The 115,020-nt window shown below is 70.0% G+C and carries 98 protein-coding genes (2 of these 98 cut by a window edge); 45 read left to right on the top strand and 53 right to left on the bottom strand.

From position 1 onward, the window contains the following. Positions 1-375, top strand: partial view of an MmcQ/YjbR family DNA-binding protein gene (locus AC4PMY_RS07625; RefSeq protein ID WP_491622351.1) — the 3' portion only. 15 nt of this gene lie to the left of the window's left edge; the window shows 375 of its 390 coding nt (coding positions 16-390); its start codon lies beyond the left edge, outside the window; it ends in the stop codon at positions 373-375. Positions 376-393: 18 nt separating this feature from the next. Here the strand turns inward: AC4PMY_RS07625 and soxR are convergent, their stop codons facing one another. Continuing rightward, positions 394-861 carry a redox-sensitive transcriptional activator SoxR gene (gene soxR / locus AC4PMY_RS07630; RefSeq protein WP_276207401.1) on the bottom strand — a complete coding sequence of 156 codons (468 nt, stop codon included), beginning with the start codon at positions 859-861 and terminating at the stop codon, positions 394-396. 190 nt (positions 862-1,051) lie between these two features. Then, positions 1,052-2,323, bottom strand: coding sequence for an HNH endonuclease signature motif containing protein (locus AC4PMY_RS07635; protein WP_491622352.1), 1,272 nt, complete (start codon positions 2,321-2,323; stop codon positions 1,052-1,054). A 178-nt stretch (positions 2,324-2,501) separates the two neighbouring features. Here AC4PMY_RS07635 and AC4PMY_RS07640 point away from each other — a divergent pair, with 178 nt between their 5' ends. Together AC4PMY_RS07640 and AC4PMY_RS07645 are read left to right on the top strand one after the other, a co-directional pair. Further along, complete coding sequence (locus tag AC4PMY_RS07640; protein WP_064295970.1) at positions 2,502-2,798, top strand: hypothetical protein; 297 nt, start codon at positions 2,502-2,504, stop codon at positions 2,796-2,798. Positions 2,799-2,808: 10 nt separating this feature from the next. Further along, positions 2,809-3,324, top strand: coding sequence for a hypothetical protein (locus AC4PMY_RS07645; protein WP_491622353.1), 516 nt, complete (start codon positions 2,809-2,811; stop codon positions 3,322-3,324). 23 nt (positions 3,325-3,347) lie between these two features. Here the strand turns inward: AC4PMY_RS07645 and AC4PMY_RS07650 are convergent, their stop codons facing one another. The 3 genes from AC4PMY_RS07650 to AC4PMY_RS07660 form a co-directional block, all read right to left on the bottom strand. Next, positions 3,348-3,539 carry a YbdD/YjiX family protein gene (locus tag AC4PMY_RS07650; protein ID WP_064295968.1) on the bottom strand — a complete coding sequence of 64 codons (192 nt, stop codon included), beginning with the start codon at positions 3,537-3,539 and terminating at the stop codon, positions 3,348-3,350. Further along, entirely contained in the window at positions 3,539-5,860 is a 2,322-nt protein-coding gene (locus tag AC4PMY_RS07655; RefSeq protein ID WP_082916134.1) for a carbon starvation CstA family protein, read from the bottom strand. Before AC4PMY_RS07655 ends, AC4PMY_RS07650 begins: the two co-directional genes overlap by 1 nt. A gap of 78 nt (positions 5,861-5,938) precedes the next feature. Next, complete coding sequence (locus AC4PMY_RS07660; RefSeq protein WP_491622354.1) at positions 5,939-6,946, bottom strand: LacI family DNA-binding transcriptional regulator; 1,008 nt, start codon at positions 6,944-6,946, stop codon at positions 5,939-5,941. A 110-nt stretch (positions 6,947-7,056) separates the two neighbouring features. Between AC4PMY_RS07660 and AC4PMY_RS07665 the strand changes: the two genes are divergently transcribed. The 4 genes from AC4PMY_RS07665 to AC4PMY_RS07680 all read left to right on the top strand — a co-directional run bounded on the left by AC4PMY_RS07665 (position 7,057) and on the right by AC4PMY_RS07680 (position 11,081). Beyond that, positions 7,057-8,106 carry an alpha/beta hydrolase gene (locus AC4PMY_RS07665; RefSeq protein WP_064295966.1) on the top strand — a complete coding sequence of 350 codons (1,050 nt, stop codon included), beginning with the start codon at positions 7,057-7,059 and terminating at the stop codon, positions 8,104-8,106. Then, on the top strand, positions 8,103-9,119 hold the full coding sequence (locus AC4PMY_RS07670) for an alpha/beta hydrolase (RefSeq protein ID WP_491622355.1): 1,017 nt from the start codon (positions 8,103-8,105) through the stop codon (positions 9,117-9,119). The genes AC4PMY_RS07665 and AC4PMY_RS07670 overlap by 4 nt, the downstream gene beginning before the upstream one ends. Then, positions 9,119-10,447 carry an MFS transporter gene (locus AC4PMY_RS07675; RefSeq protein WP_491622356.1) on the top strand — a complete coding sequence of 443 codons (1,329 nt, stop codon included), beginning with the start codon at positions 9,119-9,121 and terminating at the stop codon, positions 10,445-10,447. Before AC4PMY_RS07670 ends, AC4PMY_RS07675 begins: the two co-directional genes overlap by 1 nt. A gap of 127 nt (positions 10,448-10,574) precedes the next feature. Beyond that, positions 10,575-11,081 carry a hypothetical protein gene (locus tag AC4PMY_RS07680; protein ID WP_064295964.1) on the top strand — a complete coding sequence of 169 codons (507 nt, stop codon included), beginning with the start codon at positions 10,575-10,577 and terminating at the stop codon, positions 11,079-11,081. Positions 11,082-11,164: 83 nt separating this feature from the next. On the opposite strand, the gene AC4PMY_RS07685 is transcribed toward AC4PMY_RS07680, so the two are convergent. Continuing rightward, complete coding sequence (locus AC4PMY_RS07685) at positions 11,165-11,317, bottom strand: hypothetical protein (protein WP_157583494.1); 153 nt, start codon at positions 11,315-11,317, stop codon at positions 11,165-11,167. A 225-nt stretch (positions 11,318-11,542) separates the two neighbouring features. Here AC4PMY_RS07685 and AC4PMY_RS07690 point away from each other — a divergent pair, with 225 nt between their 5' ends. Beyond that, positions 11,543-12,199 carry a response regulator gene (locus AC4PMY_RS07690; protein WP_064295963.1) on the top strand — a complete coding sequence of 219 codons (657 nt, stop codon included), beginning with the start codon at positions 11,543-11,545 and terminating at the stop codon, positions 12,197-12,199. After that, entirely contained in the window at positions 12,196-13,278 is a 1,083-nt protein-coding gene (locus AC4PMY_RS07695) for a sensor histidine kinase (protein WP_491622357.1), read from the top strand. Before AC4PMY_RS07690 ends, AC4PMY_RS07695 begins: the two co-directional genes overlap by 4 nt. Before the next feature lie 19 nt (positions 13,279-13,297). On the opposite strand, the gene AC4PMY_RS07700 is transcribed toward AC4PMY_RS07695, so the two are convergent. The 9 genes from AC4PMY_RS07700 to AC4PMY_RS07740 form a co-directional block, all read right to left on the bottom strand. Continuing rightward, positions 13,298-13,624, bottom strand: coding sequence for an NIPSNAP family protein (locus tag AC4PMY_RS07700; protein WP_071261560.1), 327 nt, complete (start codon positions 13,622-13,624; stop codon positions 13,298-13,300). A 17-nt stretch (positions 13,625-13,641) separates the two neighbouring features. Continuing rightward, positions 13,642-14,820, bottom strand: coding sequence for a mannose-6-phosphate isomerase, class I (gene manA / locus AC4PMY_RS07705; protein WP_491622358.1), 1,179 nt, complete (start codon positions 14,818-14,820; stop codon positions 13,642-13,644). Then, positions 14,817-17,585: a CIA30 family protein gene (locus AC4PMY_RS07710; protein WP_491622359.1), complete on the bottom strand. Its 2,769-nt coding sequence runs from the start codon at positions 17,583-17,585 to the stop codon at positions 14,817-14,819. Before AC4PMY_RS07710 ends, manA begins: the two co-directional genes overlap by 4 nt. Continuing rightward, positions 17,582-18,580, bottom strand: a complete 999-nt coding sequence (locus AC4PMY_RS07715) for an ROK family protein (protein ID WP_491622360.1) — start codon at positions 18,578-18,580, stop codon at positions 17,582-17,584. The genes AC4PMY_RS07710 and AC4PMY_RS07715 overlap by 4 nt, the downstream gene beginning before the upstream one ends. An 11-nt stretch (positions 18,581-18,591) precedes the next feature. Next, positions 18,592-21,078 carry a glycoside hydrolase family 2 protein gene (locus AC4PMY_RS07720; protein ID WP_491622361.1) on the bottom strand — a complete coding sequence of 829 codons (2,487 nt, stop codon included), beginning with the start codon at positions 21,076-21,078 and terminating at the stop codon, positions 18,592-18,594. Then, entirely contained in the window at positions 21,075-21,995 is a 921-nt protein-coding gene (locus tag AC4PMY_RS07725) for a carbohydrate ABC transporter permease (protein WP_064295958.1), read from the bottom strand. The genes AC4PMY_RS07720 and AC4PMY_RS07725 overlap by 4 nt, the downstream gene beginning before the upstream one ends. Then, complete coding sequence (locus AC4PMY_RS07730; RefSeq protein WP_064295957.1) at positions 21,992-22,951, bottom strand: carbohydrate ABC transporter permease; 960 nt, start codon at positions 22,949-22,951, stop codon at positions 21,992-21,994. The genes AC4PMY_RS07725 and AC4PMY_RS07730 overlap by 4 nt, the downstream gene beginning before the upstream one ends. A gap of 100 nt (positions 22,952-23,051) precedes the next feature. Beyond that, positions 23,052-24,350 (bottom strand): ABC transporter substrate-binding protein, encoded by a 1,299-nt coding sequence (locus AC4PMY_RS07735; RefSeq protein WP_071261557.1) that lies wholly within the window; start codon positions 24,348-24,350, stop codon positions 23,052-23,054. Between the two features lie 155 nt (positions 24,351-24,505). After that, positions 24,506-25,375 carry a LacI family DNA-binding transcriptional regulator gene (locus AC4PMY_RS07740; protein ID WP_071261556.1) on the bottom strand — a complete coding sequence of 290 codons (870 nt, stop codon included), beginning with the start codon at positions 25,373-25,375 and terminating at the stop codon, positions 24,506-24,508. A 74-nt stretch (positions 25,376-25,449) separates the two neighbouring features. Here AC4PMY_RS07740 and AC4PMY_RS07745 point away from each other — a divergent pair, with 74 nt between their 5' ends. Further along, positions 25,450-26,673 (top strand): ROK family transcriptional regulator, encoded by a 1,224-nt coding sequence (locus AC4PMY_RS07745; RefSeq protein ID WP_314137889.1) that lies wholly within the window; start codon positions 25,450-25,452, stop codon positions 26,671-26,673. 42 nt (positions 26,674-26,715) lie between these two features. Here the strand turns inward: AC4PMY_RS07745 and AC4PMY_RS07750 are convergent, their stop codons facing one another. From AC4PMY_RS07750 to AC4PMY_RS07770, 5 genes are all read right to left on the bottom strand, one after another. After that, positions 26,716-27,687, bottom strand: a complete 972-nt coding sequence (locus AC4PMY_RS07750; protein ID WP_491622362.1) for an aldo/keto reductase — start codon at positions 27,685-27,687, stop codon at positions 26,716-26,718. A 2-nt stretch (positions 27,688-27,689) separates the two neighbouring features. Then, the gene (locus tag AC4PMY_RS07755; RefSeq protein WP_491622363.1) at positions 27,690-28,580 is read right to left on the bottom strand and encodes a carbohydrate ABC transporter permease; all 891 of its coding nucleotides are present in this window, start codon (positions 28,578-28,580) and stop codon (positions 27,690-27,692) included. Continuing rightward, a complete protein-coding gene (locus tag AC4PMY_RS07760) occupies positions 28,577-29,533 on the bottom strand; it encodes a carbohydrate ABC transporter permease (RefSeq protein ID WP_491622364.1) in 957 nt (318 codons plus the stop codon). The genes AC4PMY_RS07755 and AC4PMY_RS07760 overlap by 4 nt, the downstream gene beginning before the upstream one ends. A gap of 14 nt (positions 29,534-29,547) precedes the next feature. Further along, positions 29,548-30,855, bottom strand: coding sequence for an ABC transporter substrate-binding protein (locus AC4PMY_RS07765; RefSeq protein WP_491622365.1), 1,308 nt, complete (start codon positions 30,853-30,855; stop codon positions 29,548-29,550). A gap of 98 nt (positions 30,856-30,953) precedes the next feature. Further along, the gene (locus tag AC4PMY_RS07770) at positions 30,954-31,634 is read right to left on the bottom strand and encodes a ThuA domain-containing protein (RefSeq protein ID WP_064295952.1); all 681 of its coding nucleotides are present in this window, start codon (positions 31,632-31,634) and stop codon (positions 30,954-30,956) included. 93 nt (positions 31,635-31,727) lie between these two features. On the opposite strand from AC4PMY_RS07770, the gene AC4PMY_RS07775 reads away from it, so the two are divergent. Beyond that, the gene (locus AC4PMY_RS07775; protein WP_064295951.1) at positions 31,728-32,921 is read left to right on the top strand and encodes an ROK family transcriptional regulator; all 1,194 of its coding nucleotides are present in this window, start codon (positions 31,728-31,730) and stop codon (positions 32,919-32,921) included. Positions 32,922-32,961: 40 nt separating this feature from the next. Further along, complete coding sequence (locus AC4PMY_RS07780; RefSeq protein WP_491622366.1) at positions 32,962-34,194, top strand: multidrug effflux MFS transporter; 1,233 nt, start codon at positions 32,962-32,964, stop codon at positions 34,192-34,194. Between the two features lie 87 nt (positions 34,195-34,281). Here AC4PMY_RS07780 and AC4PMY_RS07785 read toward each other — a convergent pair whose 3' ends face one another. The 4 genes from AC4PMY_RS07785 to AC4PMY_RS07800 are packed head-to-tail and all read right to left on the bottom strand — an operon-like array spanning position 34,282 to position 39,501. Continuing rightward, entirely contained in the window at positions 34,282-35,250 is a 969-nt protein-coding gene (locus AC4PMY_RS07785; RefSeq protein ID WP_491622685.1) for a carbohydrate ABC transporter permease, read from the bottom strand. Positions 35,251-35,255: 5 nt separating this feature from the next. Further along, a complete protein-coding gene (locus AC4PMY_RS07790) occupies positions 35,256-36,233 on the bottom strand; it encodes an ABC transporter permease (RefSeq protein WP_491622367.1) in 978 nt (325 codons plus the stop codon). A gap of 4 nt (positions 36,234-36,237) precedes the next feature. Continuing rightward, positions 36,238-37,938 carry an extracellular solute-binding protein gene (locus AC4PMY_RS07795; RefSeq protein ID WP_175116852.1) on the bottom strand — a complete coding sequence of 567 codons (1,701 nt, stop codon included), beginning with the start codon at positions 37,936-37,938 and terminating at the stop codon, positions 36,238-36,240. A gap of 51 nt (positions 37,939-37,989) precedes the next feature. Beyond that, positions 37,990-39,501 (bottom strand): carboxylesterase/lipase family protein, encoded by a 1,512-nt coding sequence (locus tag AC4PMY_RS07800; RefSeq protein ID WP_491622368.1) that lies wholly within the window; start codon positions 39,499-39,501, stop codon positions 37,990-37,992. 208 nt (positions 39,502-39,709) lie between these two features. Between AC4PMY_RS07800 and AC4PMY_RS07805 the strand changes: the two genes are divergently transcribed. Further along, positions 39,710-40,435: a FadR/GntR family transcriptional regulator gene (locus AC4PMY_RS07805; RefSeq protein ID WP_064295946.1), complete on the top strand. Its 726-nt coding sequence runs from the start codon at positions 39,710-39,712 to the stop codon at positions 40,433-40,435. Positions 40,436-40,451: 16 nt separating this feature from the next. Here the strand turns inward: AC4PMY_RS07805 and manD are convergent, their stop codons facing one another. Genes manD through AC4PMY_RS07835 form a run of 6 tightly spaced genes read right to left on the bottom strand, consistent with a single transcriptional unit; the run spans position 40,452 to position 47,815 of the window. Then, on the bottom strand, positions 40,452-41,690 hold the full coding sequence (gene manD / locus AC4PMY_RS07810) for a D-mannonate dehydratase ManD (RefSeq protein ID WP_491622369.1): 1,239 nt from the start codon (positions 41,688-41,690) through the stop codon (positions 40,452-40,454). Next, on the bottom strand, positions 41,687-43,639 hold the full coding sequence (locus AC4PMY_RS07815) for a glycoside hydrolase 5 family protein (RefSeq protein WP_064295944.1): 1,953 nt from the start codon (positions 43,637-43,639) through the stop codon (positions 41,687-41,689). The genes manD and AC4PMY_RS07815 overlap by 4 nt, the downstream gene beginning before the upstream one ends. 37 nt (positions 43,640-43,676) lie before the next feature. Continuing rightward, positions 43,677-44,741 (bottom strand): LacI family DNA-binding transcriptional regulator, encoded by a 1,065-nt coding sequence (locus tag AC4PMY_RS07820; RefSeq protein WP_491622370.1) that lies wholly within the window; start codon positions 44,739-44,741, stop codon positions 43,677-43,679. Further along, positions 44,738-45,619 carry a carbohydrate ABC transporter permease gene (locus AC4PMY_RS07825; RefSeq protein WP_491622371.1) on the bottom strand — a complete coding sequence of 294 codons (882 nt, stop codon included), beginning with the start codon at positions 45,617-45,619 and terminating at the stop codon, positions 44,738-44,740. The genes AC4PMY_RS07820 and AC4PMY_RS07825 overlap by 4 nt, the downstream gene beginning before the upstream one ends. Positions 45,620-45,647: 28 nt before the next feature. Then, a complete protein-coding gene (locus tag AC4PMY_RS07830; RefSeq protein WP_197479073.1) occupies positions 45,648-46,541 on the bottom strand; it encodes a carbohydrate ABC transporter permease in 894 nt (297 codons plus the stop codon). 8 nt (positions 46,542-46,549) lie between these two features. Next, positions 46,550-47,815: an ABC transporter substrate-binding protein gene (locus AC4PMY_RS07835; protein ID WP_071261266.1), complete on the bottom strand. Its 1,266-nt coding sequence runs from the start codon at positions 47,813-47,815 to the stop codon at positions 46,550-46,552. A 169-nt stretch (positions 47,816-47,984) separates the two neighbouring features. Here AC4PMY_RS07835 and AC4PMY_RS07840 point away from each other — a divergent pair, with 169 nt between their 5' ends. The 3 genes from AC4PMY_RS07840 to AC4PMY_RS07850 all read left to right on the top strand — a co-directional run bounded on the left by AC4PMY_RS07840 (position 47,985) and on the right by AC4PMY_RS07850 (position 54,188). Further along, positions 47,985-50,522 carry a glycoside hydrolase family 2 protein gene (locus AC4PMY_RS07840; protein ID WP_491622372.1) on the top strand — a complete coding sequence of 846 codons (2,538 nt, stop codon included), beginning with the start codon at positions 47,985-47,987 and terminating at the stop codon, positions 50,520-50,522. Positions 50,523-50,607: 85 nt separating this feature from the next. Next, positions 50,608-51,267 carry a HEAT repeat domain-containing protein gene (locus tag AC4PMY_RS07845; protein ID WP_064295938.1) on the top strand — a complete coding sequence of 220 codons (660 nt, stop codon included), beginning with the start codon at positions 50,608-50,610 and terminating at the stop codon, positions 51,265-51,267. 41 nt (positions 51,268-51,308) lie between these two features. Beyond that, on the top strand, positions 51,309-54,188 hold the full coding sequence (locus AC4PMY_RS07850) for a DUF2207 domain-containing protein (RefSeq protein WP_491622373.1): 2,880 nt from the start codon (positions 51,309-51,311) through the stop codon (positions 54,186-54,188). Between the two features lie 159 nt (positions 54,189-54,347). Here AC4PMY_RS07850 and AC4PMY_RS07855 read toward each other — a convergent pair whose 3' ends face one another. Next, positions 54,348-57,152, bottom strand: coding sequence for an alpha-L-rhamnosidase (locus AC4PMY_RS07855; RefSeq protein WP_491622374.1), 2,805 nt, complete (start codon positions 57,150-57,152; stop codon positions 54,348-54,350). Continuing rightward, positions 57,149-60,604 (bottom strand): sugar-binding protein, encoded by a 3,456-nt coding sequence (locus tag AC4PMY_RS07860; protein ID WP_491622375.1) that lies wholly within the window; start codon positions 60,602-60,604, stop codon positions 57,149-57,151. The genes AC4PMY_RS07855 and AC4PMY_RS07860 overlap by 4 nt, the downstream gene beginning before the upstream one ends. A 217-nt stretch (positions 60,605-60,821) precedes the next feature. Between AC4PMY_RS07860 and AC4PMY_RS07865 the strand changes: the two genes are divergently transcribed. Genes AC4PMY_RS07865 through AC4PMY_RS07900 form a run of 8 tightly spaced genes read left to right on the top strand, consistent with a single transcriptional unit; the run spans position 60,822 to position 69,493 of the window. Continuing rightward, entirely contained in the window at positions 60,822-62,180 is a 1,359-nt protein-coding gene (locus AC4PMY_RS07865) for an extracellular solute-binding protein (protein WP_491622376.1), read from the top strand. A gap of 49 nt (positions 62,181-62,229) precedes the next feature. After that, on the top strand, positions 62,230-63,174 hold the full coding sequence (locus tag AC4PMY_RS07870; protein WP_064295934.1) for a carbohydrate ABC transporter permease: 945 nt from the start codon (positions 62,230-62,232) through the stop codon (positions 63,172-63,174). Then, positions 63,171-64,109: a carbohydrate ABC transporter permease gene (locus tag AC4PMY_RS07875; RefSeq protein ID WP_064295933.1), complete on the top strand. Its 939-nt coding sequence runs from the start codon at positions 63,171-63,173 to the stop codon at positions 64,107-64,109. Before AC4PMY_RS07870 ends, AC4PMY_RS07875 begins: the two co-directional genes overlap by 4 nt. Beyond that, positions 64,106-64,996 carry an NAD-dependent epimerase/dehydratase family protein gene (locus AC4PMY_RS07880; RefSeq protein ID WP_071261276.1) on the top strand — a complete coding sequence of 297 codons (891 nt, stop codon included), beginning with the start codon at positions 64,106-64,108 and terminating at the stop codon, positions 64,994-64,996. The genes AC4PMY_RS07875 and AC4PMY_RS07880 overlap by 4 nt, the downstream gene beginning before the upstream one ends. Beyond that, positions 64,993-66,255 (top strand): enolase C-terminal domain-like protein, encoded by a 1,263-nt coding sequence (locus AC4PMY_RS07885; protein ID WP_491622377.1) that lies wholly within the window; start codon positions 64,993-64,995, stop codon positions 66,253-66,255. Before AC4PMY_RS07880 ends, AC4PMY_RS07885 begins: the two co-directional genes overlap by 4 nt. Positions 66,256-66,309: 54 nt before the next feature. After that, positions 66,310-67,611 (top strand): apiosidase-like domain-containing protein, encoded by a 1,302-nt coding sequence (locus AC4PMY_RS07890; protein ID WP_491622378.1) that lies wholly within the window; start codon positions 66,310-66,312, stop codon positions 67,609-67,611. Next, entirely contained in the window at positions 67,608-68,441 is an 834-nt protein-coding gene (locus tag AC4PMY_RS07895; protein ID WP_491622379.1) for an aldose epimerase family protein, read from the top strand. The genes AC4PMY_RS07890 and AC4PMY_RS07895 overlap by 4 nt, the downstream gene beginning before the upstream one ends. A 35-nt stretch (positions 68,442-68,476) precedes the next feature. Next, positions 68,477-69,493 carry a LacI family DNA-binding transcriptional regulator gene (locus AC4PMY_RS07900; RefSeq protein ID WP_064295998.1) on the top strand — a complete coding sequence of 339 codons (1,017 nt, stop codon included), beginning with the start codon at positions 68,477-68,479 and terminating at the stop codon, positions 69,491-69,493. Between the two features lie 40 nt (positions 69,494-69,533). Here the strand turns inward: AC4PMY_RS07900 and AC4PMY_RS07905 are convergent, their stop codons facing one another. The 3 genes from AC4PMY_RS07905 to AC4PMY_RS07915 all read right to left on the bottom strand — a co-directional run bounded on the left by AC4PMY_RS07905 (position 69,534) and on the right by AC4PMY_RS07915 (position 73,155). Beyond that, positions 69,534-71,192, bottom strand: coding sequence for an extracellular solute-binding protein (locus AC4PMY_RS07905; RefSeq protein ID WP_491622380.1), 1,659 nt, complete (start codon positions 71,190-71,192; stop codon positions 69,534-69,536). Between the two features lie 83 nt (positions 71,193-71,275). Next, positions 71,276-72,163, bottom strand: a complete 888-nt coding sequence (locus tag AC4PMY_RS07910) for a carbohydrate ABC transporter permease (protein WP_064295927.1) — start codon at positions 72,161-72,163, stop codon at positions 71,276-71,278. After that, a complete protein-coding gene (locus tag AC4PMY_RS07915; protein ID WP_491622381.1) occupies positions 72,160-73,155 on the bottom strand; it encodes an ABC transporter permease in 996 nt (331 codons plus the stop codon). The genes AC4PMY_RS07910 and AC4PMY_RS07915 overlap by 4 nt, the downstream gene beginning before the upstream one ends. 141 nt (positions 73,156-73,296) lie before the next feature. On the opposite strand from AC4PMY_RS07915, the gene AC4PMY_RS07920 reads away from it, so the two are divergent. The 5 genes from AC4PMY_RS07920 to AC4PMY_RS07940 all read left to right on the top strand — a co-directional run bounded on the left by AC4PMY_RS07920 (position 73,297) and on the right by AC4PMY_RS07940 (position 81,689). Continuing rightward, entirely contained in the window at positions 73,297-74,388 is a 1,092-nt protein-coding gene (locus AC4PMY_RS07920; protein WP_314137905.1) for a substrate-binding domain-containing protein, read from the top strand. A 104-nt stretch (positions 74,389-74,492) separates the two neighbouring features. Beyond that, positions 74,493-75,521 carry a hydroxyacid dehydrogenase gene (locus tag AC4PMY_RS07925; protein WP_064295925.1) on the top strand — a complete coding sequence of 343 codons (1,029 nt, stop codon included), beginning with the start codon at positions 74,493-74,495 and terminating at the stop codon, positions 75,519-75,521. A 62-nt stretch (positions 75,522-75,583) separates the two neighbouring features. Then, positions 75,584-77,515: a heparinase II/III domain-containing protein gene (locus AC4PMY_RS07930; RefSeq protein WP_491622382.1), complete on the top strand. Its 1,932-nt coding sequence runs from the start codon at positions 75,584-75,586 to the stop codon at positions 77,513-77,515. Further along, the gene (locus AC4PMY_RS07935) at positions 77,512-79,491 is read left to right on the top strand and encodes a DUF2264 domain-containing protein (RefSeq protein WP_491622383.1); all 1,980 of its coding nucleotides are present in this window, start codon (positions 77,512-77,514) and stop codon (positions 79,489-79,491) included. The genes AC4PMY_RS07930 and AC4PMY_RS07935 overlap by 4 nt, the downstream gene beginning before the upstream one ends. Positions 79,492-79,517: 26 nt before the next feature. After that, positions 79,518-81,689 (top strand): alpha-galactosidase, encoded by a 2,172-nt coding sequence (locus tag AC4PMY_RS07940; protein ID WP_491622384.1) that lies wholly within the window; start codon positions 79,518-79,520, stop codon positions 81,687-81,689. On the opposite strand, the gene AC4PMY_RS07945 is transcribed toward AC4PMY_RS07940, so the two are convergent. Next, positions 81,686-82,693, bottom strand: a complete 1,008-nt coding sequence (locus AC4PMY_RS07945; protein WP_175116833.1) for a glycoside hydrolase family 26 protein — start codon at positions 82,691-82,693, stop codon at positions 81,686-81,688. The two genes, AC4PMY_RS07940 and AC4PMY_RS07945, sit on opposite strands and share 4 nt — an antisense overlap. 157 nt (positions 82,694-82,850) lie before the next feature. On the opposite strand from AC4PMY_RS07945, the gene AC4PMY_RS07950 reads away from it, so the two are divergent. From AC4PMY_RS07950 to AC4PMY_RS07960, 3 genes are all read left to right on the top strand, one after another. Then, positions 82,851-83,768, top strand: a complete 918-nt coding sequence (locus tag AC4PMY_RS07950) for a PhzF family phenazine biosynthesis protein (RefSeq protein WP_491622385.1) — start codon at positions 82,851-82,853, stop codon at positions 83,766-83,768. Between the two features lie 104 nt (positions 83,769-83,872). Continuing rightward, complete coding sequence (locus AC4PMY_RS07955) at positions 83,873-84,313, top strand: META domain-containing protein (protein ID WP_491622386.1); 441 nt, start codon at positions 83,873-83,875, stop codon at positions 84,311-84,313. A 54-nt stretch (positions 84,314-84,367) separates the two neighbouring features. Continuing rightward, the gene (locus AC4PMY_RS07960) at positions 84,368-84,943 is read left to right on the top strand and encodes a leucine-rich repeat domain-containing protein (RefSeq protein WP_491622387.1); all 576 of its coding nucleotides are present in this window, start codon (positions 84,368-84,370) and stop codon (positions 84,941-84,943) included. Positions 84,944-85,099: 156 nt separating this feature from the next. On the opposite strand, the gene AC4PMY_RS07965 is transcribed toward AC4PMY_RS07960, so the two are convergent. Genes AC4PMY_RS07965 through AC4PMY_RS07975 form a run of 3 tightly spaced genes read right to left on the bottom strand, consistent with a single transcriptional unit; the run spans position 85,100 to position 87,989 of the window. Next, positions 85,100-85,861, bottom strand: a complete 762-nt coding sequence (locus tag AC4PMY_RS07965; RefSeq protein WP_491622388.1) for an ABC transporter ATP-binding protein — start codon at positions 85,859-85,861, stop codon at positions 85,100-85,102. Further along, positions 85,858-86,934 carry a FecCD family ABC transporter permease gene (locus AC4PMY_RS07970; protein WP_491622389.1) on the bottom strand — a complete coding sequence of 359 codons (1,077 nt, stop codon included), beginning with the start codon at positions 86,932-86,934 and terminating at the stop codon, positions 85,858-85,860. Before AC4PMY_RS07970 ends, AC4PMY_RS07965 begins: the two co-directional genes overlap by 4 nt. An 11-nt stretch (positions 86,935-86,945) precedes the next feature. Next, the gene (locus tag AC4PMY_RS07975; RefSeq protein ID WP_491622390.1) at positions 86,946-87,989 is read right to left on the bottom strand and encodes an ABC transporter substrate-binding protein; all 1,044 of its coding nucleotides are present in this window, start codon (positions 87,987-87,989) and stop codon (positions 86,946-86,948) included. 1,333 nt (positions 87,990-89,322) lie between these two features. On the opposite strand from AC4PMY_RS07975, the gene AC4PMY_RS07980 reads away from it, so the two are divergent. Both AC4PMY_RS07980 and AC4PMY_RS07985 read left to right on the top strand, forming a co-directional pair. Then, positions 89,323-89,925, top strand: a complete 603-nt coding sequence (locus AC4PMY_RS07980) for a class I SAM-dependent methyltransferase (protein ID WP_491622391.1) — start codon at positions 89,323-89,325, stop codon at positions 89,923-89,925. Between the two features lie 220 nt (positions 89,926-90,145). Then, the gene (locus AC4PMY_RS07985; RefSeq protein ID WP_491622392.1) at positions 90,146-90,790 is read left to right on the top strand and encodes a potassium channel family protein; all 645 of its coding nucleotides are present in this window, start codon (positions 90,146-90,148) and stop codon (positions 90,788-90,790) included. A 436-nt stretch (positions 90,791-91,226) separates the two neighbouring features. Here AC4PMY_RS07985 and AC4PMY_RS07990 read toward each other — a convergent pair whose 3' ends face one another. The 6 genes from AC4PMY_RS07990 to AC4PMY_RS08015 all read right to left on the bottom strand — a co-directional run bounded on the left by AC4PMY_RS07990 (position 91,227) and on the right by AC4PMY_RS08015 (position 97,495). Further along, entirely contained in the window at positions 91,227-91,667 is a 441-nt protein-coding gene (locus AC4PMY_RS07990) for a hypothetical protein (protein WP_491622393.1), read from the bottom strand. Between the two features lie 978 nt (positions 91,668-92,645). Further along, positions 92,646-93,308 carry a response regulator gene (locus tag AC4PMY_RS07995; RefSeq protein WP_491622394.1) on the bottom strand — a complete coding sequence of 221 codons (663 nt, stop codon included), beginning with the start codon at positions 93,306-93,308 and terminating at the stop codon, positions 92,646-92,648. Then, positions 93,305-94,606, bottom strand: a complete 1,302-nt coding sequence (locus tag AC4PMY_RS08000; protein WP_491622395.1) for a sensor histidine kinase — start codon at positions 94,604-94,606, stop codon at positions 93,305-93,307. The genes AC4PMY_RS07995 and AC4PMY_RS08000 overlap by 4 nt, the downstream gene beginning before the upstream one ends. Positions 94,607-94,674: 68 nt before the next feature. Next, positions 94,675-95,907, bottom strand: coding sequence for a serine hydrolase domain-containing protein (locus AC4PMY_RS08005; protein WP_491622396.1), 1,233 nt, complete (start codon positions 95,905-95,907; stop codon positions 94,675-94,677). 14 nt (positions 95,908-95,921) lie between these two features. After that, positions 95,922-96,746: a hypothetical protein gene (locus AC4PMY_RS08010; protein ID WP_491622397.1), complete on the bottom strand. Its 825-nt coding sequence runs from the start codon at positions 96,744-96,746 to the stop codon at positions 95,922-95,924. Further along, a complete protein-coding gene (locus AC4PMY_RS08015) occupies positions 96,746-97,495 on the bottom strand; it encodes an ABC transporter ATP-binding protein (protein WP_491622398.1) in 750 nt (249 codons plus the stop codon). Before AC4PMY_RS08015 ends, AC4PMY_RS08010 begins: the two co-directional genes overlap by 1 nt. A 99-nt stretch (positions 97,496-97,594) precedes the next feature. Here AC4PMY_RS08015 and AC4PMY_RS08020 point away from each other — a divergent pair, with 99 nt between their 5' ends. Together AC4PMY_RS08020 and AC4PMY_RS08025 are read left to right on the top strand one after the other, a co-directional pair. Then, the gene (locus AC4PMY_RS08020) at positions 97,595-98,140 is read left to right on the top strand and encodes a hypothetical protein (RefSeq protein WP_491622399.1); all 546 of its coding nucleotides are present in this window, start codon (positions 97,595-97,597) and stop codon (positions 98,138-98,140) included. Positions 98,141-98,221: 81 nt separating this feature from the next. Beyond that, on the top strand, positions 98,222-98,935 hold the full coding sequence (locus AC4PMY_RS08025; RefSeq protein WP_491622400.1) for an HAD family hydrolase: 714 nt from the start codon (positions 98,222-98,224) through the stop codon (positions 98,933-98,935). Between the two features lie 31 nt (positions 98,936-98,966). On the opposite strand, the gene AC4PMY_RS08030 is transcribed toward AC4PMY_RS08025, so the two are convergent. From AC4PMY_RS08030 to AC4PMY_RS08040, 3 genes are all read right to left on the bottom strand, one after another. Further along, positions 98,967-99,434, bottom strand: coding sequence for a BLUF domain-containing protein (locus AC4PMY_RS08030; protein ID WP_491622401.1), 468 nt, complete (start codon positions 99,432-99,434; stop codon positions 98,967-98,969). Positions 99,435-99,542: 108 nt separating this feature from the next. Then, a complete protein-coding gene (locus tag AC4PMY_RS08035) occupies positions 99,543-100,814 on the bottom strand; it encodes an HNH endonuclease signature motif containing protein (protein WP_491622402.1) in 1,272 nt (423 codons plus the stop codon). 147 nt (positions 100,815-100,961) lie between these two features. Further along, on the bottom strand, positions 100,962-101,558 hold the full coding sequence (locus tag AC4PMY_RS08040; protein WP_491622403.1) for a hypothetical protein: 597 nt from the start codon (positions 101,556-101,558) through the stop codon (positions 100,962-100,964). Between the two features lie 58 nt (positions 101,559-101,616). Between AC4PMY_RS08040 and AC4PMY_RS08045 the strand changes: the two genes are divergently transcribed. Continuing rightward, the gene (locus AC4PMY_RS08045; RefSeq protein ID WP_491622404.1) at positions 101,617-102,915 is read left to right on the top strand and encodes an FAD-dependent oxidoreductase; all 1,299 of its coding nucleotides are present in this window, start codon (positions 101,617-101,619) and stop codon (positions 102,913-102,915) included. 181 nt (positions 102,916-103,096) lie between these two features. On the opposite strand, the gene AC4PMY_RS08050 is transcribed toward AC4PMY_RS08045, so the two are convergent. After that, positions 103,097-104,407, bottom strand: a complete 1,311-nt coding sequence (locus tag AC4PMY_RS08050) for an ABC transporter permease (protein WP_491622405.1) — start codon at positions 104,405-104,407, stop codon at positions 103,097-103,099. Beyond that, positions 104,404-105,111, bottom strand: coding sequence for an ABC transporter ATP-binding protein (locus tag AC4PMY_RS08055; RefSeq protein WP_285036200.1), 708 nt, complete (start codon positions 105,109-105,111; stop codon positions 104,404-104,406). Before AC4PMY_RS08055 ends, AC4PMY_RS08050 begins: the two co-directional genes overlap by 4 nt. Before the next feature lie 166 nt (positions 105,112-105,277). Between AC4PMY_RS08055 and AC4PMY_RS08060 the strand changes: the two genes are divergently transcribed. From AC4PMY_RS08060 to AC4PMY_RS08070, 3 genes are all read left to right on the top strand, one after another. Further along, entirely contained in the window at positions 105,278-106,513 is a 1,236-nt protein-coding gene (locus AC4PMY_RS08060; RefSeq protein ID WP_491622406.1) for a sensor histidine kinase, read from the top strand. Beyond that, positions 106,510-107,187 (top strand): response regulator, encoded by a 678-nt coding sequence (locus AC4PMY_RS08065; protein ID WP_071261317.1) that lies wholly within the window; start codon positions 106,510-106,512, stop codon positions 107,185-107,187. The genes AC4PMY_RS08060 and AC4PMY_RS08065 overlap by 4 nt, the downstream gene beginning before the upstream one ends. A gap of 64 nt (positions 107,188-107,251) precedes the next feature. Next, complete coding sequence (locus tag AC4PMY_RS08070; protein ID WP_071261318.1) at positions 107,252-108,694, top strand: sugar porter family MFS transporter; 1,443 nt, start codon at positions 107,252-107,254, stop codon at positions 108,692-108,694. 7 nt (positions 108,695-108,701) lie between these two features. Here AC4PMY_RS08070 and AC4PMY_RS08075 read toward each other — a convergent pair whose 3' ends face one another. Continuing rightward, positions 108,702-109,265 (bottom strand): manganese efflux pump MntP, encoded by a 564-nt coding sequence (locus AC4PMY_RS08075; RefSeq protein ID WP_071261320.1) that lies wholly within the window; start codon positions 109,263-109,265, stop codon positions 108,702-108,704. A gap of 241 nt (positions 109,266-109,506) precedes the next feature. On the opposite strand from AC4PMY_RS08075, the gene AC4PMY_RS08080 reads away from it, so the two are divergent. Together AC4PMY_RS08080 and AC4PMY_RS08085 are read left to right on the top strand one after the other, a co-directional pair. Continuing rightward, positions 109,507-110,262, top strand: coding sequence for an enhanced serine sensitivity protein SseB C-terminal domain-containing protein (locus AC4PMY_RS08080; protein WP_491622407.1), 756 nt, complete (start codon positions 109,507-109,509; stop codon positions 110,260-110,262). A 107-nt stretch (positions 110,263-110,369) separates the two neighbouring features. Then, positions 110,370-111,245, top strand: coding sequence for a hypothetical protein (locus AC4PMY_RS08085; protein ID WP_157583472.1), 876 nt, complete (start codon positions 110,370-110,372; stop codon positions 111,243-111,245). A 12-nt stretch (positions 111,246-111,257) separates the two neighbouring features. Here the strand turns inward: AC4PMY_RS08085 and AC4PMY_RS08090 are convergent, their stop codons facing one another. Together AC4PMY_RS08090 and AC4PMY_RS08095 are read right to left on the bottom strand one after the other, a co-directional pair. Continuing rightward, positions 111,258-111,584: a hypothetical protein gene (locus AC4PMY_RS08090; protein ID WP_064295889.1), complete on the bottom strand. Its 327-nt coding sequence runs from the start codon at positions 111,582-111,584 to the stop codon at positions 111,258-111,260. 97 nt (positions 111,585-111,681) lie between these two features. Next, on the bottom strand, positions 111,682-112,107 hold the full coding sequence (locus AC4PMY_RS08095; RefSeq protein ID WP_071261327.1) for an Hsp20/alpha crystallin family protein: 426 nt from the start codon (positions 112,105-112,107) through the stop codon (positions 111,682-111,684). Between the two features lie 147 nt (positions 112,108-112,254). Between AC4PMY_RS08095 and AC4PMY_RS08100 the strand changes: the two genes are divergently transcribed. The 3 genes from AC4PMY_RS08100 to AC4PMY_RS08110 all read left to right on the top strand — a co-directional run. Further along, entirely contained in the window at positions 112,255-112,539 is a 285-nt protein-coding gene (locus tag AC4PMY_RS08100) for a MerR family transcriptional regulator (RefSeq protein ID WP_064295887.1), read from the top strand. Between the two features lie 43 nt (positions 112,540-112,582). Then, positions 112,583-114,055: a serine hydrolase domain-containing protein gene (locus AC4PMY_RS08105; RefSeq protein ID WP_491622408.1), complete on the top strand. Its 1,473-nt coding sequence runs from the start codon at positions 112,583-112,585 to the stop codon at positions 114,053-114,055. Between the two features lie 61 nt (positions 114,056-114,116). Further along, positions 114,117-115,020: the 5' portion of a zinc-dependent alcohol dehydrogenase gene (locus tag AC4PMY_RS08110; RefSeq protein ID WP_491622409.1), read on the top strand. 101 nt of this gene lie beyond the right edge of the window; only the first 904 of its 1,005 coding nucleotides appear in the window; its start codon is at positions 114,117-114,119; the stop codon falls past the right edge of the window.

Genomic DNA, 115,020 nt, shown 5'->3' on the forward strand with positions numbered 1-115,020 from the left:
TTGCAGGAGCGGGCGGCTCGCCGCGCCGACGAACTCCCCGGTGCGGAGCTGACGCACCCGTTCGGCGAGGAGTGGGACGTCTACAAGGTGCGCGGTAAGGTCTTCATGCTGCAGACGGGGGCGACGGGCGAACCCATCGTCACCCTGAAGGCGAGGCCCGAGGACAGCCGCAGCCTGCGCGAGGCCTTCCCCGACATCATCCCCGGCTACCACATGAACAAACGACACTGGATCTCGCTCAAGCCGGACGGCGAGCTCGACCCGGCGTTCGTCGACGACCTCGTCACGGAGTCGTACCTGCTCGTCGTCGAGGGGCTGCCGAAGCGGCTGCGGCCGGTCGATCCCAACACGTTCGGGCAACGCCGCGAACGCTGAGCACCGGGCCGGCAGCACTCAGACCGGGATGCGCCTGGCGCCGGTGCCGGTGTCGCCGAGTTCGTCGTCGGGGTTGAGGAGCGTGCACGCCTTCATCGACAGGCAGCCGCAGCCGATGCAGCCGGTGAGCTCGCGTTCGAGTTGCTCGATCCCGCGCCGACGCTGTTCGAGGACCTTCTGCCAGCGGCGAGACGCGCGCTGCCAGTCCTCGTGACTCGGGGTGCTGGAGAGTGGCACGTCGGCGAACGCCTCCGCCACGTCTTCGAGCGGGATACCGAGTCGCTTCGCGACCGAGATGAGCGCGACGCGGCGCAGCATGTGGCGGGGGTATCGCCGCTGGTTGCCGGTGGTCCGCTCGGAACCGATGAGGCCGAGCCGCTCGTAGTAGTGCAGTGCCGACACCGCGACACCGGTGCGACGGCTCATCTCGCCGACACTGAGCAACTCGTCGGGGCTGTGCACCGCGTTCCACCAGCTTCCTCGAATCGACCTCGGGCGACCTTGAGGTACAGCTCGTCTCGACGCTACAGGAGCCGCGCATGTCCGGGCACACCTTCTCGCCCGCTGAGCGTGCGACCCGACCGCCCTTCGACAGGCTCAGGGACCAGCGTGTGCGGCACACTCCCCGGTCACTGAGCTTGTCGAAGTGCCCACGAGGAACCCTTCGCCGGCGGGGTCAGAACGGTGCGGGGTCCGGTTCCGTCCGGTGGTGTTTCCCGTCGGGTGTCGTCCACTCGAGCACCCCGCCGGGTCTGTGGTCGAGGTTCCACCCGGGGAGATGCTTCATCCGGTGATGATGTCGACACAGGCAGGCGAGATTACCGACATCTGTCGTCCCGCCGTTCTCCCACGCGACCGAATGATCGAGGTCGCACGCCCGAGCACGCCTGCCGCAGCCCGGTGCCCGACAGGTGCCGTCCCGAAGGCGCACCGCCCGTTGGAGATCGGCCGGGACGCGGTACTGGTTGCGGCCGACGGAGAGGACTGCGCCGGTTTCCGGTTGGACGAGGATCCGGGTGAAGCTGGGGGCGTTCACCGCGATACGTGCCGCGGTCTCCGGGTCGATGGGGCCGTAGCCGTCGAGCATGCCGGGTGCATCGGAGACGCCGGCCATCGTGAGCGCCGGGACCGTGATCTGCACGGTCGGTTTGATGTGCTCCTGCACCTCGATCGGGTGCGGGAGCGCCGGGCTCGACATGACGTCGTCGGGCGTGACGCCGGTGAGCGCGAGGGCTGCGAGGGCGTCAGCCTGCAATTGTGCGCAGGTGCGGGTGTCACCCGCCGAGCGTGACTCGGCCGCGGCCGCCTCGACCCGCTCGACGATGCCCTGCGCGATGGGCGCCGTGGTGAAGAGATGCACCCAGGCCATGCCGTCCGCTGCGGGCTCGAACTCCACCCGGCGGTCCGCCTCCGAGCGGATTGCTCTAGCGGTGATGGACTCGGGGTGGAGCCGCTCCCGGAGCACTCGGGCGTGCCTGCGAAGGTTCGCGTTGGTGGACGCTTCCGCAACCGGCAGGACTTCCGCGAGGAATACTGGCCGCCCTTCGGTCGGGACGTCACTGAGCTGGTCGATGATCGTCTGCGCGTGCCTGGCCGAGATCCGGCCCGCTTCAAGGGAGGCGAGCACGGCCGGCGCTTCGTTGACGAGCCGCTCGGCGTCGTTCGTCGCACGCTGCACGGTCCGCTCAGGGGTGCGGGTCGCCATCGCGAGGGCCGCGCAGGTGGAGCGGCGCGAGAGCGCCAGGCGCTCGGCCGGAGGGAAGGCCGTCGGGATGACCGAGTCGGCGTAGGCGTCCGCGTAGGCCGCTGAGCGGGCGAGGAGCCGGGCCTCTTCAGCGTCCAGGTTGGAGCGACGCCGCTGGATGTCCGCGTAATGGTCCGAGAACTCCGCGAGCTGCGCGGCGTACTCGTCGCCGACGCGGGTCGCGGTGAGGGTGGTCTCGGTCATGGGACAAGTCCACCATGGACCACTGACATTCCAGATGCCGAGTGAGGGCGACTGTGGAAGTTGCTCGTGTGCCCTTCGACAGGCTCAGGGACCGGGACAGGATCACCGGAGCAGGAGGTCTCTCGGCAGGCACAGGAAGGGGTTCGTCCCGGAACACGACGTTCCGTAGGCTGGAGGGGTGAAGCTCATCGCCACCGTCCGCGACCGCGCGACCATCACCACCGAAGCCTCCGCACCCGACGTCGCCGCTCTGCGTGCCGCTGTCATCGCCTCCACCCCTCCCGGGCACGCCCTCGCCGGACTGCACGGCGGTGGCCGAGTGAACGGCGACCTCGTCGGCACCGCGGTCTTCCGTCCGACCGCCACCCGCACCATCGAGGCCGAGGGTCGCGACTACCCGAGCGCTCGCAAGGCACTCGAGGCACTCGTGCCGGAGGAGCAGGTCGTGCTCTCCGTCCACGCGGTGGACCAGTAGGGACTCCGGCGTGAGCGGCCACGCATTCTCCGTGGGATCGATGGTGCGCTTCCATGAGGTCGTCTCACCGCTTCCACCGACCGACACCCTGACGGCCATGCTGTCGACGCTGCAGGCGGACGGCTTCGCCGTGGCTCCAGAGGAGTTCACCGCCGACCCCTGGACCGTCCGCTACGCCGTCATCGGCGACGACGCCGCCTCGAACTGGAGCGGGTTCGCCCTGGAGGTCGTGCCGCTCCTCTCGCTGCTCGGCGTGCGCCGGCCGTTCGCCCGGTGCGCGGTGCCCGTCGCCGTCCGGCCGACCGAGTACGGCTCCGTCCTCCACACGACGACGGTGTGGGGGTTCAAGGGTGAAGCCAGCACGGTCGGTATGGTCGCCAAACGCGTCGCGGCCGCCACCGAGCAGGCCACCCGGGTCGTCGGCGGGACCCACCGGGCCACGCTCTCGATGATCGACCGCACCGTCCCGATCGACGGCCGGCGCTTCCAGCGGCTCACCGGCTGGAAGCAACGCTCACGGGCCTGAATCGCATCGACAGCAGCCGCCACTCAGCAGCAGCGCGAGCCCGGCGTCCGGTCCTGCTCCGCGAAGCGCTCTCGCCAGAACGTGCGCTCGTCCGGAACGGCTGCGTCGGGATGGACGCGACGCTGGTGATCCACGTAGGTGGCGTAGGCGGTGTCGCCCATCAGCGAGGTGACGAACCACCGCAGCGCGGCCCAGCCCCGTCGTATGCCGGCCATCAGTGCCCCGACCGCGCGGGTCGCTTATCGGCGTCCACGGTCGACCACTCGCGCTCGAGCGCCTTCTCCGCCTTCGTGGCGAGGAGACCCGACGGCGCGTACCGGCGCGACGGCAGCGCCGGATCCTCCGAACTCGGCCCGCCACCCGAGCGGAACGACCGCGCCGTGTGGAGGATCGCGAAGAAGATGACGATGATCGCGAGGGTCACGAACAGGATCGAGAGCACTCCCTGCACGGTGGTGTTCCGCACGACCGCCTCCATCGCCGCCCGCGTCGGCGCATTGCCGAAGCTGTCCTCGCCCGCCGCGAGCGCCTCGCGGAACGCCGCGTTCTGCGCCCAGTAGCCGACGGCCGGAACCGGCGAGAAGATCTTGAACATCGACGCGGTGATGGTGACCACGGCGGTGAAGGCCAGCGGGACGGCGACGATCCACAGCCACCGGAAGTTCCCGCGTTTCGCCACGATCGCCATGCAGACGGCGAGCGCGATGGCGGCGAGCAGTTGGTTCGCGATGCCGAACAACGGGAAGAGGGTGTTGATGCCGCCGAGCGGATCGGTGACGCCCATGATGAGGATCGCTCCCCACGCCGCCACCATCACCGCAGTGCAGATCCACGCTCCGATCCGCCAGTCCGGGTCGCGGAACTTCGGGATGATGTTGCCGAAGGTGTCCTGCAGCATGAAGCGCGCCACGCGCGTCCCGGCGTCGACGGCGGTGAGGATGAACAGCGCCTCGAACATGATCGCGAAGTGGTACCAGAACGACATGAGCGACGTGCCGCCGATGAGTTGCTGCATGATGTGCGCGAGGCCGAGGGCGAGCGTCGGCGCACCGCCGGTGCGGGAGACGATCGACTCCTCCCCCACGTTCGCCGCGGTCTGCGTGAGCACGTCGGGCGTGAGGTTGACCCCGGCGAGACCGAGCGAGTTCACGAACGCGACCGCCCCCTCGACGGTGCCACCTGTCGCCGCCGCGGAGGAGTTCATCGCGAAGTAGATGCCGCGGTCGATCGACAGTGCCGCGACGAGGGCCATGATCGCGACGAACGACTCCATGAGCATGCCGCCGTATCCGATGAAGCGGGTCTGGCGCTCCTTCTCGATCAGCTTCGGCGTGGTGCCCGAGGCGATGAGCGCATGGAAGCCGGAGAGGGCGCCGCACGCGATCGTGACGAAGAGGAACGGGAACAGCGAGCCGCTGACGACCGGGCCGGCGTCGCCACCGGCGAACTCGCTGAACGCCGGGACCGTGATCTCCGGGCGGACGAGGACGATCGCTCCCGCGAGCATGACGATCGTGCCGATCTTCATGAACGTGGAGAGGTAGTCACGTGGTGCGAGGAGCAGCCACACCGGCAGGATCGCGGCGACGAAGCCGTAGACGATGATCCCGACGGCGATGACCGTGCGGTCGAGGGTGAACGCCGCGGCACCCCACTCGGTCTCGGCGACCCAGCCGCCGGCGACGATCGCGAACATGAGCAGGACGAAACCGATGATCGAGATCTCGGTGATCTTGCCCGGCCGGATGAACCGCAGGTACACGCCCATGAAGAGCGCGATCGGGATCGTCATCGAGACGCTGAAGACACCCCACGGGCTCTCGCCGAGCGCGTTGACGACGACGAGGGCGAGGATCGCGACGATGATGACCATGATCGCGAGCGTCGCGATGATCGCCGCCGTCCCGCCGATCACGCCGAGCTCGTCGCGCGCCATCTGGCCGAGGGAGCGGCCGCCACGGCGCATCGAGAAGAAGAGGACGAGGTAGTCCTGCACGGCACCCGCCAGGATCACGCCGATGATGATCCAGATGGTGCCGGGCAGGTAGCCCATCTGCGCCGCGAGCACCGGGCCGACGAGTGGACCGGCACCGGCGATCGCCGCGAAATGGTGGCCGTAGAGCACCCGGCGGTCGGTGGGGACGAAGTCCTTGCCGTTGGCGAGGTACTCGGCCGGGGTCGCTCGTCGGTCGTCGGGGCGCAGCAGCTTGCGTTCGATGAGCTTCGAGTAGAAGCGGTAGGCGATGAGGTAGGTGCAGACCGCCGCGAAGACGAACCAGATCGCGTTGACCGTCTCACCGCGGACGAGGGCGAGCATCGTCCAGGCGAGACCGCCGAGGAGGGCGATGGCGACCCACAGGATCACCTTCGCCGGGGTCCATCTCGGGGCGAGGTCGGCCTCGTCGACCGCCGTGGGCGGCAGCTCCGGATCCTGGACCAGGACGGGTTCCGCCTCCCCGCCGCCCGCGGGCTGCACCGCTCCGTCCCGCCCCGATCCTGCGCGTGCTCGGTCCTGTCGTCCGGCGTCGTTGCCCATGACGATTCCTCCCTCAACGGTGGTGTTCGTGCGTCGAGGCTAACAGCGTCGCGGCGGCGGGCGCTCGCGGGGTCGGGGTCAGACGCGGAAGGTGGTGCCTCGGACGACCAGGTCGGGTGCGAGCTGGACCGATGAGACGCGGGCGTGCTCACCCGAGAGCCGACCGAGCAGGAGATCGAGCGCCGCGTACCCGGACTCCTCGAACGGCTGGCGGACGGTCGTGAGGTCGAGTGCCGACGCCAGCGGTCCGTCGTCGTAGCCGACGAGCGAGCGCTCCTCGGGCAGGTGCGCGCCGGTGACGCGGAACGCCCGATGCGCGGCGGCGGCCAGCTCGTCGTGGTTGGCGACCACGGCGGTCGCTTCCGGGTCGGCCCGGAACGCCCGCTCGAGCGCGGCACCGACGGCTTCGACGAGGTCCGTCGCGGCGACGTCGGCCACGGCCTCGGAGACGGAGAGCAGGTGACCCAGGCCGCGCGCCCGCAGCATGCCGGCCGACACGTACTCCTCGGAGCGTTGCGGTTCGTGGAGGAACACCACGCGTTCGTGACCGAGCTCCGCGAGATGTCGAGCGATGAGTTCACCACCCTGCTCGTCGTCGATCAGGACCGAGGGCAGCCCGAGCCGCCGCTGCGCGCCGTCCGGGACGTCGACGAGGACGACGGGCGGGCCGGGGAGCGCCTTCGACTCCAACGCGGCCGGTGACAGCGGCACGCCCATCACGATGATGCCGTCGATCCCCGCACGCATGGGAAGCGCGTCGAGGACGGGACTGTCGCTCCCCGCCGCCGAGGGGAGGTCGTGCACGACGATCTCGACGGAGTCCGTCGCGGCGCGCTCCATGAGCCCCGACAGTCGCCGGTAGTAGGAGGCGTAACTCGAGAACGGCGCCGCGACGGCGATCCGCTGAGCGCCGCTCGCGGCGGCGCCACCTCGGTAGCCGAGCTCCGTCGCCGCGGCGATGACCGATCGTCGCGTCGCTTCGTTCACGCGCTGCGGGTGGTTGATGGCCAGGGAGACGGTGGAGATGCTCACGCCGGCACGCTTGGCCACCGCGTAGATCGTGGCCTTCTGCGGTCGCTCGTCCATGGCGCACCTCCTCCGTCGATCCTAGCCCGTAAAAAGTTCTTTGATCGAAGTTCTTCGATAACGGATACTCGAACCGGACACGGCATCGATGCCGGGATCGGAGGAACACCATGGCTCGGAGCAAGCCCACCGTCGACGCGTTCGTCACGGCGGTCACCGGGCGTCTGGCATCACTGCAGCAGACGCCCGAGCCGAAGGATCCCGTCGGCCGGCGTGCACACGCGGCCGCCTTCGACCGGGTGTCCTCCGAGGCGCTCGGCACCGAGACCCTCGTGGCGGCGACCGAGGACCACACCGTCCACGTGCCCGGCCACCCTGACGCACGGCTCCGCGTCTACTGGCCCGACCAGCAGCGACTCCCCGCCCTCGCCGACGGTGCGTCCGGTGGTCGGCCCGTCCTCGTCTACTTCTTCGGCGGTGGCTTCACGATCGCCGGGATCGACTGGATCGGTTGGGATGCCGGGTTCCGTCGCCGCGCCAGGGAGGCCGGTGTCATCATCGTCGCCGGCGAGTACTCGTTGGCCCCGGAGGTCCGGTACCCCGCGCAGCCGGAGCAGTGCTGGTCCGTGTTCGAGTGGGCGGCCGAGCACGCACGTTCACTCGGCGGCGACCCCGACCGACTCGCGATCGGCGGTGCATCATCGGGCGGGAACCTCGCCGCCGCCGTGACCCTCATGAACCGCGACCGCGCCAAACGACCGATCCGGCTGCAGCTGCTCGAGGCGCCGTCACTCGACCTGACCCGCGGACACCTCGACGCCCGGGGGATCACGCAGGTCCCGGGTGCCATCCTGCGTCGCCTCGCGCGCCAGCTCGTGCTCCAGTACCTGGGGCCGGACCGGGCGACGCAGCGCGAACCGTACGCATCGCCGCTCCTCGCGACCGACCACCGGGATCTGCCGCCGGCCGTCATCTACACGGCGGAGATGGACCCGCTCCGCGGAGACGGCGAGGCCTACGCCCGCGTGCTGAGCGAGGCCGGCGTGCCGGTGAGCTGCGTCCGGTACATCGGGCAGACGCACACCTCCGGCGGGCTGACCGGTCACGTCCCGGCGGCAGACCACCTGCATCGCGACGTCATCACGACCCTGCGGACGCTGCACGAGGAGCCGGCGAGCTACGGTGCGCCGCTCCGCGAGCCGGCGGAGGCCTCGCGGTGACGTCCGTGGAGGAGCTGCGGCTGGATCCGGGTGTCCTCGCCTGGGCTGGGCGGATCGAGCAGCACGCGGAGCAGCTGCCGGCACTCCGCTCCTCGGACCTGGTCCTCCGTCGGCAGGCGGCGCGGCGGCTCTCCGACCTCCTGGCGGAGGAGTTCACCGAACCCGCGCCGCCGTCGGTCGAGATCACCACGAGCTGGATCGACGGACCGGCCGGGCCGCTCGAGCTCCGCCGATACCGCCCGGAAGGACTCCCGTCTCCGGCGCCGACCCAGCTCGCGCTGCACGGCGGCGGCTTCACGTCGGGCACCGTCCACGAGCTCCTGAACGACCGGCTCCTCGCCGCCCGGGCGCTCGCCGCCGGGATCCAGGTCGTCGCGCTCGGATACCGGCTCGCACCCGAGCACCCCTATCCGGCCGCCGTCGACGACACCGTCCACGCCCTTCGGGTCCTGACGACCGAAGCGGGCCCGAGCCGTTTCGACATCGACCCAGGCCGCCTGGGCATCGCCGGCAACTCGGCGGGCGGCGGGATCGCGGCGAGCGCCGTCCTCCACCTGCGTGACTCGAGTGATCTCCCGCTCGTCCATCAGGCGCTCGAGGTCCCCGCGGTGTCGCTGACCCCATCGGGCGACTCCGCCACACGGTATGCGCGCGGGTTCGGACTGGACGACGCGGAGGCACTCGTGCCGCTGTATCTCGGCAGTCCGCGGGCGGTGGACGCCTACGCCTCCCCGCTCGAGGCCGACGACCTCTCGGGCCTGCCGCCCACAGTGATCCAGGTAGCCGAGCACGACCCGCTCCGCGACGCAGGTCTGGCGTACGGACGCCGACTCATGGAGGCGGGGGTTCCGACGATGACGTGGATCGGGCACGGGCACGTCCATGCGTCTGGTGGTCTCACGGCCGTCATGGAGGGGGCGAGGGAGTGGCAGGCGGTCCAGGCCACCGCGCTCCGTGAGGCCTACGGGACGAACCCGCTCACGCCAGAGCCGATCCAGCCGAGGAGACGATGATGTCAGCTCACACCCCACCCACCGGTCCGTCCACAGAACCCGCCGAGCCGGAGCCGCGGATCGGTGACGCCGTCCCCGTCGCGGCGGTCGATCCGGACGCCGTCCCCGGGTCACCGCAGGCACGCGGCTTCCTGCCGCTGTTCGTCCTGGCCTGGTTCGGGGTCACGCTGGCGCTCGGCACCATCAGCGGTGCGTCGATCCCGAAGGCCCTCGCCTTCCTCGACGACGCGACGAAGGGGACGAACCTCTCGATCGTCGCGGCGGTCGGTGGCATCGTCATCATGATCATCACGCCGCTGTTCGGCCGGCTGTCCGACCGTTCACGTTCGCGCTTCGGGATGCGGCGACCGTGGATGCTCGGCGGCGCGATCGTGGCGCTCGGTGGGGTCACGATCCTGGCGACGGGTGACAGCCTCGCGGTGACGTTCCTGGGCTGGAGCATCGTGCAGCTCGGCTTCGGTGCGACGAACATGGCGGTGCACGCGCTGCTCGCCGATCAGATCCCGGCGCGGACCCGAGCGCGTGTCGCGGCCGCCGCCAGCGTTTCGGGCGGGCTCGCCCTGATCGTCGGTGCGCAGATCGTCGCCGCCCTCCCGAATGACGCGCGGTGGACCTGGTTCGTCGTCCCGGGCCTGATCGGCGGCGTCCTGAGCACCGCGCTCGTGTTCGGGCTCCGGGACATCGTGCGGACGGTACCCGCTCCGCCGCTGCGCCTCGCCGACGTCCTGTCCACGTACTGGCTGAACCCCGTGCGCTACCGCGACTTCTTCTGGGCTTGGGCCTGCCGGCTGCTCGTGACGATGTCGATCGTCTCGGTGTCGATCTACCTGTTGTTCTTCATCATCGACCAGTTGGGCATCCCGAAGGAGCAGGCATCGGGGGTCCAGGCGAACGCGCTCATCATCTTCACGGTCGGGAACATCGTCATGACGGTGCTGTTCGGCTGGATCTCCGACCGGACCGGGCGACGGAAACCGATCGTGCTCGTCTCCAGCCTGCTGAGCGCCGTCGGGCTCGGGGTCGCGATCGTCTCCCCCGACGTCACCGTGTTCCTCGTCGGCATCTTCATCGTCGGAGCGGCTCAGGGAGCCTACGTGTCCGTGGACATCGCCCTCATGACGGAGGTGTTGCCGTCGTTCGACGAGGCCGGCAAGGACCTCGGCATCGTCTCCCTCTCGTATCAACTCCCGCAGCTGCTCGTACCGATCGTCGCCGTCCCCCTACTCGCGCTCGGTGGCGGCGAGAACTACCACGCGCTGTATCTCGCGGCGATCTTGTTCGCCGTCCTGGGCGGACTCGCCGTGCTGCCGATCAGGTCCGTGCGATGAGACCGGCACCTGCATGGTCAACGGCTTGCAGGGGTTGGTTCCGGGGTGGTTTCCAGGCGGGATCCATCTCGGACCCAGGACCCGGAGCGACACTGGATCACACCCGACCCTTGACCACCGGATCCCCATGACCCTGCCGTTCCCCACCTCGCCCGATGACGTGCTGCAGCGGCGACCGCTCCGCGCCGCGCTCGCGGACGCCGTGCTGCAGGACTTCATCGACGACCTCCCGGTCCCCCTGCGACCGACCGACCTCGCGACCCGGCTCCTCTACCCACGCTGGCAGGTGTACTCCGACATCCACGAGGGCAGACTCGTCGCCGAACGGGTCCGGAACAACAAACGGTTGTTGAAGATCGACGTCGAGCGGAACCGGGCGTGGATCGCTCGCGGGCTCGCCACCCGTCGGGCTCGCGCCGGGTCCGCCGTGGGCGAGGCGGGGCCCGAGTCGCCCGTCTCGGTCGTCATCGTGGATCCCGAGGCCCTCGCGCAGCTGAACACCCTCACGGCGACCGGCTTGAGCGTGCGGGAGGCGGTCGAGCATGCGCTCACCGTCCTCGGCTCGCGCGAAGCGGCGACCACCGCCACGGTGCCCGACATCGACTCGCGTGGCCGACAGGTGCGGGCGGGCTGACGCGGCGGAGACTCGTCAGATCGACGTGCGCATCGCGGCTCGAGCCAGTCGACTCCACGCGAGGCGTGGTGATGCGATCGCCGTCAACGGCCACCCAGCGCGAGAACGACGATGAAACCGACGACGAGGACGACGGCCGCGACGATGACGACGGTCGCAATGATCCCGATGCCGACCGTGGGAAGCTGGTCTGCGGACGAGCGACGACGCGCACCGCTGTCTCGTCGTGGTCTCACGTGTGGTCCCCCATGCAGATCGCGCTGGCTCTGCGCCGGCATCCTGGACCCCGACGCGCCGGGCAGCGTCGACCGACCCGGTTGACTCAGTATCGACGGCGCGGCGTTCCGTCCACATCCTGCTGCGGGCTATTCCACCCCCGCCACCTGGCGGGTTCGGCCTCCTGGCCGTCGCCGCGCGGTTCTCGGGACTCGTAGGGTGAGAGTCGAACTGAGGAGGACACCGTGATCGGAGTGGCCATCGTCGACGACGAGGCGTTGGTACGGTCCGGGTTCGAACTCATCCTGGGTGCCGTCGAGGACATCGAGGTCGTCGCCTCGGTCGACGGGATCGGCGCCGTGGAGGCGATCCGCTCGAGCCGTCCCGACGTCGTCCTCCTGGACGTCCGCATGCCAGGGCGTGACGGGCTCGACATCCTCGACGAACTGCAGACCTGGGACGACCCGCCCGTCGTCGCGATCCTGACCACCTTCGACTCCGACGACTACATCGCACGCGCCCTCCGCAGCGGCGCCGCGGGGTTCCTCGTGAAGGACACGGACCCGGAGCAGCTCCCGATGCTGCTCCGATCCCTCGCCGCTGGCGGCATCGTGCTGTCCCCGCAGGTGTCCCGGACACTCGTCGGCGGATTCGCCCGCACCGCCGACCGCGAGGCGGCGAAGCGACTGTCCGCGCTGACTGTCCGCGAACAGGACGTGCTCGCGGCGCTCCGGACCGGCGCGTCCAACACCGAGATCGGCGAGGCACTCCACCTCAGCCGCGCGACCGTGAAGGACCACGTGAGCGCGATCCTCGGCAAACTCGAGGTGACGACCCGACTCGAAGCCGCGATCATCGCCGAGCGTGCCGGGGTCCGCGGCGACGAGGCGACCCCGCGGTGAAGCGGCGCTCCCGGCTCTGGTCGGTCCTCCTGGAACTCGCCCTCATCGCGGCGGCGGCCGTCGAGAGCCTGACGACGCTCGAGTGGGCGACCCCCTGGGAGTCCGGCCTGGCGATCGCCGCTGCCGTCGGCCTGGTCTTCCGGCGACGCTGGCCGTGGCTGTCGCTCCTCCTGGCTGTGCCGGCCTTCACCCTCAACCTCGCCACCCTCGCCGGCTTGGCATCGCTCTTCTCCGTCGCGGTGCGGGAACGGCGACGCTGGCGGCTCGTCACGACGGGCGCCGTGGTCTTCGTCCTCGCCGCGGTGCCGTGGTGGGGGTGGACGTCGCCCAACTACACGATCCTCTCCATGGTGTACGCCGCGCTCTACGCTGCGGCACCGATCGCCTTCGGCCTGCTCGTGCGCACCCGCCGCGAGCTGTTCGACCGCATCCGCGACCTCGAACAGGTCCGACGCAGCGAGCGGGCGCGCATCGCCTCCGATGTCCTCGTCGAGGAGCGCACGCGCATCGCCCGGGAGATGCACGACGTCGTCTCCCACCAGGTCAGTCTGATCGCCGTCCAGGCCGGTGCGATCCAGGTGCAGACCGAGGAACCCGCGACGAAGCGGATGGCGGTGACGATCCGGTCGCTCGCGTCGCGCACACTCGACGAGCTGCGGGACATGGTGACGCTGCTGCGCGCGGAGACCGGACACGCGCCGCTGGCCCCGCAACCGACGGTCGACGACCTCGACCGGTTGATCGCGGACAGCGGCATCGCCGTCACCTCCGCCATCGAGTTGCCGGACGGCCTCCCCGCACCCTTGCAGCGTGCGATCTACCGGACGGTGCAGGAGGGGCTGACGAACGCGCGCAAGCATGCGCCGGGGGCCGCGGTCGACGTACGCGCCGAAGCCTCCGCCGACGAGGTCACCGTGGTCATCCGGAACACCCGCCCCGCACGCGCGTCGGACAGCTCGTGGTCGTCCGCGGGCCACGGCCTCGTCGGCCTGAGCGAACGCGCCGAACTCCTGAACGGGTCCCTCCTCACCGAGGACGCGCCGACCCGGTTCACCCTGACGTTCCGCGCGCCCTACTGAGGCTCAGGGCCACTGAGGCTCAGGGTCGGAGGTCCGCTTCATCGCCGAAGAGCGGCGTCTGGAAACGACGCTCGAAGCGCACGATGCAGCCGGTGCCCCGCACGAGCTCGTAGGCCTCGACGCACTCCGGGTCCGTCGCCGCGGCGATGCGGTACTGCTCGTACGCGGCGAGCGACGGGAAGCTGAACAGCGCGAACGCCTCGTCGTTGTCGCCCTCCGCGGGGAGGAAGTAGCCGTGGTGGTCGCCACCGAGCCGGTTCACGAGGCGGATCCAGCGCCGCCCGTACTCGGTGAAGGTGTCGAGTTGCTCGGGGTCGATCTGGTAGCGGAGGTGGATGGTGATCATGGGTCCAGTCTGGCCGGTCAGCCGGCGGCGACGAACACCGTCCCGTCCGCGGACACGGTCACCGGCTCCGGGCCCGGCGAGACGAACACCGCAGCACCGCGCTCCAGCACCACCGTGTCCGGGCCCTGTTCCACGCGCGCGGTACCGGCGGTCACGACGATCACGGCCGCCCTGCCGCGAGCGAGGTCGCCCGCCGTCCCCCGGTCGACCTTGACGAGTTCGAAGTCGTCGACCGGCACCGGGTAGACGAGCCCGCCCTCCGGCCGGACGACCGGCTCGACGAACGGGACCGGCACCGGTTCGAACTCGAGGACGGCGAGCAGTTCCGGGACGTCGACGTGTTTCGGCGTCAGCCCGCCACGGAGCACGTTGTCGCTCGAGGCCATGACTTCGACCCCGAAGCCGGAGAGGTAGGCGTGGATGTTGCCCGCGGGCAGGAACAACGCCTCGCCCTCGTTCAGTGTCACGAGGTTGAGGAGCACCGCGACGACGATGCCAGGGTCGCCCGGGTACTCCTCGGCGAGTTGCCGGACGAGCTCGCGCTCGGCCGCCCAGCGTGGGTGATCGGGGTCGGTACGCGCGGCCGAGACGAGGGCGGCGACCACGCCGGGCGTCCGTCGTTCGAGCACCGCCCGCACCGTGTGTTCCAGACCGGCGTCGAGCAGCTGCCCCGCCAGTGTCTCGAGCACCCGCCGGTCGGTCCCCTCAACAAGGCCGGCGAGGTGGACGAGCAACGCCTGCGACCGGTCGGTCGCACGGAATCCGCACAGTGCACGGAAGCCGTCCTGGAGGGCGACGATGATCTCCGGCTTGTGCGAGGCGTCCTTGTAGTTCCGGTGCGGCGCGTCCCGGGGCACGCCCCGGCGCTCCTCGTCCGCGAACCCGGCCCTGGCGCGGTCGGGAGTGGGGTGCACCTGGAGGGACAAAGGACCAGCCGCGGCCAGGAGCTTGAGCAGGAAGGGCAACCGGTCCCGTCCGCCCAGGGCGGCGTCGGGGTCCGAAGCGAGCCAGTCGTTGAGGCTCGCGGGGCCGCCCTCCTCCGCGTCGACGAGGGTGGTCACGCTGTCGGGGTGCGCCCCGAGCCAGAGCTCGGCCTGGGGCGAACCGTCGGCCGGCACACCGAGCAGCTCCGGGATGGCCGTCGTCGAACCCCATGCGTACCGTCGGGGGTCGCTCGTGATGCGGTGCAGGGTCATCCGTGCACCCGCCGACGACCGCGGAACAGCAGCAGACCGCCGAACGCCAGCAGGGCGAGCGCACCGGTGATCCAGGGTGCGGCCTCCAGGCCGGTGCGGGCGAGGTCGCCCGCGGGAGCGTCGGTGGCGCCGGTGCCCGAACCGCCGACCTCGCCGGTGCCGGGCTGCCCGGTGCCCGGTTGTCCCGTACCCGGCTCGCCCGTGCCCGGCCCCGGGTCCACCGCAGCGACGATCGTGGTGACGTCGTCGACCAACAGCGTGCCGGTCCCCTCGCCACCGAGGTAGAACCCGATCTGGGTGACGGAGGTGGGGTCGAACGCCGCCTCACCGGCCCACGCCGGCGGGGCGAAGTCCGAGAACGGGATCTCGACCAGCTGCCAGCCCTCGCCCACGATGGGCGCGACCGTCTCCCAGTACGTCCCCCGCGTCACGAATTGGACGGTGACGTCATCGCCCGGCGTCCCCTGCACCCAGAGCTCGAGCCCGCTGTACCCCCACCAGTCCTGCGGCGTCTGGAAGGTCCGGACGACACCGGCGTAGCCGGGACCGGCGAGGTCGTAGGCGGCCGACATCGCCTGTGACCCCGAGTCGGGGTTGCTCGTGAGCGTCGGCGTGATCGCTCCACCGCCGGCGTTGCGCACATAGGTGGCTTGGAGTGCGGCGTCGTCGGGGTAGGACTCGAAGTCCTCCACGACGAGCGGCTCGCTCGGGAGGGCCTTCATGAGGAAGTCGGAGGCTCCCGTGCTCGTGGCGGTCGTCCCGGCCCCGTTGACCGCGGACACCGACCACCAGTACCGCTCCCCCGGGGTGAGGGACACCGACGGGGTGACGGAGGTGGTCGCGACGCCGTCGACGACGACGACCGGGTTCCCAAGATCGGCCTGTGGGGAGAGCGTGAAGCGGTAGTACGCCGCACCGGCCGACGGCTCCCAGGTGAAGGTCGGCGTCGCCGTCACGTCGACGGTGCCCGGTACGGGCGACGTCGAACCGAACGCCGCGGGCGGTCCGCTCGGGGCGTCCACCGCCGACCAGATGGTGGCCCGCGACAGCGTCGCGCCCGCTGTGAGGGTCACCCGCAGGTACGGGCCGACGAGGTCGCGTGCGACCACCGCGCCGCCGACGCCGGCCTCGGTCGCCGCGGTCTGCCAGGTCGAACCGTCGGCGCTGGACTCGACGACGACCGATCCGGAGACCGCGAACGCCGCCGCCGACAGTCGGTCCTGCTTCCAGGTGACGCTGGCACCGTCGGCGACCGCCGTCACGCTCGTCCCGTCGGCACGGGGCGTGATCGCCAGGTCGTCGTGCGCTTCGGTCAGCAGCCAGGACTCGAGCGGGTCGACGAGCACGCGGGTGTCGGTCTCGGTCGGGACCGGGTCCGACAGATCGGCGACCGCGCCGGCCGCGTCGAGGGCGACCACCCGGTAGACGGCGCCCGCGGGTGATCCGAAGTCCGTCGCCGATCCCGCGTCGGCGGCGAGGATACCCGTGTCGACCGGCGTCCAAGCCGTTCCGTCGAGCGAGCGTTCGACACGGTACGAGACCGCACCGCCGGCACCACGCCACCGGACGGTGTTGATGCCGTTCGCCCGGTCGATCGCCGTGATGAGCGGCGTCCCGACGGCGGGAGCGGCCGGAACGGCACCGATCGCGGCGGCGTAGGCGGTGATCGCGGAGACCCGGGCGCGCTCGGCGTCGGTCGCACCGGGAGCGTGGATCGTGAAGCCGTCGTCGTGCGGCACGAGCCCGCCACGGTCGTTGTTGCCGAACAGCGACCAGAACAGCATGCCGGTCACGTTCGGGTCGGCGACGAGCGGTTCGAGGAGCGCCGGGCTCGCAGCCGTCGAGGCGTACTCGCCGGCCAGGTAGACCTTGCCGGCGGCGGTGACCGTCGCCGCGTCCGCGGAGACGCGTGCGGCGGTGGGCGGGTAATAGTGCACGTCGACGATGTCGAGCCCCGGCGCGGCGAGCGTGTCCGGATCGATGTCGAACCGACGTCCGGCCGCCACGAGCTGCTGCGGGGCGCGTTCCTTGATGAATGCGACCTGCCGGTCGATCCAGGGCGCGGTCATCCCCTCCAACTCGTTCCCGAGTTCCCACGCCATGATCGTCGGGTCCGCGGTGTACGGCACGCCGGTGAGCGCGTTCGTCCGCTGGAGGATCGCGTCGACGTACGCCTGGTAGGCGGCGATCGGACGCTCGTCGGTGTAGAAGTCGGCGGACGACAGGCCGTAGGGCGTCGTGAAGTCGCGATGCCCGCCGTGGTAGTACTCCCACTCATCGGTGAGCGGGAGGACGAGCCGGATCCCGAGTTTGCCCGCGTAGGCGATGGCGAAGTCGATCGTGGCGAACGCCTCCTCGTTCATCTGCCCGAGGGCCGGCATGATGGCGAGCGGGTTCGCGCCGTCCTGACCGGTCGAGGTCATCATGTGCGTCCGGACGACGGTCGAGCCCATCCGTGCCGCCGCGTCGAGGGTGTCGGCGATACGGAAGGCGGTCGGGTAGTCGACCCCGCCCACGTTCTCGTCGAGACCGAGCCAGTAGATGTTCGGTCCGCTGAAGCGGAAGGTCTCGCCGTCGAGCACGAGCCGGGAGCCGTCACGCTCGACGAACGAGGTGTTGAGCGACGTCCAGTCGGCGGGCGCAGCGACGGCGGGGGTCGCGAGCGCCGGGAGCAGCGCGGCGGTGACGGCCGCGGCGAGCACGCCCGCCGCGAGACGTCCTCGGGCGCTGCGACGGGGGCGGTGCGGGTCGGTGGTGCGGTTCATCGTGCCAGGCTCCTTCGTCTGGGATGGTGCATCAGGTCGTTCTCCGGGAGGCCGAGAGCCTCCGGTCGGTGGATGAGTGCTGCGGCGCCGAGGATCGGTCCGGCGCCGTCGAGGGCGGAACCCGTGACGACCACGTCGGCGGCGTAGTCGAGCACGATGGCGTCCTGCACCGCGGCGCGGACGAGGTCGAGGTAGTCGGGACTGACGGCGGTGAACCCGCCGCCCACGGCGACCGCTTCGAGGTCGAGGAGGGTCGCGGCGCTGGCGATGGCCTGGCCGACAGCCGTGGCCGAGCGGACGACGGCCGCACGGGCGATCGGGTCGCCGGTGGCCGCCGCGACGGCGAGTTCCTCCCCGGTGTGCCCGTCCCAGCCCATGGACCGGGCCCAGGCGACGCTCCGCGGACCGGAGGCGATGCGTTCCAGGGTCGCGTCGTCGGCGGACGTCCGCGCGTCCCGCGAGGCGATCTGCACCTGACCGATGTGGCCGGCGTTGCCGCTGCGGCCCGCGATCAGGCGGCCGTGCAGGATGATCCCTCCGCCGACCCCGGTCGAGACGATCATCGCCATCGAGTTCTCGGTGCCACGCGTCGCTCCGAGCCAGTGCTCGGCGAGGGCGATGCAGGTGCCGTCGAGCCGGACCACCACCGGGGCGTCCGGCAGCAGCCTCCCGACGTGCGCGCGCAGGTCGAAGCCGTGCAGCTGCGGGAGGTTCTTGGGGCTGACCGTCCCGCGCTCCAGGTCGACCGGGCCGGCGGAACCGATGCCGACGCCGACGAGCGCGGACCCGTCCGGCAGGTGTGCGACCGAGGCGAGGACGACCCGGTCGACGGCGTCCTCGAGCGCCCGGCGCCCGGCATCGGGCCCGGTCGGCGTCCGGTGCGCGCTGCCCTCGACCACGACGCCTTCGGCCGTGACGAGTGCCGCCTCCACTTTGGTACCGCCGAGGTCGACCGCGAGCGCGATCGATCCCGACGAATCCTGCCTCCCGGTCATGTCCGCCAGGGTCACCGCGCCCAGTCCTCGACCAGCTGGTTCGCCGTGCGGACGACCCGGGTCGACCGGAGCTCGTCCTCGCCGAGTTCGGCTTCGGTCCGCACGCGGAACGTCACGCGCTCACCCGGCAGGAGCGTCACGAGCTGGTCGTCGACGACGGCGGCCGGGTCGACCTTGTCCACGAGCAGGGTGAGGTCGCGCAGGAAGGACTCCGCCGCGACGGTCACGGCGTACCCGCCCTCCTCGCGAGCGATCTCGATGCTGAGGCGTGGAGCGGGGAGCGCAGACACGCGAGCCTCGGCGAAGAACCAGAAGCCGCGTTCGGCACCGAGGGTGGCGACGAGCACCTCGTCGGTCGTCGATCCCGCGACCGCGACCGCTTCGGGGATCTCGACGAGCGTCGAGGAGCGTCGGTCCAGGTCGACCGGGACCCGCACGGAGGCCAGTTCCGTCCCGTCGAACCGGAGGCGTCGGATGACGAGCTCGTCCGCCCAGGCGTCCGGTCCGTCGTTGAGGACGGCGACCACGAGGCCTTCGCCACGCGGTTGGACGGTCACGAGGCGATCGGCGTAGACGTGCTTGAGCGCATAGAGCAGTGGCTTGGCGCGCTCGTCGCCGTCGACGGCGGCCCAGGAGGTCACGGGCCAGCAGTCGTTCAACTGCCAGACGATCGATCCCATGCAGCGCGGGCTCCAGGACCGGAAGTGCTCGATCGCCACCGTCACCGCGTTCGCCTGGTTGAGCGACATCGCCCAGTGCCAGTCCTCGGTGTCGTCCGGGAGCGGCAGGTGGGCGACGAGTCCGTCGGTCAGCTTGTCGTTGCCGTCGATCGCCTTCTGGTGGTGGATCATGCCGGGCGACTCCGGCGTGAGCGGCGAGTCCGAGATGGCCCGCCCGATCGTCGACCACGTCGCCGGCCCCTGCCAACCGAACTCGGCCACGAAGCGCGGCGAGACGTCGCGGTAGGCGGGGTAGTCGACGCGGTTCCACAGCTCCCACAGGTGCACGGATCCGTGGTCCGGGTCGTTGGCCGGGATGTCCGGCGTTCCCGACCAGGGGCTGCCCGCGGTGTAGTTGCCGGCCGGGTCGAGCTCGGCGACGAGCCGCGGCAGCAGGTCGAGGTAGTAGCCCATGCCCCAGGTGCGGCCCTGGACGCGCTTCTCCCAGCCCCACTCCTCGAAGCCCCAGATGTTCTCGTTGTTGCCGTTCCAGAGCACGAGGCTCGCATGCGGCATGATGCGCGTGATGTTGTCGCGCGCCTCCGCCTCGACCTCACTCCACAGCGGTTCCTCCTCGGCGTAGGCCGCGCAGGCGAAGAGGAAGTCCTGCCACACCATGATCCCGCGCTCGTCGCACAGTTCGTAGAAGTCGTCGGACTCGTAGTAGCCGCCACCCCAGATGCGGAGCAGATTGAGGTTCGCGAACTCGGCCTGGTCCATCCGGCGCGCGAGCCGGGCGCGGTCGACGCGGGTCACGAAGGCGTCGTCGGGGATCCAGTTGGCGCCGCGCACCCACACGGCCTCACCGTTCACGACGAAGCGGAACGAGGTGCCCTCCGCGTCGGGTTCGAGTTCGACGGCGACGGTCCGGAAGCCGATCCGCTTCGACCACTCGCCGAGGCGTGCCTCGTCCTGCCCGAGCGCGACGTCGAGGTCGTACAGCGGCTGCTCGCCGTAGCCGCGTGGCCACCACAGCTCGGCGTCCGGGACAGTGAGCTCGACGACGGCGGAACCGGCACCGGCCGGGAGCACGACCTCGGCGTCCACGCCGGCGACCGTGGCCGAGAGCGCCAGGGCGACATCACCGTCGTCGGCGCGTTCCACGTCGACGTGCACGGCCACCCGGCCCTCGCCGCCGTCGACGGTCACGACCGGACGCACCGAGGCGAGCCGGGCCGTCGACCAGGACTGCAGACTCACGGGCTTCCAGAGGCCGGAGGACGCGGCGTCGAGCCCCCAGTCCCAGCCGAAGTTGCAGGCGGCTTTGCGGATGGCGTTGAACGGGTGGGAGTAGGTGTGCGGGCGGTAGCCGATCTCGAGGCTCGCGACGTCGGCGGCTGCGACGGGCGACGCGAAGTGCACGACGAGGTCGTTCTCGCCCTCGCGGAGGACGGCGCCGACGTCGATGCGGTAGGTGCGGTGCTGGTTCCGCGTGGTCGCGACGACCGAGCCGTTCACCGTGACCGTGGCGACGGTGTCGAGTCCCTCGAACACGAGGTCGTGCCGGTCGTGGCCGTCCGGCTCCCAGGCGAAGGTGGTGCGGTACTCCCAGTCCGTCGATCCGATCCACGTCACGAGGTGCTCGTTGCGGTCGAGGAAGGGGTCGGGGATGAGCCCTGCGTCGAGGAGGTCCGTGTGCACGAGGCCGGGCACCGTCGCGGGGACGCTCGTCCCGACGAAGGCCTCGGGGACCGCACCGCCGACCGCACGCAGACTCCACCCCTCGTGCAGGAGGCGGGTGGTCAGGGGACGGACGGTGGCGGTGTCGATGATGCTCACTTGGTTGCTCCAGAGGTCAGGCCGTTGTAGATGTATCGCTGCAGGAAGAGGAAGGCGACGAGCGTCGGGATGATCACGAGGATCGTCCCGGCCGCGATGATCTGCCACTGGGCGCCGAACGGTCCCATGAACCGGAACAGCGAGGTGGAGATCACCCCCAGGTCCTGCGACGGCATGTACAGGAAGGGGATGTAGAACTCGTTGTAGATGGCGATGCCCTTGATGATCACGACCGTCGCGACGGCGGGTTTCAGCAGCGGGAGGATGATGCGCCAGTAGATCGTGAAGCGGTTCGCACCGTCGAGCATCGCGGCCTCGTCGAGGGACACCGGGATCGACTGCATGAACTGCAGGAAGATGTAGATCGCGACGATGTCGGTCCCCATGAACAGCAGGATCGCGGCGCCGCGGGTGTTGAACAGTTCGAGCGCCGAAACGACCTGGAACGTGGCCACTTGCGTGGTCACCGACGGGACGAGCGTCGCGAGCAGGAACAGCCCCATGACGAGCTTCCGGCCGCGGAACCGGAACCGGTCGAGCGCGTACGCCGACATGGTGCCGATCAGGATCGTCCCGGCGACGGAGACGAGCAGGATGATCGCGGTGTTGAGGAAGCCGGTGACCATGCCGCCCTGATCGAACGCGACGACGAAGTTGTCGAAGTTGAACCAGTTCGACGGCGGGGTGAGCGGGCCGGTCGTCCGCTGCTCGCGGTCGGTCTTGAACGCGAGCATGAAGATCGTGGCGAGGGGGACGACGGCGAAGAGGCTCGCGATGATGAGCGAGGCGTACTTGATCGTCGTCGCGGTGAGGGCGCCGGCGCCCTGTGGACGCTTCGGCCCGCGCCTCGTCCGCCGCAGCGGGGTGCGGGGCTCGGGAGCGGACGCGGAGACCGGTCGGTCGGTGGTGGCGGTCACGACTCGCCTCCCTTCTCGTCGGGGAACACCCGGCGTTGGACGAAGGTGATGATGAGGACGATCAGCAGCAGCACGACGGCCATGGCCGACGCCAGCCCCACCTTGGAGAACTTGAAGGCCGTGTTCACGGTCTGGATCACGAAGGTCTCGGAGCCGTTGGCACCGCCGGTCATGATGTACGGCATCTCGAAGGCGGACAGGGCCCCGGCGATCGCCAGGATGAACGACAGGCCGAGGATGCGCCGGATGCTCGGCAGGATGATGAAGCGGAACTTGTGCCACGAGTTGGCACCGTCGAGGTCGGCGGCCTCGTACTGCTCCGACGGCACCGACTGGATGGCGCCGAGGAAGAGCACGAAGTTGAGGCCCATGTACCGCCAGACCGAGGTCGCCGCGAGGGACGCGTTCACGAAGGACGGGTCGCCCAACCATTGCGGGGTGTCCTGCACACCGACCGCCGCGAGCAGGGCGTCGAGGGTGCCGCCGGGTCGGAGGAAGTAGAGGAAGACCAGACCGATCGCGACCCCGTTGATGAGGTACGGGAAGAAGATGACGCCCTTGAAGAGGTTCTTGAAGCGGGTGCGGAAGCTCAGCAGCGTGGCCAGGTAGAGGGCCAGGACGAGCTGGGCGACGGCACCGACGAGGTAGTACAGGCTGACGAAGAAGACCTGGAAGATCTCCGGCTTCGTGAAGATCTGCACGAAGTTGTCGATGCCGACGAACTCCTGCTCGGGCTCCAGGCCGTCCCACGAGGTGAGGCTGTACCAGAACATGTTCGCGACCGGCACGTAGGTGAGCACGATCAGGAAGGCGAGCGGCACCACCAGGAACAGCCAGGGGGTGACGCGCGAGCCGGTGGCCTTCGGCGGTCTGCCCGGCCGCAGTGTGCGCGCGCGGCGTGGATGGTTCGTCACCACCGCTCGGGTGGCGGGTGACGCTCCCTGGACTGTGACCATGTTCGTTGCCTTCGATTCGCTGGAGTGGGTGGATGGCGCCCGGGCCCGCCGGACCGGAGGTCCGCTGAGGGGGTTCGTGGGCCCGGGCGCCGGTCGGGTGCTACTCGGCGACGTCGGCGCGGGCTGCCGCCCAGCGCTCGTTCAGGTCGGCGAAGGCGCTCTCCTTGTCGCCGTCGGCGGCGCCGCGGGCGATGTCGATGAGCTTCTGGCGGTAGGTGTTGCCGAAGAGGTCGATCTCGGCGGCGTTCGCGATGTCGTTGATCACGGCCTCCTTGCCGACCGGGTCGGGAGCGAGCTCCAGGTAGGTGACACCGAGGTCGGCGAAGTCGGACAGCGTGTCGGGTGCCGGGTCGCTGATGACCGGGCTGATCGCACCCTGGCTTGCGGCGAAGCCGGACTCGTTCGTGAACCAGTCGATCCACGCCTTCGCGGTCGCCTTGTTCTTGGAGTACTTGCTGACCGCCAGGAACTTGTCGGAGGCGGTGACGGAGGTGAAGCCCTCGTCGGTCTTCCACGGCATCGGCCAGAAGCCGATGACGTCGCGGGACTCGCCGGCCTTCTCTGCGGCGTCCTGCATCTGCGAGACGGCCCACGAGCCGAGGACCATCGAGCTGATCTCACCGGAGGCGAGAAGGTTCTTCGACTCCTCCCAGTTCGTGGTGGTGGGGTCGGGTTCGCTCAGACCGGCGGCGACGGTGTCGAAGAGGAGGCCGTCGATGTTGTACTGGTCGTTGCCCTCGGTCCACGGGCTGTCGGTCGCGATCATCTCGGTGCGGACCTTCGGGCCCTGCACCGCTCCGAGGTTGCCCTCGAGCGTCGCGAGCGGCCAGCCGTCCTTGTAGTTCGTGTAGTACGGGATCGAACCGGTGGCCTTGATCTTCTCGAGCGCGGCCAGGTACTCCTCCTCGGTTGCCGGGGGCTCGGTGATGCCGGCCTTCGTCCAGACGTCGCGGTTGAAGACGTAGCCCATGGCGGACCCGAAGGTCGAGACGCCGTAGGCCGTCCCGTCGAAGGAGGCCTCGTTCGCGAAGCGGTAGGTCTTGGACTGCTCCTCGGTGCTGCCGAGCGGCTCGAAGAAGTTGGCGTACTGGTCCTTCGTGACGTTCGAGGACGGGATGAGGAGCACGTCGCCGTAGTCCTTCGAGTTGAGGCGGATCTTGGCGTCGCCCTCGTAGTCGGTCAGGGCTTCGAACTTGACCGTGGTGCCGGGGTACTGCTTCTCGAACTCCTTCGCGTAGTCCTTGAAGGTGGTGTCGACGAGGTCGGTGCGGTTGGTGAGGACGGTGATCTCACCGTTCGGCTTGCCGTCGTCGTTGGCGGCACCGCCGGAGCAGCCGCTGAGGACGAGTGCCGCGGCGGCAGCCGTCGCGGCGAGGCCGATGATCGGTCTCCGGGACATGGGAACTCCTTCGTTCGTGGGGGCGAAGGGCCGGGTCGCCTCCTCGCTCGTTGTCCAGCATCGTCTGCCGTCCCGCGTCCGTCAAGACTAAACATTATTAATTTATATAACAACTCGGTCACAGGAAGCCAGGGCCCCCGGCCGCTCGGCGCGACTCAGACGGCCGGGGCGATCCCCGAGGTGGAGCGCTCGATGACCACGGCGTGCGGGGCCTCGCGAGTGGTGCCCACACGACCGGCGAGCAGCTCCAAGAGCTCCTCGCCCGCCATCTCACCGATGCGCTGGACGTCGTGACTGAGCGCCGACATCGGCGGGTCGGACAGCTGGCACTGCGACGAGTCGTCCCACGCGACGATCGACAGGTCGTCGGGGACGCGCAATCCGGCCTCCTGTACGGCCTGCAAGCCGCCGAGCGCCATGACGTCGCTGTCGAAGACGACCGCCGTCGGTCGCGGGTCCCGTGCGAGCAGCGCCTGCATGGCCTGGACACCGGACGCCCGGGAGTAGTCGCCGCCGATCGAGACGGTGTCCACGTCGGGCAGGTCGGAGGCGAGGGTGAACGCCTCCATGCGCGAGAGCGTGTGGGTGAGTTCGCGCGGACCGGTGACGTGCGCGAGCCGCCGGTGCCCGAGGGAGACGAGGTGGTCGACGGCCTCGTGCATCGTGACCGCGTCGTTGGTCCAGACGGCCGGCAGCCCCTGCGCCGTCGTCGGTGCGCCGATCACGATCGCGGGGATGCCCGAGCGCTCGACGAAGGCGACCCGCTCGTCGTCGTCGATGAGGTCCACGAGGATCACGGCGCTCACCGTGCCGTCCCGCTGCCAGCGTCCGAGCTGCAGCAGCTCCTCCTCGCGCGTCGGCAGGACGCGCAGCAGCACCGACAGGCCGTGCGGGCGGACCACGCGATCGATGCCCGCGATGAGCTCGTGGTAGAACGGCTCAGCCCCGTAGATCTCCGAGGCACGGAACAGCGTGAGGCCGATCGGCCGGGGCTGCGCGATAGTCTGTTCGGCGTCGAGACCCATCGGGACGCGGCCTTTCGTGAGGAGTGGTCGTGTGGCCCTCACATTACGCGCTCGACGATCGCCGGGAGGGACAGATGGCCAGACGCGAGTCCGTGCAGTCGGGCCCCGGTAGCCAGGCACTCATCGTCGACCTCATCCGCTCGGCCGGCACGATCAGCCGCACGGAGCTCACCGAGGCGACCGGCCTGACCCAACCGTCGATCTCCAACATCGTGCGTCGCCTCATCGAGGACGGGCTCGTCCGCGAGACCGGCCGCGCAGCACCCCGAGGCGGGAAACCGCGGACCCTCCTCGAGATCAACGCGAGTGCGAAGTACGGGATCGGCGTGCAGCTCGGGTTCGAGTCGATCACGCTCGTCGCCACCGACGTCCGTGGTGGCGTGGTCGGCCGGCAGCTCGTCGACGGCGCGGGATCGGCCACGCCGGAGCAGGTGACCGATCGCCTCGTGACGCTCTACCGCGACTTCGTCGCCGGGGTGGGGCTCGCGGCGCCGTCGATAGCCGGGGTCGCGGTCGTCGCGCCCGGGCCGATCGCCCAGCTCGGCGGGGTGCTGCTCGGGCCACCGACGCTCGTCCGCTGGGACGACTTCCCCCTGCAGCAGGCGTTGCAGGAGAGCCTCGACGTGCCGGTGGTCGTCGACAACGACGCCGCCGCCGCGGCCGTCGGCGAGTTCTGGAGCCGCCAGGTCTCGCGGACGGAGTCGTTCGCCTGCGTCTACATGGGCACCGGCATCGGCGCCGGTATGGTGCTGGGCGGTGCGCTCTACCGCGGTTCGAGTTCGAACGCGGGTGAACTCGGTCACATCAGCATCGAGGTCGACGGTGTCCCCTGCCACTGCGGCAACCGCGGTTGTCTGGAACGGTACGCGGCACCGGCGGCCGTGATGGCCGCCGCCGAAGCGGTGCGGGACCGTCTCGACGGCCTGGGGCTCGGCTTCGCACCGGAGACCCTCAGCCGTGACTTCGATCAGCTCGCCCGGGCGGCCGTCAGCGGTCACGAGGTGGCGCTCGACCTCATCCGGTTCTCGGCCGACCGGGTCGCCGCAGCCACGGTGACGCTCGCGAATCTGCTCGACCTCGACCGACTCGTCCTCGCCGGCCCCGGCATGGCGGTCGCCGGTTCGCTCTACGCCCGCGCCATCAGGGAACGCCTCGAGGAACGATTCTTCGCCCGCCGGGCACACCCGATCGTGGTCGAGCTCTCCGCCAACCCGCGCGACGCGGCCGCCATCGGTGCCGCGTCACTCGTCCTGCAGGGCACGATCGCCCCGGGGCACGGTCCGGCGCTCACCCGCTGAGGCGCGGTGACACCGGCACAGCGGCGCTGAGCGTCCGGCCCGTCAGCCGCGCGGGGTGTCCTGCCAGGTGGAGACGTCGAGCTCGACCGCCTCGATGGCCGCCCACAGGCTGTCGTCGATGGGCACGGCGGCGAGGTCGAGCGTGCGCGTGTAATCCTCGAGCCGTTCCATGCCGACGATCGTCCCGGTGATACGCGGGTCGCGGAGCGACCACTGCAGCGCGGCGGCGGCGAGTGGCACTCCTGCCTCGTCGCACACGCGGCCGATCCGATCGACGGCTCGGAGCATCGCCTCGGGGGCGGTGCCGTAGGCGTACCGCGTGGTCCGCACGGGCCAACTGGTGAGCAGGCCTCCGCCGTAGGGCGCGGCGTTCAGGACACCGAGCCCCGCCTCGGCGGCCAACGTGAGCAGCGCATCCGCCGACCGGTCGACGAGCGTGAACCGGTTGTGTGTGATCACGGACTGGAAGTGGCCGGTGCCGACGAACCGCGCGAGCAGCTCCGCCGGGCCACCCGAGATCCCGAGCGCGCCGATCAGACCTTCCTCGCGCGCCGCCACGAGCGCGGCGACCGGGCCGTCGTCGGCAATCGCGAGTTCCCAGGTGGTGTTCTCCGGATCGTGCAGGTACACCATCGGGAGGTGGTCGACGCCGAGCCGTTCCATGCTCTGTTCGAGCGACCGACGCATCTGTGGTGCGGAGAAGTCGTCGCTCCCCGGCTCGCGGTCCGCCTTCGTCTGCACCTGGAGCCGTCCGGCCGCGTCACCGAGCTGTGCGAGTACCTGGGCGATGCGTCGCTCGCTGTCGCCGAAGCCGTAGTTGTTGGCCGTGTCGATCGTGGTCACGACGCCGTCGCCAGCCATCGCGGCGGCGAGCTCGAGGCTCTCCTGCCGGGACGAGCCGGAGCCGTCCTCCCGCCGACGCCAGCCTGCGGCACCCGCGATGATCGGGCTCACCGTCACACCCGTGTCACCGAGGGGCCGTTGCTCGACGAGGGCCGAGATCCGCTCCGTCATGGTCATCCTTTCAATCCACCGCTGATGAGGTCGAGCTTCCAGAACCGCTGCAGGAACAGCATGAGTGCGACGAGCGGGATGAGCGACACGAATGCGCCGACGATGGCCGTCGTGTACAACAGCTCCTTCCCGTCCCCGGTGCTCAGCAGGGTGAAGAGCCCCAGGGTCAGCGGGTAGAGCCGTTCGTTGGACAGCATCAGGTACGGCAGGAGGAAGTTGTTCCAGGTGCCGATGAAGTGCAGGAGGAAGACGGTCACGAGCCCGGGCACCATGATCGGGAGCGCGATCCGCCGGAAGATCGAGAACTCCCCCGCCCCGTCGATCCTGGCCGCCTCGAGAAGGTCGGACGACACCGAGGAGGTGGCGTAGACCCGACAGAGGAAGATGCTGAACGGGCTGATCACCATCGGCAGGAGCACCGCCCAGTAGGTGTTCGTGAGACCGAGGCCAGCCATCACGAAGTACTGCGGGATCGCCAACGCGATCCCGGGGATGAGCACCCCACCGAGGAGGATCCGGAACATCGTGTCGCGCCCTGGGAATCGGAACTTCGCCAGCGCGTACCCGGCGAGCGCCGACACGAGCACGCACAGCACGGAACCGCCGAGTGAGTACACGATCGTGTTGCCGATCCACGAGAGGAAGACGCCGTTCTGCATGGTGAACAGCTTCTCGAGGTTGGAGAGGAAGCCGGTCCCGGGCGCCAGGGTGAAGGTGGAGAAGAGCTCCTGTGGCGACTTCGTCGAGGCCATGACGACCCATACGAGCGGGGAGAGGCAGTACGCGGCGCCCATGATCAGGATGACGGTCGGGATGAGCGGTCCGCGGCGGGTTCGTCTCGGCACGGCGGCGCCAGGAGCCGGCGCCCCGGCGCGGAGGGTGGCGGTGGTCATGAGGCGTCGCTCCGATCCCTGGTCACGCGCAGCAGGATGGCCGAGGCCGCGAGGGTGAACGCGGCGATGATGACCGCTGTCGCCGCTGCGCCGTTGATGTTGTCGTTGGTGAAGGCATCCGTGTTGACCTTCATCAGCGGGAAGAAGGTGGAGCTGATGGTGTCGGTGAGCGGGCGGAGCGCGGTCGGTTCGGCGTAGGCCTGGAGCGTCCCGATGAGGGCGAACAGCGAGGTGAGGACGAGTGACGGCGCGATGAGCGGGATCTTGATCCGCACCGCGATGTCGAACTCGGAACAGCCGTCGATGCGGGCGGCCTCGTAGACCTCGGCGGGGACGGCTCGCAGCGCGGTGAACATGATGACCATGTTGAAGCCGAGCGACCCCCAGACGCTGATGTTCGCAAGGGCGGCGATGACCGAACCGGAGGCGAGCGGTTCGACCGCGGGTAGTCCGACGCCGGTGAGCACCGCGTTCACCGGGCTGGTCGACGGCAGGTAGAGGAAGCCCCACATCATCGCCGCGATGACGCCGGGGATGGCGTAGGGCAGCAGGATGCCGGTCCGCCAGATCCGCGCGCCACGGATGCCGGGGAGGTCGAGGAGGAGCGCGAACAGCAGAGCGATGCCGAGGGTGCACGGGATGACGATGACCGCGTAGAGACCGAGGCGACCCACACTGGCGACGAACTCGGGGTCCGTGAGTGAGGTGACGTAGTTGTCGAGGCCGACGAAGGTCTGCTCGCGAGCCCCGTAGCCCCCGGATCCGGCCGGGACCCGTTGCCCGAACAGGCTCAGCACGACGGCGTAGCCGATGGGCGCGACGAGGAACAGGAGGAAGAGCACGATGGCCGGGAGGAGGAACAGGTACGGGGCGATCGGTGCCGGGACCCGGTGACGAGGCGTCCTGATCCGGCCATGGTCCGGAACCGGAGGTGACGCGCTCGTGGCTCTCATGAGCGGTGTGGTGTTCATTCGACGTCGAATCCCGACTTCTCGAGGTCCGCGCGGACCGTCTGCTGCACGGCTGCGAGTGCATCGGCGAGGGGGCGACCGGCCTGGATGGCCTTCCCGACCTGATCCGTGTAGGCGCTGAAGGCGACCGTCGTGTTCGGCCCCCAGGTCACGTCCGTGGTGTCGGCGGCGACGTCGAGCAGGATGTCGTGGAAGTCCTCCTGTCCGGCGGCCGCCTTGTCGGCCGGCTGCGGGATGCTCGCGTAGACGTCGAGGCCGGGTGCGGAGGCCGGGAAGTTGCCGCCCTGCTCGATCATGACGCCCTGCCCCTCCGCGGTGGAACCCAACCAGGCGAGGAACTCGGCCGCCTGCTTCGGGTGCTTCGACGTCGTCGTGACGAGGCTCGACGAGCCGCCCTGGAACCCGACGCCCGGGTCGTCGTCGGTCCATGACGGCAGCGGAGCGATCCGCCACTTCCCGATGGTGTCCGGCGCGCCGGTCTTCACCGAGGATCCGGTCGCGCCCCAGGACCCGATGACCTGGGTGAGGATCTTGCCAGAGTTCAGTTGCGCGTTGAACTCCGGCGTCCCGCTCGCGCCGGCCGAGACGACGCCCTCGCCGACGAGTCCGTCCCAGTAGTCGGCCACCTTCGTCGGTGCCGCGCCGTCGATGTCGACGGACCAGGAGCCGTCGTCGAGTGACCACCAGTCGCCGCCGGCTTGGGCGGTGAGCCCGGCGAGCCAGCCGGCATCACTGGTCGGGAAGTTCGCGAGGACCGCATCCGGAGCGGCCTGTTTCGACGCCCTGGCGGTGTCGGCGAACTCGTCCCAGGTCGTGGGCACGGAGAGCCCGTACTGCTCGAAGAGGTCGGCGCGGTACATGAGCAGCATCGGCGCCTGGTCGAGCGGGACCCCGTAGACCCCGTCGTCACCGAGATGGACGAGGTTCCAGACGGCAGGACTGTACTGGTCCTCGATGCCGTCCACGTACTCGCTGATGTCTGCGGCGACGCCGCTCGAGATGTACGAGGGGAGCCACTGGTACTCGGCGAGCGCGAGGTCCGGGCCCTCCCCGGCCCGCACGGCGGCGTTGAGTTTGGTGAACTGATCGGTGCCACCCCCGACGTTGGTGACCTTGACCTGGATGTCCGGGTGTTCCGCGTTCCAGGCGTCCGCGATGCCGGGGGCGCCGGCCCACCAGGTCCACCAGGTGAGCGTCACCGGGCCGCTCTCGGCGGGTGCCTCGCTGTCGCTCCCGACGGAGCATCCGCCGAGGGCCAGGGCCCCGACGACGGCTGCGGTGATCCAGACGGCTGATCGCTTCATGGAATTACCTCCTCGTAATCCTTCGGTGGTGCACCGGTCGTCGCTACAGCCGGTGCTGCTGTCAGGAACAGTAGCTTATGTTCAAGACTTGGACAAACTTAGGCCGTCATTCCCGTGGCATCGCCGTCGAGCAGCCAGCCGAGGCTGCGCTGCAGGAGGATCTGTCGTTCGGGCGAGTCGAACGAACGGATGTCGTGACCCAGTGCGTCGTAGACGACGCGGGCGGGACCCGGGCGGTGCGTCCACAACACCGGATGACGGACGCCCTCGTGCTCGTGGAAGGCGAGCGGCCGGACGGCGTCGGAGATCCGGAGGTGCGTGTAGCGCTCATCCCAGACGGTGAAGTCGCCGAGACCCCGCGTGATCGGATGCCCGGTGTCGGGCACCTCGATGGCAGCCTGGCCGATCTCGGGATGCATCGAGACACCACCGACCCACCGACCGCCGATCACCCGCTCCCACGCCGGCATGTGGGGGAACGACGTGGCTGAGACGTGGTGCGACCAGATCGACCCTCCGCCGCGCGCGTAGGCCTCGAACCCCTCCTGCGCCGCCGCGAAGGTTGACGACTCCAGTCCGTGCCGTGTGGGATTGCCGACCATGAGGACGAGGAGGTCGACATCGTCGAGTGATGCCAGCTCCTCCTCCACCGCACCACTCACCCGGACCCCGAGCCCCTCCTCTCGGGCGAGATCGGCCACGCGGCCCGACGTCGCCGCGAAGTCGTGCCAGGGATCGGCGTAGCGCCCCTCGCCACGAAGAATGAGTACGTTGTGCATGCCGGTCTCCTCGATCGCGTTGCATTTGTGCAAGACTAGAACTTATCAGCTCGCTCCGCATCGGTCGCGGAGGAACCCCGTCGAGAGGACCCCATGAGCATCGGAACCCCCTCCGGGCACACCCTCGAGGACATCCGACGGCGGAACGTGTCCGCCGTCCTCGCACTCGTCCACGGCGACGGTGGCCTCTCCAGAGCGGAGATCACCAGGCGTACCGGTCTCTCCCGCTCGTCGGTGGCGACCGTCATCTCCGACCTCGAACTCGCCGGCGTCGTCCGCCAGGAGGCCGCTCCCCCGGCGACCCGGGTCGGGCGCCCCTCCCCCGTCGTCGTCCCCACGGATCGGTTCCTCGCGGTGTCCGTGAACCCCGACGTCGACGGGGTCCGAGTGGCCCTCTGCGCCCTCGGCGGGCGGATCGTCGCGCAGACCTTCCGTCCGAGCGAGCGGGTGGTCACCCCGAACGAGGCCGCCGTGATGACCGCCGAAGCCGTCGGCGAGCTGCACGCGGCCCTACCGGACTCCCGCCTGGTCGCGCTCTGCGCTGCCACCCCGGGCCGCGTCGACAAGACCGGCGAAGACGTGGTCTACGCGCCGCACCTGCGGTGGCGGAACGTGCCGTTCGCCTCGCTGTTGCAGGACGCGACCGGTATCCCCTCCCGGGTCGCCTTCGACGCCGCCGTCGGGCTCGCCGCTGAACGACACTGGGGCGCGGCCCGTGACACCGACGACGCTGTCTACCTCTACGGCGGCCCCGGCGGGATCGGGGCGGCGGCTCTCGTCGACGGCCGGATCCTGCAAGGCGCGAACGGCGGCGTCGCCCGCCTCGGCCATCTGCTCGTCGCCCCCGACGGACCGGTGTGCAGTTGCGGCAACGTCGGCTGTCTCACGACCGTCGTCTCCTCGCACGCCATCGCCGCGGCCACCGGTGCCGCCTCGGTCGCGCTCGCGGACCTCCGTGCCGCGCTCGCCGAGGGATCGGCCGCCCGGACCGCCGGCGCCCTCGACCGGCAGCTGGAGTACGTCGCGACCGCGATCCGGGTCATCACCAACATCTACGACCCCGAGATCGTCGTCATGGGCGGCTTCTTCGGTCTGCTGCTCGCCCAGGGCGACGGCGCGATCCGACGGCGACTCTCGGACGAGACCATCTCCGCGCTGCGCAGCCCGGCCCGCCTCGTCGAACCGCGGCTCGGCGAGAGCCAGCTCCTCGCGGGGGCGAGCGACGTCGCGTTCGCCGCGCTCCTCCGGGACCCACTCGGGTTCACCGCCCGCGAAGCGACCGCATGAGCCGCGCGATCCGACCGGTGTCCTCGACGGGACACCGGCGATGAGCGCGGGCGACGCGGCACCGGCGGCCGACGACTTCGCACGCCGACGGATCGCGTACGTCATCGCGCTGGGACTGCTGCAGACACTCAGCACCTTCACGATCGACATCTACCTGCCGGCCTTCCCGCAGATCGCGGGCACGTTCGGCGTCTCGGAGGGGTCGATCCAGTTCACCTTCACGGGCGCGATGATCGGCATGGTCTTCGGACAGTTCTTCGCCGGCCCATGGAGCGACGCCGTCGGTCGGCGTCAGCCGATGCTCATCGCCACCGTCGTCCACGTCGCCGCCTCGATCGCCTGCGCCCTCGCCCCCTCGGTCGAGATGCTCGTCGCCGCGCGCGTGCTCCAGGGCGCGGCGTCGGCCGCGACGGGCGTCATCGCGCTCGCCATCGTGCGCGACCTCTACTCCGGGTTGTCGATGATGCGCATGCTGGCGTCGATGTCGCTCATCTCGGGGATGGCCATCGCCGTCGGGCCACTGTTCGGGTCGCTGTTGCTGGAGGTCATGGAGTGGCGGGGCGTCTTCGCCTCCCTCGCCGGATACGGACTCGCCATCGGGCTGCTCGTGCTCGTCCTCATCGGCGAGACGCTCCCGCCGGAACGCCGGCACCCCGGAGGACTGCGCGCCCGCGCCTCGGCGATGCGGCGGGTGGGCTCCGACCGACCCTTCGTCGGGCTCGTGCTCGTGACCTCGCTCGCGTGGGCCGGCATGTACAGCTATCTCGCGGCATCCTCGTTCCTGTTCCAACGGGTCTACGGGCTCAGCGAGCTGCAGTACGGTCTCGTCTTCGCCTCGCATGCGCTCATGATGCTCCTCGGCACGCAACTCGGGGTCCGCATCGCCCATCGCATCGAGCCGCGCCGCATCGTCATGCTGTCCACTGCCGGTCTCGGACTCTCGGCCATCGGGCTGCTCGTCATCGGGCTCCTGCCCGTCGGGCCGCTCGTGAGCATCATGGTGTTCCTCTGGGCGTTCACCTTCTTCCTCGGCGTGAACACCCCCTGCATCCAGACCCTCGCGCTCGCCCGCCACGGCGGCGACGCCGGCACTGCGGCGAGTCTCCTGAACGCCACCCGGCAGGGCTTCGGCGCGCTCGCCACCCCGATCGCCGGGTTCATCGGGGTGACGAGCGCCGCGCCCGTGGCCGCGGTCATGGTGGTCGGCCAGCTCGCCGCGATCGTCATCCTGTGGGTCGTCGTCCGGCCGGGACGACTCGACCCCATCGACTGAGGCGCACGGCTACAGCACACCACGAAACGACACCCCGGACCAGGAGGGTCCGGGGTGTCGCGGTCCGTTCGGAGTCGGATCAGGGAATCACCCCTTGATCGCGCCGGTCAGCATGCCCTTCGTGAAGTGGCGCTGGATGAACGGGTAGACGATCAGGATCGGCAGGGTCGCGAGGACCACGACCGCCATTTGCACCGACTGGGACGGTGGTGTCGGGACGTCCGAACCGATGATGTCGGTGAGGACGGACCCCTGGATGACGTACTGGTTCAGCACGACCTGCACCGGCCACAGGCTCGAGTCGTTGATGTAGAGCAGCGCACTGAAGTAGCTGTTCCAGTACCCGACGGCGGCGAAGAGCCCGACGACCGCGAGCACGGGGCGCGACAGCGGCAGGACGATCTTCCAGAGGATCCGGAAGTCGCTCGCGCCGTCGATGCGCGCGGAGTCGATGAGACTCGCCGGGATGCTCATGAAGAAGTTGCGCACGACCACCATGTTGAACGCCGAGATCAGGCCCGGGAGGATGAGCGACCAGAGGGTGTTCAACAGGCCGAGGTTCTTCATCAGCAGGTAGTTGGGGATGATCCCGGCACCGAAGAACATGGTGAACACGACGAGGAGCAGGATCGCGCGCGAGCCGGGGACCTGTCTGGTGCGGCTGAGCCCGTAGGCCAACATCACGGTGCAGGTGAGCGAGAGCGCCGTCCCGACGATCGTCACGAAGGCCGAGATGAGCAGCGAACGCGTGACGATGTCGCCGGCGAGGATCGCCTGGTACGCGTCCAGCGAGAAGGAGGTCGGCAGGAAGCCGCTCGTCTGCGCGTCCTTCGACGCGAAACTCATCGCGATGATGTAGACGAACGGGTACAGCATCACCAGGACGATGAAGCCGATGACGAGGGCTTTGAGCGCCTGGACCGGGACAGAGGGGCGCCCCATCCACGCCGGTCGGTCGCTCGTGGGACCGCGTCGCCGACGTTTCGTCCTCGGTGGGCGAGCGCCGCTCGCGGCTTCCGGGGTGATCGGCGCCGTCGGCGTCTCCGGTGCTGTCATGGTGGTCACAGGACCCCCTCCGTTCCCATTCGTTTCGCCAGACGGTTCGCGCCCAGCACGAGGAGCGTGCCGATGACGCCCTTGATGAGTCCGGCGGCTGCGGAGATCCCCCAGTCGCCTCCGACCACGCCTCGGAAGTACACGAAGGTGTCGATGACCTGCGCCGCATCCGCGCCGACGATCGGTTGTTGCAGGAGCAGCTGCTCGAAGCCGACGGTCAGCACGTTGCCGACGGTCAGGACCAGCAGCAGCGAGATCACCGGGACGAGCCCCGGCAGGGTCACGTGCCACGTCTGCCGCCACGGCTTCGCGCCGTCCACCGCCGCGGCCTCGTAGAGTTCCTGCGGGATCGCCGCGATCGCCGCGAAGAAGATGATGGTGCCCCACCCGATGTCCTTCCAGATGACCTGCGAGGTCACGAGGAGCTTGAAGGTGTCCGGATTCGACATGATGTTGACGCCGTCGACGCCGAGGGACTCGAACAGCCCGGCGACCGGTCCGGCGCCGCCGAGGATCTGCTGCCAGATGGAGATCACGATCACCCAGGAGATGAAGTGCGGCAGGTAGACGATCGACTGCACGATCCGCTTTACGCGGGACGACAGCAGGCTGTTGAGGAGGAGGGCGAGCAGGATCGGTGCAGGGAAGGAGAAGACGATCTGGAGGACGGCGATCTGGATCGTGTTGACCACTGCCCGAACGACCTCCGGGTCGCTGACGATGCGGACGAAGTTGTCGAAGCCCACCCACGGTGAGCCCTCGATCCCCAGGAACGGCGAGAACGCCTGGAAGGCGACGACGTTGCCGAGGATCGGGACGTAGGCGAAGAGCACGAAGAACAGGAGCCCGGGCAGGATGAGCGCGTACATCCGCCACTCGCGACGCATCCGGGTCCCGAGCGGGGTGCGGTGCCGGCGGGCCGCGTCCTCTCGACGACGATCGCGGGCGGCGGAGCGCGCCGACCTGGTCTGCAGCTGCGTCATGACGTCACTTCCGTTCGTCGAGGAGCTTGCGGTAATCGGCCTTGACCTGGTCGCCACCGGCTTTCCGCCAGTCGGACCGCCAGTCCTTGATCGCGGAGACCGAGAGCTTGCCCGAGACGATCTTGTTGCGGTAGTCGTCGTTGATCTGGGTCAGCTGGGCCCCACGGCTCGTCTGAGTGGTGGACGTCAGGCCGACGACCGGGCTGTCGACGGCGGCCTTCGTGAGGTACTCCATCTGCGCGACGAGCCCGTCGGCGCGCCCGGCGTTCTCGTTGTTCAGCATGATGTATGGCGGTGCGGTGACGCCCAGCCATTTGAGGCCCTGGAGGTTGGCGAGGGCGGTCGCGTCTCCCGTCGAGACGATCTGCTTGCCCGGCCCGAAGGTGTAATTGTAGCCCTCCAGACCGGAACCGCCGATGAACAGGTTCTCCTCGGTGCCGAACGGCGCAGCCCACCAGTCGAGGAACCGCAGCAGCTCCGCCAGGCGCTTCGGGTCCTTGGCCGCGGAGGCGGAGATCCCGTCGAAGCCACCGTAGCCCGGTCCCGCCTGTACGACGATGTCCCCGCCGTCGTGGCCGGGCGGGGTCAGGTACCCGACGCGGGCGCCACTCGTCGACTCCTCGACCTGCAGCATGCCTTGCGAGGAGAGCCAGGCCGGGTCGTCGAGTTCGAAGGCGATCTGACCCTCGAGCCAGAGCTGCTTCTCCTTGCTGCGCTGGGAGTCGGATCCGAGCGCGATCGCGTCGGGGTGGAACACGTTCCGCTTCCACAGATCGGCCAGGTACTCCATGGTCGCCTCGAACTCGTCGGTCTCGATCGTGTTGACGAGCGAGCCGCCGGAGCCGAGCGTCCAGTCCGCGCCCGCGCCGAACATCCAGCGCGACAGCAGTTGGATCTGACCCGTGCCGAGGCCACCGACCGCCCACACGCGACGGCCGGCGTGTTCGCCGAGCTTCGCGATCTCCGCCAGGACGTCCGCGAACGCCGCCGCGTCGGCCGGCTGACCGGTCACACCGACCGCCTCCATGAGGTCGGTGCGGATGACCGGGCACGCCGTCACGCGGGGGCTCGTGCGCGGGACGCCCATGATGCGGTTGCCCTTCGCCGAGTTCCGCCACGCATGGGTCTCGAGGTTCGCCAGGTTCGGGTACTCGAGGACGGCGTCGCCGCCCAGCGCGTCGGACAGGTCGGCGAATGCACCGGCCTGGATCGCCTGCTGCACCGCCGGGACCTCGTCTCGGAGGTACATGATGTCCGGCAGCGTGCCGCCCGCGAGCGTCGTCGCGACCTTCGCGTCGTAGTTGTCGCCGGAGGCGTAGCTCGGCTTGAAGTCGGCGTTGATCCGCTTGTTGAGCTCCTGCCAGAACGGGTTCGACTCGAGTGGTGCGGGTGGCGAGAAGTAAAGCATCTGGAACGTCTTCAACTCGCCGCCCCGGCCCGGCGCCGCGGCGACACTGGTCCAGTAGCTCGCGGGGTACGAGGTGTAGACCGGTTGCACCCCGGCAACCTGGCTCACGATGGCGGTGGCGTCCGCGGCGCGCTGCGCTCGGAACGTGGGCAGCAGGAGCTCGGATCGCGCGGCCTGGGTGCTCGCGCCACCCGGCGAGCACGCCGCGAGGGCCATGGCGGCGAGACCGCCGATACCGAGGCCGAGCGCGGTGCGGCGGGTGAGCTGGACGTCGTGCAGGGGGTTCGTGTGTGACATCTGTCTTCTCCTCTGAAGCTGATGTGTCGCTGGAACGGTTGTGTCGAGGTATCAGGCGGTGAGCACTGGGGAGGCTTCGGTGAAACGCCGACGGGCGGCGAAGGGGTCATGGACGGTCCGGCTCCGACGGTCAAGGACGCGGGTGGAGCGCTCGGGACCGTACGCCGGCCACGCGGCACCCGGGGAGGAGGGGTCCCCCGCGGCGACGAACGCCGCCCATCCCGCGCTCATCCGCTCGCTGAGCTCGAACGGCGGTTCGGCGCCGAGCTCCTCCCTGGCCGCGGCGCTGTCGTCGAGATGTCGGAACACGAACGGCAGCTCGAGCGAGTGACCGGAGCGGCGGGCCCACGTGGGCGTGTCCGGTCGGCTCCAGGCGAAGAGGTAGCCGAAGGTGTTCCCTTCCGCACCGGAACGCGCGTCGAGCAGACGGCTCACCGGCCGTCGGTAGAGCCGGTCGGAGACGTACGATTCCAGCGCCTCGACCGGATCGAGCACCCGCCCGTCGTCCGCAGCGCAGGCAGCCAGATAGGCGTCGGCGGTTCCGCCTCGACCGTCGGCCTGGAGTTCGCGGTCGAGCGTGGCCAGGGCCTCCGCAGGCGCGAGGCGGAGCAGGTCGACGTATCCGCTCGCCTCGTTCCGGTTCGTTCCGATGATCGCGTCGATGTGGGCGCCGGCGCCTGCTGCGATCGACCGCAGCGGTACATCGTGGACGAAGCGCCCGTCGATGACGGGCCGGAAGGGGATGCCGGGCCCCCGCCGGGTCGCACGCCACCGATCGACCATCCGTTCCTGGGCGGCGACGAGCTCGGCGGGACCGGTGCGCAGCAGCTCGCCAGGGTCGGCGTCCGAGCCGGCCAGCTCCACCAGCAGTTCATCGGTCACCTCGGCCGCTTCGTCGAGCGTGTGCACCCGCTCGGCCGTCGCGCTCTCGATGATCACCCGACGGAAGGGAGAGTCGCCGGAGCTCTCGGCGAGCAACGTGGCGACGGCCACGCCGCCGGCGGACTGCCCCATGACGGTGATGCGTGCGGGATCGCCCCCGAAAGCCGCGATCTCGTCATGCACCCACTGGACGCCGGCGAGCGTGTCGCGGAGCGCCAGGTTGCCGGCGTCCACATACTCCGGGCCGAGCAGGTGGTCGAGGCGGAGCGAGCCGAGTGCGCCGAGCCGGTACGCGATCGACACCACGATGATCCCGTGTGCCGCGGCGAGGCGGGCACCGTCGCACAGCGGGTGCGCGTTCGAGCCGTAGAGGTGCGCGCCGCCGTGGACCCAGACGAGGACCGGTCGAGGGGTGTCGACGCGTTCACCGGGGAGCCAGACGTTCGCTGTGAGGCTGTCGGCCTCGCTCATCGGTGCCCCTCCGGCCCGCCCCGCGTCCTGCCAGGCGATCGGGCCTTGAGCGCTTGCGCGGACACCGCGCCAACCGTCCGGCCGTACCGCCGGCTGGAACCGGGCTGCGACCCGAGCGGTCGGGAGCCCGAGGACCGCGACCGCCGCGCCGTCCGGGGTGTCGATCCGCTCGCCGCGCACCCGGCCCAGTGATGTGACGTACTCGAACACCTGACTCCCATCGTCGTTGATGGATCGATCCTCCGCCTAGCGGTCAAAGTTGTCAAGCAACTTTCCGAGAAGATTCTCCAAGTAGCCCGACGAAATCAAGGTGCTTGGCCGAAAAATCGCCGAATTACGCCCCAAACACGCCAAAAGATGTCTGACACCTTTGTCCAGCTACTCACTCGGGCCAAAAGTTGTCTGATACCTTCACGGCATGGATCACACCGGAGGGACCGAGTCTCGGGTCGAGGACATCGCCGACGACTTGCAGCGGGAACTCGCCGACGAGTTCGAGTTCGGCGCGAAGCTCCCGAGCGAATCCGAACTCTCCGAGCGCTACGGGATCAGCCGCGCCACGGTCCGAGAGGTGTTGAAGGTCCTGAGCGGCCGAGGGCTCATCGAGTTGGGCCGTGGGCGCCGCGGCACGGTGACCCGGCCGACCAGCGAGGTGCTCGGCATCCAGCTCGGCGCCCTGGTCCGCCGCGATCCCCAGCGTCTGATCGAGCTCGCGCAGATCAGGGACTTCCTCGACGAGTTCGTCGCGCAGCGGGCGGCCGAGCAGTCCTCCCCGTCGGCCTCGCACGCGGTCGACTCGGCCCGATCCGCGCTCGATCGGATGCGGAGTGCCGAATCCGGCGACGCCCTCGGCGTCGCCAACGGCGAATTCCACGCAGCGCTCGTCGACGCGGCCGGCAGCGAGGTGCTCTCCTTCCTGCTCGACGGCATCGAGAGCGCCCTGGTCTCGACGCAGCGCTCCGCATACGGCGGCAGGTTGGTCCGCGACGAAGCGGCCCAGGACTCGCTCGCCGTCCACGAGCAACTGTTCGAGGCGATCGCCACCGGTCAGGTCGACGAGGCCCGGACGGCGGCGCGGGAGCACGCCCGGCTCGTCCGGGCCGGACTGCGCCACCGCGTCGCTGCGCTCCTCGGCCTCCGCTGACGGGGCGTCGCCGGGGTCACCAGTCGTGGACGGTGCCGTCGGCGAGACGGTTGTAGGGCAGGTACGCCCGCTGATACGGATACTTGCCCGCCTCGTCCACGTTCAACTCGACACCGAGGCCGGGCTGGTCCCCCGGGTGGAGCATGCCGTCCTCCCAGGTGTACGACTGCTGGAACACGGCGTCGGTCTTCGCTCCGTGCTTCATGTACTCCTGGATGCCGAAGTTGTGGATCGACAACCCCAGGTGCATCGCGGCCGCCATCCCGACCGGGGAGATGTCCGTCGGGCCGTGCATGCCCGACTTGATCTGGTACTGCGCCGCATAGTCCAACGTCTTCTTCAGATGCGAGATCCCACCCATGTGCGTCACCGCACCACGCACATAATCGATGAGCTGTTCCCGGATGATCTGCTGGTAGTCCCACACCGTGTTGAAGATCTCCCCGATCGCCAACGGCGTCGTCGTGTGCTGCCGCACCAGGCGCAACGCCTCCGGGTTCTCCGCCGGCGTGCAGTCCTCCAACCAGAACAGGTCGTACGGCTCCAGGCTCTTGCCGAGCTTCGCGGCCTGGATCGGCGTCATCCGGTGATGCCCGTCGTGCAGCAACGGCAGCTCCGGACCGAACTCGTTCCGCACCGCCTCGAACACCGTCGGCAGGTGACGCAGGTACGACCTCGTGTCCCAGTCCTCCTCGTTCGGCAGGCCGCCACGCTGCGCCGGCTCGTGGTCGTAGCGGACGCCGGTGTTGCCCTCGAACGTGGCGTTCGACGCGATGCCGTAGATCGACTGCAACCCCGGCACCGCCGTCTGGATCCGGATGGCCTGATACCCCTGCGCCTGGTGCTCGCGCACACTGTCGAACAACTCCTCGTTGCTCTTCCCCGACGCATGCCCGTAGGCGAGCAGCCCCGTCCGCGACGCACCGCCCAGCAACTGATACACCGGCATGCCCGCAGCCTTGCCCTTGATGTCCCACAACGCCATGTCGACCGCCGCAATCGCCGCCATCGTCACCGGACCCCGCCGCCAATACGCCGACCGATACAGGAACTGCCACGTGTCCTCGATCCGCGACGCATCACGCCCCAGCAACAACGGCACCACGTGCTCGGACAGATACGCCACCACCGCCAACTCGCGCCCGTTCAACGTCGCGTCCCCCAGGCCGATCAGACCGTCATCCGTCGTGAGCTTCAACGTCACGAAGTTCCGATCGGGACTCGTGACGATGACCTCAGCCTTGTCGATGATCATGCGCGCTGCTCCCGGTACTCGACGATCTCCACCCCGAACGGTGGCAGGGTCACGGTGGTGACGGAGGATCCGTCGACGCGGTCCACCAGTCCGCCGTCGGAGACCGGCTCGACCGTGCGGGTCTCGTCGCTCTGACTGATGAACCAGACGAATCGACGACCGTCGCGGTGGGTCATCTCACCGGTCATCACGAGCGCGTCGTCGACCCGGACCGACGGTGTTACGCCGGCTTCCGCGGCGAGCGCCGCGTAGAGCTCCCAGGTCGGCTCGGGGTTGACCCGCGGCACGGCCGAGGCGAAGTACTCGACCGGGTAGGTGGACAGGATCATCGACCCGCTGCCGACCCGTCGTCGGAGCAGCGCCGGCCGACCGTCCCGATCGGTCGCGATGACCTCGGCGTCGACCGGTTCGACGGGCAGGTGCGAGCGGCCGTCGACCGTGCCTCCGACGGGGAAGGCGAGGGAGGTGCCGCGGGCGATGCCGCCGAAGTCCGTCTGGAACTCGAGCGTGACGGTCTCGTCGAGGACGGGTTCGATGAGTCCGTAGCGCAGGCGTTTGCGGACACCGAACAGGTCGTCGAGCTTCGGCCACCACGATCCGCGCTGATTCGCGTGCATACCGTTGAAGTAGGAGGCGTACACGGTGGCACCTGCGGCCGCCCGGCGCTCGAGCTCCGCCCAGGTGGGTGCGAGGAGCGCCTTCGTCGACGGGACGATGATGAGGTCGAGGTCCGCCGGGAGCCCGTCCAGTTCTCGGACGACGCCGACGGGCAGGTCGGCGGTGCGGGCGGAGACGTAGGCCTGCCGTGACACCTGGAACACGGTCGGGCCGTCCTCGCGGGCGGTGAAGGCGTAGGGCGACTCGAGGAACGAGGACACGAGCAGGCCGATGCGGGTGTCAGGTCGTTCGAGCCCTCGGAAGTCGAGCTCCGAGAGGGTGGCCGCGAAGTCGCGGACCTCGAGGAGCTGCGCCTTCGGGACCCCCTGGTCGGTGACGAGACCGAAGTGCATCTCGAACGGGTGGTGTGAGTAGGGCTCGCGATCCGAGAACGCGTCGTAGTCGACGTTGTTCCACGGGATCCAGGCGGTGGCGCCGCCGAGCAGGGTCGCGTGGAGGACCTGGCGGTAGTAGTGCGCCGCGTTCTCGTCGTCCACGTAGTCGGACGTGACGCCGAACTCCTCCATGACGACGGGCTTGCCGCCGAGGTCCAGCAGTTCGCAGATGAAGGCGGCTCCGAGGTGCTGCCGGACCGGGTCGTCCTCCATGCGGTAGACGTGCGGACCGAAGAAGTCGATCAGCGGCTCGAGCTCACGGACCCGGAAGCCGTTGTCGTTCCCGGTGATCTCGACGCCCCAGGCGCCCTCGCCGACGGACACCGGCTGGGTCCCGCCGCCGGCCCGCACCGCGTCGATCAGCAGCTGTGCCCAGGCGGTGACCGCCTCGGCGTCGATGGTGTCGATGCCGCGTGAACGCCAGTCCGCGTAGATCGGCACCTCGTTCGTCAGCAGCCACCCGTCGATCGCGGGGTGCTCGGTGAAGCGGGAGACCACCTCGCGGATGTACCAGGCCTGGCGCCCGACGAACCAGACGTCGGAGAAGACGTCGCGCCCGTCGCGCCACGCCGGATCCCAGTTCTGCGCGGACATGTGCCCGACGAGGAAGGTGGGGATCGTCCACATCCCCGCGTCGGTGTGCCGCTGCAGGAAGTCGGCGAAGTGGGCGAGCATCTCCTCGGACAGGCGATCGGGCTCCGGGTGGAAGTCCGGCCAGTACAGGAAGCTCCGCGTGTGCGTGATGCCGTGGGCGCGGAGCTGCTCGAGCTCCTGCGCGACGACCTCGCCGTCGTAGTCCCGCCACATGAGCGGACCACCGGTGCGTGACCAGTAGTTGACGCCGATCAGGGCGTCGACGCCGTCCGGGGTCGGGAGTTTCGCGGAGTGTCGTTTCATGAGGGTTCCTTCTGGATCGTCTTCCGTGACGTCGTGGTCACGGAAGGGTTCGCGGGGCGGTGGACGCCCGCGGGAGGAGTTCGGGGCGGGCGGCGTCGAGGCGCACCGGGCGACCGGTGCGGATCTGGTCGAGGAGCGCTTCGGCGACGAGCGCCCCGAATGCCCGGACGTCTCGCCGGATCGCGGTGATCGGCGGTGTCGCCAGCTGGCAGAGCATCGAGTCCTCCCAGGACAGGATGCTGAGGTCGTGCGGAACGGCGAGTGAGAACTCGGCGGCGACCGGCAGCGCCGCAGCGGCCATCACGTCGTTGTCGTAGATGACCGCGGTCGGGCGGTCCGCCCGCGCGAGGATCCTCCGCGTCGCCGACGCACCGCTCTCGGCGGTGAAGTCCGTCCGGATGATCGACGACTCCACGCCGAGTTCGTGTGCGGTGTCCTCGAACGCCCGGTCGCGTGCCGAGACGTGGCGGAGGTGCTCGGGACCCGCGACCCGGGTGATGCGCCGGTGGCCGATGGCCTGCAGGTAGCGGACGGCCTCCGCGGTGGCCCCTCCGTGGTCGACCACGACGGAGGACACCTCCGGTCGGTCCGGAGCGTCACCGAGGACGACCGCTCGCAGGCCCGTCTCGACGACGACCTCGAGGCGGGGGTCCTCGGTCCGCGGATCGACGACGATGATGCCGTCGACGCGTTCCGATGCACCCCATCCCCGGTAGATGCGCGCCTCCGCGTCGACGTCGGCGACCACTCGGAGCAGCAGGTCGAAGTCGTTGGCCGCGAGGGTCTCCTCGAGACCGGCGATGAGCTGCATGTAGTAGGTCTCGACGCCGAGGGTCTCAGCCGGTCTCGCGATGACGAGGCCGACCGTGTTGGTGCCGCCACCCCGCAGACTGCGCGCGGCCTGGTTCGCGGCCCATCCGAGTTCGGCCGCGATCGCGAGGACTCTCGCGCGGGTCGTCTCCGACACCCCGGGTCGTCCGTTCAAGGCGTAGGAGACGGCCCCGACGGACACCCCCGCCGCGGTCGCCACGTCGTGCATCGTCGGTCGAGGTGCCCGGGATCGCACCCTGGCCTTGGTCGGTTCGTCGGGTCCACCGGTCATTTGAGCGCTCCATCCACGAGGGCGTCCTGCATCCGTCGATACAGGACCGCGTAGACCAAGTAAACCGGTAGCAGCGTGATCACGATGCCGGCGGCGAGCTGGCCGTACTGCGGGCTCTGCTGGCTCGTGAGCAGCGGCAGCGCGACCTGGATCGTGCGGTTCTCGGGCGCCGGCGCGAGGATGAGCAGGGAGAAGAGGTACTCGTTCCAGACCGCGAGGAAGTTGAGGATGGTCACCGTGACGATGCCCGGCGCGGCCATCGGGATGATGAGTCGCAGGATGATCGAGAACCGGTTCGCCCCGTCCATCTGGGCGCTCTCCTCCAGTTCGTACGGGATGGCCCGGATGAACTGCGTGAGGAGGACCACCGAGATCGGGAGGGCGGTGGCCGGGAAGAAGAGCATCAGGAACTCCTTCGTGCCGTAGAGCGACAACCAGAAGGAGAGGATGACCGTCGGGACGAGCGCGGCGAACTGCGGGATGAGGAACCCTGCGGCGAACACCCGTTCCACGATGACGCCGATCCGACCGCGACTCCTGGCGATGGAATACGCAGCCGGGATCGCGAGCACGAGGGTGAGGACGAGCGAGACGGCGGTGATGAGGACGGAGTTCACGAGCGCCTGACCGAGGTCGACGCTCGTCCAGGCGCCGAGGTAGTTCTCGAAGAGCCACTGCCGCGGGATCCCGAACGGGTCGCCGAAGATCTCGGTGTTGTCCTTGACCGAGCTGATGAGCAGGTAGTAGATGGGGATGATCAGGAGCGCGGCGTACATCCAGGCGAAGATGCCTCCCACCCAGAGGCTCGACCGCCCGTGGGGCTGGCGGCGTCGACTCGGACGGGATGCCTGCACGATGGCCTGTGTCGAAGCGGTCACAGTAGAAGAGGTCACAGTCGGGGTCCGTTCAGTAGTTCGCTCGGATGGTGCGACGGATGACGAGCATCCCGACGAGCCCGACGAGGAAGAGCACGACCGAGGCGGCCTGGCTGTATCCCACCTGGCTCGACTGGAAGGCGAGATCGTAGACGAAGTAGGACAGCGTGGTCGAGGCGGTTCCCGGCCCGCCCTGCGTCAAGAGCAACACCACGGGGGCCGAGTTGAAGAGCGTCCAGATGAACTGAAGCATCACCATCGTGCCGACGTAGTCCTTCGTGATCGGGTACGCGATGCGCCACATCATCTTCCAGTGCCCGGCACCGTCGAGGGCCGCCGCTTCGTAGACCTCCCGGGGGACGCCCGCGAGTCGCGCGTTCATCAGGATGGCCGTGTACCCGATCCCGTTCCACAGGTCGATGGCGATGATGCACGCGAGTGCCGTCTTCGGGTCGGCGAGCCACGCCGTGGTGGCGGCGTCCGCTCCGATGCCGCTGAGGAACCCGTTCAGTGCGCCGTTGGGGGCCAGGATGGCGAAGAACATCATGGCCTTCACCGACAGGGAGATGAGCCCGGGCGTGAAGAAGATGATCGACAGGAACTGGTGCCCGCGGGGACTCTGCTGCAGATAATAGGCGAGCATGAACGCCAGCGGGATCATCACCGGGATCACGACGATCAGCTGCACGGCGGTGTTGCCAGCTGCCGCCCAGAACGTCGGATCCTGCACGAGCGCCGCGTAGTTGTCGAAGCCGATGACCTCGCTCGGCGCGATGATCTTCGGCCAGCGCAGGAAGCTGATGCCGAACATCGCGATGATCGGCGCGATCATGAAGAAGAGGTACCAGACGAGGGCCGGCATCCCGAGGATGGTGAGCCCTCGGTCCGGCCGGGAAGGCCGGACCGAGGGGGTGGTGCCAGGCATCACGCGGGTCATTCGGCGAGCGCGGCGTCGAGGGCCGCGCAGATGTCCGAGGTGCTCGCCGACTCCGCGTAGGCTCCTGCGGTCGCCTTCGCCCAGGTGGTGGTGGCGGTGTCGGCGACGTAGTCGTCCGGCAGGACGGCACGCTGGCCGGTGTCGCTCAGCCCGAGCGCCTGCTGCAGGAGCGGGTCGGTCGCGGCCGCGGAGAAGTCGGTCGTCAGGGGTGAGACGAGCGAGGCCTCTGCGACGAGCCGCTCCTGTGCCTCGTCGGAGAGCAGGAAGGTGACGAGCTTGCCGACGGCGTCGAGGTTCTTCTCACCGTTCGGGCTGATCCAGAGCCCGCTCCCGAACTCCGAGTAGTAGGAGGGGCCGGTGAAATCGGAGTCGGCCGGCACCGGTACTCCGCCGATGACGACGTTCGGCTTGATCTCCTCGGGGACGTTGCCGAAGCCCCATGAGGCGTCGGAGTAGATCGCCGCCTTGCCGGTGTAGAAGTCGGTCTGGGCGAGGTCCACGGTGTACCCCTCCGCCTTGTCGACGAAGACGCCGCCGTCGCGGAGTGCGACGAAGTCGTCGATGCCCTGCTTGGCCGCGTCGGAGTCGCACCAGCCGCCCTTCGTGAAGAGCTGGGCGGCCTCGTCGGCACTGACGTGCGTCTGCGCGATCTGCGCGAAGAGTTTCTCGCCGCTCCAGTCGGAGCCGCCGATCGCCCAGGGCGTGATGCCCTTCGCGCGCAGGGCGCTCGCGAGCTGCAGGAGCTCGTCCGTCGTCGTGGGTGGCGCGTCGAAGCCCGCCTGCTGGAGCAGCTCGGTGTTGTACATGACCGGCCACGTGTAGCCGTTCAGCGGGATGCCCATGAGCCCGCCGTCGGCGTCGGACCAGGCGTCGACCGCGTCCGGCTTGAGTCTGTCGGTGATGCCCCACTCGTCGGCGTACGGCTTGGCGTCGACGACGCTCCCGTTCTGCAACCAGTCGAGATTCTGGTAGCGGTTGGTGAGGACGAGTTGTGCCTCGCGGCCACCGGCGAGCGTGGTCTCGTACACCCGGTTCGTGTCGTCGCCCTGCTCGATGACCTCGACGGAGATCCCGGTGTCCTGCTTGAACTGGTCGAAGAGGGCGAAGAACGCCCTACCGCTCGCGGTGTTCTTGGACACGTTGGACAGAACGGTCACCGTCTTGGGGTCGATCTCGGCTCCGCCGCCGCTGCACGCGGTGAGTGAGGCGCCGAGGATCGCCGCTGTGGTGAGGGCGACAGCAACGCTGCGTGTGCTCTTCATGTGCTTCCTTGCCATGGGGGTCGGGGCGTCGCGGGTCGAGACGCCTCTCGGGAACGAGACGCTACCGTGCCGGATCGGCGAAGTCAATGATACGTTTAAGCTCATTGTCCCAAGCAATGAGCGGGCAGTAGACCTTTTTACTTAATTCTTAAGCAATCTGGAGGCATCCGTGGACACCGTCCCGCTGCGAGATCACTGGCTGCTCGAGGTCGGGAAGCACCCGCGACGGGACGAGGTCGCTCCGGTCCCCGCGGTCGTCCCGGGAAGCGTCCACCAGGACCTTCTCGCCAACGGGCTGATCGACGACCCGCTGCTCGGCCTGCACGAGATCGACGCCCTCTGGGTCGGACGGCGATCGTGGCGTTACCGTCGCCCGTTGGCGCTGACAACCGACGCCGAGCGGGTCGACCTCGTGTTCGACGGGCTCGACACCCTCGCCACGATCACCGTGGGCGACACGGTCGTCGGCAGGACCCGCAACATGCATCGGCGGTACCGATTCGACGTGACCGACCTCATCGGTCCCGACGACCGCGAGCTCACGGTGGACTTCGCGTCGGCGCAGGAGTTCTCGGACGCGGCCGCGCGGGAGCTGGCGCCGGCACTGCCGAACGCGACCGGAACGACCTTCCAGTACGTCCGCAAGATGGCCTGCAGTTACGGCTGGGACTGGGGACCGGTCCTGGCGACGGCGGGTATCTGGCGAGAACCCCGGCTCGAGGCCTGGTCCACCGCCCGCATCTCGGGGTTCCGCCCGCAGACGACGCTGACGGGCGGCGTCGGTGTCGTGGAACTCGCCGTCGAGCTCGAACGGACCTCGTCCGGCGCCGGCCGGCCATTGGACGCGGAGATCACGGTGACGTCCGACGGACGACGCACCACCCGCACGCTGCGGATCGACGTCGACGAGTTGCGCGAGACGATCCACATCGACGAGCCGGCCGTCTGGTGGCCACACGGCTACGGCGAACCGCGTCTGTCCGAGCTGACCTTCCGGCTGTGGGATGGTGACCGTCTGCTCGACGAACGGCACCACCGGATCGGGTTCCGCTCGGTCCGCATCGACGAGACCGAGGACGATCACGGGCGCGCGTTCACCCTCGTCGTGAACGACGTACCGCTGTTTGCGCGCGGGGTGAACTGGATCCCCGACGACCTCCTCCTGGCGCGCGTCACCCCTGAGCAGCTCGACGAGCGCCTCGGGCAAGCCCGCGCGGCCAACGTCGACCTCGTCCGGGTGTGGGGTGGCGGCGTCTTCGAGGACCGGCACTTCTACGAGCGCTGCGACGAGCTGGGGCTGCTCGTCTGGCAGGACTTCCTCTTCGCCTGCGCCGCGTACCCCGAGGAGGATCCCCTCGCCGGTGAGGTCGAGGCCGAGGTCAGGGACAACCTGGACCGGCTGTCGCCGCACCCGTCGATCGTGGTCTGGAACGGCAACAACGAGAACTTCCTCGGGCACGAGAACTGGAACTGGAAGCCGCTCATCGGCGATCGGACGTGGGGCCGCGGGTACTACCTCGACCTCCTGCCCCGGCTCGTGGCCGAGCTCGACCCGTTCCGGCCGTACACGGCGGGCAGCCCGTGGTCCGGTTCCGAGGAACGGCATCCCAACGACCCGAGGTACGGCAGCGTCCACGCGTGGACGAAGGACGACTACCTCGCCTACCGGAACACCGCGCCGCGCTACGTGTCCGAGTTCGGCAACCAGGGGCCGGCCACCTGGACCACCCTGGTCGACGCGATCGGCGGCGTTCCCGCGTCACCCGAGGCCCCGGAGTTCACGCACCGTCAGCGGATGGTCAACGGGAACGCGCTCATCGGCGAATCGATCGAGCGCCACTTCGGCGGTGCGGCGGATCTGGCGAGCTGGCACTTCCTCGCGAGCCTCAACCAGTGCCGCGCGAACCAGACGGCGATCGACCACTGGCGCTCGAGGTGGCCCGACACCGCGGGAGCCGTGCTGTGGCAGTTGAACGACTGCTGGCCCGCGGTGTCCTGGTCGGTGATCGATTCGGCGGGGCGGCCGAAGCCGATGTACACAGCGCTCCAGCAGTCCTTCGCGCCTCGGACGATCAGCGTGCAGCCACGGGACGGACGCCCGGTGCTCGTCGTCGCGAACCAGACGCTCGAGCCGTGGTCGGACGAGTTCGTCGTCCGGCGGATGAGCCTGTCCGGCACCGCCCTGGACCGTCACACGCTCCCCGTCACCGTCGAGGCGAACAGCGTCGCGATCGTCGACCTGCCGGCGAGGCTCACGAGCTGGACCCATCCGAAACGGGAGTTCGCGGTGGTCGAGGCGGCGAGCTCCGGTCAGCGCGCCTGGTGGTACGGCGTGGAGGATCGGGACTTCGAGCTCATCCCGGGGGCCCTGGACGTGGCCGTGACCCGCTTCGACGACCACGACGAGTACCGACTCACCGCAACCTCGCTCGTCAAGGACGTCCTCATCCAGCCAGACCGCGCCGGGGCCGTGTCCTGCGACGCCGAAGGGTTCTTCACCATGCTGCCCGGCGAGGTGAAGGTCGTGCGGCTGTTCGCCTCGGGGAGTGCAGCGTTGCGGCTCCCTGACGCGGACGGCGACCCCTGGGTGGTGGCCAACCTGAACGACGTCCTCGCCCGCTCGCGCAGCGGTCCCGGTGCGCAGGTCGCCGGTGTGGCGGCCGTGCGGCCCGACGAGATCGCGACCTCTGGACCGGCTGCGAGCTGACGTGCGGGAGCCCACTTGAGGGACCTCGGGCGGGCTCCCGCACCTAGGCTGGAATCGAACCGACACAGCTCTGGGAGGTCGCTCGATGAGCCAGGAGTACGACGCCGCTGCAGCGAACGGTCTGGCGATCGCCCTCCGTGCACCCGTCCCCTCGGACCGACTGCAGGCCGCACTCGCCGCGGGCACCACCCCGAGGACCGCCTACATCGAGGTGCTCGTCGACCGCTGCGCCGTCGAGCCCGACTTCTTCGTGCGCGACATGCTCACCTGGGCACTCGTCCGGCACGACCCCGAGGTGACCGTCCCTCGCCTGATGGAGGAACTCGGGTCGGTCTTCCCACAGGCACGCAGCCAGGCGCTGCACACCCTCTCCAAGACCGGAGACCCACGCACCTGGTCGGCCATCACCCTCGCGTTGCTCGAGGACGAGGAGGATCAGGTCGCCCGTGCCGCGTGGCGCACCGCTGCCGGGGTCGTCCCCGAGCGGGAGGCGCCGGCGCTCGCCGAGCTGCTGACGAAACAGTTCGGCCGCGGCGACCGCGAGGTGCAACTCAGCCTCACTCGTGCGTTCACCACGATCGGCGAGCCCTCGCTCGAGCCCGTCGAACAGACGGCCGCATCCGAGGCGTTCGAGCGAGCGGCCCGTGCGCACGCTCGCGCGACCGCCCGGATCCTCCACGACCCCGAACTGGACTTCGACGAGGCGATGCAGGAGGCCCAGCACGCGCTCCGCCAGGGTGACTGACGAGCGGGCGGCCAGGCGGCCCCGCCCCGTACACTCGACGGGTGCGGGGATCTGACAGCGTGAGCGAGTCGGCCCTCGACGAACCCGACCTCCGCATCCCGGACCCCACACCACGGCACACGCCGTTGTGGACCGTCCTGTCCGCCTGGCTGCTGCGGGTCGAGCGGTGGTTGCAGTCACGTGGCGGCTCCCGCCTCCGCAGGGGCCTGCGGCAGCTCTGGGGGCTCGTCGCCATCGGCGGGCTCATCCTCCTGGTCGGCCCGGTCATCAACCCTCCCCTCACCCTCGACGACCTCACCGAGGAGGCGTCCGACGTCACCGACACGTGGATCGCCCGTTCCTTCGCGGCCGACTACCGCGTGACCACCGGTGAGGACGGCCGACTCGTCACCGACGTCGAGGAGCGCATCGATGCGTTCTTCCCGACGGACCTCGACGACCGCACCATCGAGCGGGTGCTCGCCACCGAGTACCAAGGGCACGCCCTCGACCCGTCCATGATCTCGGTGACGCTGGACGGCGTGGAGCAGGACGTTCGCAGGGAACGCGCCGCGGTCTTCCTTCGCCTCGTCGTCGACCCCGGCGAGCAGCTCACGGGCGATCACGAACTCGTCATCCGGTACCAGCTCTCCGATCTCGCGTACGTCGACACCGATCCGGCGACCGGGCGACCGGTCGACCTCCTTCGCTGGGACGTGTTCGGCCCCGATCTGCAGCAGGCCGTGGCGAAGCTCGACGTCCGGGTGACCATCCCGCAGGAACTCGACGACCGTCTCGTCCGGCAGCCCCGAGGCTCGCTCGCGTGGACCCTCGTGGGCGCCGGGCAGTGGCTGACCCCGGAGCCGGACGCCCCACCCGGCGAGGTGGCCTACGCCTTCACGAGCGACGACGCGGCCCCGCCGCATGCGCAGGCGCGCTTCACCATGCCGTTCGCGGCGGGCTCGATCACGATGCCGCCGCAGTCCTGGATCTTCTGGGTCCAGACCTTCGGACCCGTCCTGCCGATGCTCGTCCTCGCGGCGACGCTTCTGCTGTCGTTCGCGGCCCGTGCGGTCGCGTGGGGTGATGCCCGGGGACGTCCGTGGTACCTCGCGCAGTCGGAACCGCCGGACGGCATCTCGCCCCGCACCGCGGCGCACCTCCTCCGATCGCCGGCGACGATGGAGCTCGCCGAACGGCTCAAGGACGCCGCGATCAGCGGCACGAAGCAGCAGGCGAAGCGACAGGCGCGTCTCGTCGCGGCGGCGGGCGCCGCCAAGCGGTCCGGCCGGCTGGGCGACCGACCCCGGGCCCTGCGTCGGTACCTGGCCGGGCCGGAACGCGCCGGGCAGGTGCGCGACGGCCTGCGTCGTGTGCCGACGGGCTTCGTCCGCGACTGGTTCATCGCCGCACCGATCGCGCTGACCATCCTCCAGTGGGGCATCGTCCGGCAGCTCTCCCACCAGGCCGTGCTCGCAGTGGTGTGGTGGCCGCTCGCCTTCGTCGTCCTCTCGACCGTCTTCGCCGTCATCGTGCTCGCGATCGCCCTGACCGCCCGGCCGCTCACCCGCAAGGGGGCGCTCCTCAAGCAGCACCTGCTCGGCATTCGCGTGTTCGCCGAGCGGACGCAGCTGCTCGATCGCGCCAGCCTGCGCGACAGGCTCCTGCCCTACGCCGTGCTCGGCGCCCCGCCCCGGGCGACCGGCCGGCGGGTGGCGGCCCTGATCGCGCCGGAGGTCACGATGCCGGCGGCCGCGGCCGATCGCGCATCGCGCGCCGACGGGTCGACAGCGGGCTTCCTGACCGGTCCGCGGATCGCCGTCCGGGTGCTCGCCGTGCTCCTCGTCGTCGGCGCGATCGTCGCGGTGAGCGTCCTCCCGGCTCCGTCCCTGGAGCCCGAGACACCCCGTTCCTACACGGGTGACATCCCCGGATCGACCCTCACGACGATCGCGACAGCCGACCTCGACGCGGAGCTCACGAGGACCGACGGCGACGGAGCGCGACTGCGCGTCACCGAACGCCTCGGCGTGGACTTCTCCGACGAGGGTGCGGTGCCCGGTCAGGTGGTGCGCGAGTGGCCCGCGGTCGTCGACGGTCAGGACCTGGGCCTCACGGTCGACGGCGTGACGATCGACGGCGAGGACGCGCCGTTCACGACGGAACTCGAGGACGGGCGGCTGCTGCTCCGGACGACCTTCGAGGACGTGCGCACCGGTCTGCACGACGTCGTGATCGAGACGACGTCCACGAGGCCGGCCGTCGTCGCGACCGTCGACGGCCAGGACGTCGACCGGGTCAGCTGGGTCGCGCTCCTCGACGGCTGGACGAGCGGCGTCGCCTGGGACGAGGACGTGCAGCAAGGCCCGTTCCGACTGTCCTTCAGCGCCGACCGCGAGCTCCTCGACGACGCCGTCGACGCCGGGTGGACCCCCGCGGATGCCGGGAGGTGGCTGCCGTCGGCTGACCCGGGTGACACCGGCCGGGCGACGGCGACCGTCGAGCTCGAGCCTGACAGCGACGGTCGATGGCCGCTCGACGTCCGGAGTGACGACCTCGGCGTGGTCCTCGACCTCCCCTTCGGGACGGTTGCGGGCGTCGATGCTGGAGCACCGATGTCCGCTCGGCTGGCGGTGCTGTGGCCGGCGCTCGCGGCGATCACCCTGTCGGCGATCGCGGTCATCGGTGCTGTGCTGGGCGTGGCCGGGGCGGTGCGACGCCGCGGTCGAGGTATCGAGGGCGAGCCTGGGGCGGCGCGTGACGCTGTGCGCTGGCTGGCCCCGTCCGCCATGATCGCCGCCCTGGTGGTTGGCGTCTGGATGTTGAACGGCATCCCCGCCGACGACCCGTTCGGTGGGCTCCTCCTCGCTGCGCTCGGCGCGGGTGTCCTGTCGATGCTCGTCTGCTGGTTCGTCGCCCGACGATTCCGAAGCCGCCGCTGACCCCCTCTCCCCTGACGCCAGCGCGGTGCGCTGACGCCACCGCGCCCCACACGCGCGAGCGCGCCCCTCCGGAGACCCGCGCTCACGCACACGACCCGCGCCCACGCCCACACACCCGCGCTCACGCCAGCGCACCGCGCTGGCCGAAGGCACGGGGACTCAGCGCGGGGGCACGGCGAGGGAGGAGAGTCCCTCGTCGATGCGCGCGACCACCTCCGGGGGCGCCGCGACCGCCGCGAGCTCGGCACGCAGCGTCCGTCCCGGCACCCAGCGGATGTAGGCGTCGAACTCCTCGGCGAGCGCCGGCTCGGCCTCCCGCAGGACCGCCGAGACGAGCGCGCCCACGCCGCGGTGGTCGATGAGTCGCGCCAGGTCGTCGTCGACCCCCAGGGCGACGGGCCGTTCGCCGGTCGGGAGCAGGACGGTCCATCGATGCGTCCCTGAGGCGACCTCGAACACGGGCCGGTCGGGAAGGCGGACCTCGGCGCTGCTCCCGGTCGGGACCGTCGCGCACACCGTCACACCGTCCGGCACGCGTTCCCAGGCGACCGCCGCGCGGCCGAACGGGGTCTCGTGCACGACGGACGCGTGCCGGAGGGCTTCCGGGAACCACGGTCGCACGAGGATCCGCCGGTACCCGGGTGCGGCGGGCGCGAGGCCCCCGATACGGCGGTGCAGCACGTCGGCCACGGCACCGAACGCGCAGTGGTTGAGGGACACCATCCCGGAGGGATGCACCGAACCGTCCGGCCGGATGGCGTCGGGCCGTTCCCACACCGTCGTCGCGCCCTGGGTCACCGGATACAGCCACGACGGGCAGGCGGTCTGGAACAGCAGGCGCTCGGCGGCCCGTTCCTGGCCGTGGTCGAGGAGCGCGTCGAGCACGAACGGCGTCCCGAGGAACCCGGTGGCGAGGTGGTGTCCGCCGGCACGGAGCAGGGCGGCGAGTCGTTCGGCGAGGACGGTCCGGCGCCCTACCGGGGCCAGGTCGAACGCCAGGACGAGGGCGTAGGCGGTCGGGGTGTCGGACATCAGCCGGCCGGCGGGGGTGAGATAGGCGTCGCGGAAGGCCCGGCTCGTCTGCTCGGCGAGTGCCCGCGCCCGTTCCGCGCCACGGTGGTCCCCGGCCTCCTCGAGCGCGGCTCCCGCGAGGCGCGCGGAATGGACGTGGAACGCGGTGGCGACGAGGCCGGGATCCGTACGCGCCTTGTCCGGACGGCTCACCGTCGGGTCCAGCCAGTCGCCGTACTGGAAGCCCCGCTCCCACAGCCCGGAGGGGTCGGCGCGCTCGGCGCACGCCTCGACCCAGGCGAGCATGGATGCGGCGTGGCGGCGCACCACCGCCAGATCGCCGTACCGGTCGCGGAGTACGTCCGGCACCATGGTCACCGCGTCACCCCAGCCCGCTGCGGCGACCTCGCTGAACGAGCCGAGCGGGTTCGGCACGACGGTCGGGACGACCCCGCCGGCCGCACGCTGTTCCAGGGCGAGATCGTCGAGCCAGGACGCGAAGCAGGCGTCGACGTCGAACAGCGACGCCGCGGCTGCCGAGAAGACCTGCGCGTCGCCCGTCCAGCCGAGCCGCTCGTCCCGCTGCGGGCAATCGGTCGGGATCGCGAGCGTGTTGCCGCGGACGCTCCACACGACGTTCTCGTGGAGGCGGTCGAGCGTCGGGTCGGAGGACGAGAACCACCCGGTGCGGCGCAGCGCGGACTGCAGGACGACGGCGCGGACGTCGTCGGCTCCGACCGACTCAGGCACGCCACGCACCTCCGCATAGCGGAAGCCGTGGAAGGTGAACTCCGGCTCGACCCAGCGCGGGCCTCGGCCGTCGGCGACGAACCGGTCGGTCGCCGACGCGGCACGCAACGACCGGGTGTACAGCTCACCGTCCTGGAGCAGTTCGGCGTGCCGGAGGATCACCTCGGTCCCCGCCGGTGCGTCCAGGCGGAGCCGGAGCCGACCGACCAGGTTCTGACCGAAGTCGATGATCGTCCCCGTGCCGTCGGGGTTCGGCCACACGGCCACGGGAGCTCGTTCGTCGACGACGCGCACCGGCTCGACGTCGGCGGCCTGCACCTGGACGTCGGCGGGGAACGGGTGCACCGCCGCGGCGAGCCACGGCTCGGACCCGTCACCCCGACCGTCGACCTCCAGACGGAGATCCCAGGTCTCCCCGGCGTAGAGCCCGCTCTGGACGAGGGCGGGCGCAGGGTCGACGAGCCACGCGCCGTCACCTCCCACCCGGACCATCCGGCCGTCCGCGCATCGCAGCTCGAGTCGGAGGGAGACCGCCGGCTGCTCCCCGTAGTGTCGGCGAGCGGTCTCGCCGAAGCCGTAGCGCTCGGTGAACCAGCCGCCGGCGACCCGGACGGTCACGACGTCCTCCGCCCCCGGGGTGAGCAGCGCGCCGACCTCGGTTCCCGTGACCGTGAGCCGATCCCGGTAGCTCGTCCAACCGGGCTTGAGGACATGGTCGTCGACGTCGACGCCGTTGATGGAGACCTGGTGGACGCCGTGCGAGGTGCTCCACAGCGTCGCCGACACGAGGTCGGCGGGGACGGTCACGACCCGCCGCAGGACGAACGGCCCGGCCTCCCGCGTCGGGGCGGGGTGGGCGAGGAACGGCTCGGACCAGGGCGCGTCGAGGAAACGGGTGACGAAGCGGAGCGGCGGACTCCACTCCGACGCGGTGCCGTCGACGCCGTCGACACGGACATCGAGCCGATGCTCCGAACCGGGCGCCAGCGGTGCGAACGGCCAGCGCTCGAGCACCCCGTGGGGGCCGAGCTCGCGCTCCTCGACACCGTCGAGTCGTACGACGGCGCGGGCGCCGACCCAACCGGGCTCGGCCTCCACCGTCCACGAGACAGACGGATCGGGGACCGCGGCGACGGCGACGTCCCGCCGTCGACCGACCCGCAGGCCGGTGACGACGGGACGGCGAGGCGTGCCGTCGGTCACGGTCGGTGGCCACTCGCGCGTCGGCCACGCGCGACGACGAGCGCCCCGGCGGCGAGCGCCCCGAGTCCGAGCATCGCGAGTATCGCCGTGCCGTCGACTCCGGTGCCGGCGAGACCGCGCGTCCCGGACTGGGCCGTCGACGCGGCTCCTCCGTCCAAGCCACCCGAGGTGCCGGTACCCGTGCCCGTCCCGGGCTCGGTGCCCGGATCCGTGCCACCACCGGTACCGGCCGCCGGCAGGAGCCGCACGGGCAGGAACTGCGCGGAGTCCTTCTCGGCCGCGATGCCACCGCCCCAAGCGAGGTACCCGTCGCGCCCCTCTCCGTCGGCCTCGTTCACGATGAAGGCACTGCTCAGCAGTGCCGCGTCCGGACGGACACCGGTGAGCCGCACCCAGGGCACCGCCACCTCGTACACGGTCGTCGCGGCGGCGTCGTCCCGTTCGACGGCGACCCGCGCTCCCGCGACCGTCCCGGGACCCTCGCCCACCGCGAGCCACCGGTACAGCTGGGGCCCGGCCGGGGTCAGCGCAATCCCGAGTTCATGCCATCCGGTGGCCGATCCCGGGGCACCCGCTGCGACGGTGAACTGCACCGAGTCGCCCTGCCAGATGTTCGCGCCGGCCGCCGGCTGGTCGTGGACGTCGTCGGTCACCTCGACCGACAGGAAGAGGTCGTCCTCGTCCCAGGTGTACCAGGCCCGCGCGGACTGGTCGTCAGCGGCACGTCCGGTGGCCGCCGGGACGATCGGCGTGAGGTCGTCGAGGTCGTCGAGCACGCCGTCCACCTCGATCGTCCGATGCGCGGCGTCGACCGCGGTTCCGAGGTCGAGGGGCACGACGACACCCGACGCCGTCAGTTCGCGCCCGCCCACGAGCGCCACGGCGCTCCAGTCCGTGCGACCGGCGAGACCGGCGAGCGGGAGATCGGCGGTCGCCGACTCGTGTGCCGCGACCGTCACCCCGTCGAGGAACGTCTGCGTGGAACCGCCGAGGTCGACGGTCAGTCGGTCGATCGTGACCGGCTCGCCCGAGGCGTTGTCCACGGTCAGGCGGAGTGCGCTGCCGTCGGCCAGGGCGACCTGATCGCCGACGAGCGTGACGGGTTCCCCGACGGTGGTGCGTGCTGTGAGGCGCCCGAGCTCGACGTCGTCCTCGAGGAGGGTGGCCTCGACGAGCAGCTCTCCGAGCGCGCTCGCCGGTGGCAGCTCGACGACGACGCTTCCGGTGGTCCCGGCGGCGACCGTCTGCGACGCCTCCTGGCCGTCGTCGAAGCCGAGCACGACGGTACGGTCGGTGGTACCCGCCCGGTTGTCCATGGTCCACCTCGCGGTGACCGCCTGCCCCAGGTAGGCGGGGTCGAGCGTCAGCGCGGTCTCCGAAGCGGTCACACCGGCCACCTCGCCCTGGACGTACACCGGGCCCTCCCCCAGTTCGAGCAGGATGCTCGTGCCGTCGCCGGCCGCGACGGTGCGCGACGCGCCGTACAGGTCCGTGATCACGACCTCCCCGCGCAACTCGAGGGTGACCGCCCGGTCCGAGGTCGACCAGAGCGCATGCAGTGGCCCGTCGGGCGTGTCGAAGGAGACGTTCCAGAGATCGGCGACGGAGGTGTCCCGTCCCGTGGCCGTCGCGTCCAGTAGCAGCCCGGCCGCCGTGGAGTAGGAGACGAACGCCGGCTTCGGGGTGAACGCGCCCAGCGGGTCCTGCGGGTGGTGCAGCAGGCCGAAGTTCTCCTCGGTCTCCTGCGCGTCCACACCGTCGTTGACGAGGTCGTAGATGAAGGTCCGCTGCACGTCGTGCATAGCCATGATGACCGCCGACTTGGCGATGTCGGCCGCCTGCGACGACTCGGAGACGGCTCGGGCGTTCGTGCCGGTCGGCCAGCCGAGCTCGGTCACCCACAGGGGGATGGACTCGCCGCCGTTGTACTGCCGGACCAGCGCGTCGACACGGCTGAGGGTCTCGTCGAGCGCCTCGGCCCCGACCGGGTAGCTGTAGGGGTGCAGGACGATGCCGTCCAGGTATTGCAGCGCTCCGAGACGGAACGTCTGTTCGAGCCAGTCGGTGTTGAGGTTCGCGACCGCGGGACCGATGACCGGCAGCTCGGGGGCGACCGCCTTCACGGCGGGGGACGCCGCGGCGAGGAGGTCGACGTAGTGCTCCGGGGCGACGTTGGTGTTGCCACCGAGCCCGAGGTCCCACTCGTTCCAGATCTCGAGGCCCGTCGACATGTCGCCGAACTCGTCGGCCATCGCCGCCGCGTACGCGGCGTACGCGGACACGGCTTCGTCACTCACCGGTCCGTTGCCACCGTCGTAGAGCGGGTTGCCGTAGCCGGCGAGGAGGAGCGGTTTGACGCCGGAATCGCGTGCAGCATCGAGGAACTCGGCTCGCGGGCGCGACCAGTCGTAGACACCTGGGGTCGTCTCGACCTCGCTCCAGTACACCTCGTCGCGGAACTGCGCGACACCGCCGACCGCGAGGGCGCCCATCGAGGCCGGGTCCCAGCCCTGGCCGTAGTGGGTGGCTGCACCGTACCGCCCGGTCGCCGTGGCGGCGACGTCGGTCTCGGCGAGGACCGCGAACGTCGTGGTGCCGGAACCCACCGACTCGCCGGCGGCGAGGCCTTCGACGGACAGCGAGAACCATCCGCGACCGGGTGCGGTGAGTTCCAGCGCACCGTCGGCGTCCTCCTCGCCTTCGTCGACCACGCGTCCGTCCCCGTCCGTGACGGTCCAGCGCACCGTGTCGGCACCGGTCGTGTAGGGGAAGGCGAGCGGATCGCGCTCGGTGAACAGGTTGCCGAGCGTCCCCGGCGTCAGGGCGAACCCGGAGGGGGCGTCCGCGGCCCGGACGGTGAGGTCGTCGACGAGCAGGCGGGCGGTCGGCTGGGCTGTGTCCGCCCGAGCCCACCCGTTGACGACGAAGCCGACCTGCCGCGCCGGGCCGTGCCATATCCCGTCACCAGCGCCGCCCCAGGCGCTGTGACTCGGCTCGGTCACGGGCGATTGCAGGGTGAGCTCCTGCCACCCGTCGGACGCGGGGACCGGGAGGAAGCTCTGGTGCGTCTGCCCGGTCGCGTCCACGAGCTGGACACCGACGGTGGTCACGTTCTCCGCGCGGACCCAGAACGACACCGCGTCCAGCGGAGCGTCGTCCAGCGAACGGACGGCCATCTCCCAGCCGTCCACCGTGCGCGCTCCGGTGTCCAGGAGGACCTCGACGGCGCCCGCACCCGTGTGGCCGTCGGCGGCGATGCGCGGAGCACTCGGCGCGACCGACGTCCCGTCGAACGCGACACCCGACCAGCCCACGAGATCCTCGACGGGGATCGTCGTCTCCTGCGCCACCGCCGCGGTCGGTTGCGCCAGGGCGCCGACCGCGAGGAGGACCCCCAGCGTTGCTGCCGCGAGCCGCCGCGGCTGCGACGGGCGTCGTGTTCGTTCGGTCATCACTGTCTCCTCGTTGAGCGTGCCCCGTCCGACGGGGAAAGCGGTTTTCCTGACGAAGCCTGCCGAACCATCGGGCCCACTGTCAAGCACCTCTTCGCAGCAGCGATTGAGCAAGATCGTGGTGGAAGTCCGCTTTGACGAACCACCGTCGAACCTGCTAGACATCCGTAGAGCAATCGCTTTTCCTCTCACCCGAGCATCGAACGAAGGAGTTCACATGACTGGACGCATCCGCGCAGCAGCGGCTGTGCTGGTGATCGGCGGCATCGCCGTCGCAGCGGCGGGCTGTTCGCCGCAATCGTCGGAATCGGCCGACGGCAAGACCACCATCGAGGTCGGCGACCGCCCGTCGGCGGACCGCCCCGAGGACCGCAAGTACTTCGACGAACGCGTCTCGGCGTTCGAAGAGGCCAACCCCGACATCGACGTGAAGGCGGTCGAGACCGCCTACGACCCGACGACCTTCCAGGCCCTCGCGGCCGGCGGCAGCCTTCCGGACGTCCTGAGCGTCCCCCTCACCGAACCGCAGGGGCTCATCAAGCGCGGCCAGGCCGCCGACCTCACCGACACCCTGGAGTCCGAGGGCCTGCTCGACTCGCTGAACCCGGCGATCCTGAAGCTTGCCTCCGATGCGGACGGCAAGGCCTACGGCGTCCCCACGAACGCCTACTCGTTCGGCCTCGTGTACAACCGCGCCCTGTTCACCGCGGCCGGACTCGACCCCGACGCACCGCCGACCACCTGGGACGAGGTCCGCACGGCCGCGCAGCAGATCACCGCGAAGACCGGTGCCGCCGGCTTCTCGGTCCTCACGACCGCCAACACGGGCGGGTGGCAGTTCACCGGCATGACCTACTCCTTCGGCGGGACCGTCGAGAACGCGGACGGCACGAAGGCCACCTTCGACGACACGCCCTCCGCCGACGCGCTCGCCCTCCTGCAGGCCATGCAGTTCGAGGACGGCACCCTGCCCGCGAACACCCTCTACGACGCCGACTCGCAGGGCCAGGACTTCGCCGCGGGCAAGATCGGCATGATGATCGGAGCCAGCGACCGCTACTACGGCGTCGTGCAGAACCTCAAGCTCCCGGCCGAGGACTTCGGCATCGGTGGGATGCCGCAGGACGGCGGATCGAACGGCACCCTCTCCGGTGGCAGTGTCCAGATCGTAGGCCCGAACGCGACCGACGCCGAGCGCACCGCCGCGGTGAAGTGGATCAGCTTCCTCTACCTGCAGCGCTACTTCGACCAGGACACCGCCGTCGCCGACGCCAAGGCCTCGAACGAGGCCGGATCCGTCACAGGCCTCCCCGGCCTCGCGGTGGTGAACGAGGAGGCGTACGACACCTACTTCGACTGGATCGCCGACTACATCAACGTGCCGTCGGCGAACTTCACGCCCTACCTCGACGCCTCGGCGGAGATCCCGGTCGTCGCCGAGCCGGTCAACAACGCGCAGGAGGTCTACGGCGCGCTCGACACCGTCATCCAAACCGTGCTGACCGACCGGAACGCCGACATCGACAGCCTGCTCTCGCAGGCGAGCACCGACGTCCAGGGCCGACTGACGCGCTGACCACCCTCCGGGGTGGGCCACGCGCCCACCCCGGTCCCAGGAGGACCCCATGTTCCAGACCATCAAGCGACCGCAGCCGGGTCCGTCATCGGCCGCGCGCACGCCCGCGGCGACACGACGATGGCGACGCGCCCGTCCAGGTCTCGTCGCCCTCGGCATCGCGCTGCCGGCGATCCTCGTCTACCTGTACTTCTCGTGGGGTCCGATCCTCTCCTCGCTCGTGATGAGCGTCCAGGACATCACGCCCGGGCAGACGTCCACCTGGGTCGGGATGGAGAACTTCAGCTACGTGCTGAGCGATCCGAACCTGCCGCAGGCGACCCTCAACACCCTCCTCTACACCGGTCTCGCGATCCTCTTCGGCTTCCCGGTCCCGCTGGCCCTGGCCGTGTTCATCTCCGAGTTGCGCGGCCACCGTTGGTACTTCAGCGCCCTGGCCTACCTCCCCGTCATGGTGCCGCCGGTCGTCGCCATCCTGCTCTGGAAGTTCTTCTACGAACCGAGCGAGGACGGCGTCTTCAACGCGGTCCTCGGCGTCGTCGGCATCGGGCCGGTACCGTGGCTCACCGCTCCGACCCTCGCGATGCCGTCGATCGTCCTGGAGACCACCTGGGCCGGCGCCGGGACCGCCGTCATCATCTACATCGCCGCCCTCTCGAGCATCCCGGCCGAACTGTACGAGGCGGCCGAACTCGACGGCGCGGGCATCTGGCGTCGCGTCTGGCACGTCGCCCTGCCGCAGATGCGCGGCATCATCGGCACGATGCTGCTCCTCCAGGTGATCGGCACGATGCAGATCTTCACCGAGCCCTTCCTCTTCACCGGCGGCGGACCACTCGGTGCCACCAGGACCCTGCTGATGACCATCTACGACTACGCCTTCGTGCGCGTGGACTACGGCGCAGCGACCGCCCTGAGCGTCCTGCTCGCAGCAGTCCTCGCGGTCTTCGCCCTCGTCTACGCCCGTCTCACCCGCCGTTGGAGTGCCTCATGAGTGCGCCCGCACTAGCCCGCAGCGCCAAGCGCGCCGACCGACCCGAGCGCGACGCCGTCGGACGGTCGAACATCTCCGACACCGACCGCCGTCGACCCGTCGTCCGCGTCTCACTGCTCCTGGGACAGGTCGTCGTCCTCCTCGGCCTCGTCGTCGCGGGACTCGGTCCACTCGTGTGGCTCGCCCTCGCCGCCGTGTCGCCGACCCAGGACCTCATCCGAGAGCCGTTCGCGTTCTTCAGCAGCGGCGTCGTGCAGTGGGAGAACATCGGCATCGCCTGGGAACGCGGGCGGATCGGCCACTACCTCTGGAACACCGCGGTGCTCGCCCTCGGAGCGACCGTCGCGACCCTCGTGGTCTCCACCAGCGCCGCCTTCGTCATCACGGTGCTCCGGCCCCGATGGGGCCGCTTGTTCTCGGCAGCCATCCTCGCCACGCTGTTCGTCCCGGGCATCGTCGCGCTCGTTCCGCTGTACCTCACGGTCCGCGAGCTGCCGGTCGTCGGCATCTCCCTGCTGAACACGCCGTGGGCGGTCTGGCTGCCGGCTGCGGCCACGGCGTTCAACGTCCTGATCATCGCCCGCTTCCTCGAATCGATCCCCGCGGACCTCTACGACGCGGCTCGGATCGACGGAGCCGGCGCGCTGCGGATCCTGTGGAGCATCGTGCTGCCGCTGTCCCGTCCGATCCTGGGCGTCGTCGGACTGCTCGCCGTGGTCGCCTCGTGGAAGGACTACCTGTGGCCGCTCCTCGTGCTGCCGGACCCCGACCTCCAACCGGTGTCGGTGGCACTGCCGCGACTCGCGGCCCAGACGGAACTCAGCGTCCAGATGGCGGCACTGTTCCTGTCGCTCATCATCCCGGTGGCGCTGTTCCTGGTCTTCCAGCGACAGTTCCTCCGCGGTGCGAGCATGGCCGGCGGGGTGAAGGGATGACTCGCGTCCTGGTCACCGGCGCCGACGGCGAGATCGGCCGCGCCGTCAGCCACGCGCTGGTCCGCGCAGGCTACGAGGTCTCCGCGCTGTCGCTCGCCTTCGGCGCGGAACACCCCGCCGACCGGCTGTTCGTCGGCGACACGACCTCGGTGGCCGACGTCGCCGCCGCACTGGACGGCGTCGACGCGGTCGCCCACTTCGCCGCCATCCCGCACCCCTCGCTCGGGACGCCGTACGAGGTGTTCCGGGTGAACACCGACTCCACGTTCAACGTGCTCGAACAGGCCGGTCGACGCGGCGTGCGGCGAGCGGTCATCGCCAGCAGCATCAACGCGCTCGGGTACCCCAACAACCCGCACGGGACGTGGCCGCCGTCCTTCCCGCTGGACGAGCACACCCCCGCGGACATCGCCGACGCGTACTCGCTCTCCAAGTCGGTCGACGAGCAGACCGCCGCCTACGCCCACCGCCGCCACGGCATCGACGTGGTCGCCCTGCGCTTCCCGCTCGTGAAATGGCCGTCCGTCCTGCGCGACGTCGCCGAGGAGGTCGCGCGCGACCCCGCGGCCATGGCGCGCGAGGGCTGGGCCTACCTCACGATGGGTGACGCCACCCGCGCGGTGCTGCGCGGCCTCGAGGTGTCGACCGAGGGCGTGCTGGTCGCCGGCCTGAGCGCCGCGGACACGCTGCTCGGCGGCATGACGCATCTGCTGGCCGATCGCTACACGCCCGGTGTCCCGATCATCCGGCCGGTGTCCGACACCGCAGCCCTGATCGACACGACGACCGCGGAGCGGGCCCTCGGCTTCCACCCGACCGAATCCCTGCACGACGGGACCGCCGTCGCGCAGCCCGACCCCGAGACCCCGGTGAGGAACCTCCGATGACCGATGCCGCCCCGACCACCTTCGCCCAGCCGTGGATCCCGCGGGACGACGTGCGCATCACCGACGTCCGCGCGGTGGTCACCGCTCCCGAGGGCATCCCGCTCGTCGTGGTGAAGGTGCTCACGAGCGACGATGGGCTGTACGGTCTCGGCTGTGCGACCTTCACCCAGCGCTGGCGCGCCGTCGTCGCCTACCTCGACCACCTCCGGCCGCTCCTCGTCGGGCGGTACCCCGGAGACATCGAGGACCTCGGGCGGTTGATCCGCTTCTCCGCGTACTGGCGCGAAGGGCCCGTCGGCAACAACGCACTCTCGGGGATCGACATGGCCCTGTGGGACATCGCCGGCAAGCGGGCCGGGATGCCCGTGTACGAGCTCCTCGGTGGCAGGGTCCGGGCTGCGGCCGATGTGTACCTGCATGCCGAGGGTGCCGACCCCGAGGCCACGGCGGCCCACGCCGAGCAACTGCGGGACGAGGGCCTCCGGCACATCCGGGTGCAGACGGGCCAGGCCGGGATCGGCCACTACGGAGCACCGCCGGCCGCCGACCCCTACACCTGGGCGAAACACCCGCAGGGGTGGCGCGTGGAGGAGTACCTCCGGCGGACCCCGCGTCTCTTCCAGCGCATGCGGGAGCTCCTGGGCGACGAGGTCGAACTCCTGCACGACGTGCACTCCCGGCTGACGCCGCGCCAGGCGATCGCCCTCACCCGTGCGCTGGAACCGTACCGCCCGTTCTTCGTGGAGGACGTCCTGGCGCCGGAGCACTGGGACCGACTGCCCGAGGTGGCCGCCGCATCGCCCGTGCCGCTCGCGGTCGGCGAGCTGGCGACGTCGTTCACCGACGCGGCTCGCCTCGTCCGCACCCACTCCGTCGACTTCATCCGCTGTCACCTCTCCGACATCGGCGGCCTCAGCGCCGGTCGGCGACTGGCCACGCTCGCGGACGTCGAGGGCATCCGGACCGCCTGGCACTCCCCCGGTGATGCGTCGCCGTTCGCCGTGGCGGCCGCAGTAGCCCTCGACGTCTCGAGCCCCGCCTTCGGCGTTCAGGAGGGCCACCGGTATTCCGAGGCCTGTCACGAGGTGTTCCCGGGCATGCTCGACATCGTCGACGGCTGGCTCACCCCGAGCGACGCACCTGGCTGGGGCGTGGACCTGGACGAGCGCGAAGCCGCCAGGTATCCCGCGGGCGTCTCCGGCCACGACGCCTGGGCGGCCGGTGTGCGCGCCCCGGACGGCGGGCTCATCGCCCCCTGACCGCCCACGCCCCGTCCTCCTCCGCCTGCCCGTCACCCTCCGAAAGCGCACCCCATGCCCCGTTGGTCCGTCTCCCCCTCCCGTCGCGCCCTGCTGCGCGACGGCCTGCCGTCGTTCCTCCTCGCAGACACCGTCTGGGCCGCGTTCGGCGGTCCGACGGACGAGGAGTGGTCCGACTACCTCGTCCTGCGGCGTCGGCAGGGCTTCACCGCCCTGCTCATCAGCGTGTTGCCGATCGAGCACGACCGGTCCGAGGGTGGCCGTTCGCCCTACGCCGTCGTCGACGGGCGTCTGGACCTGTCCGCGGGCGATCCCGGCTACTGGCCGCGCGCGGTCCGGCTCCTCGAGCAGGCGGTCGAGCACGGGTTCACGCCGATGCTGGTCCTGTTGTGGAACAACTTCGTCCCGGCGACCTGGGGAGCGGGCCTCACGCCTCAGCTGGTGCTCGATGAGCAGCAGACGCTCGACCACGTGCGCGACTCGGTCGAGCGGTTCGCACGGTTCGAACCGATCTGGATCGTGTCTGGCGACGACGACCTCGACGCCGATGAGGCCATCGCCCGCTACAGCCTCGCCGCGTCCGAGGTCCGCCGCCTGGTACCGGAGGCGCTCGTCACCTGGCACAGCACGCCGACCGCCCGCATGCCGGAAGACCTCGCGAACGGTCCGCTGCTCGACCTGCACGGCCTGCAGTCCGGACACAACGAGGACTGGGACACCCTGCCGCAGACCCTCACCCGATACGTGGACGGGCTCGCGGTCACGAGGCCGATCATCGATCTGGAACCCTGCTACGAAGGCCTCGGTCGGTTCGCCGGCCGCGCGAGGCACTCGCGGGCGGACGTCCGGCGGGCGAGCTGGACGGGTGTCGTGGCAGGCGCTGCGGCCGGACTCGGCTACGGCGCGCACGGCGTGTGGTCGTGGCACCGTCGCGGCAGCGCGTTCACGGCCGAGGCGGTCCACGGCGTCCCGTTCCCGGCCGCCGTCGCACTCGACTTCCCCGGAGCGGACGACGTCGGGTTCCTCCGACGGGTCGTCGAGGCCGAGGGGCTGTCCGAACTGCGTGAGGACGGCTCACTCCTCGACCCCGAACCCTCGGGCGCCGTGGCGGGCCGGGTGGACGAAGACCTCGTCGCCGTGTACGCGCCGTCGGCATTCGCGCTGACGTGTCGACTCGATCCTGCTTCGGTGGCGTCGATCGCCGTCTACGACCTCGACGCGCGCCGGCAGGACGCCGCGACGTGGAGCGCGGTCGTGAGCGAGGACGGCACGGGCGGCATCCGCCTCGAGCAGCCCGAGTTCCCGGGCGACGCGTTGTTCGTGATCCGCCTCCAGGACGGGACGTCCGCAGCGTGACCTCGGCCACCGAGTCCGCGTCCGTGACGATCCGAGCCCACGGCCTCCGGATCCGGGTCGCCGCCCTCGGCGCACGGATCGACTCGATCCTCCTCGAGGCGACCGGTCTGGAGCTGCTGTACCGGACGCCGTGGGCCGACGCCGGCCGATCCGAGTGGAGCATGTCCTCCTCGAGCGCCCTCTGGCACCGTGACTACGCGGGTGGCTGGCACGTGCTGCTGCCGTCGGCGGGCGATCCCGATCCGCGGGCGCCCGTCGAGCAGCCCTTCCACGGCGAGGCCGCCTGGCGGACCTGGTCGCTGCGGCAGGACGGTGACACGGTGGTCGCCGACGTGCTGCTGCGCACCGTGCCCGTCCGGGTCGTCAGGACGGTGTCCGTGACCGAGGGCCGGGTCACGGTCGACACCGTGCTACGCAACGTCGGGATGGACGCGACCCGCCTGATGTGGGTCGAACACCCCGCCTTCGCGGGCGAGCTGTTCGACGACGCGGAGCTCCTCGTCGACGGCGGCGCGGTCGGTCTCGCGTCGGCACCGGGCTCCGCGTTCGCGGACCTGCCGGTCACGACCGGGACGGTCGAACTCCGGTCACGCTCCAGCGGCGTCGGGCTGCGACTCGGTTTCGACGTCACCGTCCATCCCCGGGTGTTCGTCTGGCAGGAGCGTCGCGGCGAGCGCGGGTTCCCCTGGTGGGGTGCCGGTGACGCCGTCGGTTTGGAGCCGGCATCCGACCCGTACGGCGATCCGGCCGACGGCGTCGGTTCGGTGCGCCTCGCGGTCGGCGAGGAGCGCTCGACCCGGTTCGAGCTCGACGTCGACCGCCTCGGATGAGCCTCGGGATCGCCGCCCGGTACAATCGATCCGCGATGTCTAGAAAAGCGATTTCCCTGCAGGATGTGGCCGCCATCGCCGGGGTCTCCGTCTCGACCGCATCGAAGGTGTTGCGCGGTCAGGGCAAGGCCTCGGACGCCACGCGCGAGCGCATCCTCGAGGCCGCGGCGCGACTGGACTACCAGCCGAACGCCCTCGGCCAGTTCCTCGCGCAGGGACGCAGCGCGACGATCGGTGTGCTGACGCTCAACGCCCCCGGCGCGTTCACGATGCCGGTCCTCACCGCCGCGACGACGACCCTCGGCGCCCGCGACCTCTCGGTCCTCGTGTCCGACTCCCGTCTCGACCGCTCCCTCATGGCCGCGACCGTCCGGAAGCTGCGCGCCCGCAACGTCGACGGCCTCCTCGTCATCGGCGACGGCAGCGGGACCGAGATGCGTTCGGTCACCGACGGGTTCGCGGTGCCCGTCGTCTACGCCTACGGTGCCTCGGACGATCCCGGGGATGCCTCGTTCCTGCACAACGGCCGCCTGGCCGGCGAGCTCGCGGGACGACATCTGCTGGGCCTCGGTCGCCGTCGCATCGCGCACATCGGTGCCTCGCTCGACGACCGCTCCGCCCACGACCGGGCGGAGGGACTGCACCGCGCGCTGGACGAGGCCGGGGTCGAGCTGGTCGGCGGGACGGGGCTCCACGGCGACTGGTCCCGGGCCTGGGGGCGTCAGGCGGCACAGCGACTCATCGAGGCCGGACACGACGTCGACGCGGTGTTCTGCGCGAACGACACCATCGCACTCGCCGCCATCGAGGTCTTCCGGGAGGCCGGTCGCCGGGTGCCCGAGGACATCGCCGTGGTCGGGATGGACAACCTCGCCGGCCTCATGGGTCAACGGGACCGGACCCTCACGACGATCGACCCGCTCCTCCACGACGTCGGCCGTGCTGCGGCCGGCTATCTCGCCGATGCGATCGCCGGTGGCACCTACGTCCCGGGGGTGCACTTCGTGGACGGCGAGCTCATCGAGGGCGAGTCGACCGGGTCCCCGGCCTGAGGTCGGTCCGGGTGGGTCTCGACGACCCGCCCGGCCGCCGTCAGGACAGCTTCTCGAGCTGCTCCTGGTACTCGGCCCGGACCTTGTCGTTCGTCGACTGCTTCCACGAGGCGATCCCCGACTTCACGGCGTCGAAGCTCGTACGGCCCAGGATGTACTCGTTCATCGTCGACGACAGGTTGTTCGTCGCCGATGCGGTCTTGCCGGCGGTCTCCGAGTAGAGGCCGGTGATCGGACTCTTCTGGAGCATGGGAGCGGCTTTCTGCTGCCACTCGTGCGAGCGCCGCAGCCGCTCCTCCATCGGCACGGCCGTCGCGAGGATCTGCGGTGCCGCCGCGAGTCGGTTGAGCGAGGTCGGGCCGATCTGCGCCGACCCCGCCTCGGTGAGGACGACGCGACCGTCCGCCTCCCGGGTGTGGTGCTCGCCCTCGACGCCGTACTGCAGGAAGAACCCTTCGGTGCTGCCGTAGGGGGCCGCGAGGTGGTTGAGCAGGGTCAGCAGCTCCTTCACCCGCGCCTCGTCCGCCTGCTTGATCGCCGTGAACGAGAACATCGACGAGCCCTGGTAGACGATGCCGTCGCCGCCGTCCGCCGCGAACGGCAGGATCGCGTCGTAGACCACGCCCTCCGGCGCACCGGGGTCGATGATGGCCGAGATGCCGTCCTGGTGCATGAGGACGGTGCCGTTGGCCATGTAGGTCTTCGCCTGCGAGCCGGAGATGCTCGGGGTGTCCGGATGGTAGTACCCGGCGTCCTTCAGCTCCTTGATGTACGAGAGCGTCTCGAGCCACCGGTCCGACTCCCACTTGTGGACGAGCTTCGACCCCTTCAGCTCCCACCCGTTCGGGACCCCGAACATCGCACCGATGAAGTCGTACCCCCAGTCGACGCTGTCGCCGTTGCTCTGCCCGCTGATCGCGTAGCGGTTGCGCTTGGCGTCGGTGACCGCCTTGCACAGCTCGGTGAAGTCGTCCTTCGTCTTGGGGGCGGGCTCCGCCCCGGTGAGGTCCTTGATGACGTCCGGACGCGAGATGAGCATGTTGCCGAAGGGTGGCCGGTTCACCGGGACACCGTAGATCCGGCCGTTGATCCGGCATCCCTCCCACGACGGCGTGGGCAGGTTCGCGAGGTTCGGGTACGTCTTCACGTTGTCGCCCGAGAGGTGGTCGGAGAGGTCGGCGAACTGCGCTTTGAGCAGCTGCGGGTAGGACGGCGGCAGCTGGAACGCGAGGAACTCGACGAGGTCCGGCACGCTTCCACCGGCCATGACCGTGGCGAACTTGGGTGCGAAGGAGTCGGCGGGGACCACCTGGAGGTCGAGTTCGCACCCGAGTTGCTTCTCGGCCGCCTGGAGGTAGCTGTTCGAGGCCGGCGCCGGCGGGCTGTACGAGATGACGAAGCCCGACACCGTGCCGCTGATCGCCGTCTTCCCCGACACCGAGGTGAACAGCTCCGACTCCTTCGGCGCGGAGTAGTACACCGGCTGGACCGTCGCCGAGCCGGCGAGATCGGGGGTCGGTCCCTTCGTGATCGGCACGTAGGTGGGTAGCGGGACGAGGGCTCCGGATCCGGCGGCTCCCGAGGTCGCACCACCGGGGGTGCAGCCGGTGAGCGCGGACCCGAGGCCGAGGACCGCGAGGCCGACGCCGGCCGCGGTGAGGAAGGTGCGGCGGGACAGGCCTGGGGTGGTGTCGTTCATCGTGGTCTCCTTCGAGGTGAGGCGAGCGCCTGGGGCGCGGGTCGGATCCCGGCGACGATGCCGGGTCGGTGGGTGCGGATCGGTCAGCCCTTGACGGCGCCGGTCAGCACGCCCTTCGTGAGGTGGCGTTGCACGAGCGGGTAGGCGATCAGGATCGGGACGATGGCGATGAGCACCACGGCCATCTGCAGGGACTCGGCGGGCGGCAGCACGGAGGCGTCCGAGGCGCCGCCGACGAGCGAGGAGCCCTGCAGCACGTACGTCCGGAGGACGAGCTGCAGCGTCCACTTCGAGGTGTCGTTGATGTAGAGGAGGGCGTTGAAGAACGCGTTCCAGTACCCGACCGCGTAGAAGAGGGCGACGACGGCGATCACCGCGCGGGACAGCGGGAGGACGATCGTGCCGAGGATGCGGAACTCCCCCGCACCGTCGATCTTCGCGCTGTCGATGAGCTCCTGCGGGATGCCCATCATGAAGCCGCGGACGACCACCATGTTGAAGACGCTGAACGCCCCGGGGAGGATGAGCGCCCAGACGTTGTCGAGCAGTCCGAGCTGCTTGACCATCAGGTACAGCGGGATGAGGCCCGGCGTGAAGAGGAAGGTGGCGAGCACGATCATGAGCACCGGGCGCTGGAAGAACGACCGTCGGCTGAGGGCCCACGCCGCCGAGACCGTGCAGACCAGGCTGATGAGCGTGCCGACGACGGTGACGAACAGCGTCACCAGGATCGCCCTGGTCACCACCCCGCCGGCGAGGATCTGCTGGTAGGCGTCGAGGGTGAACGACTTGGGCCACACGACGTAGCCGCCGGCGGCCGTGACGTCCTCGGCGGTCGAGACGCTGGTCGAGACCACGATGAGGAACGGGAAGAGGATGACGGCGAGGATCACGACGATCGCGAGTGCCTTGAGCGCGAGGACGACGGGCTTCGGCTTACCCGCCCAGATCGGTCGGACGATGGTGCTCATGATTTGGAATACACTCCTTGCTCGCCGAGCATGTGCGCCGCTTTGTTGGCGACGAGGATGAGGATGAGACCGACGAGGCCCTTGATGAGACCGGCGGCGATGCCGGTGCTCCAGTTGCCGTCGATGACGCCGTGGTAGTAGACGTAGGTGTCGAGCACTTCGGCGGCCCCCGGCCCGACGGCGTTCCGTTGCAGGATGATCTGCTCGAACCCGACGGACAGCGCCTCGCCCAGTCGCAGGATGAGCAGGAGCACGATGATGGGTCGGATGCCGGGCAAGGTGATGTGCCAGAACCGGCTCCAGGCGCCCGCGCCGTCGATGGCGGCGGCCTCGTAGAGGGAGTCGTCGATCGCCGCGAGTGCCGCGAGGAAGATGATCGTGCCCCAGCCCGCATCCTTCCAGATCACCTGTGAGGAGAGCAGCAGCTTGAACGTCGCCGGATCCGACATCACCGAGACGGTGCCGAGGTCCAGCTGCCGGAGCCAGGTGTTGAGGACACCACCGGAGCCGAGGCTCTGCTGGAAGAAGCCGACGACGATGACCCAGGACAGGAAGTGCGGCAGGTACAGCACCGACTGCACGATGGAGCGGAGCCAGGGCCAGGTCAGCGAGTGGATGAAGATGGCCAGCGCGATCGGCACGGGGAAGAACAGCACCAGTTGGATGAAGGTGATCTGGAGGGTGTTGGAGACCGCGTTCCAGAACGCCTGGTCGGTGAACAGCGCCGTGAAGTTGGCGAAGCCCACCCACGGGCTGTCCGGGATCGGGATGTACGGCTGGTAGTCCATGAACGCGATGACGTTCCCGAGCAGCGGGATGTACACGAACAGCAACAGCAGCACGACCGCCGGGGTCACCATGACGAGCAACGGTGCATCGCGACGGAACTGCATCCGGAACGGCACGCGGCGTCTCTTCGGCCGATCATCGGACCCGGCGGGGGCGATCGGTGGTCGGATGGTCTCCGGCCGATCGGTCGTCGTCGCGCTCACAGCAGCTCCCTTGCTCACGGCGGATGCCAGGTCTCGGGCCTCCGCGCCGTTCTCTCGAACGTTGGACATCATTCGCGGGGCCGCTGTGTAAAGTCAACATCATTCAATCATCCGAACAGGAATCGAACATCGGAGTTCATCATGGAGCTGTCGCAACGACACGAGCGCATCCTCGCCGAGCTGCGCATCCACGGCAGTCTCTCGGCAGCGGACTTCGCCGAACGGATGGGCATCTCGACGATGACCGTCCGGCGCGACCTCCGCGAGCTCGGTGAACAGGGTCGGCTCCGCCGCGTGCACGGTGGCGCGGTGTCCGTCGACACGCAGCCGACGACCGGGATGCCCCACCGGCCCGGTGCCCGGCCGGCCCCGGCTCCAGGGGCGGCCGACACCCTGTTCACCTTCGGGTTCGTCGTCCCAGACCCGAGCTACTACTTCCCGACGATCGTCGCCGGTGCGGTCGAGCGCGCCCAGTCGCTCGGTGGACGGATCGTCCTCGGCGTCTCCCGCTACGACCCCGACCGCGAGCGTGATCAGATCGAGCGCCTCCTCGTCGGCGGGGTGGACGGCCTGCTCGTGACGACGTCGATCCTCGACGCCCACCCGACGCTCGAGCTGCTGGAGCGGTCGCCGGTGCCGGTCGTCCTCGTCGAGCGCTCCGTCGCAGAGTCCGCGATCGGCGACGGCCTGGAGTTCGTGCGCACCGACCACGCCGCCGGGGCGGTCATGGCCCTGCGTCACCTGGCCGGACTCGGCCACGAACGCATCGGGATGGCCGCCTTCGACACCCCCACGACGCCCTCGCTGCGTCTCGGCTTCGAGCGGGCCGTGCGCCAGCTCGGACTGCGCGAGGACGCCAGCACGGCCATCATCGACGACCAGCAGGGCGTCGGCGAGCAGACGCGGCGATACCTGGAGGCGTGCGTGGCGTCCGGGACGACGGCGGTGTTCCTGCACTCGGACCACTACGCCGTCGAGTTCGCGGATGCCGCGCTCGACCTCGGCCTGTCCATCCCCGGAGACCTGTCGATCGTCGCCTACGACGACGAGGTCGCCGGCCTGGCCAGGGTGCCGCTCACGGCCGTCGCGCCGCCCAAACGCGACATCGGCAGGTTCGCGGCCACGATGTGCTTCGAACGCATCTCGGCCGCAGCCCAGACGGGGTTCGCCGCGCGCCACACGAGCCTGCGTCCGAGCCTCAGCCTCCGCGAGTCGACGGCACCGCCTCGGTGAGGCACGGGGTGTTCGTTTGCTGTTCGTTTGAACGCGAGTGCTTGACAGGCTCCGGCGTCGCGCACTGGGATTGAGCCTGCTGTCGAGACGACCAGGAGGCGACGATGCTGCAGAGCGAGAGCGCCCTCCGAGGCACGGTCGGCTTCCTCATGCCGGAGGGCACCTTCGAGCGGGTGTTCTCCGAGCTCGACCTCGCACGCCTGCGGTCCGAGTCGCGCCTCCATCTCCTGTCCGACCGCCCCCTCCGTCCGGAGCGCGTCGACGACCGCGCGCTGTTGGCCGAAGCCGAGGTGCTCGTGACCGGCTGGGGGTCCCCGGCGCTGGACGAGCCGCTCCTGCGGATGCTCCCGTCCCTGCGCGCGGTGGCCCACTCGGCCGGCAGCGTCCGCGGCATCGTCACGGACGCCCTGCTCGACCGTCACGTGTCGCTGACGTCGAGCGCAGCGGCCAACGCGGTACCGGTCGCCGAGTTCACCGTCGCGATGATCGTGCTCGCCGCCAAGCGGACGTTCTGGGCGGCGGAGACGCTGCGGTCCTCGAACGCCCCTGTCGACGCCGAGCGGGCCTGGCCGACCGTCGGCAGCCACGGCATCACCGTGGGGGTCGTGGGGGCCTCGCGCATCGGTCGGCTCGTCATCGAACGGCTCGCCTCCCTCGACGTACGGGTGCTCGTCGCCGACCCGACGCTCGACCACGAGCAGCGGCTCGCCATCGGCGTACCCTGCGTGCCCCTCGAGGAGCTGGCCGCAGGCAGTGACATCGTCACCCTCCACGCGCCGGCCCTGCCCTCGACTCGGCACCTCGTCGACCGCGGACTCCTCCGGCTGATGCGTCCCGGCACCACCGTCATCAACACCGCCCGTGGCGACCTCGTCGACCACGAGGCCCTCGCCGATCGTCTCGAATGCGGCGACCTCGTCGCGATCCTCGACGTGACCTCCCCCGAGATCCTGCCGTCGACCTCACGGCTGTGGTCGACGCCGAACACGGTCATCACGCCCCACATCGCCGGCTCGGCCGGGAACGAACTCGGCCGGCTCGCCACCAACACCGTGGACGAGGTCCTGCACCTCGTCAGGACCGGCGCCTTCCGACGACCGATCACCATCGCCGCGCTCGCGCTCCAGGCGTGAGCGGGCCGCCGAACCGCACACCACTGAACCGCAGACCACCGAACCGCAGCAGAGGCCAGACCATGCCCCTCCCAGCAGCCACCAGCGCGCCGACCACCACGAGCTTCGCCGAGCAGTTCACGCCGCGGGCGCGCCGAGCCCTGCGCGTCGGGAGCTGGCGCGCAGGACCGCCGGTCGGAGACCGCACCGCCTGGGGCCGGGTCTCGGAGCGGGACCGGACGGCGTTGCTCGCCGCGGCGCGGCACTGGTGCGTCGAGGCCGACCGCAACCCGCCCACGCTGTCCCTCTGGGCGCGGTACAGCTCCGACGGCGACCGGACCCCCTACGAAACGGCGCAGCAGGCGCTCCTCGGTGCGGTCGCCTCGTCCGCGCTCGCCCTCGGCGTGACCGACGACGAGGCCTGGGTCCGCGAGCTCGGCGATCGCGTCTGGCGGCTCTGCGAGCTGACCGCGTGGTGTCTGCCCTCCCACTACGCCCTGCCGGAGTCCGGCGAGCGCCCGTTCCTTCCGCTCCCTGGCCGCGACATCCTCGACCTGTCCGACGCCTACGTGGGCGGCATGCTCGCCGCGGTGGACACGATCGCGGGTGACCGCTTGGAGCTGGCCTTCCCCGGGCTGCGCTCGCGGGTGCACGCGGAGATCCGGCGTCGCGTGCTGGACCCGTGGCGGAACGAGGTGGACTTCTGGCACGGGCTCGACGGCCCGCCGAACAACTGGGCGCCGTGGATCGTCTCGAACGTCCTCGTGTGCTCGGCGGTGGTCGAGACGGACCCGGACGAGCTGGCGTCGTCGATCGACCGCGCACTCGTCATCCTGGACCGGTTCCGAGCGGGCTACGCCGATGACGGCAGCTGCGACGAGGGGGCGACCTACTGGTGGTGGGCGGGGGCGACGCTGTTCGAGGCACTCGACCTCCTCGGCGAGGTCACCGAGGGCGCGTTCGACGGGTTCGCGGTCGCGCCGGTGGCCGCGATGGCCCGTTTCCCGATGGTGATGCAGCTCTCCGGCGAGTCACAGGTCAACTTCTCGGACGGGTCCGCGAGCCTGCCGACGAACGCCACATGGAACCTGCTCGCCCGCTTCGGCGAGCGCGTGGGCGACGACGAGGTGGCGGCCCATGCCCGCTGGATGGGGCGCTCGCATCCGCTCGGCTTCTCGGCGCAGTTGGCCCCGTTGTTCCGCCGCACACTCGCGGAGCTGCTCGATTCGGCGTGGACGACCTCGGGTGACGCGGTGCCCGGGATGCCGGCGTCCTGGTACGCGCCGGGCACGGAGGTCGCGGTGTTCCGCGAGCACGCCGGTCGCGTGGACGGCTGGGCGGTCGCCGCGAAGGGCGGTCACAACGACGTCAGTCACAACCACAACGACGCCGGCGGCGTGATCGTCTCGTTGGACGGCGCACCCGTCCTCATCGACGTCGGCGTGGGCGTGTACCACCGCGACACCTTCATGCCCGACACCCGCTACGGCATCTGGACCATGCGGAGTGCGTTCCACAACGTGCCGCTCCCCGCAGGTGTCGAACAGCCGTATGGCCGGGGGTTCGCGGCGAGTGGGACGCGGTTCTCCGACGGTGACGGACGCGCGGTCCTCGCCATGTCGCTCCTGGGCGCGTATCCGGCCGAGGCTCGGCTGACGGCGCTCGACCGCACGGTGTCGCTCGACCGCTCGGCCGGCACCGTCCTGATCGAGGACGACTGGGCGTTCTCGGAACCGATGCGGATGACGCTCACCTTCCTCACCGCCGTCGAGCCGGTCGTCGCGGGCGGTGGGATCCTGGTCGGCGACGCCCGCCTGGACACCGACCCCGCGTTCGAGGTGGCGGTGAACCGGATCGACATCGACGACCCGAAGCTCCACGAGGTCTGGGGGTCGGCCATCTTCCGCATCCGGCTCGTGCAGCGCGCCACCGCGACGAGCGGGTCACACACGCTGCGGGTGCGCCGCGCGCAACAGTACCCGGAACCGGGAGCACCGATGGAGGCCCCACGATGACGCCCGACCCGCTCCCGCCGTTCCGTCTACCGGCCGCGGACCCCGTCGCCGCACCCTTCACCGGGTGGACGCGGGCGCACTGGGAGGCCGCGGCCGACCGGTGGCTGGCGGAGGTCCGCCGGTTCGAGAGCCCGCTCGGCGGCATTCCTCGGCTGCCAGGTCGGGTCACCCGCGACGGTGTCGCCCGCGAGGGCATGGAGGCGGTCGGTCGCTCCTTCCTCCTCGCCGCACCACGGATCGCCGGCGGCGGAGACGGCGATGGTGACGGGGTCGAGGACCTCGTCGCCTGGTACAGCCGGGCACTCCTCGCCGGTACGGCCCCGGACGGTCCGGAGTCCTGGCCGCTGGGCGTGACGTGTCGGGCTCCTGGCACGGGCGTCACCAACTCGATCGTGGAGGCGGCGAACATCGCGTTCGGCCTGTACGTCAGTCGAGACCGACTGTGGGCGGGGCTCACCCGGAAGGAGCAGGTGCAGATCGCCGACTGGCTGCGCCACCATGCGCGCCTCGAGGTCTGGCACAACAACTGGCAGCTCTTCCCGGCGATGGCGGAGGCGTTTCTCCGCTCGGTCGACGAGGACGTCACCGGGCTGAACGGCACGAGGAACGTCGCCCGCGTGGAGTCGTGGCACCTGGAGCAGGGCTGGTACACCGACGGTCCGGAACACGCGATCGACTACTACAACGCGTGGGCGATCCACCCCTACCTCTGGGCCTGGTACCGCATGACCGACCGCACGGGCACGGCCGACGGCTCACGGCATCTGGAACGGCTGCACGACTTCACCGGCTCCTTCGCGCGCATGGTCGCACCCGACGGGTCGATGGTGCACGTCGGTCGCTCGCTGAGCTATCGGACGGCCGCCCTCGCCGCGCTCTGGTGCGCCGAGCTCTCGGGGGTAAACCCGTTGAGCCCCGGCGCGACGCGTCGCCTGGCCTCCGGGGTGGTCTCGGGGTTCGTCCGGCACGGCGTCGGTGTCGACGGCCCGCTGAGTCTCGGTTGGTACGGGCCGTGGGAGCCCACCGCGCAGAGCTACAGCGGCTTCGGTTCGCCGTACCTCGCGGGCATCGGGTTCCTCGGGCTCGCCATCGACCGCGACGACCCGGTGTGGACCGCTCCGGAACACCCGCAGCCGACCGACGGGCCGCCGGAGACCACCGTGCTGCCGGCGGTCGGGTGGATCCTGCGCTCGCAGCGGGACGGTGTCGTGACGCTCGCCAACCACGGCAGCGACCACTGCGAGATCCCCGTCGAGCCCGCTCGCGCCGACGCGGACGATCCGCACTACGCCAAGTTCGGGTACTCCTCGCACACCGCCCCGGGGACGGGCGCGGCGTGGGACGAGAACGTCGACGGCCATCTCGCGCTGCTCGATGAGGACGGGCGGGCGAGTCGCCGCGCCGCGATCCGCGGGATGCGGACCGTCGGCGAGGTCTCCGGCTCGGTGCACCTCCCACAGCTCGACGGCCGAGTGTGGCCGGGCTGCGCCGTCACCACGGTCAGCATCGTCCACGGCGATCAGGAGCTCCGCGCGCACCTCGTCGAGTCGACTCGCGCGTGGGCCGTCCGCGAGGGCGGTGCGGCCGTCGCCGACGACGCGGTACTGCGCACCGTGGTCGATCCCGCCGGGGCCGCGCCGCGGGCCACGGTGGTCGGTCGCGACGGGCTCGCAGCGACCATCGTCGGGCTGCACGGCTGGGACCGCGCGGAGGCCGTCGCCTACCGCGACGCCAACGCGTTCGGTCCCCACTCGGCGGTCCCGGCGCTGTGCGCCGCCAGCACTCCGGGGCACACCGTCCTGGCCGCACTCCACACCCTCCGCTTCGACGACGGCGAGACACCCGACCTCCCGGTCGCGGTGGACGTGACCGGGACCCGGCTGGTCGCACGGTGGACCGACGGAACCGTGCACGACGTCGACCTCGCCACCTTCGTCCCCTGGGACGGCCAGCTCGCACGCCCGTCCGCGGACTGACCACCGCACCCATCCGAAAGGACCCCATGTCCACCGACACCCGACAGCCCGTCGTCCACCTGCGATCGCGCGCCGTGAGCGTCGTTATCGACCTGCGCGACGGTCGCCTGCCGTCGATCGCGCACTGGGGAGCCGACCTCGGTCCGCTCGACGATCGGGAGCTCGCCGATGTCGTGCGCGGTGCGGAGCGGTTCGTCACGGAGAACGCACCCGATCGACCGACCCGCCTCGCGGTGCTTCCGGAACAGAGCGAGGCCTGGCTCGGTCGGCCGGGCATCACCGGCAGCCGGGACGGACGCGACTGGTCGCCGCTGTTCACGATGGAGCCGGCGCAGGTGACCCCGCGCACGGTGACCGTCGACGGCGAGGACGCCGAGGCGGGCCTGGCGATCCGGATCGAGTTCGAGCTGAGCGAGGCCGGTCTCCTGCGTGTCCGCGCGACGCTCCGCAACGTCGCCGACGGCGTCTACCGGCTCGACGACCTGCATCTCGCGCTCCCGATCCCGGCTCGCGCCCGGGAGGTCCTCGACCTCGCCGGCCGGTGGGGCAAGGAGCGGACGCCGCAGCGCTCGCCGCTCCGGGTCGGCGCCTGGGTGCGCGAGGACCGCCGCGGGCGGACCGGGCCGGACGCGCCGCTCGTCCTGAACGTGGGCGTCCCCGGGTTCGGCTTCGCCACGGGCGAGGTCTGGGGCGTCCACGTGGGGTGGAGCGGCAACCAGCGACACCTCGCGGAACGGCTCTCGACCGGCGACCAGGTGATCGGCGGTGGCGAGCTGCTCCTGCCGGACGAGGTCCGCCTCGGCCCCGGCGAGGCCTACACGAGCCCCTGGGTGTACGGCGCCCACGGGGACGGGCTCGACGCCCAGGCCGCGCTGTTCCACGAGCACCTGCGCGCGCAACCCGGCCATCCGGCACGGGACCGACCGCTCACGCTCAACGTGTGGGAGGCGGTGTACTTCGATCACGACGCCGAGGCTCTGATGCAGTTGGCCGAGGTCGCGTCCTCGCTCGGGATCGAGCGGTTCGTCCTCGACGACGGCTGGTTCCGTGGGCGACGACACGACCGCGCGGGGCTCGGCGACTGGTTCGTCGACGAGGAGGTGTGGCCTGACGGGCTGCAGCCGCTCGCCGACCGGGTCCGGAGCCTGGGGATGGAGTTCGGTCTGTGGTTCGAGCCGGAGATGGTGAACCTCGACTCCGATCTGGCCCGGGAGCACCCGGACTGGATCATGCAGACGGGCGGACGATTGCCGATCCCCGCCAGGAACCAGCAGGTCCTCGATCTCGGCCGACCAGAGGCCTTCGCCGCCGTCCTGGAACGGATGACCGCGATCCTGACCGAGGTCGACATCGCGTACATCAAGTGGGATCAGAACCGCGACCTCGTCGACGCCGGGTCGGCACCCGACGGTCGGGCCGGCGTGCATCGTCAGACGGCGGCCGTGTACCGGTTGATGGACGAACTCACGCGTCGGTTCCCGGAGCTGGAGATCGAGTCCTGCTCCTCCGGCGGCTCACGCGTCGACCTCGGCGTCCTCGAGCGCACGCACCGCGTGTGGGCCTCGGACTGCAGCGACCCGCTCGAGCGGCAGCAGATCAACCGCTGGACCGCCCAGCTGGTCCCCCTGGAGCGGCTCGGCGCCCACATCGCCTCCGGGCGCTCGCACACCACGGGCCGCTCGCACGAGCTGTCCTTCCGTGCGGCGACCGCGCTCTTCGGCCATCTCGGGGTCGAGTGGGACCTGCGGCAGGCGTCCCCGGCGGACCTCGCGGAGTTGGCCGACTGGTTCGCGCTCTACCGCTCGACCAGGGCCCTGCTGCACACGGGGCGGCTCGTCCGTGAGGACGTGGTCGACGACGCGCTCCAGATCACGGGGGTGGTGGCCGCGGACCGGTCGGAGGCGTTGTTCTCCCTCGCATTCCTCGGGCGTTCCGACGTCGCGAGGATCGGGCGGTTCACGCTCCGCGGCCTGGACCCGGAGCGTCGCTACCGGGTCCGGCCGCTGCGCATCGGCGAGCCCTCGGGAGGGCGCACCGTCCCCGCCTGGTTCGGTGAACCGGACGGGGTGGACGGTCCGCACGCCGGTTGGACCGGCGTGGTGATGTCCGGGGCGACCCTCCGCCACGCCGGCCTGCAGACCCCGGCGACCCCGCCCGAACGGGCGTGGATCGTCGAGGTCGCCGCGGTCGACGACTAGGGCAGCACCACCTCACCCTGGTTGAGCACCCTCGGGTGGAAGTAGGTGTTCTGGATCTCGGTGTTCGAGTTGTTGCCGCGCAGCTGCTCGGACCAGATCATGAAGTATGACCAGCGTGTCTGGGACTGCAACAGGTTCGCGTCGGGCACCTTGCCCATCTCCGCGATGGCGATCGGCTTCGTCCCGGCGATCGACTGCAGCTGCTGGTAGTCGGCGGTGCTCGGGTAGTTCTTGTACCAGACGTCGAGCGAGACGACGTCGACGTAGGAGTTCCCGGGGTAGTAGCCCGACCACCCGCCCTGCGGGTTGTCCTGGACGTTCCAGACCCAGATGAGGTTGTCGAGGCCCTGGGCGTCGAAGTAGTCGCGCATCTGCTGGAAGATCTTCGCGCCACCGTTCGCGCCTGAGCGGCCACCCCACCAGTTCCAGGTCTCGTTCATCTCGTGGAACGGACGGAACAGGACGGGGATCCCGGCGTCCTTGAGCTGCCGCAGGTACGGCACCACCTCGGCCATCCGCTGCCGCCAGGTCGTGTTGAGCGCGGTGCCTCCCGTCACGATCTGCGTGAACTGGGCGTTCGAGATCTGGGTCTTCACCCCGCCGTCGAACTCGCAGGTGGAGGGTCCGGTCGGTGAGCAGGCGTGCCAGGTGAGGGCGACGAGCGAGCCGTTCGCCCACTCCGTCTTCGCCTGGTCGATCACCCGCTGTCGGTTCGCGGCGTCCTGCCCGCGGAACATGAGGTCACCGCCCCAGAGCCCGGGATACTGCCCGGTGACGTCCTTCACCTGCTGGGTGTACTGACCCGGCAGGCTCGCCGGTTCCTTATTGTGCTGGCCCGACACGATGTTCGTCCCGGCGATCGTCTTGAGGTACTGGATCACCGTGGCCTTGTTCTTCGCGGGGAACGCCTCGGCGTCCACCGGTTGCGCGACGGCGGAGCCGACGAGGCCGAGGACGAGCGCGGCGCCCAGTGCGATGCGCGTCCTCCGGGTGTGCGATGTCATGTCCATCTCCTTTCCGCCCTGCGTCGTCGGAGGGCGGCGACCCCAGGATCGCGGTCGAGACGGGGTGCCGTCAAGGACTTTCATAAATTACTGCTTAAACTCATCGCGATGGCGGCGGCTCCGGGCGGGGCCTGGCGAGGAGCGGTAGCATCGACGGATGTCGAACGCCGGACCGCCCGAGATCCTCCGCCTCACGGCCTTCGCCGCCGAGGCCGGCGGCGGCAATCCCGCGGGGGTCGTGCTCGACGCCTCGACGCTCACCGAGGCCGAGATGCAGGCGATCGCCACCGAGGTCGCGTACCCGGAGACCGCCTTCGTCGTCGAGCCCTGGGTCGACGGTGACGACCGGCACGTGCGGATGCGCTACTTCTCCCCCGGTGCCGAGGTGCCGTTCTGCGGTCACGCGACCATCGCGACCGCGGTCGCCCTCGCGGAACGGCGTGGCGTCGGGCGGTTCACCCTGGAGACGAACGTCGGGCCGCTCGTCGTCGAGACGGCCTCCGACGCAGACGCCGCCACGACCGACATAACCGGCGGCACCGGCACGATCACCGCGTCGTTCACGAGCGTCGAGCCCTCCGTCGACGGGCTCGACGAGGAGGTCGGCGATCGCCTGTTGTCCCTGCTCGGGCTCGAGCGTTCAGACCTCGACGAGCGGTGGCCGCTGCGTGAGTCGTTCGCCGGCAACCGGCACCCGGTCGTCGCCGTCCGCGACCAGGACGCCTTCGACGCCTTCAGCTTCGATCCGGCCGCGCTGCGCCGACTGATGGACGAGCAGGGCTGGGCCGGAACGGTGACCGTGGTGCACTGCCACGATCTCGACGACGCCGGGCGCCTGCTCGTCGAAGCCCGCAACCTCTTCCCCGTCGGAGACATCACCGAGGACCCGGCGACCGGCTCCGCCGCGGCCTCACTCGGCGGTTATCTGCGCGCACTCGGCCTGGTCACCCCGCCTGCGCAGGTCGTCATCCGGCAGGGCCATCACGTCGGCGCACCCAGTCTGCTGACGGTCGACGTCCCCACCACCGGCGGCATCACCGTGACGGGGGCGGCGCAGGCGATCGCAGCTCATTGAGTCGCGGGCCCTCGACCGATGAGCCGTGGGACCGATGAACCGTGGCTCGGACTCGCGCTAGCATCGAGCCAGTCGCGACCGGGCGGCCTCCGGAGGGGATGGACATGTTCACAGGTGGCGGATCGAAGCGGGGGCGCACCGCGGGCCTCGGCGTCATCGGTGCAGCAGTGCTCGCGATCGCCCTCGCGGGATGCGCCTCCGGGGCCGAAAGCGGCGCCGACCCCTCGACCACTGCGTCCGGCGAGTCCGGCGACGCGGTCGGTGTCGTCGGTGTCTGGGGAGACGCGGACGCACAGAACACCCCGTCGCTGGTGTTCGCTGAGGACGGCACGGTGACGGGGACCGACGGGTGCAATCGACTCATGGGCTCGTGGACGGCCGACGGCGACACGGTCGAGTTCGCGCCGCTGGTGTCCACGCGGATGGCCTGCGAGGGAGTCGACACCTGGTTGTCGGGCGGAGCATCCGGCACCTGGACAGACACGGAACTCGTCGTCCTCGACGGGAGCGGCACGGAGATCGGTACGCTCGAGCGCTCGGAGTGAACCGGCCTTCCGGGCTTGCCGGGTGTTCGCCGGTGGGTGCGAGAGGATCATCGGGTGGATGAGGTCGAATCGTTGCGGGACGCGGGGCTGCGGGCTGCCGTGCGGGCGCATCTGCGCGGGTTGCCGCACGGCGCGGGCTCGGAGGGCTTGAGCGAGATCGTCGTCGATGAGGTGACGGTGCTGGATGGCATCGAGCGCTTCCACGGACTCCGACGACTCGGGCTGGAAGGCACGGATGTCGTCGATCTCCGTCCGCTCGCAGGCCTTCGAGACCTGGAGGAGCTGTGGCTGAGCGAGACGCGCGTGGCCGATCTCCGCCCGCTGTCGGGGCTGCAGTCACTCACGGTGCTCGAGCTCGGCGATACGCCGGTCGTCGACATCGAGCCACTCCGACCGCTCCGCCGCCTGCAGAAGCTGTGGTTGAACGGGTCGAACGTCACCGATCTCGACCCGATCCGTGCCCTCACGGGCCTGGTCACCGTCGGGGTGGCCGGCGCCCCGATCGAGGACTACCGGCCACTGGAGGCACTGGCGGAGCTGCAGACCCTGGTGGTCTCACGGTCGGCATCCGCGCGCCTCGGGGCACTGTCGCACCGTGGTGACCTGGACATCCATCTCCTCGACGAGTAACTCTCCCCTTCGGGAGACGCACGTTCCCGAGCGAGTGGTGCCGCGGCGAGGACGACCGCGGTCCAGAACATCGCGATGCGGAGACGACGGGGAGGCGCGGATTCCCCGGGTCGGTTCACGGGCGCTTGGGCCGGGCGGCGCCCAGAGCGGGCGGGATCATCGCGTGAACGTGATGACGGGGTGCCCTCGGCGGGAGTCCAGCGTCACCTCGGCCGCCACGCCGTAGACGTCCGCGATGAGCGCTGCGGTCAGCACCTCGCTCGGTGCCCCGGCAGCGACCACCTGACCGGCCCGCAGCACGACGACAGTGTCGCAGTACATCGAGGCGAGGTTGAGGTCGTGGATGGCGATGACGGTGGTGACCGGGAGCGCGCAGACGAGATCCAGCAGCTCCAGCTGGTGTCGGATGTCGAGGTGGTTGGTCGGTTCGTCGAGGAGGAGCTCGCGCGGCTCCTGGGCGAGCGCCCGCGCGATCTGTGCCCGCTGGCGTTCGCCTCCGGAGAGGGTGTGCCAGAGGCGGCCGGCCTGATCGGCCAATCCGACGTGGGCGAGCGCGCGGTCGACGGCGGTCTCGTCGACTGCGGTGTCACCGCCGAGTCCCGAGCGGTGCGGGATGCGTCCGAGTCGCACGATGTCGCGCACCGTGATGTCGACGTCGGTGTCGGCGTGCTGCGTCACCGACGCGACCGAACGCGCGATCCGCCGTCGACCGACCGACGCCAGGTCGACACCGTCGAGCGTCACGAGTCCGGCGGTCGGCTTCACGAGTCCGTGGAGCATCCGCAGGAGCGAGGACTTGCCCGACCCGTTCGGTCCGAGGAGCCCGACGGTCTGTCCCGGTTCAGGGTGCAGCGTCACGCCGTCGACGACGAGCACACCGCCGCGGTTCCAGGAGACGTTCTCTGCATGAAGGGTCATCCGCGCCTCCGTCTCCGGGCCAGCAGGGCGATGAAGACCGGTACCCCGACGAGCGCGGTCCCGACGCCGACCGGCAGCGGCGTCGGTGAGAACGCGACGCGCGAGCCGGCATCCACCCAGACCATGAAGATCGCACCGATGATCGCCGTGGCCGGGATGAGTCGCCCGTGACGGGGCCCGACGAGCAGGCGGGCGGCGTGGGGCAGCACGAGTCCGACGAAGCCGATCGCCCCCGCGACGCTCACCAGCGTCGCCGTGATGAGCGCCGTCGCGATGAGCAGGATCGCCCGTGTCCTCGCGACGTGGATGCCGAGCGACGCCGCGACGTCCTCGCCGAAGGCGAACGCGTCGAGCGCATGGGCGTACCGGAGGCACAGGGTCGAACCGGCGACGACGACGATCGCGCAGAGCGCCACGTCGTCCCAGCGCACACCCTCGAGTGAGCCGAGCAGCCAGAACATCACGCCGCGCGTCTCGTCCGAGTCGGCGAACGCGAAGATGATCAGCGAGGTCAGTGCGGAGAAGAGTTGCGTGCTGGCGACGCCCGCCAGCACGACCCGGTCGGTCCCGCCGCCGGAGAGACGGGAGAGCAGGAGCACGAGTCCGAAGGCGACGAGCGCGCCGATGAACGCGCCACCGGAGAGCCCGATCGACGCACCGCCGAGTCCGAGGATCCCGATCGCGACCGCGCCGGTCGACGCACCGGAGGAGATGCCGAGGATGAAGGGGTCGGCCAGCGGATTGCGGAGGAGTGACTGCATGATGACGCCGCAGAGCCCGAGCCCAGCACCGCAGGCTGCCGCGACGAAGGCTCGTGGCAGGCGCTCCTCCCACACGATCGCGTCCTTCGACAGCTTCACCGGGATGTCGGTGACACCGAGGTGGTTCGCGACGATGTCCCGCACGTTCACGAGCAGGATGTCCGCTGGGCCGAGCGTGATCGCCACGCCGACCGAGACGAGGAGGAGGACCACGCCGGCGAGGACGAGCAGGCCGGTGATCGTCGCGCGGCGTGCGCGTGAGGCGGGTCGCCGTGCCGTGTCGCCGTTCGTCACCGGTTCGGTGCTCGTCACCGTCTCCGGGTTCAGAGCTCGTCCTCGTGCTCGACCCACCACGCCTTGATCTTCTCGAGGCCGTCGACGAAGCGGATGGACGGGTTCAGTTCGGCGCCGTGGAGAGCGATGTACCGCTGGTTGCGGACCGCGTCCATGGTCTTCGTCAGTGGGTCGGACTCCAGGAACGCGACCTTGTCGTCGAGGCGGTCGCCGGGGAACCGGTCGCGCTGCAGGTCGCCGAGGACGAGGACCTGCGGGTCGCGGTCGACGAGGTCTTCCCAGGTGGTGGCCGGCCAGTCGTCCTCGAGCTCCCCGAAGACGTTGTCGAGCCCGGTGGTCGAGGCGAGCAGCGCGGCGGATCCGAGCCCACCACCGACGTACGGGGTCTTCGTGTCCGCGAACCAGAATGCGACCGTCCTGCCGTCGAAGTCGACACCCTCGGTCGCCTTCGCGGCACGGGTCTGCAGGTCGGCGACGAGCGCGGCAGCACGGTCGGAGACGTCGAAGACCTCTCCCATCTCGGTGATCTCCTGGTAGAGCGCGTCGATGGTGAGCGGCGTCGTACGCGTCCCGCCGCCGTTGATGCTCGTCCCGTTGTCGCAGTCGGTGGGCGAGAGGTAGCTGGCGACACCGGTCTCGGCGAACCGCTCGCGTGGTGCGACGCCGCCCTCGTTGTAGTGACGGCCGAACGAGGCGGTGACGAAGTCCGGGTCGGCTCCGAGGACGACCTCGTAGGTGGGCGCGTTGTCGGCCAGGCGCGGGACGTCGGCGTTGGCATCCGCGAGTGAGTCGAGGACGGGGTCCGTCCAGGAGGCGGTGCCGACGATGCGGTCCTCGAGCCCGAGGGACAGCAGGATCTCGGTCGAGTTCTGGTCGAGGGAGACGACCCGCTGTGGTGCGGCGTCGATCGTGACCTCGGTGCCGCAGTTGTCCAGCGTGAATGGGTAGTCCGTCACGCCCTGCCCGGCGGCGGCGATCGATGCGGGCTCGACCGCTTCGGACGCGCCGCAGGCGGACAGTCCGACGGCGAGTGCCGCGGCGAGGACGAGGCTGATGGCGGCGCGCTGGTGCACGTCGTCTCCTTCATTCGAGGGGGTGGTGGGACCTAGGAAGGATAGCCTTACCTGACTGGGCTGCGCGAATCGTCGACCGGTCACCGCCGGTCGACTCATCGGACGGCCGCGCTCACCGAGCGACGATCGACAACCGGAAACCAGGGTCTGCTGTCAGCCGGTCTGCGGCAGTCGGCATGCGAGTGCATCGAGCAGGTCGACGTCGTAGCGGCCGTCGGGCTGCAGCGCTGGCACGAGATCCGCCACCCCCGTAGGCGGTAGCCCCCAGACCACGCTCCCGGGACGGAGGTGATCCAACGTGCGATACCACTCCTCGAGGGGCCCGCGTAGCCGGACATGCAGCTCGAAGGTGCGCCGGGGCCGTGTCGCGTCGCTGTTCTTCTGGCGCCGCAGGACTCCTTCCTCAGGAAGGGTCAGGAAGACGGCGTCAGCGAATCCGATCTGCCGCCGCCGCATCGCTTCACGGACAGCACCCAATTCAGCGAGGAAGCGCGTAGCGGAAGCTTCGCCGATGCGAGCCAGGCACCATGAGTAGTGCAGCTTGAGGGGATCGCTGTCACACAGAGCCACTCCGGCTCGGCGCTCGAGAGCGATCGCTTGCGACCAGCGATCCCCGTTCACTCCGGTCCAGTACCTCGCTTGGGCCCCCGGGTCGCGTCCATCAGGTTCGTTGCCCGTAGGCACGTACTCAGCGACGAACTCCGTCGCTGCCGCTCGACACCAGGTCGTCTTGCCGGCAGCACTCGGACCCTCAACCGCAACGATCACTCCACGATGTTATGCGGCAGTCGAGGGCTATCTACCGAGTGGAGGTTCCGACGACTCCCACGCTCGCTGGAGCGCGGCGATCGTGGCATCGAACGCCTCCGGTGAAAGGTACATCGGGCCGTCTGCGATGTTCACATTCCTGAGGGGATCGTCGTGCGCGTGCTGAGGGAGCAGGTGACAGTGCAGGTGGGGCATCCGGTGGCCCATGACGAGATAGTCGATCTTCTTCGGTCAGGAGACCTCATCGATGACTCGTGCCGCACGTCGCACATCTGCCCAAAACCTCGCGAGTTGGTCTGGAGGGAGTTCCGACATGTCGACGACATGTTCTCGAAGGATCACGAGGCTGTATCCGGCGTGATGTTGATTTCGAGCGAGCCGTACGTGACTCGTGCCGGTTGTCGCGATGAGGGCACTGTGCTCGTTCGTCGGCAAGTGTGCGTCCGCACACATGCCGCATCGCTCGGCCGCCGTCAGCGCATCCCATTCGCCATCCGACCACCACATGGCTTCCACGGTAAACGACCGATTGCAGCCGTCGCTGGAGACCGGGCAGTCTTGACCGATGGAAGATGAGCCGGCGGTCCGCTGGAACCACAACATCCACTACCACCGGCACATCCTCGACGTCGTGCCGGACGGAGCACGCATCGCGCTCGACGTCGGTACCGGAGACGGACTCCTGGCGATGGAGCTGCGTGAGCTCGTGCCTCAGGTGACCGGGATCGATCCTGACGCTCAGGTACTCGAATCAGCTCGTCGCCAGCAGTCGGACGTCACCTGGGTCGAGGGTGATGTCATGACCTATCCGCTCACGCCCGCTTCGTTCGACGTGGTGGCTTCCGTCGCGACGATCCACCACCTGCCCGACCTCGATAGAACACTGACTCGGCTCGCCGAACTCACCGCCCCGGGTGGCACCGTCGCTGTCATCGGTCTGGCCCGATCATCCCAACTGCTCGACCATGCTTACGACATTGCGGGACTCATTCAGCATCGACGTCTCGCTCGACGGTTCGGCGTCTGGGAACACTCCGCGCCGACGGCGCCACCGCTGCACACGTACGCCGACGTGCGAAGGAGCGCCGCCCGAGTGCTGCCGCGAGCGAACTGGCGACGGTTGCCCCTGTGGAGGTATGCGCTCGTGTGGACGAAGCCGACCCGTTAGCGATAACCGGCTACCGCTCATTCTTCGTCGGTCCCGGTGAGAGAGCCTTCAGCGGGCGCGCTATCAAGAAGGCTCGGCGCCAGTACAGTCCGCCGAACGCATCAACGCGGACGGCTCCTCCAGATACGCTCGCCGCATGACCCAGGCACGTTGGCAGAAGCTCACTGAATGGCCCCTCGCGATCGCTGCAGTCGTCTTCCTCGCGGCGTACTCGTACGAGGTGATCGCCGAACCCGGCGGAAGCGTCGCCGAGGTCGTCATCGCGGCGACGTGGGTTGTCTTCGTGGCCGACTACGTCGTCAACCTCGTGCTCGCGAGGCCGCGATGGCGATGGTTCTACACCCACCTTCTCGACCTCGCGATCGTCGTCCTCCCGATGCTCCGGCCGTTGCGCCTGCTCCGGCTCGTCACGCTCCTGGCGATCCTGAACCGGACCGCCGGCGCCGCCTTCCGAGGACGGGTCATCATCTATGCCGCCGGCGCATCCACGCTCCTGGTGTACGTCGCAGGTCTTGCGGTCCTTGATGCTGAACGCGGCGGCGACGGCTCGATCCAGACACTTGGCCAAGCCCTCTGGTGGGCATTCGTCACCATCACCACCGTCGGCTACGGCGACTACTTCCCCGTGACGTACACCGGACAGCTCGTTGCCGTCGGAGTCATGATCGGCGGGATCGCCCTTATCGGTGTCGTCACTGCCACCCTTGCCTCATGGATCGTCGAACGCGTCGAGCAAAGGGAGGCCGTATCCGAAGCGATCACCACTGCGCACATCGAAGCACTCACGACCGAGATCGCGTCGCTTCGGCAGCTCATGGAAGGGAAAGTGGGCGAGACATTTCCGGACGGCGCATCATCGAAGTAATTGCAGACCCAGTACGTTCCTTCTGAGAGCGCGAAGTATGACTAACCCAGAGCAACTTGAAGAGTGGCGCCGCCAAGCGCGCGACCCAGACCCCAGCGTCCACTGGAACCTGACATCTCGCGAGCCCCCCAGAAGAGATCTTCGCCATGCTCGCCGCGGACGATGACTTCATGGTTGCGTCGGGTGCTCGACGAGTTGTCCGTACGTAAAGGTCTCCACGAGATCGCTGCTACGAACCCGAACGCTCGGCCCGAACTCAACGACCGAGCCCCCATCGGCTCGTTCAGTCGAAACTCGATCGACCGCTACCTCGAGCAACGCAACGCCTCGCTCGCTGGGCGACCTGAACAAAGCTGGAGGGACGCCGCGGAGATTCCACGACGCCCCTCTGAGAAGCTCAGTTACGGCAGAGACAACATTTCCAGTCCGGTGATATCTACCGCATCCCGCCACCATTGCCCAGAGAACCAGCTTCACAGCCGGCAAACGAGCCATTTGCGAATGTCACCTTGACAGTCGTCGTGAAATTGTTCGAGCAGGAAGCGAGCCCGTTCCCGACGAAGAAATCAGAGACAGACTTGACGCCGAAGAGTCCGGAGGCCGTCTTCGCAGGGATCCCCGGAATCCATGAAGTGATGAGCCCCACGACTCCCGTGTAGCCGCTGCTCGCCCCGTACTCATCGGAGAGGATTCGAGCCGAGCATGCGTTGAGCGTGACAGCATCGTACGCGGCATCAGGAGTCGCCCAGATGTCGTGTCGGGCGCCAGGATCACAGTCTTCTGCCGAGGCAGATGAAGCCACGGCGACGGGTGCAGCTACGCCAAGAGCGGCAACGAGCGCGAATCCCGCGAGCTCGCCTTTCAGAGTTGTGAACACAACATTCTCCTTTGAGTGTGAACTATTCTGACCGCTGGGACTTTTTCGTCGACCGGTACCTAAAGATCAGCTGTAGCACCAATCCCAGCAGCACCCCTATCGGAAGCCCCGGAAGCCAGCTAGAGACGAGAAGGAACGATATCCCCACGCAGACAATCACAGAAGCCGAAACAATCAAGATGTCTCGCAAAATTTGCTTCTTCTGCCAACCCATATCAGTCCATCCCGATTTTCGTCATTACTACAAAATTCATCTGCGGGGACACTTTACGCTTAGTCCCCAAGTCGCATTCTCGCAACCGCTCAACCTCCTCGATCATTCAACACCGGCCCCAAAGATCGGCGACCTGGCGCGGAAGATAGCAATATCCTGAGAGTTTGCCAATAAAGGCAATATTATGCTTTTGGATGAACCTGCAGTGATGTCCTGCTCGTTCCACAGGACAGCAAGTGGTCAGCCATGGAGCCTGGCCAGTCGTTGGAGAGCACTCAACACGAACCAACATCGGCGCTCCCTAGGCTCAGACCGGTCCGCGACCCGTCACCGCACTCTATCGGCGACGTCGACGCGTGCCGCGTCACGATGTGTCGACCGGTGTCCGTGTGCGGCCAACGCACCTTGTGGAGCAAGACGATCGGTGTCGCCACCGATAGAGCGCGGCGCCCGAGCACGTCCCGACGACCACCCTTGCGACGAGATCAGCCGGGCATCAGCACGACGAGACAGTCCCCCGCGTGCCCGATGGCCCCCAGGGCTTCCGGCGCTTCGAGCCCGCAGGCAGCGCAGTCTGCCCAGGTCGGCCCACCCACGTCCGCTCTTCGCACCACGAGCTCCAGCAAGGAACACGTGTAACGACACGTCCGCTGGGTAGCGACAGCCATCCGGTCCCTTCGCGTCCAACATCGCATGCCGTGTAGGGCTCAAAAACACACGTAGAAGAAGAGCCAATAATATATATCATTTCGTTTGCACTCGGATTAGCGCGGGTCGACGAGTCCCGCGCGGATGCCCCAGAGCACGGCCTGCAGGCGGTCGCGCGCTCCCGTCTTCTGCAAAAGACCGGCGAGGTGGTACTTCACCGTGGTGGGTTCGACGAAGAGGCGGTCGGCTATCTCCGCGTTGGAGAGTCCCTGCGCGAGGAGGTCGAGGACCTCGAACTCGCGGTCGGTGAGCGGCGACTCCGCCGGTGCCATCGCGGCCGCGGGCGTCTCCCGTCGGCGGTCCGAGAACTCGCGCAGGATGCGACGGGTGAGGCGTTGGTCGAGCGTCCCCTCCCCTGCCGCGACGGATCGGATCGCGGCGAGCAGCGTCGCCTCGTCTGCGCCCTTCAACAGGAAACCTGCTGCGCCGGCCTCGAGGGCGGCGAACACATCCGCGTCGACGTCGAAGGTCGTGAGGACGAGGACGTCGGCGTCGAGCTCAGGGTCCGCCGTGATCGTGCGGGTCGCCGCGATCCCGTCCGTGCCCGGCATCCGGATGTCCATGCAGATCAGGTCGGGCCGCAGCTCCTTCGCCAAGCGCACCGCGTCGGCACCGTCGATCGCCTCACCGACGACCTCGATGTCGGGTTCGGCGCCGAGGATCACCGAGAGGCCGGCGCGGACGACCGCCTGGTCGTCGGCGATGAGGAGGCGGATCATGAATCACTCCGATGCTGGTCGGGACGGTGCTCGTCGGGGCGGTGCTCGTCAGGACGGTGCTGGTCGGGACGGTGCTCGTCAGGGATGGTCAGGCGGTTGCGCCACCCGCCCTCGTCCGTCGGTGCCGAGGTCAATCGCGCGCCGATGAGCTCTGCGCGCTCGCGCATGCCCCAGAGGCCATAGCCGTCTCGCGACGGTGAAGCAGGCCGCTGCGACGACGCGGCGTTCGTCACGGTGAGCTCGATCGCGTCCACCTCGAACCGCACCGCGACGCGGCAGACGGCTCCGGGCGCATGGCGAGCGGCGTTCGCCAGCGACTCCTGGACGGTCCGGTACGCGGCCGTCTCCGCGAGCGGACCCAGCACACGAGGCTCACCGGTCACGGTGTACGCGACGTGCTGCCCACGCGACCGCGCCGCCTCGACGAGTTCCGAGATCGCCGAAATGGTCGGGGTTGTCGCCGGACCGAGCGTCGATCCGTCTCCGCCGCACTGGACGTCCGCATCATCGCTGCGCAGCAGGCCGACCGTCCGCCGCAGATCCACGAGCGTCGTCCGTGCGTCCGACTGCACCGTCTGGAGCATCTCCCGAGCGCGTTCCGGGTCGCGCTCTACCAGCGCGCTGGCCGCCTGCGCGCTGACGATGATCCCCGACAGGTGGTGTCCGGCGATGTCATGCAGCTCCCGCGCGAGGGCGGTGCGCTCGGCGCGGAGGCCGTTCTGCACACTGATCCGTCGCTCGTTCTCAGCCATGCGCGCCTGGTCCTCGATCGCCGACAGCAGGCGCTCGCGCCCCCGTGCGTACTCGGCGACACCGGCCGGGAGCACGTACTGCAGCACGATGCGCGCGACGGCCGCGAACACGAGGATGAGCGGCTCCTCGGACGACCCGAAGGCCATCGCGATGCCGCCGACGACCGTCGTGGCCGCCGCGCCCGTCACCAGTGCGGCCACCACCGTTCGACGGTCCTCGCGACGAGCGAGCGCGTAGGTGGCGAGGATCACCCCGAACGAGCCGAGACCGAGCTCACCGCCGGTGCTGCCGAGGATCACGAGGTCGAGCGCGACCACGACCCCGAACACGACGACCGGGTACCGGCTCCGCAGCAGCAGCGCGACGGCTTGGAGCACGACCAGGGCCACATGCACCCACGGCGGGATCCGACCCGGCACGGCGTGCAGCTCGTCGACCCACGGGACGACCCCGAGGTACCCGACCGCACCGGCGAGGACCAGGACCGGCGGGAGCGCCGAGCGCAGACGGGCCGCGAGCGGGGCGGGCCGTGCGGGAGAGGTCATGGGTCGAGTCAACCACGCCGAGCGCCGACCCCGGTGGGGGCCGGCGCTCGGCGTCCGGTGAGCAGCGGTCATCGCTCGCAGAGGGTGGCGTCGAGGGCGTCGACGACGATCCGGTACTGCTCCATCAACCGCTCGTTGTCGTCGGGCGAGACGACCGCCCACGGCAGCGAGGTGACGGCGATGGTGACGGCCGTGCCGTCAGGACCGACCGCGTTGCGCGTCTGGGTTCCGGGGATGTCGCCGCCATGGCCCCAGGCCACACCACCGCAGCTCAACGGGTAGCTCTGCAGGCCGAGCCCGTACGTCGCCTCCGGCCAGAGCTCGTCACCCGCAGGAACGGTGGTCTGCATCTCGGCGAGGGCCTCCTCGTTCAGGAGTTCACCGTCGAGCAGGGCCTGCATGAAGACGTTGAGCTCGTGCGGTGTGGACACCATGGCCCCGGCGGACCAGGCGAAGGAGGAGTCGAGGGCCGTGATGTCGAGGAGGTCGCCGACGGTCTTCGCGTGGTACCCGTGCGGGTGCTCGCCGCGCAGCTCGCGTTCGCCCGGCGCCGGGAAGTAGGTGTGCTCGAGGTCGAGCGTTTTGACGATGCGCTCGTCGATCTGCTGGGGCAGTGCACGATCGGTGACGGCCTCGACGAGCAGTCCCAGCACGAGGTAGTTCGTGTTGCTGTACTCCCAGCGCTCCCCCGGCGCGAACACGGCCGGCTTGGCGAGGGCGATGTCGAGCATGTCGCGGGGCGAGGTGTAGCGCTCCTGTGCCGCGAACGCGTCGGCGGCGATCTGGTCGGCGTACTCGGGGAGCCCCGCCGTGTGCTGCAGCAGCTGACGGACCGAGATGCGGGTGCCGTCGATGCCGTCGCCGGTGATGAGTCCGGGGAGGTAGGTGTCGATCGGGGCGTCGAGCGCGACCTTCCCCTCCTGGACGAGCTGCAGGACGACGGTCGAGACGAACATCTTCGTGTTGCTCGCGATCCGCACCTCGCCGTCGATCGGGGCCGACTCGTCGGTCGCGAGGTCGCCGATACCGGCCGCGACGTCGATCGCCTCACCGTCCGGTCCGATCACCGAGGCGAGCGCCGCGGGGTAGCCGGCGTCGACGAGCGACTGCATCCGGTCCTGCAATGGGCCCGATTCGGAGCCGGTGCCGGCGGTCTGCTCCGTGGCGCTGGAGCAGGCGCTGAGGGAGACGGTTCCGGCGAGCAGCGCGGCGGCGGCCGAGACGGCGATGAGCGTGCGGTGACGGGTCTGGTGCTGCGTCTTGGTCTGGGTCTTGGTGTGCGTCTGGGTCTGGTCGTTCATGTGGGTGATTCCTTTCAGATGTCGCGGCGCGAGAGCGCAGCAGATGCGGCCACAGTGAGGGCGGCGGTGAGGGCCACGAGGGCGAGGATGACGACGAACGGCCCGAGCCCGTCCGTTCCGCCGTGGATGACGCCCTGTGCGAGGGCGACAGGCAGGAACTGGGTCCAGACCGGCGGAGTACCGCCGCCGACCAACTGGATCGACGAGACGACGACGGGTTCGAGGATGAGGATCGCGATCATCGTCAGCACGCCGGCGAGCTGGGTGCGGACGATGAGCCCGACCGCGAGGCCGATGACCGACAGCGCGGTGACGGCGAGGACACCGAGCCCGAACCGTGCTGCGAGGTCCGGGAGACCGAGGACGAAGGGCGTTCCAGTCGCCGCCAGGGTGATCACGAGCGTGATCAGACTGACGAGGGCGAGTACGACACCGAGGGCGACGCCGGCGAGCACGACCGCGCCCGCCTTGGCTGCGACGATGCGGAACCGCTTCGGCGAGGCGAGGGCAGCACCGACGATGCCGCCGTAGCGGTCGTCACTCGTGCCGGCGAGCACGCCGAGCAACGTGATCGCCAGGAGTGCGACGCCGATGGAGCCGCTGCCCATCGACGCTCCGAGTGGGTTGAGCGCGTCGAGTTGGACGGCGCGGGAGGCGAGGTCCAGAACGGGGAAGTCGCTCCCGAGGGCGTCGAGGCCCGGACCGATGTCGCCGTCGGCGAGGGCGGGCATGAGGGTGACGAAGGCGAGTTGCGTGACGATGAGTCCCACGACGGCGACCGCCGCGGTGACCTTCGTCGCGGTCGTGGTGGCGAGCCCGATGAGTTCAGCGCGGAACATCAGCGCACCTCCCTGTTCTCGGTGAGCTGGGCGGTTCCGGTGACCTGGAGGTAGTACGCCTCGAGGCCACCGCCCGATGCGGCGAGGATGTCGGCCATCGACGACTGGGCCAGCACGCGTCCGTCGGTGATGACGACCACGTCGTCCGCGATGTCCTGGACATCGGACAGAAGGTGGGACGAGAGCAGCACCGTCCCACCCGCGTCGGCGAACGCGCGCAGCCGGCGTCGCAGCCACTGCATGCCGGCCGGGTCCAGACCGTTCGACGGTTCGTCGAGGATGAGCACGGCAGGCTCGCCGAGGAGGGCTGCGGCGATCGCGATCCGCTGACGCATGCCGAGCGAATACCCGGCCGCAGGACGGTCGGCGTCGCGAGTCATCCCCACCTCGGTAAGGACCGCGTCGATCCGGGCCGTGTCGACCCCGATCCGTGCGGCGGCGATGCGGAGGTGCTGCCGCCCGGTGCGGGCCGGGTGGAGTCCGCCGGCGTCGAGGACGGCGCCGATGGAACGGGCGGGGTGCTCGAGCTGGCGGTACGGGCGGCCGAGGATGAGACCGTCGCCCGCGTCAGGACGGACCAGACCGAGGAGCAGACGGATGGTGGTGGTCTTCCCGGCACCGTTGGGACCGAGGAGTCCGACGACCCGGCCGGGGTCGACGGTGAAGGACACGTCGTCGACGCGCGGGCGACCGTGGAAGGTCTTCCGGAGCCCGCGGGCCTCGATGGGATGAGAGGTTGGTACGTTCATGTGTTCAGCCTCGTAGCGGCCGGCCCGGGGCGCCCCAGCCCGCCGCACAGTCCCCGACTGGCCGAACGGACAGTCGTCGGAGACCTCTAGGCTGCAGGCATGGACACGACTGCTCGGCTGCACGATCGACGTCGCCGTCTCGCGCCGCGCGCGACCCTCGTGGCCACGGCGGTCGTCGTCGCCGGTCTGCTCGCAGGCTGCGCGTCGTCGCCCTCGCCGGACCGGACGACGGCGGCATCCGCATCGGACGCCGCGACCCGCTCGGGCACCGGGGAGATCCGGCACGAGCTCGGCCCCCTCACCGAGCGCTTCCCACAACTCGCCAGCGCGCTCTCGGCGACGTGGATGTCGGGGACCATGGGCGACGAGCGGGTTCCGGGCCCGAGCACGTACTGGATCGATGCGGTCGTCGTCCTGGACGAGGCCGGATACGCGGAACTGCGGGCGCTCGCACCCGATGAGGGGGGCTCGGACGTGGGCGCGGAGCTTCCGGACCTCGACCCCGGACTCGACGACGCACTGCCGCCGGGACCGTTCGTGCGTTCGTCTGCGCTCGACGACGCCTTCTCGCAGGACGGCCGAGTGACGCAGGTGTTCCTCGACGACGCGACCAGCTCGGTGGTCCTCACGAGTCGGTTCCAGTAGCGGGCGGCACGGCGGGCTCGCACGTTCTGCGGCGAATCACCACCGCTTCACAATCGCGGGCTCGCGGGATTGACTGGACGCATGTCCGAACCAGCTGACACCACCGTCCCCGAGAACTCCGACGAACGCATCGCGGTGCTCTTCGACATCGACGGGACGCTCGTCGACTCGAACTACCTGCACGTCGACGCCTGGGATCGTGCGTTCGCCGATGCCGGCAGACCGGTCGACGCGTGGCGCATCCACCGCTCGATCGGCAAGGACGGTGGCGAGCTGCTCGAATCGCTGCTGGACGGCTCCGACGAGGTCGAGCAGTACGGCGAGCGGGCGAAGGAGCTGCACAGCGAGTACTACCTTCAGAACACCTCACGGTTGCGGGTGATCGGCGGCGCGCGCGAGCTGCTCGGTGAGTTGGCGGGACGCGGGATCGCTGTCGTGCTGGCGACCTCGGCACCGGAGAACGAGCTCGAGATCCTGCGGGAGCTGCTCGACGTCGACGATACGATCTTCGCCGCGACCTCGTCCGGTGACGTGGAGACCGCCAAGCCGGAGCCCGACATCGTCGAAGTCGCGCTCGATCGTGCGGGCGTGCCGGCGTCGCGGGCGGTCATGGTCGGCGATGCCGTCTGGGACATCGAGGCGGCTGCGCGGGCCGGCGTGGAGTGCATCGGGGTGCGCAGCGGTGGCTTCGGTGAGCAGGAGCTCCGTGACGCAGGCGCGGTCGCGGTCTACGGCGACGTCGCGGAGCTGCTCGCGAACCTCGACGACAGCCCGATCGGCAAGCTCGCAGGCTGACTGCGGGTGCGAGCGCGGGCTTGAGCGCGGCTCAGCTCCGCGTGGCGCGGCTGCGGAACCAGCGGGCGAGTTCCTGCAGCGCGCGCATGGTGGCGGTCGGGTCGTCGCGGTCGAGGTCGTCGAAGGTGTCCCGGTAGCCGTCGAGCTCGGCCTCCGAATCGGTGCCGGTGGCGGTGTCGGTGGCGGTGTCGGCGCGTTCGAAGCCCATCGTCCAGGCGGCGAACTGACGTTCGCGGATGGGCTCCTCGAACATCACGCGGATGCCGGTGTGGCGGGGATCGGCGGCGAGGGTGTCCATGAGCCCGCGGACGGCGGGCTCCGGTCCTTCGAGGACCTGCAGGAACCTGCCGTCGCGGTGGACGAGCATGCCGGTGAGCTGTGCGCGGGCGTTGTTCTCGCGGCAGGTGGCGAGCAGGGCGGTGAGGTCGTCGTCGCTGAACGGCTGTGTCGCCGTGCTCGCGTATACGAGTGACAGCATCTGGTCTTCGTCGGTGCCCACCTTTGGAGCCTACCCGGCGGGGTGCGGAGGTGGTCCCGGAAGCAGCTCCCCGTCCACGGAGCCGGCGCGACCCGACTGCCCTTCGACAGGCTCAGGGACCGACGGGGGTCAGAACGGTGCGGGGTCCGGTTCGGTCCGGTGATGCTTCCCGTCGGGTGTCGTCCATTCAAGGACCCCGCCGGGTCTGTGGTCGAGGTTCCACCCCGGCAGGTGCTTCATCCGATGGTGATGTCGACACAGGCACGCGAGATTGCCGACATCCGTCGTCCCGCCGTCCTCCCACGCGACAGAATGATCGAGGTCGCAAGCCCGGGCCCGTCTTCCGCAGCCTGGTGCCCGACAGGTGCCGTCCCGCAGGCGTACAGCGCGTTGGAGGTCGGCGGGAACCCGGTACTGGTTCCGGCCGACGGAGAGGACCGCGCCGGTTTCCGGTTGGACGAGGATCCGGGTGAAGCTCGGTGCGTTCACCGCGATACGTGCGGCGGTTGCGGGGTCGATGGGCCCGTAGCCGTCGAGGGTGGCCGGGGCGTCTGAGACACCGGCCATGCTCAGTGCCGGGACCGTGATCTGCACGGTCGGCTTGATGTGCTCCTGCACCTCGATGGGGTGCGGGAGCGCCGGGCTCGTCATAACGTCTTCCGGGGTCACGCCGGTGAGCGCGAGCGCCGCCAAGGCGTCCGCCTGCAGCTGGGCGCACGTGCGGGTGTCGCCGACATTGCGCGATTCGGCGGCAGCCGCCTCGACTCGCTCGATGATGCCCTGCGCGATCGGCGCCGTGGTGAACAAGTGCACCCACGCCATGCCGTCGGCTGCGGGCTCGAACTCAACCCGGCGGTCTGCCTCGGAGCGGACCGCTCGGGCGGTGATGGACTCGGGGTGGAGGCGCTCGCGCAGCACGCGGGCGCGCCTGCGGAGGTACGCGTTGGTGGACTCCTCCGCGACCGGCAGGACCTCCGCGAGGAACACAGCTCGCCCCGCGGTCGGGACGTCATTGAGTTGGTCGATGATCGTCTGCGCATGCCGCGCCGAGATGCGACCCGCTTCAAGGGAGGCGAGCACGGCGGGTGCTTCGTTCACCAGGCGCTCGGCGTCATTGGTCGCCCGCTGCACGGTCTGCTCCGGCGTGCGGGTCGCCATCGCGAGCGCCGCACAGGTCGACCGGCGGGAGAGCGCCTGCCGTTCCGCCGGCGGGAAGATCGCCGGAACCGTGGCGTCGGCGAAGGCGTCCGCGTAGGCGGCAGAGCGGGCGAGGAGCCGGGCCTCCTCGGCGTCCAGAGCAGCACGCCGGCGCTGGATGTCCGCGTAGTGGTCCGAGAACTCCGCGAGGCGTGCGGCGTGCTCGTCGCTCGCGCGGATCGCGGTGAGGGTGGTCTCGGTCATGGGACAAGTCCACCATGGACCACTGACATTCCAGATGCTGAGTCGAACCGGTTGTGAAAGTCTCCTCGAGTGCCCTTCGACAGGCTCAGGGACCGGGGAAGGGTTGCTCTGGGACACCGCGGGGGCTCCGTGGCGCCCGGGCGCCGCTCACCGGGCCATGAGCGCCTTCACGACCGCGACCGCGGCCGTCCCGTCGAGCGATGGATGACCCGCCCACTGCCCGCCGGTGACGGACACCTCGGTGTCCGGCAGCACCACCGTGGTGACGATCACCGCGGCGACTCCGGTCTCGACCGTCGCGCTGTACGCGATTCCGCCGGCAGCCTCGATGGTCGCATCCGGGATCGGCGTGAGCCCGGCGGCGGCGAGCTCATCGGCCGACAGCGCCTCGCTCGGCTCGGGCGAGACGACGACCTCCACCGATCGGATGTCCGCCGCGTCGATCGTCCCCTCCGGCGCCTCCCAGCCGCAGAGGGTCCCGTACTCGTCCGCCCCGTTGTCCTCCCGCGCCACGAGTCCCTCGATGTACGGCGCGACGGCCGCCTCCACCGCCGCGCAGTCGACCTGCAAGGGCGATCCGTCTCCCGAGCCCCCGTTCGACGGCTCCGCCGGCACCGTCGCAGCGGGCGATGCACTGCCGGCGGAGTCACCACCGGGCCCGCTCCCACCAGAGCACGCCGACAGCGCGAGCACGATCGTTCCGGACACGAGAAGCGGCACTCCCACCCGCTGCAACAGACGCATGATGTCGACGATATGGGTTCCGGAGTAGTGTCCGGAAGAGACCGACGGGAGCAGCGCGATGAAACCGACGACCCGCACCGACAGCGATCACGGCGACCACACCCCCGACCGCGACTGCGTCATCGCGGGTGGCGGCCCGGCCGGCATGGTGCTCGGCTACCTCCTCGCCCGGGCCGGCCTCCGCGTGACCGTGCTCGAGAAACACGCCGACTTCTTCCGAGACTTCCGCGGCGACACGATCCATCCGTCGACCGTCACGCTGCTCGGCGAGCTCGGCTTGCGCGAGCGGTTCCTGCGGCTACCCCTCAACCGGTTGCAGACGATGGACGCCGTGATCGACGGCCTGCGGATGACGATGGTCGACTTCCGCACCCTGCCGGCGCCCGACCGCTTCCTCGTCCTCGCGCCGCAATGGGACTTCCTGAACTTCCTCGCCGAGGAGGCCGCCGCACTGCCCAACTTCGAACTCCGTCTCCGCACCGAGGCGACCGGCCTCATCGTGGAGCAGGGCCGGGTCCGCGGCCTGCACGCGACCACGAGGACCGCCGACGACCCGGCGACCGACACCGACCCGGCGGCCGGCACCTCCACCGACGTCGAGATCCGAGCCACCCTCACGGTCGCGGCGGACGGACGCACCTCTGCACTCCGCGACGCGGCCGGACTCATCCCCGACGAGAGCGGCGTCCCGATCGACGTCCTGTGGTTCAGCCTGCCGAAGCCCGCCGACCCGCCGCCGCCGACCCTCGCCTACCTCTCGCCGCGCGGCATGGTCCTCACGATCGACCGGGGCGACCGGTACCAGTCCGGCATGGTCATCCGGAAGGGCGGCGCGGAGCTGTTCCGAGCCGAGGGCCTGTCGGCGCTCCACCGTCGGATCGTCGATGCCGCGCCGGTCCTGCGCTCGGTGGTCGACACCTTGACCGACTGGGACCAGGTCAAGCTCCTCTCGGTCCAGCTCAACCGCCTCGACCGCTGGTACCGCCCGGGCTTCATCGCCATCGGCGACGCAGCGCACGCGATGTCACCGATGTTCGGTGTCGGAGTCAACTACGCGATCCAGGATGCGGTCGCCCTGTCCAATGCGATCGCCGGCCACCTCGCCGCTGGGGACGCACCGTCCGAGGTCCTCGCTGCCGTCCAACGTCGACGCGAGCAGCCGGTCAGGATCATGCAGCGCATCCAGCGGGCAGGGCACCGGGTGATCTCCCGCACGACCACGGGCGACCGCATCGCACCGCGGTGGGTGATCCGGCTGATGCGGCTCGCCAGCCCCGTCGTCCGACCGCTTGCGGCGAGGTTCATCGGCATCGGGCTCCGAGCAGAGCACGTCACCACGCCGGAACGGAGAGGATAGGGCAGCGGGCGCGGGTCCTCAAGGTCGGGTGGTGAGCCTCCGCTCGTCGTAACGTGGACGCCGCAGACGCGACCTGAGCGTCTGCGCCGGCGCTGCTCCTCAACCTGGCGCCGGCGCGGCTGTGGGGCGCCGCTTCCGCCACGCCCCACAGCCGCCACCCGGCATTCCCGAACGCCGCATCTCACTCGTAACGGAGCGACTCCACCGGATCGGCCTTGGCGGCACGGGCGGCGGGCAGGGTCCCGGCGAGGAACGCGATCACCATGACGACCAGGACGATGATCCCGAGCGACACCGGGTCGAACGCGATGAGGTCGAGGCCCGGCAGGTCGGCGAGGAGCGATCCGGACAGCGCGGCACTGATGCCGGTGCCGGCCGCCACCGCGATACCGACGCCGATCGCACTGCCGAGGAAACCGATGAACGCGGCCTCGAGGCTGAACAACCCGAAGACCTTCCCGCTACCCATCCCCATGGCCTTCATCAGCCCGATCTCGCGGGTGCGCTCCTGCACGGACATGAGCAGGGTGTTCACGATCCCGAAACTGGCCGCGAGGAGGGCGATGATCGCGAAGGCGTTGAGGACGAGGACGATCCCGTCGATCACCGTCTTGATGGTGCCGAGCTGGTCCGCGACGGTCGTGCCGGTGTAGCCTGCGTCGGCGAGTCGGTCCTTCAACGCCGTGATCTGCTCGTCGGTGGCGTCCGCGCTGAACCGGATGGACGCCTGCGCGTACCGCTCGACCTGGTCGGACGGGACGCCGATGTTCTGCGTCTCGTAGAGGAGGTCGGTGAGCGCGGCATTCGGCACGATCGAGGCGCCAGTGGGCGAGGCGAGACTCTCCTCGGCGACTCCGACGACCGTCGCGTCCACGGTGTGCTGCGTGCGCTGCGCATCCGTGATGGCGACCGTGACCGTCTGCCCGACCGCGTCGGCGTCGCTTCCGAAGCCGAGCGGTTCCACATAGGACGTGGGGAGCACGAGCTGGAGCGTGTCGGTGTCGTCGTCGGGCTGTGCACCGTCCAGCAGTGTGACGCTCTGCCCGGAGATGAGGCCGCCGACACCGACGACGTACTTCGTGCCGCCGCCCGACTCGATGTAGTCGGTCGAGATCGACTTCACGGCCTGCACGTCGAGGACGCCGTCGATCCCGCCGAGCTCGTCGAGATCGGTCGGCGTGAGGGCGACGACGGTCGATCCCGGCGCACCGGCACCGGTGGAGGCGACCGCGTCCGGGTCGTACTCCTTCGGCCCGCTCGTGGCCCCACCCAGCCCTCCGCCGGTGTCGGCCGTCTTGGTGACGGTCATCGTGTCGGACGCGCCGACGCTCGACACCGTGTCGTCGATGTAGGCGTTGATGCCGGTGCCGAGCCCGTTCGTGAGGGTGAGGGTGAACGCTCCGACGAAGATCGCCAGGATGGTCAGGATGGTCCGGGTCTTGGACCGGAACGTGTTCGCGACGGCGGTCCCGATGAGGTCGACGGTTCTCATGCGGCCACCGCCTCGTCCTCGACGAGCAGTCCGTCTCGGATGAGGATCCGCCGATCACAGCGTGCCGCCAGCTCCTCGTCGTGCGTGACGACGATGAGGGTGATGCCGTTCTCCCGGTTGAGGGAGAACAGGATGTCCTCCACGACGGCGCCGGTCGCCGTGTCCAGGTTGCCGGTCGGCTCGTCGGCGAAGATGATCCGCGGGTTGTTGACGAGCGCGCGGGCGATCACCGTCCGCTGCTTCTGCCCGCCGGAGAGGTTCACCGCGCGGTTGCGCGCCTTGTCCTCGAGCTGGAGCTGCGCGAGTGCGGCGAGCGCCCGGCGACGTCGGTCACCGCGGCGGACGCCGGCGATCTTCATGGGGAGCAGGACGTTCTCGAGCACCGTCGCATTGGCGGTGAGGAAGAACTGCTGGAACACGAACCCGAAGGTCTTGTTCCTGGTCGTGTTGAGGCGGCGACCGCGGAGGGTGCTCGTGTCGACCCCTTCGAGCTCGACGGTGCCGGAACTCGGTGCGTCGAGGAGCGCGAGCACGTGCATGAGCGTGGACTTGCCGGAGCCGCTCTTCCCGACGATCGCGACGCTCTCGCCGGCGTGGATGTCGAAGCTCACCCCCTTCAGCGCGTCGAACCGGTTCTGACCGCGACCGTAGGAACGCCGGACGTCCCGGACCGAGATGATCGGCGGCGCTGTGGTGTTCTGCATGGTGTCTCCTCGTCTGGGGCCGGGTGCTCCGGCACCACTCCAGACTCGCGGCGACGCCCGTCCGACGCGTCCCCCTCCGGCGGACACCCGTGTACCGCGTCCGTGGTACCGCGGAATGCCACGTGCGGAGGAGTCGCCGGGCGCCGGTTCCCGGCAGACTGGGCCCATGACCTCCGTGACGCAGGATCACCGGGTGCGCGATCCGCATCCGAGACCCCCGGCGTGGGTGGGCGATGTGGTGGCCGCGGTCCTCATCATCGCCTCGGCGTTCATACCCTTCCCCAACGCGGAGTTCCGGCCCGGTAGCCCACTCGTCGTCGCGCTCGTCGTCGCGCCCGCGCTCCTGCTCCCGCTCCGTCGACACTGGCCCATCCCGGTGCTCGCGGCCGTCGTCGCCTGTTACGGGGCAGCGGCGATCACGGGGACCCTCGCTCCCGGTGTCGTGATCGCGGCCGCCATCGCGATGTTCGGGGTGGCCGTTCGCTCTGCGCGTCGGACGACCCTCATCACGGCCGTCGCGACGATGGTCGCCGTCGCCCTCCTCAGCCTGCTCGCATCGATCGGGAGCTTCGATCCGCGGACGGTGCAGTTCGCGGTGCTGATCGCGTTCGCCGCCGCGGCCGGAGACGGGACGCGGTCCCGCCGCGCGTACATCCTCGCGATCACCGAACGCGCGGAGCGGGCCGAACAGACCCGCGAGGCCGAGGCGAGGCGTCGGGTGACCGAGGAGCGGCTCCGGATCGCGCGGGACCTCCACGACACCGTCGCCCATCAGATCTCGGTGATCAGCCTGAACGCCGGGGTGGCGTCGAGCTCCCTGGAGTCGCGGCCGGAGAAGGCGAAGGAGGCGCTCGTCTCGATCCGCCGGGCGTCGCGGACGGTGCTCGGCGAGATCGGTGATCTGCTCGAGGTGCTGCGCAGCGACAGCGACGAGGCCGTCGTGGGCTCCCGGGGAACGCTGCCGCAGCCGGGACTCGACCGACTCGACGCATTGATCGCCGAGTTTGCCGCCGCAGGCCTCCACATCACGACACGGATCGACCCCGACGCACCGAAGCTGTCGACCGCCACCGACATGGTCGCGTACCGCGTCGTCCAGGAGGGGCTGACGAACGCACTGAAGCACGGTCCTGAGCGTCGTGCGCACGTGCTCGTGGAGAGCGAGAACGGGAGGATCGTCGTCAGTGTGAGCAACCCGACAGCCCCCGGCACCACGCGTGAGCAGGCCGACGCAGCGCCGACCACCGGACACGGACTCCTCGGCATCCGTGAGCGCGTCGCCGCCGTCCGCGGGTCCGTCGACGTCGGCGCGACTCCGGGCGGCTGGCGGCTGTCCGCGAGCCTCCCGACCGGCGAGCCGACTCACGCACACCCGACGCACCCCGAGGAGTCCCCCACATGACCACCGTGCTCGTCGTCGACGACCAGTCGCTCATCCGCCAGGCCGTCGCCGACATCCTCTCGTCCGAGGCCGACCTCGAGGTCGTGGGCGAAGCCGTCGACGGCGCGCAGGCGGTGTCGCTCGCCCGCCGGTTGCGACCGGACGTCGTGCTCATGGACATCCGCATGCCCGTGCTGGACGGCATCGGTGCGACCTCGGCGATCTGCGCCGACCCCGACCTCGTGGACACCCGAGTCCTCATCCTCACCACGTTCGAGGAGGACGAGAACCTCGTCGCCACCCTGCGAGCAGGCGCGAGCGGCTTCATCGGTAAGGGCTCGGAGCCCGAGGAGATCGTCCGCGCCGTGCGCGCGGTGCACGCCGGCGAAGCACTCCTGTCCCCCGCGGCGACCCGGAGTCTCATCACGAAGTACGTCGTCGCTGCGGGGGAACCGACGAGCCCACGCGCGGTCCCCACCGAGCTGGCGCTGCTCACCGAGCGGGAACTCGAGGTGCTGCTCCTCGTGGCCCGCGGACGGTCGAACCAGCAGATCGCCGACGACCTCGTCATCTCACCGCACACCTCGAAGACCCACGTGAACCGCATCATGACCAAGGTCGCCGCTCATGACCGCGCCCAGCTCGTCATCCTCGCGTACGAGAGCGGCCTGCTGCGGCCGGGTGCCGACGACTGAACCGGTACTGTCGTCCTGTCCACGACGCCGTCCGGCTCGCGGGCCCAGCAGACGAGGAAGTGCGATGGCCGGATCCCCCACAGCCCGACAGACGGCCAGCGCGCTGCCTGCCCTCACGCCCGGGCCGCACCGCCGCCACCTCGGCCTGATCTCGATCGTCGCCTGTTTCGGCGGGTTGCTCTTCGGCTACGACACCGGCGTGATCAACGGGGCGCTGCGTCCGATGACCGCCGAGCTCGGGCTCACCCCGTTCACGGAGGGCGTCGTCACGAGCTCGCTCGTCTTCGCGGCCGCCGTCGGAGCGCTGCTCGGCGGCCGGGTGTCGGACGCGTGGGGTCGGCGGCGGAGCATCATCGTGCTGGCGGTGCTCTTCTTCGTCGGAACGCTCGTGGTCGTCTGCTCGCCGAACGTCGAGTTGCTCGTCGCCGGTCGCGTGCTCCTCGGACTGGCCGTCGGCGGTGCCTCCGCCGTCGTCCCGGTCTACCTGGCGGAGCTCGCTCCGTACGAGATCCGAGGGTCGATCACCGGCCGGAACGAGGTCGCGATCGTCCTCGGACAGTTGTCGGCGTTCGTGATCAACGCCGTCATCGGCACCGTGTTCAGCGAGCACCCGAGCGTGTGGCGCATCATGTTCGCCGTCTGCGCCCTGCCCGCGGTCGCCCTGTTCGTCGGCATGCTGCGGATGCCCGAGTCGCCGCGCTGGCTCGTCGACCACGGTCGCCGCGAGGACGCGCTGGACGTCCTGCGGACCGTCCGATCCGACGACCGCGCCGTCGCCGAACTCGCGGAGGTGGAGGCGTCCATCACCGCGCAGCGCGACGAACACCGGATCGGGCTCGGGGCCGTCCTCCGCAACCCGTGGCTCGTGCGCATCCTGCTCGTCGGTGTCGGCGTCGGGATCGCCCAGCAGCTCACCGGGATCAACTCGATCATGTACTACGGGCAGACCGTGCTCGTGGAGTCGGGTTTCGACGAGAGCGCCGCGCTCATCGCCAACATCGCGCCCGGCATCATCGCCGTCGTCGGCGGCTTCATCGCCCTCACCTACATGGACCGTCTCGATCGACGGAAGACGTTCGTCATCGGCTTCTCACTCACGACCGCGTGCCATCTGCTCATCGGCTTCTCGTCGATGGTGCTCGAGCCGGGCGACCCGATGCGTCCATGGGTCATCCTGTTCCTCGTGGTCGTGTTCGTCGGCTCCATGCAGACGTTCCTCAACGTGGCGGTCTGGGTCTACCTCGCCGAGGTCTTCCCGCTCCGGATGCGCGGCCTCGGCATGGGCGTCTCGATCTTCATGCTCTGGGTCGCCAACGGGTTCCTGGCGCTGTACTTCCCGTCGCTCGTCGACGGCCTCGGCATCACCGGGACCTTCTTCCTCTTTGCGGGTGTCGGCGCGCTCGCGCTCCTGTTCGTCGCCACCCAGGTGCCCGAGACGCGTGGGCGGAGCCTCGAGGCGCTCGGTGAGGACGTGTCGACCGGCGCGATCTTCACCCGGAAGCGGTGACCTCCGACTACGCGGTGAGGTGGTCGATGAGGATCTTGGTGCCGATGAGGATCAGGATGACGCCACCGGCGATCTCCGCCGGCTTGCCGAAGCGCTGACCGACGCGACGGCCGATGAAGACGCCCAGGAAGGCGAGCACGAACGTCGTCAGTCCGATGAGGACGACGGCTTCGAGGATCGACCCGGGCAGGAACGCGAGCGTGATGCCGATGGCGAGCGCGTCGATACTCGTGGCGAGCGCGAGGACGAGGAGCCGGCGGACGTCGATGCGGTCGGAGTCGACCTCGGTGTCCTCGTGGCTCGAGAACGCCTCCCAGAGCATCTTGCCGCCGACGAGGGCGAGCAGGCCGAAGGCGACCCAGTGGTCGACCTCGGTGATGTACCGCGCGAACTGCGTGCCGAGGACCCAGCCGATGAGCGGCATGACCGCTTGGAACAGCCCGAAGGTGCCGGCGATCACGAGGGCGTGACGCACGTTGAACCGCCGCATGTGCAGGCCCTTGGTGAGGGCGACGGCGAAGGCGTCGGCGGAGACGCCGAGCGCGATGAGGAGCAGCGGCCAGAACGTCATGTCGCGGGGTCTTCCTGTGATGCGTCCTGGACGCGGAGACGCGTTCGGGCGCCGTGCCGCGAGGACCCGTCAACGTTGCCAGCGCGGCGTGGCGGCGGCAAGCCGAGACGCCCGATTGCCAGCGTTTCGCCTCGCCTAACCGGATCGTTCGGGTCGCCTCCGCTCGAGGATCGGCCCGGCGAACTGTGGAGGCAGCTGCGCGGAGACGCACCCTCCCACGCGGCCGGGATACGCTGCTGGCATGCCTGCCGCCGACGACGCATCAGACGCTATCGAGATCGAAGCCCTCCTCGCCGCAGCCGCGAACGACCGCTCGAACGCCCCTGCGTTCCTGACGGCGCTCCTCGAGAGCACCGTGATCGTGGCGGGGACCGTGACCGACGACGGCATGGCGACCCTGGCGGACCTCCTCGACTCGGACGGCAGCTCGGTGCAGCCGTTCTACACCTCGAAGGCGCGCTTCCAGGAGACACTCCAGGTCGTCCCGTCGTTCGAACAGCACCTCCTCGCCCTCCCCTGCCGCGTCCTGTGGCAGATGACCCGAGGCGCGAGGCTGGTCCTGAACCCGCATTCCACGCACGGCAAGGAGTTCCTCCCCGGCGAGATCGCCCAGCTGCTCGACGGCGAGGCGGTGCTCACACCGCGCGTCGTCGAGCGCGAGACCGAGGTCATGGTGGGACAGCCGGCTCGCATCCCACCGGGGATGACCGAGACGCTGACCGCGGTCCTCGCCGAGCACAGCGAGGTCGACGAAGCTGTGCTGGGCTGGAAGGTCACCCCGCAGGAGGGCGGGACGTTCGACGAGTGCTACCTCCTCGTCATCGTCGGCGCCCCGACCGCCCGTGAGACGATCAGCGGTCCCCTCGCACGGGCCCTCGCGACGTACTCGGCCAGCGTGCCGATCGACGTCATGTACGTGGCGCCGGGTGCGAAGCATCTCCTGAGTGGTGTCCCGCCGTTCCACCGCCGCAAGCGAGGGCTGTTCCGGCGACGATGAGCAGTGGGCTGAGTCGAACGGTGCCCGCGATCGCGCGTGGCGCACGCGTCCTCACGATCGCCGCGCTACTGGGCGTCCTCACAGCGTGTAGCGCGCCACGGTCGGGGGTGCCCACCGAGACCCCGTCCGGATCCACCCCGACGTCGTCGGCCGCGCTCCCACCCCCGCCGACGTCCGCCTTCCCGGGGCTCGCCTGCGACGCGCTGGTCCCCGACGCGGAGGTCGCATCCTTCCTGGGCGCCGCAGCCGCGCCGCGACCGCTCGCCATCGACGACGCCCCGGTCTTGCAGGAGGGCGGCAGCATTTGCGCCTGGGTCGACGAAGCGGCCGGCACCTCACTGACCGTCCGAATCGTCGGAGACGGCGTCGACCACTGGGCCACCTTCAACCACTGGTACGAGCACACCGACTGGAGCGACAGCGTCGGCGAGATCAACGGGACGATGTGCTCGGACGGCGCCTGCTCCGTCCACGCGCTCGACGGAGAGCGGTTCATCGAGGTCGATTCGGCAGGGCTCGACGACCCGGCCGGAACCCGCACGGAGGAGCTCGCCCGGGCGGTGCTCGCGGCAGCCCCGGTCCCGGCTCCCGCCGAGTCCCCGTCGTCGTCGGCACCCACCTCGCGCTCCTGCGCCACGGCGCTGCCGGTGGACACCGCGGCGGCACACCTCGGCGCAGCCGCCACCGGCGCGAGCTACGTGAGCACCGCGACACCGAGCTACCACCTCGTGCAGGACTCGCTCCAGCGGGTCGGCGGACTCGACTGCCGACTGCTGTCCGCGGACTCCCACGAGCTGGTCCGGTTCACGGTGCTCCCCGGAGGCGCCTGGGTGCTCCGCGAGGACAGTCCGGTCAGCGCCGTGGACTCGGCTGGGAACGAGCACTCGACGCAGGCTCGACATGGCGACGACTGGGTGCGGCTGCAGTCCCCCGGGGCGAGCGAAGAGACCACGCGGGCCCTCCTGGCCGAACTGCTCAGCTGAGGTCGACGTGCGCTAGAACACCGGCCGGTCCGCGATGGACACGAGGACCGCGGCGATCACCGCGACGACGGTGAGCGCGATGGCGACGACCCACTGCACACGAGGCACGGCACGGCGGATCACGAGGACCAGATGGACCAGCAACGCCAGCACCGCCAGGGCGGCGATGACGGTGCCGACCAACGCCGGTTCGAACACGGCGATCTGCTTCGTCGCCAGACCGTCGGCGCCCGGCGCCTGGTACCAGGTCATCGTGGTCTGCGTCGCGACGACCACCAGGCTGAGCGCGGCGATCACGAGCAGGGCTGACGCTCCGAGGATGCGTTGGACGCGGGACATGCCCTCAGTATGCCGACCGCCGGTCGCACACGGGCGAACGCCCCGCCCACGGATCGTGGGCGGGGCGTTCGTGCTCCGGTCAGGCCTCGAGCTCCGGTCAGGCGTTGATCGACTGCGGGTGGTCGGTCGTGGAGTCGACGGTGATCTTCCGCGGCTTCGCGCGCTCGCTCACCGGGATGATCACGGAGAGCACACCGCTGTCGTAGGACGCGGTGATGCCGTCGAGGTCGACGCCCTCGCCGAGGGTGAACTGCCGCAGGAAGTGGCCGCCACCGCGCTCGCGTGCGAGCCAGCGGACACCCTCGCGGCTGTCGGCCGTGCGCTGCGCACGGATGGTGAGCTGACCACCGTCGACGTCGACGTCGATGGATCCGGGGTCGATGCCTGGGAGGTCGGCGACCATCATGTACCGGTCGCCGTCGCGGAAGAGGTCCACCGGCATGGGCCGGGGTGCGCGCACGGAGTCCAGGACGGAGGCCGCGAAGCGGTCGAGCTGGCTGATGGGATCGAGGGTCATTGCCATGGGTGTTCTCCTTCCCTGTCGCGGGCTCTTCGATTGTCAGTGCCCGGAAGTCTCAGATCCGGGGGTTCGGATCTGCACTTCTTGGTGTAGATTTTTTATACATCCGAGACCCGATCCGTTGCAACCCGTTCAAAGGAAACCTCAAGCATGGCCGATCGTGACGGCACGACACCCGTGTACGGCATCGCCGTCGCGGCCCAGCTCGCCGGTGTCCCGGAGGCGTCGCTGCGGCTCTTCGAGAGCAAAGGCCTCCTCACCCCGTCCCGGACCGAGGGCGGCACCCGGCGCTACAGCGAGGACGACATCGAGCGACTCAAGCGCGTCACGGATCTCCGTGACGACGGCGTCAACCTCGCCGGCATCGCTCGCGTGCTCGACCTCGAGGACATCAACCAGGGCCTCCGCGACCAGCTCGACGCCGACCAGGACTGAGCGTCGGGTCGATCCCGCCGCCGGCAGATGGCAGCATGGAGGGATGAGCCTGCAGCGAAGCACTCCGTCCGCCCAGCACGTCGACGCCGCCGGGGTCGAGGCGTTCATCACCGCCCTCGAGCACACGCCGAACGTCGAACCACACAGCCTGATGCTCCTGCGCGGCGGGAACGTCGTCGCCGAGGGCTGGTGGGCGCCGTACTCGGCTGATCGGGTGCACCTGCTGTACTCGCTGAGCAAGAGCTTCACCTCGACCGCCGTCGGCCTCGCTGTCGAGGAGGGTCTGCTCGGACTCGACGACACGATCATCAGTCACTTTCCGGAGCTCGACGCCGAGATCACCGACCCCCGCAGCCGCGCCATGCGCGTGCGCCACGTGCTCGCGATGGCGAGCGGTCACCGCGAGGAGACGATCATGCGGGCCGCTGCGATCGACCCGACGAACCTCGTCCGCGGCTTCCTGCTCCTCCCTCCCGATGAGGACCCGGGAACCGTCTTCGCGTACAACCAACCCTGCACGTACACGGCCGCGGCGATCGTCCAGCGCGTCACGGGCGGGACGCTCACCGACTACCTGCGACCGCGGCTGCTCGAGCCGTTGGGTATCGGCGACTTCGACTGGCAGCGGGACGACGAGGGCTTCGAGCTCGGGTACAGCGGTCTGCACGCGACGACGGAGGCGATCGCCGCGCTCGGTCAGCTCTACCTGCAGGGTGGCGAGTGGGAGGGGCGGCAGCTCCTGCCGGCCGCCTGGGTCGCCGAGGCGACGCGATCGCACATCGCGAACGGCGACGACCCGGAGTCGGACTGGGCGCAGGGGTACGGGTTCCAGTTCTGGATGGCCCGGCACGGGTTCCGGGGCGACGGCGCCTACGGTCAGTACTGCGTCGTCCTGCCGGAGCACGACGTCGTCCTGGCGATCACGGGGCAGAGTCTCGACATGCAGGCCGTGCTGAACGCGGCGTGGGAGCACCTGCTGCCGGCGTTCGGGGCAGGCGAGGCCTCCGATGCGGAGCGCGGTGCGAGCGCAACCGCCGACCAGGCGTTGCTCGAGCGCCTGGCAGGGCTCGCCCTGCCGCCGCTCGACGCCTCGGACGAGACCGGCTCGGCTTCGTCACTGCGCGAGCTCGCCGGACGGACGTTCGCGGCGGCCTCCGATACCGGCCTGGCGCAGCTGACGGCGCTCGAGGTGACGGCGGGCGAGGGCGACGACATCGTGCTGGTCGTGCACGAGGGCGACGACCGGGTGAAGCTCGTCCCCGGCGTCGGCGCATGGCGGACGCACGGTCCGATCGTCGCCAGCGCCGCCTGGGGCACCAGTGGCGAGATCGGAGCGCGGGTCCTCCGCGTCGACGCGATCTTCATCGAGACCCCCCACCGCATGCACGTCGAGATCGACCCGGCTGCCGGCACCTTCGACGCCTGGTGGGAGACGACGCCGCTCCGCACCTCCCGCCTCACCGAAGTGCAGCGGCCGAGCGCGGTCGTCGCAGGCGGGGGCAAGTCGTCCTGGTGAGCTGAGACGGCGGCATACCCCCACGACGCTCTGACCAGCGCCGTCACGACGAGGAGACCGCATGAGAGCCGTACGCATCACCGCGCCGAACGAGGCCACTGTCCTCGACCGACCCGATCCACAGGCCGGGCCGGGTGAGGTCCTCATCCGCATCGAACGCGCCGGGCTCTGCGGCACCGATGTCGCGCTGCTGCGCGGCACCATGCCGTACCTCGCCGACGGCCGCACCACCCTGCCCCTCCAACCAGGCCACGAGTGGGCCGGCCGGGTGGCCTCCGTGGGCGAGGGTGTCACCACGATCGCACCGGGCGACCTCGTCACCGGTGACACCTTCATCGGCTGCGGCGTCTGCACGCTCTGCGCCACGGGGCGACACCACCTCTGCCCCGACCACCTCGAACTCGGCGTCCTCGGACAACTGGAGGGCGCCCTCGCAGAACTCCTCGTCGTCCCCGAGCGCGCGGTCCATCGCCTCCCGTCCGGCGTCGACGCGGACCTCGGCGCGATGGTCGAGCCCGCCTCCTGCTCACTCCGTGGCGTCCGACTCACGGCGGTGGGGCCGGGCGACCGCGTGCTCGTCTGGGGCGCCGGCACCCTGGGCATGTTCGCCGCGCTCTTCGCCGCGGATTCCGGGGCATCCGTCACCGTCGTGGCGCGCCGCGAGTCCGATCGGCGGTTCGCCGCGGACTTCGGCCTGGCCACGCGCGATCCGGCCTACCTCGGAGACGAGCGCTTCGACGTGATCATCGAGGCGACGGGTTCGGCCGAGGTCACCCGTCGCCTGCTCGACAACGCGACCGCCGGCGTCCGCATCGCACTCCTCGGCGTGCCCGGCGGCGACGTGGGGCTGCCCTCAGGCAGACTCATCGCCCTCGACGCCACACTGCACGCCGTGCTCGGCGGATCCGACTGCATCGATGAGGCGGCGCGACGGTTCGCCTCCATGGGTGACACGGTCCGGCGAT

The organism is Plantibacter sp. MDV22-iso1, assembly GCF_058408345.1.

Bases quoted from the DNA above. Each gene is read 5' to 3' on its own strand.
- AC4PMY_RS07635 (WP_491622352.1), bottom strand. From the start codon at position 2,323: ATGACCGAGACCACCCTCACCGCGACCCGCGTCGGCGACGAGTACGCC.
- AC4PMY_RS07650 (WP_064295968.1), bottom strand. From the start codon at position 3,539: ATGGCCGGCATACGACGGGGCTGGGCCGCGCTGCGGTGGTTCGTCACC.
- AC4PMY_RS07655 (WP_082916134.1), bottom strand. From the start codon at position 5,860: ATGGGCAACGACGCCGGACGACAGGACCGAGCACGCGCAGGATCGGGG.
- AC4PMY_RS07660 (WP_491622354.1), bottom strand. From the start codon at position 6,946: ATGGACGAGCGACCGCAGAAGGCCACGATCTACGCGGTGGCCAAGCGT.
- AC4PMY_RS07665 (WP_064295966.1), top strand. From the start codon at position 7,057: ATGGCTCGGAGCAAGCCCACCGTCGACGCGTTCGTCACGGCGGTCACC.
- AC4PMY_RS07675 (WP_491622356.1), top strand. From the start codon at position 9,119: ATGTCAGCTCACACCCCACCCACCGGTCCGTCCACAGAACCCGCCGAG.
- AC4PMY_RS07680 (WP_064295964.1), top strand. From the start codon at position 10,575: ATGACCCTGCCGTTCCCCACCTCGCCCGATGACGTGCTGCAGCGGCGA.
- AC4PMY_RS07700 (WP_071261560.1), bottom strand. From the start codon at position 13,624: ATGATCACCATCCACCTCCGCTACCAGATCGACCCCGAGCAACTCGAC.
- manA (WP_491622358.1), bottom strand. From the start codon at position 14,820: ATGACCCTGCACCGCATCACGAGCGACCCCCGACGGTACGCATGGGGT.
- AC4PMY_RS07710 (WP_491622359.1), bottom strand. From the start codon at position 17,585: ATGAACCGCACCACCGACCCGCACCGCCCCCGTCGCAGCGCCCGAGGA.
- AC4PMY_RS07715 (WP_491622360.1), bottom strand. From the start codon at position 18,580: ATGACCGGGAGGCAGGATTCGTCGGGATCGATCGCGCTCGCGGTCGAC.
- AC4PMY_RS07730 (WP_064295957.1), bottom strand. From the start codon at position 22,951: ATGGTCACAGTCCAGGGAGCGTCACCCGCCACCCGAGCGGTGGTGACG.
- AC4PMY_RS07735 (WP_071261557.1), bottom strand. From the start codon at position 24,350: ATGTCCCGGAGACCGATCATCGGCCTCGCCGCGACGGCTGCCGCCGCG.
- AC4PMY_RS07740 (WP_071261556.1), bottom strand. From the start codon at position 25,375: ATGGGTCTCGACGCCGAACAGACTATCGCGCAGCCCCGGCCGATCGGC.
- AC4PMY_RS07745 (WP_314137889.1), top strand. From the start codon at position 25,450: ATGGCCAGACGCGAGTCCGTGCAGTCGGGCCCCGGTAGCCAGGCACTC.
- AC4PMY_RS07750 (WP_491622362.1), bottom strand. From the start codon at position 27,687: ATGACGGAGCGGATCTCGGCCCTCGTCGAGCAACGGCCCCTCGGTGAC.
- AC4PMY_RS07755 (WP_491622363.1), bottom strand. From the start codon at position 28,580: ATGACCACCGCCACCCTCCGCGCCGGGGCGCCGGCTCCTGGCGCCGCC.
- AC4PMY_RS07760 (WP_491622364.1), bottom strand. From the start codon at position 29,533: ATGAGAGCCACGAGCGCGTCACCTCCGGTTCCGGACCATGGCCGGATC.
- AC4PMY_RS07765 (WP_491622365.1), bottom strand. From the start codon at position 30,855: ATGAAGCGATCAGCCGTCTGGATCACCGCAGCCGTCGTCGGGGCCCTG.
- AC4PMY_RS07770 (WP_064295952.1), bottom strand. From the start codon at position 31,634: ATGCACAACGTACTCATTCTTCGTGGCGAGGGGCGCTACGCCGATCCC.
- AC4PMY_RS07775 (WP_064295951.1), top strand. From the start codon at position 31,728: ATGAGCATCGGAACCCCCTCCGGGCACACCCTCGAGGACATCCGACGG.
- AC4PMY_RS07780 (WP_491622366.1), top strand. From the start codon at position 32,962: ATGAGCGCGGGCGACGCGGCACCGGCGGCCGACGACTTCGCACGCCGA.
- AC4PMY_RS07785 (WP_491622685.1), bottom strand. From the start codon at position 35,250: ATGACAGCACCGGAGACGCCGACGGCGCCGATCACCCCGGAAGCCGCG.
- AC4PMY_RS07790 (WP_491622367.1), bottom strand. From the start codon at position 36,233: ATGACGCAGCTGCAGACCAGGTCGGCGCGCTCCGCCGCCCGCGATCGT.
- AC4PMY_RS07795 (WP_175116852.1), bottom strand. From the start codon at position 37,938: ATGTCACACACGAACCCCCTGCACGACGTCCAGCTCACCCGCCGCACC.
- AC4PMY_RS07805 (WP_064295946.1), top strand. From the start codon at position 39,710: ATGGATCACACCGGAGGGACCGAGTCTCGGGTCGAGGACATCGCCGAC.
- manD (WP_491622369.1), bottom strand. From the start codon at position 41,690: ATGATCATCGACAAGGCTGAGGTCATCGTCACGAGTCCCGATCGGAAC.
- AC4PMY_RS07815 (WP_064295944.1), bottom strand. From the start codon at position 43,639: ATGAAACGACACTCCGCGAAACTCCCGACCCCGGACGGCGTCGACGCC.
- AC4PMY_RS07820 (WP_491622370.1), bottom strand. From the start codon at position 44,741: ATGACCGGTGGACCCGACGAACCGACCAAGGCCAGGGTGCGATCCCGG.
- AC4PMY_RS07830 (WP_197479073.1), bottom strand. From the start codon at position 46,541: ATGCCTGGCACCACCCCCTCGGTCCGGCCTTCCCGGCCGGACCGAGGG.
- AC4PMY_RS07835 (WP_071261266.1), bottom strand. From the start codon at position 47,815: ATGAAGAGCACACGCAGCGTTGCTGTCGCCCTCACCACAGCGGCGATC.
- AC4PMY_RS07845 (WP_064295938.1), top strand. From the start codon at position 50,608: ATGAGCCAGGAGTACGACGCCGCTGCAGCGAACGGTCTGGCGATCGCC.
- AC4PMY_RS07860 (WP_491622375.1), bottom strand. From the start codon at position 60,604: ATGACCGAACGAACACGACGCCCGTCGCAGCCGCGGCGGCTCGCGGCA.
- AC4PMY_RS07865 (WP_491622376.1), top strand. From the start codon at position 60,822: ATGACTGGACGCATCCGCGCAGCAGCGGCTGTGCTGGTGATCGGCGGC.
- AC4PMY_RS07870 (WP_064295934.1), top strand. From the start codon at position 62,230: ATGTTCCAGACCATCAAGCGACCGCAGCCGGGTCCGTCATCGGCCGCG.
- AC4PMY_RS07875 (WP_064295933.1), top strand. From the start codon at position 63,171: ATGAGTGCGCCCGCACTAGCCCGCAGCGCCAAGCGCGCCGACCGACCC.
- AC4PMY_RS07880 (WP_071261276.1), top strand. From the start codon at position 64,106: ATGACTCGCGTCCTGGTCACCGGCGCCGACGGCGAGATCGGCCGCGCC.
- AC4PMY_RS07885 (WP_491622377.1), top strand. From the start codon at position 64,993: ATGACCGATGCCGCCCCGACCACCTTCGCCCAGCCGTGGATCCCGCGG.
- AC4PMY_RS07890 (WP_491622378.1), top strand. From the start codon at position 66,310: ATGCCCCGTTGGTCCGTCTCCCCCTCCCGTCGCGCCCTGCTGCGCGAC.
- AC4PMY_RS07900 (WP_064295998.1), top strand. From the start codon at position 68,477: ATGTCTAGAAAAGCGATTTCCCTGCAGGATGTGGCCGCCATCGCCGGG.
- AC4PMY_RS07905 (WP_491622380.1), bottom strand. From the start codon at position 71,192: ATGAACGACACCACCCCAGGCCTGTCCCGCCGCACCTTCCTCACCGCG.
- AC4PMY_RS07910 (WP_064295927.1), bottom strand. From the start codon at position 72,163: ATGAGCACCATCGTCCGACCGATCTGGGCGGGTAAGCCGAAGCCCGTC.
- AC4PMY_RS07920 (WP_314137905.1), top strand. From the start codon at position 73,297: ATGGAGCTGTCGCAACGACACGAGCGCATCCTCGCCGAGCTGCGCATC.
- AC4PMY_RS07925 (WP_064295925.1), top strand. From the start codon at position 74,493: ATGCTGCAGAGCGAGAGCGCCCTCCGAGGCACGGTCGGCTTCCTCATG.
- AC4PMY_RS07930 (WP_491622382.1), top strand. From the start codon at position 75,584: ATGCCCCTCCCAGCAGCCACCAGCGCGCCGACCACCACGAGCTTCGCC.
- AC4PMY_RS07935 (WP_491622383.1), top strand. From the start codon at position 77,512: ATGACGCCCGACCCGCTCCCGCCGTTCCGTCTACCGGCCGCGGACCCC.
- AC4PMY_RS07940 (WP_491622384.1), top strand. From the start codon at position 79,518: ATGTCCACCGACACCCGACAGCCCGTCGTCCACCTGCGATCGCGCGCC.
- AC4PMY_RS07945 (WP_175116833.1), bottom strand. From the start codon at position 82,693: ATGACATCGCACACCCGGAGGACGCGCATCGCACTGGGCGCCGCGCTC.
- AC4PMY_RS07950 (WP_491622385.1), top strand. From the start codon at position 82,851: ATGTCGAACGCCGGACCGCCCGAGATCCTCCGCCTCACGGCCTTCGCC.
- AC4PMY_RS07955 (WP_491622386.1), top strand. From the start codon at position 83,873: ATGTTCACAGGTGGCGGATCGAAGCGGGGGCGCACCGCGGGCCTCGGC.
- AC4PMY_RS07965 (WP_491622388.1), bottom strand. From the start codon at position 85,861: ATGACCCTTCATGCAGAGAACGTCTCCTGGAACCGCGGCGGTGTGCTC.
- AC4PMY_RS07980 (WP_491622391.1), top strand. From the start codon at position 89,323: ATGGAAGATGAGCCGGCGGTCCGCTGGAACCACAACATCCACTACCAC.
- AC4PMY_RS07995 (WP_491622394.1), bottom strand. From the start codon at position 93,308: ATGATCCGCCTCCTCATCGCCGACGACCAGGCGGTCGTCCGCGCCGGC.
- AC4PMY_RS08000 (WP_491622395.1), bottom strand. From the start codon at position 94,606: ATGACCTCTCCCGCACGGCCCGCCCCGCTCGCGGCCCGTCTGCGCTCG.
- AC4PMY_RS08005 (WP_491622396.1), bottom strand. From the start codon at position 95,907: ATGAACGACCAGACCCAGACGCACACCAAGACCCAGACCAAGACGCAG.
- AC4PMY_RS08010 (WP_491622397.1), bottom strand. From the start codon at position 96,746: ATGTTCCGCGCTGAACTCATCGGGCTCGCCACCACGACCGCGACGAAG.
- AC4PMY_RS08015 (WP_491622398.1), bottom strand. From the start codon at position 97,495: ATGAACGTACCAACCTCTCATCCCATCGAGGCCCGCGGGCTCCGGAAG.
- AC4PMY_RS08020 (WP_491622399.1), top strand. From the start codon at position 97,595: ATGGACACGACTGCTCGGCTGCACGATCGACGTCGCCGTCTCGCGCCG.
- AC4PMY_RS08025 (WP_491622400.1), top strand. From the start codon at position 98,222: ATGTCCGAACCAGCTGACACCACCGTCCCCGAGAACTCCGACGAACGC.
- AC4PMY_RS08035 (WP_491622402.1), bottom strand. From the start codon at position 100,814: ATGACCGAGACCACCCTCACCGCGATCCGCGCGAGCGACGAGCACGCC.
- AC4PMY_RS08040 (WP_491622403.1), bottom strand. From the start codon at position 101,558: ATGCGTCTGTTGCAGCGGGTGGGAGTGCCGCTTCTCGTGTCCGGAACG.
- AC4PMY_RS08045 (WP_491622404.1), top strand. From the start codon at position 101,617: ATGAAACCGACGACCCGCACCGACAGCGATCACGGCGACCACACCCCC.
- AC4PMY_RS08050 (WP_491622405.1), bottom strand. From the start codon at position 104,407: ATGAGAACCGTCGACCTCATCGGGACCGCCGTCGCGAACACGTTCCGG.
- AC4PMY_RS08055 (WP_285036200.1), bottom strand. From the start codon at position 105,111: ATGCAGAACACCACAGCGCCGCCGATCATCTCGGTCCGGGACGTCCGG.
- AC4PMY_RS08060 (WP_491622406.1), top strand. From the start codon at position 105,278: ATGACCTCCGTGACGCAGGATCACCGGGTGCGCGATCCGCATCCGAGA.
- AC4PMY_RS08065 (WP_071261317.1), top strand. From the start codon at position 106,510: ATGACCACCGTGCTCGTCGTCGACGACCAGTCGCTCATCCGCCAGGCC.
- AC4PMY_RS08070 (WP_071261318.1), top strand. From the start codon at position 107,252: ATGGCCGGATCCCCCACAGCCCGACAGACGGCCAGCGCGCTGCCTGCC.
- AC4PMY_RS08075 (WP_071261320.1), bottom strand. From the start codon at position 109,265: ATGACGTTCTGGCCGCTGCTCCTCATCGCGCTCGGCGTCTCCGCCGAC.
- AC4PMY_RS08080 (WP_491622407.1), top strand. From the start codon at position 109,507: ATGCCTGCCGCCGACGACGCATCAGACGCTATCGAGATCGAAGCCCTC.
- AC4PMY_RS08090 (WP_064295889.1), bottom strand. From the start codon at position 111,584: ATGTCCCGCGTCCAACGCATCCTCGGAGCGTCAGCCCTGCTCGTGATC.
- AC4PMY_RS08095 (WP_071261327.1), bottom strand. From the start codon at position 112,107: ATGGCAATGACCCTCGATCCCATCAGCCAGCTCGACCGCTTCGCGGCC.
- AC4PMY_RS08100 (WP_064295887.1), top strand. From the start codon at position 112,255: ATGGCCGATCGTGACGGCACGACACCCGTGTACGGCATCGCCGTCGCG.
- AC4PMY_RS08105 (WP_491622408.1), top strand. From the start codon at position 112,583: ATGAGCCTGCAGCGAAGCACTCCGTCCGCCCAGCACGTCGACGCCGCC.